This is a genomic window from Pseudomonas sp. A214 (assembly GCF_900156295.1).
GTDB lineage: Bacteria > Pseudomonadota > Gammaproteobacteria > Pseudomonadales > Pseudomonadaceae > Aquipseudomonas > Aquipseudomonas rhizophila.
Window position 1 is genome coordinate 1090286 of record NZ_LT707062.1, and the last position, 112491, is coordinate 1202776.

Sequence of the window (112491 nt, forward strand, 5' to 3'; positions counted from 1 at the left end):
AGGAATAAAAAACGCCCAGATAGGGCGTTATTGAGTTTGCTCAGCGATCCAGGGCGGTGCAATCGGCCGGAATTCCATGTCAGGAAACTCGTCCGACTGGGGCCAGTCGCGAAGAGCCTGCATGTACACCAGCAGCTCGCCGAACTGCTCGGCTGTGATGGCCGTTTCTCCACCGATTTCTTGTTGGTCACGGTGCCGCTCTCGCAGCCATTTGATCTGCTCGATTTCGCGATCCCGCCAGAGACGCTCGGCGACTGCAAGCTCCATCGGGGTTAGCGGCGACGGATCAACCCATGCGGGTAGTCCGTTCGCCGCGCCAAGCTGCTTACCCGTCGGGGGCTCCCGCTTCCAAAACTGGTCCTCCTGCTCGCCGTCCAACAGCACGGCATTTTCTGGCCATGTTTCTTCTGTATAGGTGCCGTCAGTTCGCCACGCTTCAGGGATAAAGCCGAGTGACACGGGATCGAAATAAACGCCCATTTTGTTACCTCAATTGCCGATCGCGACGCCAATGAATGAATTGTTTACAAAAGCACCTCCAGCGCTAGTTGCCACTGGAACCGTACTTTTGGTGACCTGGGAAAAGTTGAACAAAGGCACCACAGTTGTTGCGCCTGTGCCGGATTGCCCTGTAACTATCGCCAGGCAACCTGAAGGAAATTCCGTTGGAAACGTGGCGTTAACGTACCCTGCAGAACTTGTGGCTCGCTGGAACCATTGAATCAATAGCCCTCCAGGCTTGTCAGGAATTCGGACAAAATCGTTCGTACTGAAAGACCTCTTAGGAAACATGGCAGTCAGTAAAGCCATTACACCAGCAGGGTTGGCCATCACGGTTTCAAGAAGGCCAGCTACTTGCTCGGAGGCCGTACCAAATCGCGCAGTTCCTTGATTGATTTCGGTTGCTTGACCAGCTAATACAGCCAGCGCCGCGATATCAATGTTTCCCTGATTAATCGGTGCGTTCCAGGCCTTGATGCACCACATAACCGCCAAGTTGCGTGGGCGGGTTTCGGTGCCGCCGGACAGTTCGACTGCATCGGTCATGTAAGCATGATCAGTTGGGGTAATACTGTTTCTACCGAGATACCCACTAGAGGCAGTAATAGCGCCAGACCCGGTTGCAGGGGTAATGGATGCACTACCTGTAGTGGTTTTGTATCTCAGCTCGTGTCTGTGGCTCTCAAAGGCATCATCCTGATAGCTGCCGAGCAGACGGCCGGCGTCGATCCCGCGCCCATGGTCCCAGCCACGCAGGAACTCGCCGCGCGATTCCGGCAATCGGAAGTTACCGTCGCCCTCGTCGCCCTTGTTAAAGGCTGTACCGAGAAAAGCCGCCAAATCGGGATAGGCCGCAATGCTTTTAACGCTACCATCGACCTCCAGAAAACCGGGCGGAGTTTTGTTTACCGGGAAGCCCACCATCGTGCCAACCGGCAGGGCCGAAGCCTCAGCAATCATCGCCTCAACTTGCACCTTGGTGTAAGTATCCGTAATCCCCATCTTTGCCAGTGTGTCCGGGTTATCACCCGACACCACCACGCCGCGATTATTGACCTTGACGCGAGTGAATTCGCCGGCTGTTTTGTTCGCCGGCAGCACTTCCAGAATGGCCGCGTCGACGTAGGCCCGTGAGGCCAGGACAATCGCCGGGTCAATCTTGAGCTGAATGTTGCCGGTACTGGTGACGATGAAATTCATGCGCACGATTTGCGTGCGGCCCGAGCCTTGCGACAGTAGTGGCTTGAAGCTCGGCGCGCAGTTGGCCACCGCCACCAGATCGCCGTCCGCGTCGTAAAGGCCGATTTCGCGGATCCACTTACCGCCCTCGTCGGCCGGGATGATTTGCTCGGCAATGATCACCGCCGGATTGACCGGGTCGATTTTCAGTTGATTGAGCGGCTTGCGGCGCCACTCATTGAGCAGCTTGGTTTGACTGGCTGACGGGACCGGATTGGGCGGATCGGCCAGCCCGTTCGGGTTGGCATCACCCACGCCCATTTGTGTGATCAGCCAGGGAATGCCGAGCGCGTCGGCGTTCGCCTGCTTGGCCATCCCCACATTTGTAAGGATCGCGAAAAACTGCGAATTCGCATCAATCATAATAAACGTCCAGGGTGTCTATGGTGTGTTCACGGCCGACCACGCCAAAACTGCCAGTGATCTCAATGTCACGCATGACGGGCGGGTAAACGTCGATTTCGTCGCCTTCGTAGAGGGACGCGGCGATATTCAGATCGCCTTGGGCTTCCAGGCTGATCGCCAGCCCGGTCAGGTGCCGGGTAACAGGCTTGGCGTCGTCAATCAGGCGCTCAAGCTCCTGATACATTTCTTCGGTGATACCTGTATCGAGCACCCCAACCTTCAGCGCGAAGGTGCCCGGCACGCCCTCGGGTACGGTCTTGAACCACTCGATAATCTCGATTAGATAACCCAACGGCTCGACTACGCGCCTGAGTGCTCCGATCGTTCCTTTACGAGAGTGGAGGAAGTAAGAGCCTTTGATGACCTGGCGCTTGGTGGCCTCCGACCAGGTGCTATCCCAGCGGTCGACGGAGAATGCCCAGGCGAGGTAGGGCAGCAACTGCACCGGGCATCGATCGGGGTTCAGCAGATCCCTGATCGGGACCGGCACGCGCTCCAGCTGGGCGAGCGCATCGGCCGCCAGTCGCTCAAGCTGTTTGGCGTTTGGTGGCAGCAGGCTCGTCATGTCAGTGCACCAACGGTAACGCTATACCCAGTGCAAAAGGCGGCCTCGGCTTCATTCGGGGTGATATCCACCCAGTTGTGCAAGTCCACCTTGCGCACGCCCTCGACGTGCAGTGCAGCGTGAATGGCTGACTCGGAAATCTCCACGCCAAGGCGCCGGCGTTGGCTGATGAATGAAACCAGCCGGGCTTGCGCCGCTTCGCGTATGGGCTCCGCTTCTGGCCCCGTTGTCGCGAGATAAAGAACCGCGTCGACCTGGTATGGCAGAACAGTTGCCGATTGCACTGTCAGGCGATCGGCAACCGGGCGGCGATCATCGTCGCTGAGGTATCGACTGACGACGTCCAGCAGTTCCTGGTCGACGCTGCCATCTCCTACCAAACCTTGAACGGTGACGACGACAACCGCTGGCGACGGGCTCTCAGCCGTCGCATCGGCGATGCGGCCGTCTGCGCTGCGCGCGTGGAGGATGTAACTGTTACGGGGCCCCGCTGTGGAAAGACCCTCCCACGCCATCTGTGCCCGTTCGCGTAGCGAGTCGTCCGATTCCATCACCGCGATGATCGGCGGGATGGCTGAGCTGTTACCCGGCGTCACGACCAAGCGTTGGACGTTGACGTTGCCGGCGAGCTGCTCCAGGTCTTTGCCCTTGGCTTTCGCCAGCATATTGGCCAGGGATGCTTCGTTCACGCGTTGGCGCAGCAGCATTTCGCGGTACGCGTTCTCCTGCAGGAGCTTGGTCAGGGGCTCCGACTCCACGGCCAATGTCGCGGCGACTTCGGCCTGCTGCTCGGCTGGCCAGAGACTGATGGCGTAGGCCTTGCGATCGGCGAGGATCTGCTCGTAGTCGATCTGCTCGACGACATCGGGATCCGGCAACTGAGCCAGATCGATGGGAGTGAACGTTTTCATGCTGTTGCTCCCAAACTCAGAGGAACACGCAGGCTCAACGGCTCGTTGGTGTCCACCAGGCTGCCTTCAATGTCGAGAACTGCCTGGCCAGCTACGTCGCCCAGCGTGAGCTGCACGCGGCTCAGACGAATCCGCGGTTCCCAGCGCATCAGGGCAATGGCGGTGGCCGCATAAGCCTGCAGGCGGGTTGCGTTGTTGAGCGGCCAATCGATCAGGTCTGCAAGCTGACTGCCGTATTCGCGCCGCATAACGCGGGTTCCAATGGGGGTAGTCAGGATGTCGGCGATCGATTGCACCAGGTGATCGTTCCCGATGATGTTGCGGCCGGAATTGCTGTTCATGCCGATCATGGGATCGGTCCCTGTGAGGTGCCGTTACCTGCCTGAACACCAGAAGTCCGGTGATTGACCAGGCTGATCTTCTGGGCGCCGGCGACGACGTCCTGGGTGACGGTCACCAGGCCATCAATCACGACATCACCGGTGACATGTACGCCACCAGGTGCGATGAGATTGGCTTTGCCGCCCCCGGGCAGCGTGGCGGTCAGCGTGTGGCTCGCGGTGTCATAGTCGACAATCGCCCCGTCGCGGTACTTGCGCCGGCGTCGAGTTGGCGCGTTGTCCGGAGCCGGGAAGCGATCGCTGTACACACCAAAGATGACGAAACCATGAGCCGGATTGCCGGAAGGCGAGAGCACCAGGCACTGCTCGTCGACGCTTGGCGGATCCCATTCGCTGTCCTCGCCGGCCCGCAGGGCGAAGAACGGCAGCCAGCCAGTCAGCAGCCCACCGGTTTTTACTCGGCAACGTGGTTTCACCGGATCGAGCTCGGCGATGGTGCCGGCTCGAATCAGGTTTTCAAGGCGTCGGGTCAGTTCAGTAAGAGAGTCCATGCCGCCGATGTTGCAGGTCGCGCGTGCGAGCTGCATCGGCGGCGGGCTGTAGCGTGGCTGTCTACAGGGGAAGGTCAGGCGGTGAGGTGGTCGATCAACATATTTCGGATGTTATCCAGCTCGTCGCCGCTAAAGCCCAGCAGCTGGCGTGCTTCGTATTGCACATCCGCTTGACCGCGCTCCGGCCGATCCTTCAGGCCGTATTGGTGAACCCGTGCAATGCGGCTCACACGCCCAACAAACCCGACCGACAGGCCGCTCGCTGTGCTTTGGGTACGCATGTAACGGGCCGATTTCAGCTTCGTGAACATCTTGCTTTTGATCCGGCCCTGTTTCCCGCGCAGATCCTTTGGCTTGCGTGGTGCGAATGCCGAGCCGTCTGGATTGCGCTGGGTCGTGATGCGCTTGGACTGGCTACGGCGCAGATCTCGTGCCACGGCGCCCAGGAGCTTGCGGCGCTCGCCCTCGTCCAGCTTGGCCAGCAATGTGGCCGCCCATGTCTCCAGAACTTGCAGATCGTTGCTCATGGCGCCTCCCAGCGCGCAATAAGCTCGCCACCAGCAGTCCGCAGTTCAAGTTCGGGTATGGCGAATGGATTGTCGTCGACCAGCGGCTCAGGTGGATGAGTGACGGTCAGATTGCCGTCGTCCTGGCGCTTGACGATCACACGCTCAGTGAGCGGCAGCTTTATAGAAAGATCGACCTTGCTGTTGTCCAGGACATCGGCTTCGAACGCAACGGCCGTTTTACTTCGTTCGACGTTTTCCATCAATTCACGTTGGTTTACCAGGATCCAGGCGAACAGCGGAATGGCGATCGCGTCGGGGTGGCCAGCGTAATCCGTAAAAATCAGGTTCAGTGTGTAGCTGTATTCGAAGGACAACCCAAAGGCAGCAGTGCTGCGCATCGTGCCGTTGTCGATGAATACCATCAGGCGGTCGGGGTTCTTCTTTAACTCTGGTACCGAAGCGAGAAGGTGGGCACGTAGTGATTCTGGTTTGTTCACTGTTTGCCCGCCTTCGCCTGCTGATGCTGGTAGACCATATCCACCTGCGCAGCGCATTGAGCCCAATCGCTCTCGGTGGCCTCCTGGTCGTCTAGCAGGGCGCCGTTCTTGTCCGGGTTAGTCGCCGATAGGGTGCAGGGCACCACGGCCGGACAACCAGTCGCGATAAGCAGCGGCTCCGGTGATGGCGGGGCGCTCGCGCATCCGGCGAGCAGCGTCAGGCAAAGGCTGGTCAGCCCATAGGCGAAGTTCGGCATTTTCACGTTTCAAGTCCTCGATCATTCGTTGACGGGCGGCAAGCCCCTGGCGCAGTTGGTCCTGCACGCTGCGCAACTTGGCCTGAGCGGCACGTTCTTCCTGCAGGGACGCCTGGAGCTGAGCGGCCGTCTCCTCGCTGCGCGTCGCTCGAGCGCGGGCGGTTGAGGCCGCTTGACCGGCCAGATCGGCCTTTACATCGGCGACCTCGATCCGCTGAGACTGGCCCCAGATCAGAAGCGCGATCGAGGCGAGCAAGGCGAACCCGTAGAGCGCCTGGCGCAACGTGCTCATGCGCGGTACCAGCCTGCCGCGTTCATCTCCTCCAGGGGGAGCCTGCGTAAATCACCCCGGAACACCACGGCCTTGACGCCTGGGCTCGCGACAGCGATTGCCTCGGCCAGCGCCTTAGCCAAGTCGCACGGAGTGTCCTCTGGCACCACGAAAACATCGCCATCGGCGGGGCTGAGCTTGCGGATCTGTTCGTAGTCAATCATGCGGCCTCCGGGATAGGGCAGCCCGCAGCGTGACGCTGATAGGCGCGCTCCAGCTTGGTGTCGTACAGGTTGCGGGCATAGTTGGGGCCGTTGTAGGCCTTGGCGAATGCCGCCCATTTCTTGCCTTTCAGCGCTTTGAGCAGCGTCGGGTCAGCTTCGATGAACCGCACGAACGCTTCGAACTGCTCGTTCTCGTCCCGCGCCATCCGATCGGCGAAATCCGTCACGCTTTCGTATCCGAGGCGAACGGCGTGATAACCCATCACCTGGAAGGCGCCCCAGCTGGCCGACTCCAACGCGCAGAGGTCGTCGATCAGGCGAGCATTCGCCAAGCGCTGGTGCTCTGCTGTTCCGCCGGCGTAACCACCTGGTTTTGGATTGACCAGGTTGGGCTGGACCAAAGCCAATTGGTCGGTGTGGGCCTTCAGATCCGCGGCATCATCACCAGGTGCGCGCGGCGTGCTGAGCAGCCGATACATGATGTGCCGCTCGAACAGAATCTTTGGCTTGTCGTTGTCCAGGAAGCCGCTGCCTAGGCTTTCGACTTCGTTGACAGCCATGATTGCGGCGAGCTCAACGCCCAGGCGTGCGGCAGCGTTCACCAACAGGGCGTGCTGCAGCAGGTTCGCACAGTCAGCCCCGGCCAGTGCCAGAGCGGTTTTCCTGCCCGCAATACCGTCAATTACCAACCCAACCTGACGCTGGTAATTTCGGACCGCAGCCTCGGTGGCGTCGCCGTAGTCGCCGTCCGTGTCCAGGCCGGCGCCGTGCTTGTTCAGGCGCTGCTGCAGGTTGCGGACCTCTTGCCCGCGATCGCCGTGGCGCAAAACACTCATAGCTGATCCACCTTGCGGTTGAAGAATTGCTTGGCCAAAGCGCGGGTTCCCTCAACGCCCAGCAGCCCGATCACGCCACCGAAGAACGGACCTGTGGTCGCGGGAATGCCTACCAGGAAGAGCCCATGGCTTGCCGAAAGCGCGAGGGCGCCGCACAGGGGGGCTTCAAGTAAAACCCGGCGCCAGGTGCCGCCGCCGTAGATGATTCGCAGAGCCGCGATCACACAGGCAAGCCCGCCGGCGTAGAAGGCAGGCCAGTTCAGTTCGAGCCAGGCAGCTAACCAGGCCCATGTATCCGGTTTGTCAGGCATGCGCGTGATTCCGCTGTCCAAGGTTGAAGGTGATGAAAAATCCGCTTGTTTGGTTCGGTGACTCAATCCCATAGGTTCACCATTTGCAGTTCCGGGGCTTGAGGCGCGATATCCGGCAGCGCCACCAGGGTGCCGTGCGGAATGATCGTGCCGAAATCCGACAGTCCTGGGTTTGCCTCGAGCACCGCCTCTGTGATGCCGGCGGTGCGGCCGTATACACGCCAGCAAATGGCGTCGACGGTGTCGCCCTGGGCGGCATACACAGAGGTCGTCATCAGATGAGCTCCACGGTGGAATGACCTACGCCCAATAGATCGCGGATGGCGAACCGGGCATCGCGGCGGTATTCATCGACTGAGGGCGTCAGCTCGTCGGCGTTCTTGTTGCCTTCGACACTGGTGTCGTAGCTGCGATAACGCTCAGCGAGCTCAGCGCCGACGCTGCAGTAGATCGAACGGCGGTACAGGTGGATGAAGTTGCTTTCGCCCTTGATTTTCGGTGCAGGCACAGCCGCGAGGGTGCTGTACCCGTCGGCTACATGTTCCAACTTCACGCTGGCCAGCTCGCCGTTCACCTGGATCAGCGCGTTGACGGTCACAACTTCAATGCGTGCGTCTGTGATGCTGCCGTCCAAGCGAATGGATTCGCGCAGGTGGACGACATCGATGTCAGGCCAGAAACCGTCGTTGGTGATCACGAAGGGTTCGTTGGTGCTGCCGGTGGCAATAAATCCGCTCATGGTTCAGCCCTTAGTCGGCGGTGGCCGGGGCGTCACAGCAAGGAAAGGAGAGAACCTGCTGTTCAGCCCCGGGCCGCCGGGGTTGCGGGGTACGCTCTGTCAGCTCCCTGGCGGGGGAGCAATTTTTTTCAGGAGACGCTCAGCGCCTTCCAGATCCTTTTTGCCGCCGCAGCTGCCGTTGAGCTCGATGGCGCGTTTGAGCAGTTCGATACCGGCCATTACCTGACCGGGTTGGCCAGGGTTATCGACCGTCAACCCCGCCACGGTGGCGCGTCCGGTGGCCAGGTACAGCTTGGCCCTGACTTCGTCCGGCATGTCCTGTTCAGCGGTCAGCTCCATGGTCCGGTGCAAAATGGCCAAGTCGAACCCGCCGCTGGCTTTCTGGGAGATCAGAGCGCCTTCGGCAATTTCCTCGGCCACCAGGCAGCCGGTGGTGCGTTCGAAGCGATCGGGCATCAGCAGGTTGTGCTGCAACACATACGCTGCGATATCGAGCGCGCCGGTGTAATCGCCGGCGTCGACGCGCCAGATCATGATGGTGGTGAGTACTTCATCCTGGGCGCCGTTGCCCGCAGCCAGGACCCCATCGATGTAAGGCACGTAGGCCGGCAGAAGCTGCAACTTCAGCGCGGCTTTGCCTTCGTTCGACTGGATCTGTTTCAGGCGCAGGCGATCCTGGAGCAGTTGGGCCAGCTGCATTTCGTAGGCCGTCCCGCCCGCCATGGATACGGCGGGCGAAGCAGCGGCGGCCTCCTGCGAGGCAAGCGCTTGCAGCCGGTGACGTTGGGCGAGCGAGAGGGCCATGGTTACGCGGCCTCTTCGATGTTTTCGACCAGGGCGCCGAGACCGAAGTCCTCGATCACGTAATCCTCGTTCGACGACTGATAGTCGGCGATGCGATCGCGCTCCGGCTCGTCCTTGGTCATGCGGCGACGGCTGCTGATCTGGAAGTAGATCGACAGGTTTTTCAGCGTGGTGATCATGATGCCGCCGTCGATGAAGAACGGCGCGTCCTCGATCGGCAAGCCGCCCAGGGTGCCGTTGGCGATGATTCGCGCGGCTGCCAGCTCGTTCTCGTTGTCGGCCGCTCCTTCGATGTTGGCGAGGAACTTCGCGTGCAGCAGGTTGCGATCGACCAGGACGACCAGATCGGGCCGCTTGCGATGCCATGGGTCCAGTAGCTGGATAGCGTCGTACACCAGACCGTCCAGGGTCTTGTAGTCGCCGGTCGGTCCGATGGTGACCTTGCCAGCGACCTTGCCGCTGCTCAGCACTCGCTCAGGAGCTTTGGTGCGGTATTTCTCCAACCAGCCCACGTTCACATCTTGCAGCAGCTGATTGGTTGCCCGATCGGTCGTCGGCGCAGCGCTGGTGCCGTTGAAACCGATCATGATGCGGTCAAGCGCCTGGCGCTCGACGATCGCACCGGACAGCCGAGCCTGGAAATCTGGGAATTTTGCCCAGGCATCCAGCAGCGCATAAGGAATGGCTGTGTCAAAGTCGGTTTTTTTACAGCTGTAAGTGTCGTTCTTCAGCGAGCTGACGCCGCGAGGGTTGCGTGCGGCCTGGCTGGTGTCAGTCCGGCCTGCGATGGTCGAGCCAACGCCCAGAACAACGGCTTCGCCGTCTTTCTCGTCGACGCCCAGCACATTGATCTTTTTCAGAAAGGCGCTGGATTCCTGGATCGCAGTTTCCAGCTTCTGCTGAACAGAAGGGGTGACGGTGAATTTCTCCGCCACCGACGGAACGGCGTTGATCGCTGCAACCTGTTTGGTGAAGCCGTTGAAGGCAATCCGTGTTTCGTTACGCATGGTGTTCTCCTGTGGAGCTTGTAGGGGCCGACTGAATCAGTAGGCGGTCAGGACGGCGCCTTCGCCGCCAGTCGCCGGCGGGCGTTTGGTTTGGCTGTGGTCCTGGGTCTCGCCCAGTCGCGTGATCAGTTCGTTGAAGTCATTACTGAGCTTGTCCACGCTGGTTTTCAGGTCTGCGGAGAATTTTTTCTCCGCCGCCAACTGGTCGGGCAGATCCTTGACGTGCTCGGCGACAGCTTCGACGGCCTGGCTGATATGGGCGAACTCGCCGTCATCCTTAGCCTGCTTGCCGGAGAGCAGCGCTTGAACCTTGCTGAAGAGCTGGGCGCCGAGACCGGGCTTGTCTTCGATTTCTTCGAAGGTGAGCTCGGTTTCCACTGCCTCGGTAAACATTGAGGTCGCGGAGTAGTGGCGGTCTTTGAACGGGCTGGATTCGGGTTTTTGAGCTGAGAACGCGAGTACGTCGGTACCGAGACTCGCCGGGGAGTCGGTGACAGCGAGACCGACGATGTAGGCTTCGCCGGTGTCGGAAAAGCTGTCGTCGATTTCGATGGATGTGTAAATCTTCTGCTTCGCCTTGTTCAGGGCGATGAGATCGGCGGTCGGCTCGATCTGAGCAAAGAGCGCCAGCTTGGTCTGGCCGTTGATCTCCACTTCCTCGGCCTTGACTGCCGTCACGTCGCCGTAGGCCTTGAATGGGCCATCAGGCAGCAGGCTGCGGAAATGCTCCAGCCAGATCCGAGCGCCGTAGGTGGTCGGATTGAAGTTTTTGGCAGCCTGTTCCAGCCAGCTGCGTTTGATGGTGCGCTTGTCCGAGGTAGCGCCCTCAACGGCGACACGGAACCAGTTACTGCGAAATTTCTTCATGTCGGGAATCCCTCAAAGCTGTGCTGCTGGGTGCAGTTACGTTGAGGTACATCCTCGGCAGTCGCGTGATTCCGGGCAATCAGCGGCAGTTGTAAGCCCTTGAACTACATGGCACATCGCTACGCCTTCACGCGCGCGAGGCGTCAGCATCGCCGCCATGACTACAACCGAAGCCACTCCCATCCGCGATAACCGCCGCCAGGCCAAGTTCCTTTACTGGACCGGCCTGCGGATCTGCGCGATTGCAGAAATGCTGGGTGAAAAGGAGAAGACCGTTCATGCGTGGAAAACGCGGGATGAATGGGACCGGGCCGACAACGTCGAGCGAATCGGTGGTGCGCTGGAAGCGCGCCTGGTGCAGCTGATCCTGAAGGAAGGCAAGACCGGCGGTGATTTCAAGGAAATCGACCTATTGCACCGCCAGCTGGAACGGCAAGCCCGGATCGAGCGATACAAGGCCGGCGGTACCGACACTGATCTGAACCCCAATCTGGCGAAACGCAACGAGGGGCCCAAGAAGAAAGCGGCCCGCAACGAATTCAGCGAAGAGCAGATCGAGCAGCTGACCGAGGCGTTCAAAGACGGATGCTTCGGCTATCAGTTGGATTGGTACCGGGCGAGCAATCAGCGCACCAGGGCAATCCTGAAAAGCCGGCAAATCGGTGCCACTTACTACTTTGCCCGCGAGGCATTCATTGACGCCCTGGTCACCGGGCGCAATCAGATTTTTCTGTCAGCGTCGAAAAACCAGGCGCACATCTTCAAGGCATATATCCAGGGGTTCGCCCGCGAGGTTTGCGGCGTTGAGCTCACCGGTGACCCAATCATTCTGGCGAACGGCGCCGAGCTGCATTTCCTCGGTACCAACGCCCGAACCGCTCAGGGTTACCACGGTAATTTCTACTTCGACGAATTCTTCTGGACGTTCAAGTTCAACGAGCTGAACAAGGTCGCCAGCGGCATGGCGATGCAGAAGCAATACCGTCGCACCTATTTCTCGACGCCGTCGAGCATGGCGCATGAGGCTTACACGTTCTGGACCGGCGAGCGCTTCAACAAGGGCAAACCGGTGGCCCAGCGCCTGAAGCTGGACGTCTCGCACGATGCGCTGCAGCAGGGCAGGTTGTGCGAGGACCGGATCTGGCGGCAGATCGTCACCATTCTGGATGCCGAGCAGCGCGGGTGCGATCTATTCGACCTGGAAGAGCTCCGCCTCGAGTACAACGCGGAGGCCTTCGCGAACCTGTTGATGTGCCAGTTCGTCGACGACGGGGCGAGCATCTTCCCGCTCAACGTCCTGCAACCCTGCATGGTCGACAGCTGGGTCGAGTGGTCAGAGGACTACAAACCCTTCGCCGCACGGCCGTTTGCCGATCGGCAGGTGTGGATTGGCTACGACCCAGCGGAAACCGGCGACAGCTCCGGTCTGGTGGTCGTGGCCCCGCCAGCTGTTCCAGGTGGCAAATTTCGTGTGCTCGAACGTCATCAGTTTCGCGGTATGGACTTCGCCGCCCAGGCCGAGGCGATCCGCCAGGTCACGATGCGCTACTGGGTGACGTACATCGGTATCGACATCACTGGGATGGGCTCTGGCGTGGCCCAGCTGGTGCGCCAGTTCTTCCCCAACGTGACGACCTTCAGCTATTCCCCGGAGGTCAAGACGCGCCTGGTGCTCAAGGCCTACGACGTGATTCACAAAGGGCGTCTGGAATTCGACGCTGGCTGGATCGACATGGCCCAGTCGCTCATGGCGATTCGCAAAACCATCACGGCCAGCGGCCGGCAGTTCACTTACACGGCAGGCCGAACCGACGAGACCGGACACGCGGATCTCGCCTGGGCGCTGTTCCACGCATTACAGAACGAACCGCTTGAGGGCCAAACCTCAACGAATACCGGCTTCATGGAGATTTATTGATGAGCAAACGCCGCAGCAGTACCCAGCAGTTGGCTACGTCGACCCAGCCCGCGATCGAGGGAGAGTTGCTGTCGGCAACCGGCGGCAAGATGGAGGCCTTCACCTTCGGAGACCCCACGCCGGTGCTCGACGAGCGGGGGATTCTCGATTACCTGGAGTGCTGGCTGAACGGCCGTTGGTATGAACCGCCGATGTCGCTTGACGGGCTGGCCAAGTCCTCCCGGGCCAGTGTGTTCCTGCAATCGGGTTTAAATTTCAAGCGCAACATGCTGGCCCGCACCTTTATCCCTCACAAGTTGCTGTCACGGCAGACCTTTGAGCAATTCGCATTGGATTTCCTCTGGTGCGGCAACGGCTATCTGGAAAAGCGCGAGAACATGCTACGCGGCACGCTCGGGCTGCAGCCTGCCCTGGGCAAATACATGCGGCGCGGCGCGGATCTCGAAACCTATTACCAGGTGCGCGGCTGGCGGGACGAGCACGAATTTAAGCGTGGGACGGTTTACCACCAGCGCGAGGCTGACATTAACCAGGAGATTTACGGCCTCCCTGAGTGGCTGCCAGCGCTGCAAAGCGCGTTGCTCAACGAATCCGCCACCTTGTTCCGGCGCAAGTACTACAACAACGGCAGTCACGCCGGTTTCATCATGTACATGACCGATACCGCGCAGAACGAGACGGACGTCGCCGCGTTGCGCAGCGCGCTGAAGTCCGCGAAAGGGCCTGGAAACTTCCGAAATCTGTTCATGTACGCCCCGGGCGGCAAGAAGGACGGCATTCAGCTGATCCCAGTCAGCGAGGTCGCGGCGAAGGATGAATTCGGCTCGATTAAGAACATCAGCCGCGATGACATGCTCGCAGCGCTGCGTATTCCTCCCCAACTGATGGGCATCGTTCCGCAGAACGCCGGCGGATTCGGTTCGATCAAAGAGGCCGCGCAGATTTGGGCGATGAATGAGCTCGAACCGATACAGGCACGCCTTCAGCAACTAAATGAATGGCTGGGTGATGAGGTCGTGCGCTTCAACCCAATGGAACCGGTATCCATAAGTTAATTGCTCAGCGGCAGATTACTGCCGCTTTGCATTACTTAGTTTTTTATGTTCTGAAGGTAGTCAACTAGTTCGTGCACATTAGTCAATGGGTCAATGATGCCGCTTGTCTTCGATGAGCTTAATATCTGTCCGGCCCAAATTTTTGCCCGAGACAGTTCGTTAATGCGGGTCTTGAAACAGTTCGACGCGTTTTTTTTGTACTCTGGCCAGTAGTTGGATCTGAGATGGTCCTCCAGCTGTTCCGCAGCGCTTTTCTTTTGCGTCGCTCTGAAGGGCTGTTGTGTATAGAGAAAATGAAGTAAGAACCAGTACTCAAAACAAGGCGTCGAGGTTATTGCGTTAAAAGTTCCCTTTGGATTTTGACCGTTCACCAAGTCAACCGCTTGGTCAAATGTACTGTGTGTGTCTCTGTCGAATACGCAGAACACTTTATCATATGCATCCTTGCGGGCTCTGAGTTCGTTTTTGTACAACTCTATGGCATGTCTTACCACGTTAATCGGCGCTGAGCCGCATTCGGTATTAATCTCAATATTGGTTGAGCTTAATTCATAGTGATTCTTTATTTCTTCAAAATAGTTTTTTTCCGTTTTTTTTCCTTCGCACACTATTAGCACTTTGGAATAGGGGGCGCGAACAGCTTTCGCTCGCTTGATAACTTGAGCGCTGGCTTTTTTTCTATGAAACAGGTTTTCTTTATCTCTACCCATGATCAGCCTGCAAAACTCTTTATAAAAGGCAATGCACCGTAGCGCCCAGTAAGGTAGCCCTCCTCAAGATTTTCCCGACCTTTACGAGGACTGAAATCAGTCAAAGGGTATAGGTGGGTGGCTTGTTCTCGGTCCTTTTCACAGAACCAGATTTGATCTCTACGGAAAAATTCTTGATCCAGAATTGAGGTTTCGTGAGTAGTGAAAACTAGTTGTGCATTATTAGGGTTCAGCGTGCTGTCGTGAAAGAATCGAACCAGAAATTTAACGATTGTCGGGTGCAAACTGTCATTCAATTCGTCAATGAATAGGACCTTCCCCGTCCTTAAAACGTCCAGCCACGGACCGGAGAAAGAGAATAGTTTTTGAGTTCCATTTGATTCATCAAAAAAATCAAACTCTACCGGGGTTCCACTTGCAGATTTGTGCACAGTCTTGATTTTGAAAATTTCTCGATCTTTTACTGATGCTAAAATCTGGTTCTTTACTTCCGTGGGCATCTCATCAGGCAGATGTTCAGCGGAAAATTTTTCTGTCTCCACAGTGATGTCGTCAATGTCCAAATCTGCGGATTTCAGAAAGCGAAGTACTTCATCTTTGGTTTGCTCTTCTGTGCAGAGTTTTGCGGAATAATTTTCCGTAAAACCATTGATAGAGGCAATTTTCAAAGTGTTTTTGAACCAGTTATGAATAGGTTTTAATTGCTTGCTGTTGAGTTTTACGGCTGTGGAAAGAAATAGCGAGTCGTCCCTCGTCGCGTCCTGCCACATCTTTTTGTGTCCGGTCAAAGCCGGGCCAAAATCCCAATTATAAGTATTGGATGATTCCTGCCACTCGCGGAAAAACCACTTTTGGGCGCGTCCACTTGGGTATGCAATCAACCATTCGTCATGAAATCTGACCGAGTCGGAGGTGAATCCGTACACATATTTGACACCCGCGATGACGAAGATCACTTCAAATTCAGACGGGGTTTCACCTGTATACCCATCCAACATGAATGGATCCGACAGGACGCCGTCAGTACTGTCGCCCGATCCAAGGATGAGGTCCCTCATGGCGTCGATGCTGCGAATGACATTCGTCTTTCCGGCGGCATTGGCCCCATAGATGACTGCTGATCGGAGCAAATTCATGTTGCTCGGAGCACCCGTTGTAAAGGTGTTTGTGTCGGTCAGTTCGTCCCCCTTGGCCTGCACCATGATCAAGCTCTGCTCGTCACGGATGGAACGCCAGTTCCTGACTTTGAATTGAACCAACATGGTACTACCCCATCCTGAGTCGCGTTTTTTGACAAAAAACGTCGAAATATTGATTGAGATGACTGTAGCACGGTTTTTTAGTGATACGCCTACTTTCTATAACGCCCGTTTGGGTGAGCTGATCGCGCCACATTAAACGATAGGAGATTCTTTTCACTCTTCAGTTGGAGTTATGAGATTTGACCCCTGATTTCGGACGTTCCCCACGGCTTTGCTCACCGTATACCAAGTGAAATCTGCGGTAGGCCGACAGCCCTCCACAGCAATTTTTACAGCGCGGTCGGTTGAAGTTTCAGGATCGATCCATTCCCGCGCGAGCTCCGGCGTCAGTACAAGCGGTCGGCGATCATGGATGTCGACCATGCCGGCATCACTGGCCGCAGTGATAATCACAAACCCGTCGCTGTCGATCGGCTCGAGCCCGCGGTGGACCTCCCCCAGCGCGGCGAAGAACATTGGCCGCTGGTCTTTCAGCGTTATGAAATAAGGCTGCTTTTTCTTCGGATCGGTTGCGTCCTTCACCCATTCGAACCAGCCATTAGCCGGCGCCAGGGCACGGCCGTTTGGCCACAGCTGCTTGAAAAACTTACCTGTCATCACCGTCTCAACCCTGGCGTTAATCGGGTCGGGACGCTTCCCTTTTGCCCAGAAGGGTGACCATCCCCATCGCACTTTGTCGACGCTCAGTTCGTTGCCCACCTGCTGGATGATCTCAACCCGGGTTGTCGGAGCGACGTTGTACCGTTCGATCGGCCAGAGGTCATAACCGTTGATCACCAGCTGCTGGGGAGCAAGCTCCTTCAGGTAGTGATCCATTGGTTCATAAATTGAGTACCGTCCGCACATGCTGTCACCCGTCGAATGTTCTGCCTTTGAGATTGACCACGATCGGACTTGATCGTTTACTGTATGCACGTACAGTAATATCGTAGGGTCTTGCATCATGAGTTTTACAATCGTTGGCCCATTGTCGGCAGGTGTTGAAAGGCTTCCGCTCTGTTCTTTTCAAGTGCCGGCGGGGTTTCCGTCCCCGGCGGCGGATCACATCGAACAACACATTTCGCTGGATGAGCTCTTTGACATCCGTGCGCCTCATGTCTACCTGGTAAAGATAGAGGGCGACAGCATGCGTGGAGCGGGAATTTTCTGGGGCGACCTGGTGATTGTTGATCGGAGCCTTGAGGCAAAGCATGGCGACGTTGTGATAGCGACGATCAACGCCGAACCCGTTTGCAAACGGCTGCACCTGCGAGAAAGCACGATCATTCTGATGTCTGAAAACAGTAAGTTTCCCCCTCGCCATGTAATGGAGGGCGATGAGTTGCTTATCTGGGGCGTAGTGAAATACAGCGTGCGCAACCATGAAAAAACCTGAGCCTGTTTTTGGTTTGATCGACTGCAATAGCTTCTATGCGAGCTGTGAGCGCGCGTTTCGCCCGGATTTAGCTAAGACTCCGATCGTGGTGCTGTCGAACAATGACGGTTGCGTCATTGCACGGAGCTATGACGCTAAGCCGTTCGTGAAGATGGGTGCACCGTATTTTCAAATTAAAGACGATCTTCGCCGCCATGGCGTGGTGGCGTTCAGCAGCAATTATGCTTTGTACGGCGATATGAGCCAGCGAGTGATGTCCATCATCGAATCCATGGTGCCAGCCCTGGAGGTTTACAGCATCGACGAGGCGTTCGCCGACCTGACCGGTATTCCCGGGGAGCTGACGCGGTTTGGCCGTAACGTCCGCGCGACTATTTACAAACGCACGGGCATTCCGGTCGGCGTCGGCATTGCACGGACAAAAACACTCGCAAAACTGGCGAATCACACCGCAAAGCGGTTGCTCGACGTCACGGGTGGGGTGGTCGACTTGTGCGATCCGTTCAAGCGTGACTGGACGTTGCGTAACACCGACGTCGGCGAAGTCTGGGGCGTAGGCAGGCGTATGAAGGCACATCTGGAGACCATGGGAATCAAGACAGCTATGGACTTAGCCCAGTGCGATCCCTGGACACTTCGAAAGAAATTCAGCGTGGTGATTGAGAAAACGGCCCGGGAACTGGCTGGCACACCTTGCCTGGAGTTGGATGAGGTCGAGCCGCCAAAGCAGGAAATTTGCTGCAGCCGGATGTTCGGCAAACGTCTGACCGAGATCGAGCCGATCAAAGAGGCGGTGGCCAGCTACATGCACCGCGCTTCGGAAAAGCTTCGAGCGCAAAACTCCCTCTGCAAGAAAGTCCGCGTGAGCATCCGCACGGGTATGTTTAACCCGGAGGAAGCGAAGTACGCCAACGGGGCAATGGTAGAGCTACCGTACCCAACTAATGATGTGCGTCTGTTGACCAAAGCGGCGACCGAGGCAGTCCACCGGCTGTTCCGATCGGGTTTCAAATACAGTAAAGCTGAGGTGCTATTGATGGACCTCCGACAACCAGGTGAGTTTACGGACGATTTGTTCGCCCAGTCGCAACCTGTCGCCGCCGAGAAGGTTATGGCTGTCTTGGATCAGATCAACGGACGGTGGGGAAGGGGAACGCTCCGTGCTGCAAGTGTGCCTGGTGATCCGCAATGGGCGATGCGACGCGATCTGATGAGCCGCAGTTTCACGACGAAGATCGACCAGCTCTGGACGGTCAGCGCCAAGTAAACGGTTCGTGCGGATTTACCGGCTTCCATGACCGCGCAAAAGCCCGATCGCGCTGCTGATGCCTTGAGCGTTTGTATCCAGGGTGGTCAGCGCGCATTTGATGTTTGCGTGTAGCTCGGTCGCACCAGTTTTCATTAAATGGAGGGCAAGCTCATCGATGCATGCACTCAAAGCTTCCTGGTTCAACGTGAGCAGCTCTAACACATCAGCGACAGTTTCCGCGTCCTGTTCTCGCATTGCCAATCTCCTTGTCAGCTGTTGGAGGGGGGGCCGTTAGTGTAGGTGATGGAAGCCCTTACCGTTCGCTTACCTGGACGGTAAGGGCGCCATGTCACTGAGCTTGGATTTGGGCCGGCTTCTTGAACACCCAGCACTTGGTCGTGGTTTTGCGAATGATGCTGTCCACCGCCTTCAACCCCAAAAACTGCGGGTCGGTGCAGCGCTTCAGGGCATTCGTGACATCGGTGCTGATGACTGTCTGGATACCATTCGCCGCAAACAGTTCGACCAGGTGCGGCATGTTCAGGCCGATCAGCTGCGGATCCTTGGAGTGGTTATAGGCAATTCCCTTGGAATCCAGCTGCAGCAGCGCGGCCCAGAAGTCGGCGACAAGGTCGGCCTGGGGAGGCTCGACGGTGCCGAGGCCATCCAGATCCGGTACCGGCAATCCCATGGATCCTGACAAACGCGTGATCTCCGCTCCTAGCGCTTCCCGCATGACTTTGTTGCGGCTGCGCATCAGCTCCTTCATCAGTCCCAGGCGGTGCTTCGACATGCTGATCTGTTGGCTAACGGTGAGCTTTTCACCGAGGGAGTAGCTGCCAGTCTTTCGCAACGACGGCAGGACGTCGTGGGTGACCCACCGCTTGAAGCGTTTCGCTTGGGGCTTTCGACTGCTGAATAGCAAGCTGTAAAGGCCCGCCTCGTTGACGATCATCATTTCCTGCTGTCCGCCAAGGGTGTCCATAGTACGGACCCCCTTTTCATCATCTTCCAAGCGGCCATATGCGTTGCGCGGATTGGCGATCTCCAAAACCCTGCATACATCTGCGGCAACAAACCACGTCTCTCCATCTTGCTCATCAAGGATCCGGACTGGCTGCGTTTCGAATTCAAAAAGCGACGGCGTCTTCATTGTCTTTGGCTCTGTTCAATAGTTTTAGAAGGGAGCGAAAAGGGGGGGCGTACTGCCCCCCCCTTTCGAGATCAGTTCGAACGTTGCTGGACGGTCGCCGAGCGGATGATCGCGCTGAGATCGTCACAGATCCGGTCCAGGAAACCCGCCAACATCTGAGGGGTGTACAAGCCAGGATGGTCGGCCTGCTGGGCGAGCGCGTGCACCAGGGCAAGCGAATCCCGCACCCGTTCCAAATCAAACAGATCAGTATCGGTAAGACCGTAGGGCCTTCTCATTGGGCACCGCCGTGCGTTTCCAGAACGCGCACCTGGTGCATGTGATGGTTGTAGCGCTTGAGGCGAGTGGCGAGGGAGGAGTTGGCATGCAACGCGGCGAGGGCCATGCGGCGGTGGGCGAGTGCCCGGATTCTGGACGGAATGAGAGCGGTCATATGGAGCTCCTAACGTTATCTGGAGCTGCCACGTTCGTTACCAAGCGAATGGGTGGCAGCTGTACGCAGGTTGGTAAACCGGGACGTTAGGAACCCGGCAGACCCGAAGGTCTCCCACGCACAGCCGCCATAACACGAAGCTGCGGGCACAAAAAAAGCGCCTGCTTTCGGATGGGGGCGCTGTTGCGCCTAACGTATACGGGTTACCAAGCCCGGTCGCTGAATTGGCAGCGACAACCAAAGCCTACTGAGGAAGGTAAAACCGGTCAAGGATTCCTTTACTTGTTTTACAGGATTCATGTCGGCACGACGATGATGCACCGGGCCAGCGGTGACGTCACGCGGACGCCGGAGACGAACAGGCTGGCGCGCACCGTGTTGGGGCAAGACCGGTCGGGCGGGGTGGGGCTTCACCTGGCGCGCGCCGTCGTCCCCCCGCCACGCCTGCGGGCTAAATCGGTCTTAATTTCTGCACTCCTGCACCCACTCTCAGACAGCGCCCGCTGGGCCTCTCCTGGCCGAACAGGCGCCGAGAAGACCCTACAGAACCCTGCGCCTATCCCCTGTTTTATGAGCGGCTAGGAGCGATGCATGAAGGCTCCGTTTTTAGGTGACCCACGGGAAACAAGTAATTTAGGTATGGAGGGGTAAGGAACCAGCTGGAGCCCGCGTGCGATGCGGTTTTGAGCACTTACTTTGCACTAGCTTTTTGGAGTAAGGAGGCGAGTAATTTTTCTGTAACAGTCTGATTTATATAGATATTTTATTTCCGATTTCTGACCTAGGTAAAAGGTAATGTTATTACTAGATATTACTTAAAACTTACCTAATCAAATCCTCTACAACCTTGTATTTCCTAGCTTTCAGAGGGGGGAGTAAAAAACTTACCAAAAATACCAGTTTCCCGTGGGTCAACCTAAAACGGGCATGGCTATAGCGGGAGGGCGGCGGCAGGTTCTCGCTCCCGTAGCTGCTCGCTTAAACGCAAATTGTCACCGGACTGTCAGCAACCACGCTAAGGCTCAAACCGACACGTCTGGAGCCCTTGAAAACAGTGGAGCGGGTGAAGGGAATCGAACCCCCGTTATTAGCTTGGGATATTCAGGGGCTAATTTTTAAGCTCGGGAAAATAATTCCGTCGCAACATTGTGGCCCCGTAGCCGGAAAGCGTAATAGAACTTAATAGGATCGTTAAGCCGAGCCACTTATTTAAATCAAGAATCTCGACGAAATAACTTATGCACAAGGTATAAGCGCCTATGGATAAAGCGTAGATTACTGTCGTGAAACAAGATAGCGTTATTTTGGCGATTTTGGAGGGCTGTAGAATGACGAACCAAAGATTTAGAAGTGTTCCGATTAATAAAATGTTAGCTAATGCGAACACAATCCAAAATGGAATGTTGTTGAAAGGGAGGTTCGAAGAGTTCTGTGTAAAAGCTAGCGAGGAAAGTCCAACGTAAAAACCAGTGCGAGGTTCTGGAACCGTCTGGCTAAGGTTTGGAATCCCCACGATGCGGCTCGTGACGTCGACAATCTCCAAAGGAGCTTTAGAGAATATTTCGACGACAAACCGGTCTCCTGGATTCAGAAGCATTGGCGCAATTGAGATTCCTTCCTTAACCTTCGATAAGGCAATATCCAGATTGGCTGGATTGGAATAAGTAATTTTGTAAGATAACACCGGTACTGAATCAACTACACGAGCGATGATCGGACTATCGAAGTCTTCTCTTTTAATCGGGACCTTCCCCGTGTTGGTTATTGCAAGAGTTAGAAAAGATCCGGTACTTACGTCTTGATCCTCATACAAAATCTTAATCCCGGGCCAAGCACTTTCTATTGAGCCCAGGTTTGTTAGTCCCCGTTTACCTAGCAGTTCATAGCTCAGTTGTTTTTTATCAGAGAAATATGCGCCCCAGTAGGGGCTGAAGATGAACAACGCTATTGGCAGTATGAAGGTAGCCAGAATGCTGAAAATTTTATTTTTCATTTGTCGCTCCCTGCATGATGGCACCCTGACGAAGCTAGGTCGTCTCGTCCGACTGTCAGCCCATCGCCGGAGTCGCAGGGGTATACCCACACGCAGCCCGCCGCGATGATCCTTATTACGCCTGTTGTTACGTTTTGCGCATAAACAAAAGGCTTGCATCGCTGCAAGCCTTTGTTTTGTATGGTGCCGGCACCAGGAGTCGAACCCGGGACCTACTGATTACAAGTCAGTTGCTCTACCAACTGAGCTATACCGGCGTGTGGGCGACGATTATAGCGATTGGGTGCGTTCTGTAAACCCCTGAATTCTGACTATTTTTGCAGGGCCTCGGCTCAGGCGCGGCGCACGAGGTTGCGCACTTTCTGCAAGGTTCGCCAGGTACGGCTGTTTTGCAGGGCATGGAGTTGGGCTTCGGCCCGTTCGGCGCGTTGCAGGGCGGCGGTGAGTTGCTGGTCTGGTTCGCTCAGGGGGTGGCTGAATTTGTGGCCTTTGCAGAATTGGAACCCGTCGAGGTTGCACGGGGGGATGTCGAAAGCGGGTTTGAGCGCCAGGTGTTCTTCGGCGAGGTAAAAGGTGTTGAGGCCGTCGAACAGGATGGAGTGATAGCCGGCTTCGGTGACGAGGGTTTCCCAGGTCTGGTCGCGGGCCCATGGGGTTTCGATGAGGATGATCCAGGGGCGCCAGCGGCTGAAGTCCATGCCGCGCAGCACGGTTTCTTCGTGGCCTTCGACGTCGATTTTCAGAAAGTGGATGGGGCGGTCCTGGGCGTATTGCTCGCAGATCGAAGTCAGGGTGCGGGACTGGACGGTCTGCTTGCTTACCTTCATGCCCGCGTCGCGGTGCTGTTGGGCGACGCTGGCTTCGACGGTGGACAGGCCCGTGTCGGCGATGGTGTAGAAGGTCAGGCTGGCGGCGTTTTCGCCGGCTACGCATTGCAGGTTGATGTCGTTTGGCCGTTCTTGGCAGAGAGCGTCGTAGTAGGCCTGCACCGGTTCGATGTTGATCCCGTGCCAGCCGTGATCGTAGAACGCCCGGGTCACGGAATCATCTGTTGGATGATTGGCGCCTACGTCCAGATAAAAGCCGTTTTCCACCGATTGAAGGGCGCGCCACAGGCGTATGTCTTCGAAGTTCTGTGCGTAGGAAATGAACGTCACGGCCAGTCCTTGTGTGTGTCGGCATTGTGTCAATCACGATACGAAAGGCTGTTGTACTGCACAGGCGCGATGGGCGCAATTGCTGGCGTGTGGGAGCACTGAGTTCGGCGGTTATGTCGTTTTGCTTGAACGCTTATGCACAACGGGCGGGGTGGGGCGACTGCCATCTTGCGATTTTGTGACAGCTTTCTCGTTTGCTCGCAAATGCCTGTTTTAATGGTTTTTTATCCATATGAACAAAAAATGACCAGCCTCGCTTCCAGCAGAAAATCGCGGATTAATTGGATCCAAGACAATTTCATCAACAGAGTTATCCACAGGCTGTTTCATGTCAGCGACGTTCGGCCAGCAGCATCAGATTTCGCGGCGTGAGGGGCGTTTCGCAGAAGGTGCCGAGGCGGACGTGGTAGTTTTTCTGGCTGAGGAAAAGCGCCCGATCCAGCACCAGCCACAGCTCAAGAGGCCGCCGGAAAAGGCCTCGGACCAATTCCAGGTTGCGCACTTGGGCCAGACGTTGATGGCCGGCCGCTTCCAGTGCCGACCAGTCAGGCGAGCCGACTGTGGATAAGTCTTTCAGGGCTGCCAGATCGGTGCAGTACTCGATGAAGGATTTTTCCAGCCAGGCGCTGGGGAGCGAGGGGGTGGGCAGATAGTCGTCGCGGCCCCGGATCTGTCGTTGCAGCAGGTCAAAACTCAGGCGCCGAGCCATGGACTGGTCCCGTTGCCGCCGGATGCGGGCGCCGGCGGTGACGGTTTCGGTCAGTGGCAGGCTGAGATCATCGAGCGTTAGCTGTAGGACCGAACCCTTGGCGACGTCGGACAGCGGTTGATAACGTTCAGCACTGATGCGGTTGTAGCAGCACGGGGCGATTGCCAGTTGAGTGCAGCCAGCGGCGCTCGCCAACTGCATCAGGCGCACATGCAGGTCGCCGCAGGCGTGCAGGGCTACCGGCGTGTGTTCAGGGCGGATCGCCAGGCCTGCCTCTGCCGCCAGCACGTCTTGCTGCAAGTGCGTGGCGGGCAGACGGTGGCGTTGGCTTAGTTGCTGGCCGCTGGCGACCAGGGCTGGGTCGTATTCCAGGCAAGTCAGTTGTTGTTCAGCCTGCAGCAAGCGTCGGCCAAGATGACCTTTGCCGGCGCACCAATCGAGCCAGTGGGTCGGTTTGGTAGCGAAGTGCAGGCGGCTGGCGAAGGCTTCGATTTGCTGCCATTTGCGCCCTGGCACGTCGACGCTGAGGCGATGGGCGGTGGTTTCGAGCTCTTTGCCCGGCAGTTCTGCGACGACGCTCAACGCATGGGAAATGCCCGCCAGTTCTGGGAATGGCGCGGGTGCATGTTGAATCAGCCAGGGTTGGTGATGGTCGTTTTCCGCGTCTTCCAGCGAACGCTGGCGTAGCCATTGGGCCAGCTCAGGGTAGGACCGTTCCCATGGCAGCTGCAGATGGGTGAACGGACGCGGTTTCCACAATGCCTGGTGCGTTGTGAGAAAAGCATCCAGCGCGGTGAAACGGGCGAGTAACGCCTCGCCCGTCAACACGCCGCTGTCAGCGTCCTTGGCAGGCATCGACGCGCAACCAGCGCTCCAGCTGCTTGAAGCCCTGCACCAGCATGAACGCCATCAGCAGGTAGAACATGCCGGCCGCGAAGAAGATTTCCACCGGCAGGTAGGTCCGGGCAATGATGGTCCGGGCCATACCGGTCAGCTCCAGCAGGGTCACGGTGCTCGCCAGTGCGCTGGCCTTGAGCATCAGGATCACTTCGTTGCTGTAGGCCGGCAGGCCGATGCGCGCGGCGCGAGGCAGGATGATGTAGAACAACGCCTTGGGTCGGGACATGCCCAGGGCTCGCGCGGCTTCGATTTCACCACGAGGGATGGCCTGGATCGCGCCGCGCAGGATCTCGGCGATGTAGGCGGCGGTGTGCAGGGTCATGGTGGCCGTGGCGCACCAAAACGGATCCCGCAGATAGGGCCACAGCGAACTGCTGCGCACGGCGTCGAACTGCGCCAGACCGTAGTAGACCAGGAACAGCTGAACCAATAACGGCGTGCCACGGAAAAAGAAAATGTAGGCGTAGGGTAACGCCCGCACGTACCACAGGCGTGAGGAGCGGGCGATGCCCAGCGGAATCGCCAGCAGCAGACCGGCGATCACGGCGATGGCGACCAGCTCCAGGGTCAGTGTCGCGCCTTGGGCCAGTTTCGGCAGCCACTTGATGATGACTTCCCAGTTCATTGGGTGCTCCTGGCAAAGCCGCGAGCGGCACGTCGTTCCAGAAAATGCATGCCGATCATGGCGAGCACGGTAAGGCCCAGGTACATGAACGCGGCCACCATATAGAAGGTGAACGGTTGCTTGGACACGGTCACGCCGATTTGCGCGTGCCGCATGATTTCTTCCAGGCCGATCACCGACACCAGTGCGGTGTCTTTCATCAGGATCATGAACAGGTTGCCCAGCCCGGGCAGGGCGATGCGCCACATCTGCGGCATGATCAGTCGAGTGAAGATCCGCCACTTGGACAACCCCAGCGCCACGCCAGCTTCGCGATGGCCCTTGGGAATGGCCAGGATCGCGCCGCGAAATACTTCCGTGGCGTAGGCGCCAAAGCACAGGCCCAGGGCGATGACGCCAGCGGCGAAGGCGTTGAGGGAAAGGTCCGGGTTACCGAAGTATTCGCCCAGGGCACGCATGAGATTGACGGTGCCGAAGTAGATCAGCAGCACCCAGAGCAATTCGGGGATGCCGCGAACCAGTGTCGAATAAGTGCCGCCCAGCCATTGCAGCGGCTTGTACGGGGAAGTCTTGGCCAAGGCGCCGAGCAAGCCGAGCACCAGCCCCAGGCAGAGGGCCGAGAGCGCCAGTTTGACGGTCATCAGCGCGCCAGCGGCGAGCGCCGGGCCGAATCCGTAGAGATCGATCATCATGGGTGTGTGTTCATATCGCGGCAGGCTTTGCTAAGGGCCGGCGTCGCAATGAAGCGGCGCCGGCCAGGCACGTCAGTATCAATAGATGCTGAACGGGAAGTACTTGTCGTTGATCTTTTTATAGGTGCCGTCGGCAACGATTTCCTTGAGCGCGGCGTTCAGCTTGTTGCGCAGTTCGTCGTCACCCTTGCGCACCGCGATACCGATCTTGTCGCTTTCCACCACCGGGTCGCCTTTGAATTCGAAGGCGGCGCCGTCTTTGCTCTTGAGCCATTCGTATTGCACGTATTTGTCCGCCAGGATGGCGTCAACGCGGCCCGAGAGCAGGTCCAGGTAAGCGTTTTCCTGGGTATCGTAGAGCGTGACCTTTACGTTGTAGTCATCTTCCATGTTGCGGTCTTCCAGCCAGGTGCCGGCCAGCGTGGCGCGTTGTGCGCCAATGGTCTTGCCGCTCAGGTAGGCCTTGTCGGTCTTGAAGTCTTCGGTGGCCTTCGGTGCGATGAATTGCAGCTTGTTGGAGTAGTACGGTTCGGTGAAGTCCACGGCCTGCTTGCGTTCCTCGGTAATCGACAGCGAGGAGATCAGGAAGTCGAACTTCTTGGCGTTCAGGGCCGGAATGATGCCGTCCCAGTCGGAGGTCACCACGCTGCATTCGACTTTCATCTTGGCGCACAGGGCGTCGCCAATGTCCTTGTCGAAGCCGACCACGTTGCCACTGGCATCTTTGTTATTGAACGGCGGGTAGGCCGCTTCGATGCCCATCTTCAGTGTTTCCGCGGCCATGGCGCTGGCCGAGAAGACCAGACTGGCGGCAGCGGCCAGGAGAAATTTCTTGTAGGTCTGCATATGTACTGCTCCGTTAGCGGTTGCTGGACATGAATTGTTTGCAGCGCGCCGAAAGCGGGTTTTCGAAGACCTGCTGTGGCGATCCTTGCTCCTCGACCAAGCCTTGATGAAGGAACACCACTTCGCTGGAAACCTGACGGGCGAAGCCCATTTCGTGAGTCACCAGCAGCATGGTGCGGCCTTCTTCGGCCAGGGCGCGGATCACACTAAGTACTTCCTGGACCATTTCCGGGTCAAGGGCAGAGGTGGGTTCGTCGAACAGAATCACTTTAGGCTGCATCGCCAGCGTGCGGGCGATGGCGGCGCGCTGCTGCTGACCACCGGAAAGCTCGGCAGGGTAGGCATGACGCTTGTCGGCGATGCCGACCTTGGCCAGCAGGGCTTCAGCCACTTCCACGGCCTCGGCCTTGCTCTGGCCGAGCACCCGGCGCGGGGCTTCGATGATGTTGTCGAGCACGCTCATGTGCGGCCAGAGGTTAAAGTTTTGAAACACAAAACCGATTTCGCTGCGCATGCGGTTGATCTGTTTGCCATCGGCGGCCACCAGTTCACCGTTTTTCGCGGCCTTGAGCTTGAGTTCTTCGCCGGCCACCAGGATCTGGCCCTGGTTGGGATTTTCCAGCAGGTTGATGCAGCGCAGGAATGTGGACTTGCCGGAACCGGAGGAACCCAGGATCGAGATCACATCGCCGTCGCGGGCGGTCAGCGAGACGCCTTTGAGCACCTCCAGCTTTCCGTAGCGTTTGTGCAGGTTGCGGATTTCAAGCGCGGGCGTGGCCTGGGCCATGTGCGGTCCTCATGGTGTGTGCTCCCTTGCTGTTGGCGGCCTTCCTGGCGAGGCGGCCAAGCTAGCATAGCGTCCGAATGGCAGCCAACAGCGCTACGGGTGGTAAACCGCGAATGTGCGGCAGGTTGTCGCATCGGCGCAGCAGACTGTCGCGCCATCAACAACCGAACGGCCGTTCGAACTCTGTTTACCGGTAAAAATCCCGGGGAGTCGCGTAAAAAAAGGCGCGATGGTGCCAGCTTTGGCTGGGGGTTGGAAGGGTTAATCGGATGAGTGTTGCCGTTGTGCGTTTTTATCGTCCATAGGAAGTTTTAGCTGGCTGTCCTCTTCTCCGTGAGGCTGATCGCGTTCTATTCGCCGGCGGGCTCTTCCATCAACTGACGATAACGATCCAGCGCCTCGCTGAAGTCCTTGATGAACTCCGGGGTGCTGAGCCAGCGCTGGGCCGTCTCGCGGTCCATGTCGTCAGCCCACATGCGGTAGTCGACCAGCATGTCCGCAGCCAGGTTGGTGGCGGCCATGCTTTCGTTCTCGGCGTTTTTCAGGTCCAGCAGGCCGGGGCGTTCGCTGATCATCACGCTCAGGGACGCGAGCAGCGTGTCGAGCATTTCGCTACGGCTGATGGCCTCGGCTTCGCGTAGCTTGGCGAACAGCTCGAGCACGTAGACCGGTGGCTGGGCGGTGGCGTGGGCCGGGTCGCCATACATGGGGATGGATTTACGTCCGCTCATGCGGATTTGCTTGGCTTTGTCTTTGGCACGCTTGGCGCGTTTTTGCTGTTTGTTCAGTGAGGCCATTGGGCTTCGGTTTCCAGTTTGTTAGGGGGCGATGCCCGGCTCAGTTGATTTTCGGCACGGTAAAGCTGAATTCGCTGCCCTTGCCTGGCTGGCTTTCGGCGTGCAGTTTACCGCCATGGGCCTGGACAATCCCCTTGGAAATATACAAACCCAGTCCGGTGCCGTTCGGGTTGCCTTCCTTGACTGTCCAGTAGCGGTCAAACACGTGAGGCAACTGCTCCGGTTTGATTCCTTCGCCGGTATCACGAACGCTGAACACGATCTCGTCACCCACCGACATCGCGCTGATGCCCACGCTGCCTTGCTGGGGGGTGAACTTGATGGCGTTTCCGATCAGGTTCGACAGCACCTGGAACAACCGCTCGGGGTCGGCATTGATCTTGAGATTGGGTTCGGCGTGGAACGAAATATCGATGGCCTTGGCGGTTGCCAGCGGCGTCAGCAGCGAGCAGGCGTCTTCGAATATCTGGCTGACGTCCAGCGGCTGGGGATGGATGGTGTAGCGCCCGGCGTCGATGCGCGAAGTGTCCAGCAGGTCTTCGAGCAGAACGTTCATGCGGCTGGCGGCCTGTTGCATGGTGTCGATGGCTGAAGCAATTCGCTTGGAGCTATGGGAGCCGTCGGAGCTGAAGGACTTTTGCATCATGCCGCAGAGCATGGATATGACCGTCATCGGGTTGCGCAGGTCATGGGACACCACCGCCACCAGCTCATCACGCGCCTGCACCGCCTGACGCTCCTTGTGGACTTGCCGGGCCAGATCGTTTTCCAGCGCTGAGCGGCGCAGGTCGTTGGCGGCAAACAGATCGCCGTGGGTCCATTTGGTACTGATGCCGGCCATTTCGACTTTCCAGATTTCGAAAGACGTTCGCGGTCGCAGGCGCAAACCTGTCTCGCTGCTTTCCAGGTCCAGGGGTTTTTGCGGGTCGCCGCTCCACTGGATGGTTTGCTTCACCTCGGGGCGGAACCACAGCACGCCATTTTCCACAGGCTTGGGCAGGTGGATCGCCAGCACACCGCTCGCCACGTCCTGATAGGCCTGGGCTGGAGCGAAAACGCTGCTCAGGTTGTGGTGGGAGAAAACGGGCTGGTCGGTCTCCAGCATCCATTTATGCAGCTCGCGGATCTGCTCCGCTTCCGGGCACTGGCCATGGCGGTGCAGCTTGTTGTCCTCGAGGATCGCGACGCCGGTGGCGCCGGTCAGGTCCATCAGCCTTTGGGGTTCGCGGGACAAGCCGTCAAAGACATTGTCGCTGGACTCGGCCATGGCCGTGGCGAGAACCTTGAGGTCCTCAAGCTTGGCATCCCGTTGACGGGTCAGATCCAGTGCTTCCATGGCGCTGATCTGCAGCGACAGCACTTGGCCGATGGTCTGGCAGGCCATGCGCATTTCATGGGGCACGAGCAGGGGTTGACGGTTGCCGCAACTGATCAGGCCCCACAGTCGGTCGCCTTCCATCAGGGAAATGCTCATGGACGACAGCACACCCATGTTTTTCATGTATTGGCGGTGGATCGGCGAGACGCTACGCAGGGTGGAAAAGCTCAGGTCCAGGGGTGTCTGAGTGTCGGGACGCAACTGCGGGACCAGCGGTACCGGCGTGTAGTCAGCGTTGGGGATGATCCGCAGCCAGTTGGTGCGATACAGCTCCCGGGCCTGTTCAGGGATATCCGATGCCGGAAAAAACAGGCCTTTGTAGAGCTCCATCGACGGCGCGCTGGCCTCGGCGATCACCTGGCCATGGCCTTCTTCTTCGAAGCGATAGATCAGCACCCGGTCGTAACCGGTCATGGCCTGAATTTCCCGAACGCTGATTTCGTACAGAGCCTGGAGGCTTTTCGCGCTTTGCAGGCGTTGCAGCATGCGCCCCAGGTTGGCTTCGCCGCTGACACCTTCGGGACGGTAGTCGCTCAGGTGCTGTTCCAGTTCGACGATCAGGGCGCCTTGATGGCGGTGGACCAGGGCGTCAAAACGCAACTGGTTCACGACAATCTCCACGGGCGCGTTGTCCCCGTCCGCATCGGCGCGACAGGCCTTGAGGACGGCTTGGGCCTGCTGCTGCCCGAACAGTGCGTCCAGCGTCTGGCCGGGGAGACCGTGAGGATCGTGCCCCATCAATTGCAATACGTTGGCGCTGACCTGTCGGATGACGAAGTCGGGTTCGGACAGCATCAGTAGCACGCCATGAGGCTGGATGGCCCCGGGGAAGCGAATCGGTTCGTCTGCACAATTGGCCAGCAGTTCTTCGAAGGCTTCCTGGTTTTCCGGGGTCATAACAATACCTTTTGGCTGTCCAGCCAGTGTTCAAAATGAGTAAACGTCGCTTTGGCGGCACGTGTGACTTCGAGCGTTTGGGCGTCGCCAAGGTTCCTGTCGCCCAGATACTGAAGGAAGTCCTTCCAACGCCGACCGGTGAGTTCGCCATACACATTGAGAAACGCCGCGCCGCTGGAGGCATCAAGGCCGAGCTGTTCGGCGACTCTGCGCCGCAGGATCTGACCCCCGAGGGTTGCACCTTCCAGCACATAGGAAACCCCCAGGGCGGCGGCACGGGAATCGATCTGCGGCAGGTCCCGGCAGGTGGGCAGTGCCTCGATAGCGTGGTCATCCAGGCCCAGTGCCGTGAGATCCGCCTGCAGTACGGGAAGCTTGATCCGCAGGGATTGGTCCAACCCCGTCGGTGTCAGCGTCAGGACATGAAGTCGCTGTTCCAGCGGTTTATAAAAACCGTAGTAGGCGGCCATCAGGCGCCGGTACAGGTCGAGGTCCAACTGTTCGGAGAAAAACGGCAAGCGTTTTTCCAGGGCGACGTGCAGCTCAGCGGTTTCGGTCCGCAATGCCTGAATCAGAGAAGGGGGAGGCGCGGCCGGTGACATGCGGGATAGAGCTCGTTGACTGGAGCGTTGCTGGAAAAAAAGCGCATCAATCTTACACAGATTTTTTACCTTCGAGCGGTCATCAGCTGTCGGCTTTCAATTTGCCCGTCGTCAGGTACCAATGACGGGCGTTTGGGTCTTCTACCCGCAGAAGTGTGCGGTAATGGGGCCAGCTCAATTCGGAACGCACTGCGTTCCAAATGCTCCTCCCTGTTCGAATTCGATGATGTGCCGCCCGATCTGCCAGCAGGTCTGAACCTGAAGTGTATCGACGGCACGCAGCACCTTCTGGCGAGCCTGGCAGATCAGTTCACCTAGCTCATTAATCAGAGGAGCAAGCTTTGGGTCGTCTAGGGGGAGAAGTGAGGTCATCGAAATGTCAGCCGTGAGAATGGGAGGACCAAAAGGATGCTCTGGACGACGTTTCGATGATGCAGGGCGAGTCTGATTAGGTGGGAGGAAAGCCGTCCGATTCTTGCAGGACGGGTTTGACGCCGCCTGATCTTGGCTGACCCTGGCTTGTAGGAGCTATCCCGGGATGGCGTCATCCACTGCCGACGTCCTCATAGTGAGGACGATCATCAGATCGGATCTTGGGCTAGCGCCTTGGACGCGGCGACATAATCGGCCTGGAACTGCTCACTCTCCACCCAATCCAGTGCGGTCTGCTCATCGACGCCTTTGGTCAGGCGACGGTATTCGATCAATGCAGTAATGATGAAGTCGGTCGCTTCGTCCTCACCTTCCTGTTCCAGCACCAGCGTCAACAGTGGATAGGCCAGGAACGCTTCGCACATCGCCTTCTGGCTGACCTTTTCAGCTGAGCTCATGATTTGGAACAGCTCCGTCAGGTCCACGGATTCCAGATCGATGCGCTCATCGTTCGGGTCCAGGAAATCGTTCGGCGCAGCAGCACGCTGAATGCGGTTCTTCTTGGCTTTCGCCTTGGCGCGCTGGTTTCGTTTCTGCTGTTTGTTTGCCGATGACATGGGGGGGCAGACTCCTGGCATGAAAATAAGGCGATCTATCCTACAGCTTCAGGGCAACCACTTCGAATCTCAATCCACCACAAACAATGTGGCACCCAATGAGGTTGAAGAGCTCGACGCGCCGTCACAGCTCCCGTAAATCCCAGGCAATAAAAAACCCCGATCAATTTCTTGATCGGGGTTTTCGGTATTTGGTGCCCAGAGACGGAATCGAACCGCCGACACGGGGATTTTCAATCCCCTGCTCTACCGACTGAGCTATCTGGGCAACGGGGCGCATTAAACGGGTTTTTCAGGGGGGCGTCAAGCACGTTATCAAAAAATATTTAATTATTACCGTCGCTTACGATCCGCCCCGGTTCTGGGTGGCCTATTCGGACGGCGGCACGTAGCCTTCGGCCTTGGCGTATTCTTCGCCGGAAAAGAACTTTTCCATTTCGCCTTGAAGGTATTTGCGGTCTTCGGCGTTCATCATGTTCAGGCGTTTTTCGTTGATCAGCAGGGTCTGGTGTTTTTGCCAGTCCGCCCAGGCCTTGGCCGAGACATTGTCGTAGATGTCCTGGCCTTTGACGCCCGGGAACGGCGCGCGCTCCAGGCCTTCCAGTTGTTCTTTGTACTTGCGGCACATCACGGTGCGGATCATTGCAACTCTCCTGCGTTCAATACGGCGGCCGCGCGTTCGAGCAAGGTCTTGACCGGGGCGGCGAGGCCCAGGCGCGGCGGGGTGGCGAGGTTATACCAGAGCCAGTCGGCCTCGGCCACGTGATGGCCGGTTTCCCGGACCCGGACCAGCCAGGGTTCGATCGCCAACTGGAAGTGGCTGAAAGTGTGCACCAGGCTTGGCATCTGCTGATGATTGCCCAGCTCCAGCGAGTGTTGCAGGGCCAGGTGTTGCAGGTCGTCGAGGTCGTCGAGTTCCGGCAGGCTCCATAAACCGCCCCACAGGCCCGTGGAGGGGCGACGATAAAGCAGAATCGCGCCTTCGCGGTTGGCCAGCATCGGCATCAAGGTGCGTTTTTTGGGCACGTCCTTGCGTGGCTTGGGGATCGGGTAGCGGGTCTCCAGGCCAAGCATGTGGGCTTGGCAGCCTTTTTTAAGCGGGCAAAGCAGGCAGCTGGGTTTGCTGCGGGTACAGAGCGTGGCGCCCAGGTCCATCATCGCCTGGGTGTAGGCGTTGACCCGGTCTTGAGGCGTGAAGCGCTCGGCAGTCGCCCACAGTTGCTTCGCGACCTTCGGTTCGCCCGGGTAACCTTCCTGGGCGGTGAAGCGCGCCAGCACCCGCTTGACGTTGCCATCGAGGATCGGTGCCCGCAGGCCCATGCTGATGCTGGCGATGGCGCCGGCTGTGGACAGGCCGATCCCCGGTAATTCGGTGAGTTTTTCCACGTCGCGGGGGAATTCACCGCCATATTGGTCGACTACGATCTTCGCGGTTTTCTGCAGATTACGGGCGCGGGTGTAGTAGCCCAGGCCGGTCCACAGGTGCAGCACTTCGTCTTCCGGCGCGGCGGCCAGGGCTTGCACGGTGGGCAGCGAGGCCATGAACCGGTCGAAATAGTTGAGCACGGTGCTGACCTGGGTCTGTTGCAGCATGATTTCCGAGACCCACACCCGATACGCCGTGATGTCCTGCTGCCAAGGCAGGTCGTGGCGCCCGTGGCGGTCGAACCAGTCCAGTACGGCGCTGGAAAACTGCTCGGCTGTCATCGCTTGAACAACCCCTTGAGCGCGTCCTTCAGCTCGGGGCTGACCTTGTCGCCGAGCTTCTCGTCGATCTTCTCATTGAGCTTGTCACCGAGGCGGTCGCCGGCCAGTTTCGCGGCAACTTTGCCCAGCCCCTCGTTGTCCAGCCGGCATGCCTTCGCGCCCAGCTCCAGCGGACCGCGGCAGCGTAACGGCCATTCGACATCGACGTAACGTTCGTTGACCTGGCAAGCCGGGTCGGGCATGTCGCTCTTGTCGCCTTCGATGATGATGCCGACGCGGTAGTCCATGCCCAGCACACGCAGGTCGATATCGCCGTTGCCGTTGACGGTCATGCCAGGGATACGGACTTTCAGGTCCGGGTTGCTGGCCACGCCGCTGCGGAAGGTGAGATTGCCGTTGAGTTGCTCGAACGGGGTGTCCTTGCCCCGGGGCTCGCCACTGAGGGTTTTACGATTGAGGGTGGCGATGCCTCGGCACAACTGCTGCTCGAGGTTGGCATTGAGCAGGACGCCGTCGTTGATGACGAACCCGGCAGTACCGTTGAGGCTGTCGATCAGGGCCTTTTGGCTGTTGCCACTGGCGGTCACGGCGCTGTTGAGTGTCACCAGGCCTTTGACGGGCGGATTCTTGCCCTGGCTTTCGATGATTTTCTCGGCCGGTACCCGGTTGATGCGGGTTTGCAGGCTCAACTGCGGCGTGGGCTGGCGCACGTCCAGCGTGCCTTTGACTTCGAAGTTGCCGTTGTACAAATCGCCCCGCAGGTTTTCCAGGGTCAGCAGGCCGCCCTGGCCGGTGGCCTTGAGCGCGGCATTCTGGATCGGCAGTTTATCGAGGGTCAGTTGGCCGAAGGTCAGGTCGGCATCCAGGTCCAGTTTGCCCAGGCGTTCGACCGGAAACAGCCGGTCGTTGCTCCAGGCGCCCTGGGTGGGCGCGCTCGGCAACGGTGTGCTGCCGGCGCCCGCCATGGCACTGGCTTCGGTGTTGCTGACCTCCGCCTCTCGGGCCGCCTTGGAACTGTCGGCCTCGGCGGATTTTGGCGGCAGGTAGCGGTCAACGTTGAAGGTATCGGCCTTGAGCTGCGCACGCAGTGACTGTTTGGCAAAGTCTTCCACGGCGATACGACCGCTGAAGGTGCTGTCGTCGATTTTCAGATTGATGCTATTGAATTCGGCGCTGGTCGGCGTGGCCGCAATACGGGTGACCAGTTCGACTTTGCTCAAGCTGCCTTCGGCCATGGCCGGCAGTTTCTGACCGACGCCGTCGACGAATTTCGCCAGGTCGAATTGGGCGATCGACATGCCGCCGCTCAGTTGCGGGGTCTTGTCCAGATCATTGACCTTCAGTTCGCCCAACGCCCGCAGTTGATTGATGGAAAGCTTGATGCCGGTCCATTCGGCGACGTTCGCCGCTTTATCCAGGAGTAGCTGCCCGTGTGCCGCGAACGTCACGGTCTTGCCTTGCAAAGGGTCGCCCGTGGCTTCGCCGGACAGCTTCAGGTCTTCGAACTTGTAGCGCTGCAAGGCGCGCTCGAAGCGCAGCTCGCCCGTGACCTCGGTGCGCACCCGCACGGCTGGCTGGTTGCTGGCCAGGAATGCGGTGAGCGTGACCGGAATGTTGGTGGAATCATGGATCGGGCCAGTGCTCAGTTGGATGCTTTCGGCGGTGAACTGCCGGCCGGCCTGCTCGTCGGTGTATTCGACCCGGGCGTTGTTCACGGTCAGGCTGTCGATGTCCAGGCGGGTTGGCTGGGCCGGTTTCTGCGCCGGGGCGCTGTCCCCAGGGGCAGGCTGTTCGGCCGGTGCCGGGGCGTTTGCCGTGGTTTTAGAGGCGGCGGGAGCCTTGCCGATGTCTTCCCAATTGCCGTGGCCGTTCTTGTCACGGTTGAGTCGCAGGTTCAGGCCTTCGACCCGCACGTCGCTCATCTGCACTTCGCGGCGCAGCAGTGGAATCACGCGCACGGAAAGGCCGAGCATCTGCAGGTCGGCGAACGGTTGTGTCGGGTTTGCCAGGGTGGCGACACTGGCTTCGTGCAATTCCAGACCCAGCCACGGGAAAAGGCTCCAGCCGATGTCGCCATTGAGGGTCAGCTCAATGTGGGCCTTGTCGCGGGCTATCTGGCGGATCTCTTCTTTATAGTCGTTGGGATCGAAGAGGTGGGTCAGGGCAAAGCCCAAGGCCACAATGACCAGCAACAGCCCGAGAAGTACCAGACCCAGGATTTTGCCGAACGCTTTCATGGGCGAGTCCTTGTAGGTTGAGTTCAAAATTTAGCCTGGGAGTATAACGCCCTGACCTGATGGCGCGTTGGGTGATCGTTCTTTCTGACAGGCCTGTGGGCCATGGAACCGTGGCGAGGGTCGCGCTGAGCTCCCGGATCTAGGCCTGCTCCAGTGCCAGTTTCAATTTGGCCGCCAGCGCCTGGGCTTCCAGATGACCGGATGGGGCCAAGAGCTTCAGCTCAGCACCGTGTTGCGTAGCCATTTTCCGTGCTTCGCTGACCAATCGTTCCGCCACCCCACGACGACGGGTGACGTTTCGCACGCACATTTGGGACAAATGCCAGACGTCCTGGTGCCGTTGCAGCCGTGCGGCACCGAGCAACCGGTCATTGAAGCGGGCTGCGATCAACGCGCCGTCCTCCAGGCATTTGTGTATCAATTGTGTGCCGTCAGTGAACGGCTCGAACAGCCAGGCCGGGGCATCCTGGTAGATTTTGTGCAGGTCCTGCCGGTCCCGACAGGTGGCGTCATTCAACTGCTCGACAACGATGGGCATATAAATTCCTGAAAAATAAACGATTCACGCCCTACAGAAAACGTGCAATGGCGCGATAAGACAGAAGATGTAAAAAAGGTGATAGCACTTTGGCTTTTCTGTCATAAGCAAATGGTAACCTTTACCCGTTCGCCCGTCCTTCTGCGACTCAATGTCGCACCAAAATGAAGCTTCACCAGAAAATACAGTCGCGCTTTGCGTGCAATAAGGCTGAGGGTGATGCATGGCTGGCGAGCCATACCAATAACTGGGGGATACATAATGAGCACGAGCATCACGGCGGACGGCTTTGCCGCCCAGCCTGCGTTCCTCTCCAAGGAACGCATTATCGCCAAGCCCGGATTCAACCGGTGGCTGGTTCCACCGGCCGCACTGGCCATCCACCTTTGCATCGGCATGGCCTACGGCTTTTCGGTGTTCTGGTTGCCGTTGTCCAAGGCACTGGGCGTCACCAAGCCTGTAGCCTGTGCACCGGACATGAGCTTCATCGCACAAGTCTTTTCATCCCAATGTGACTGGCCGATCTCGATGCTCGGCTGGATCTACACCCTGTTCTTCATCTTCCTGGGTTGCTCGGCAGCCATCTGGGGCGGCTGGCTGGAACACGCCGGGCCGCGTAAGGCTGGCGTTGTATCGGCCTTGTGCTGGTGCGGCGGTCTGCTGATTTCCGCGCTGGGTATCTACACTCACCAGATATGGCTGATGTGGGTCGGCTCCGGGGTAATCGGTGGTATCGGCTTGGGGCTAGGCTACATCTCCCCGGTTTCGACGCTGATCAAGTGGTTCCCGGACAAGCGTGGCATGGCCACCGGCATGGCGATCATGGGCTTCGGCGGCGGCGCGATGGTAGGTGCACCGCTGGCTGCAGCGCTGATGAGCCATTTCTCTTCGCCGACTGAAGTGGGCGTATGGCAAAGCTTCCTGGTCATGGCCGCGATCTACTTCGTGTTCATGGTCGGTGGCGCCCTGTCGTACCGCGTCCCGCCGACCGGCTGGAAGCCTGAAGGCTGGACCCCGGCACCGAAGAAAGCTGCGAACGCGATGATCACCCATCGTCACGTTCACGTGAACGTGGCCTGGAAAACCCCGCAGTTCCGTCTGGTATGGCTGGTGCTGTGCCTGAACGTATCCGCCGGTATCGGCATCATCGGCATGGCATCGCCACTGTTGCAGGAAGTGTTCGGCGGCAAGTTGCTCGGCAATGACTTGCCTTTCGGTCAGTTGGATGCTGCGCAACTGGGTCAGATCGCGGCCATTGCGGCCGGTTTCACTGGTCTGCTGAGCCTGTTCAACATCGGTGGGCGGTTCTTCTGGGCATCCTGCTCGGATTACCTGGGTCGCAAGAACACCTACTTCGTGTTCTTCGCCCTGGGCTTTGCCCTGTACGCGCTGATCCCGAACCTGGGTCATCTGGGCAGCGTCGCGCTGTTCGTGGCGGCGTTCTGCATCATCCTGTCGATGTACGGCGGCGGTTTTGCCACCGTGCCGGCCTACCTGGCGGACCTGTTCGGTACGCAAATGGTCGGCGCGATCCACGGTCGGCTGCTGACCGCCTGGGCCGCGGCAGGCGTGCTGGGTCCGGTACTGGTGAACTACCTGCGTGAATATCAGTTGAGCATCGGCGTTGAACGCGCTGCGGCCTATGACATCACCTTGTACATCCTCGCCGGCCTGCTGGTGCTGGGCTTCCTGTGCAACCTGATGGTTCGTCCGGTCGCCGACAAGTACTTCATGACCGACGCCGAACTGGCCGCCGAACAGGCGCTGGGCCATGACAAGGGCGCTGACAGCACCACTTCGCTGGAGTGGAAAGCCGCGCCGGGCACCAAGCCTTTGGCGATCGCCGCCTGGTTGGTGGTGGGCATTCCGTTGGCGTGGGGTGTCTGGGTAACCCTGCAGAAGACGGCGGTGTTGTTCCAGTAATGCGCTAGCCCGAACCCGCTGGGGTGAGGGCGAATCTTGTGGGAGCGAGCCTGCTCGCGATGAGGGAGGGTCAGCCGGCATCATTGTCGGCTGATCCACCGCTATCGCGAGCAGGCTCGCTCCCACATTTGTTTTGGGTGATGGCCACAATTGCTTGTACGGACATGTCTATCGCCGACAACCCGTCAGGGATATCACCTCCCGTGTTTCTGTTTGCCGCTCGCGCCCCTATAATGGCTGCCTTTTTCGCCCAATGATTTTGCGGAGCTGGTGATGGCCGAACGTAAGGCGTCTGTCGAGCGCGACACTCTGGAAACCCAGATCAAAGCCTCGATCAACCTGGATGGCACCGGAAAGGCCCGGTTTGATATCGGCGTGCCTTTTCTTGAGCACATGCTGGACCAGATCGCCCGTCATGGGCTGATCGACCTGGATATCGTCAGCAAGGGCGACCTGCACATCGACGACCACCACACGGTGGAAGACGTCGGTATCACCCTGGGGCAGGCCTTCACCAAAGCCATCGGCGACAAGAAAGGCATCCGTCGCTACGGCCACGCCTACGTGCCGCTCGATGAGGCACTGTCGCGTGTGGTCATCGACTTCTCCGGTCGTCCGGGCCTGCAAATGCATGTGCCGTACACCCGTGCCACCGTTGGCGGCTTCGACGTGGACCTGTTCCAGGAATTTTTCCAGGGCTTCGTCAACCACGCCAATGTGACCCTGCACATCGACAACCTGCGCGGGCACAACACCCACCACCAGATCGAAACCGTGTTCAAGGCTTTCGGCCGCGCGCTGCGCATGGCCGTGGAGCTCGATGACCGCATGGCCGGGCAAATGCCCTCCACCAAGGGCGTCCTGTAATGCAGACGGTCGCGGTTATCGATTACGGCATGGGCAACCTGCACTCGGTGGCCAAGGCCCTCGAGCACGTGGGCGCCGGCAAGGTACTGATCACCAGCGATGCCGACGTGATTCGCGAAGCCGACCGGGTGGTCTTTCCCGGTGTTGGTGCGATTCGTGACTGCATGGCCGAGATCCGTCGCCTGGGCTTCGATTCGCTTGTGCATGAAGTCAGTCAGGATCGTCCGTTCCTCGGCATTTGCGTGGGCATGCAGGCCTTGCTCGAGAGCAGCGAGGAGAACGACGGCGTCGATTGCATCGCGATGTTTCCAGGCCAGGTGAAGTTTTTCGGCAAGGATCTGCACGAAGACGGCGAGCACCTGAAAGTCCCGCACATGGGCTGGAACGAGGTGAAGCAGACGGTGGATCACCCGCTGTGGCACAACATTCCGGACCTGGCGCGCTTCTACTTCGTGCACAGCTACTACATCGCGGCCGGTAACGCCCGGCAGGTGGTGGGCGGCGGTCACTATGGCGTCGACTTCGCCGCGGCCCTGGCCGACGGTTCGCGCTTCGCCGTGCAGTTCCACCCGGAGAAGAGCCATACCCATGGCCTGCAGTTGCTGCAGAACTTCGCCGCGTGGGACGGGCGCTGGTAATGGCCCGCAAGAAACCGCCAATCCTCACCCTCACGCCCGAGCAGGAAAGTGAGGCGAACCTCAAGATCCAACGGTTCATGGAGGATCGTTTCGAACTGGACCTGGGTTCGTTCGAAGCGGCGGAAATTCTTGAGTTGTTTACCCGCGAAATTGCTCCGCACTATTACAACAGGGCGATTTTCGATGTGCAGGCGCACCTTAAAGAAAGGTTCGAAAGCATCGAAAGCGACTTGTGGGCGCTCGAGAAAAACTGATTTCCGAGTCAAGCTGAACATTCGAATTTGAAGGTTTGCCAGATGCTGATTATCCCCGCTATCGATCTCAAGGACGGCGCTTGCGTACGTCTGCGTCAGGGCCGGATGGAAGACTCCACGGTGTTCTCCGATGACCCGGTGAGCATGGCCGCCAAGTGGGTGGAGGGCGGCTGCCGTCGCCTGCATCTGGTTGACCTGAACGGTGCCTTCGAAGGGCAGCCGGTGAACGGCGAAGTGGTCACGGCCATTGCCAAGCGCTACCCGAACCTGCCGATCCAGATCGGCGGCGGTATCCGCTCGCTGGAAACCATCGAACACTACGTCAAGGCTGGCGTGAGCTATGTGATCATCGGCACCAAGGCGGTGAAAGACCCGGCGTTTGTCGCTGAGGCTTGCCGCGCCTTCCCAGGCAAGGTCATCGTTGGCCTCGATGCCAAGGACGGTTTCGTCGCCACTGACGGTTGGGCTGAAGTCAGCACCGTGCAGGTGATTGACCTGGCCAAGCGTTTCGAGGCCGACGGGGTGTCTGCCATCGTCTACACCGACATCGCCAAAGACGGCATGATGCAGGGCTGCAACGTTCCGTTCACCGCCGCCCTGGCCGCCGCTACGAAGATTCCGGTGATCGCCTCCGGCGGCATCCATAACCTGGGCGACATCAAGGCGCTGCTCGACGCCAAGGCGCCAAGCATCATCGGCGCGATCACCGGTCGCGCGATCTACGAAGGCACGCTGGATGTCGCTGAGGCCCAGGCCTTCTGCGATTCCTACAAAGGCTGAGGACTGACCATGGCGCTGGCCAAACGCATCATCCCTTGCCTGGACGTGGACAACGGCCGGGTGGTCAAGGGCGTCAAGTTCGAGAACATCCGCGACGCCGGCGACCCGGTGGAAATCGCCCGTCGCTATGACGAGCAGGGCGCGGACGAGATTACCTTTCTCGACATCACGGCCAGCGTCGACGGCCGCGATACCACGCTGCATACCGTCGAGCGCATGGCCAGCCAGGTGTTCATCCCGCTGACCGTGGGCGGTGGCGTGCGCACCGTGCAGGACATCCGCAACCTGCTCAACGCCGGTGCGGACAAGGTGTCGATCAACACCGCCGCGGTGTTCAACCCGGAATTCGTCGGCGAAGCGGCCCAGCGTTTTGGTTCGCAGTGCATTGTCGTGGCCATCGATGCCAAGAAAGTGTCCGGCCCGGGCGAAACCCCGCGCTGGGAGATCTTCACCCACGGTGGGCGCAAACCCACCGGCCTGGACGCCGTGGAATGGGCGAAGAAGATGGAAGGCCTGGGGGCCGGTGAGATCTTGCTGACCAGCATGGACCAGGACGGCATGAAAAACGGTTTCGACCTGGGCGTCACCCGCGCCATCAGCGATGCCTTGGGCATTCCGGTCATCGCCTCCGGCGGCGTCGGCAACCTGCAGCACCTGGCCGATGGCATCCTTGAAGGCCATGCCAGTGCGGTATTGGCGGCGAGCATTTTCCACTTCGGCGAATACACCGTGCCGGAAGCCAAGGCTTACATGGCGCAGCGCGGAATCGTCATTCGATAAGCGGGCACAACCGAGCCCCGATGCTCACCTCAGGGGGCGACGGGGGTTGCGTTTTGCGCCCCTGTCGCAGGGCTCAGTACGTCAATCCTCGGCTCGGATGCCTGGCCTGATTTGTCGTAGGCGATTGTGCAGAATTTCAGCGGCAGTTCTGCATCTGGAAACCAGAAATCCATATAGGTGTGGGTCAGATACTGCTCATCCCTTGAGCAATCTGTGGTGTCCAGCGGGCCAAATTTGACGGCGTAGGTCCGGTACTCGCTACCGCGTGCCAGCTCCACGCCGACTCCGCTGCTGATCGACAAATCGGGCTGCGCCGTTGGCGTGTCATCAAGGACTTCCACCACAAGGGACAGCCCATTTTTGATGAGTCCGATCTGCGCTCCTTGAGTCGCGGAATCAACGCCAAGAATGCAAAGGAAATAGAAACCGGGCTGGGCGCCGATCTCGCTGTTGATAAACGCGTCGTTAGAACTTATTGCGTCGCTGTAGTAATGGCCACTTTCGCAGTCCTTCGCAGTGCGCACGGTCTTGTGGCGATAAAAAGCGGTGCTGATGGAGAAATGGTAATCCCATGTCGGAATTTCCATCGTCCCGTCATCCCGTTTTTTGAGCCTCTTGTACCTTGCGGGCTCGTTGGCATCAGCACTCACGGTAAACGCTGGATAAAGCGGACAAGAGGAAGTTGCCTCATTGGCAATGTGGCCTTGTACAAAGCATCCGTTGAGAAAGATCGTCGGGTTCCCATAAACGTTTTTGGGAATGGCCTTATAGACATCCCCAACCCGCGTACAGGGTGCATGTTCGTCGCATGGAGCGAAACCGGCCGCCAGGTTACCGGTGCCTATTACGCCTATTATCTCGTTGGAGTGACGATCAAGAATCGGCCCCCCTGAACTGCCGCCGGCTATATCCTGACAGCGCGTCATCACGTTGTTTCGCCATACCCATGGGCCTTCCACTATTTCCCGAGCAGGCTGCAAAGTGCAGGCAGCCATGCGCAATGTGGCTTTGTCGAAACCCAGCGGGGCACTCACGATCAGCACATCGGTCCCGTCGGCAGGCTTTTGCCGGGCCAGTTCCAGGGGCTGTATACCTTCCTCAATGAGTTTCTGAAGGCTGACGTCCAATTCTATGATCGCCAGATCAACGCCTTGCATACTGCGCCATGCCACCTTTTTCAGCGCGTAGGTTTTGAATAATCCGGTGTCGGCGAAGTAATCGAACTGCATGACCCCGCTGACCGGTTTATCCGTCACGATGTTGCCGTTGCCTTTTTCGATACAGTGTCCTGAAGTGAGTACATAGGCGGGTGTTGGTTGGGGTACCGAGGCATCCTGAGTGTCGAGAAGCGTCGCGGTACAAGAGCCGTCGATAAACAGGCGTCCGACGCCCCGCCAGTGGTTGTGTGATCCATCCGCGTTTTCAAGAACCTTTGAGGCCGTAAAATTTTGCATGCCTTCGCCAAAGTCCTGGCTGTGGGCGATACCCTGCAAACTCAGCGAGCAGAGCAGGCCGGTCAGCAGAAAGGAGATCGATTTCATCGAGTAGTACCTTTGGTTAGTTGAATGAAAACCGGCAGTGGCCGGTGTTCTCCAATTAATCAGGTAGGGGCTGACGGTTGGCGGTAAATAGTTACCTCAACGGTGAGAGTGCTCTTTTATATTTTGAGTCGTTGAGCCGCCTGGGCAGCAAAGGGCTGTGGACATGCTCGCAGGCCCGAGGCACTCTTGGGCACGCCATGGATTCGGGTAGCAGACATGTTCAGACGCATTCTTTTGGTTATTGCCAGTGCCTCTTTGTTGTTCGTCAACGGGGCACAAGCTCAAGATCGCCGTGACGTCGGCCTGGTGTTGCTGACGGAAAACTTCCCGCCCTACAACATGGCCAAGAATGGCAAAAACTTCGCTCAGGACGAGAACATCAATGGCATCGCGGTGGATATTGTCCGCGAGATATTCAAACGTGCCGATATCAGCTACAGCCTGACACTGCGTTTCCCGTGGGAGCGAATTTATAAACTGGCCCTGGATAATCCCGGCTACGGCGTGTTTGTCACGGCGCGATTGCCCGAGCGTGAAAAACTCTTCAAATGGGTCGGCCCGATTGGCCCGGACGACTGGATCATGCTCGCCAAGGCCGACAGCAAGATTTCCCTGGACTCGTTGGAGCAGGCGCGTCAATACAGGATCGGGGCTTACAAGGGTGACGCGATTGCCGAGACCTTGGCCAAGCAAGGGCTGAACCCGATTGTCGTGTTGCGCGATCAGGACAACGCCAGGAAGCTGGTCAATGGTCAAATCGATCTGTGGGCCACCGGGGATCCGGCCGGGCGCTATCTGGCGCGTGAGGAAGGGGTGAGCGATCTCAAGACCGTGCTACGGTTCAACAGTGCCGAGTTGTACCTGGCGTTGAACAAAAACGTGCCCGACGACGTGGTCGCCCGCCTTCAAGCGGCCCTGGATGAACTGCGCAAGGAAGGTGCGGTGGACGCGATCATGGCGCGGTATCTCTGAAGACTGCGCCACCGCCATCGCGAGCAGGCTCGCTCCCACACTGGATCTGCGGTGGGCACATGACTTGCGAACAACCCGAGACCCTGTGGGAGCGAGCCTGCTCGCGATAGCGGCGGCGCGGTTTAACCGCTACCGATAAACCCCATCTTTGCCATGCCCAGCCATCGCCCGATTGCTGCGCAAGCTGATCATCGACTTGATGTCGATCCATTCGATGCCCTGGGCCTTGAGCCTGGGCAGTTCGCGTTCGAGCACGGCCAGGGTCTGCGGATAGGGATGGCCGATCATCACCGCAGAGCCCTGCTGGCGAGCCAGCTCTATGGCGACCTGAAGCTGATGGGCGATGGCCGCTTCGGTGCGCTCATCGTCCAGGAACACATCACGTGACACGCTGGCGAGGCCGATTTTTTGCGCCTCGGCGGCGGCGACTGTCTGGGCGCTGGTGCGGCTGTCGACAAAGAACTTGTGTCGCTGCTGCAAGTTCGCCATCAACCACGCCATGGCCCGCGGCTGGGAAGTCATGCGGCTACCCATGTGGTTATTGATCCCGCTGGTGAAGGGCACGGCGGCGAATGCGGCGTCGAGGCGTTTTCCCAACTCTTCAAGGGGCAGTTCCGGATGCCAGGCGAACGGCCCGGTGGCCGGGTCCATGGGCATGTGCAGCATGACGACCTTGCCGGCGCGATGGGCTTCGCGGGCGAGTTCGGCAGCGTGTGGCGTATCGGGCATGATCGCCGCAGTGACCGGGCCGGGCAGGGCCAGCACGCGGCGATCCCGAGGCAGGTTCTGCCCCAGGTCATCGATGATCAGGCTCAGGTAGGCCTTGTGCGGTGCCGGTGCCGGTGTGGCGGGCGCGGCAAAGGCCGCGCCAGCCAGGCAGCACACCAGGCCCAGGATGAAGCGCAGGCCCATCTCAGCGGCCGGAGGTGATGTTCAGTCCTTTGAGCAGGCTCAGGGCCTGAGCCAACTGATAGTCATCATCCTGCGGCATGGGCTTGGCCTTGGCGCCGGAACCGGTCGGTTTGTCGGCGCCGCCGTTGCCATTGCCCAAGTGACCCTGCAAGTCAGCTTCCTTGAAGTACTCGCTGTCCTGCTCGCTGGTGATCTTGGCCTTGCGCACCTCGATGTCCGGGACGATGCCCTGGGCCTGGATGGATCGGCCGTTAGGGGTGTAGTACAGCGCAGTAGTGATCTTCAGGGCGCGGTCATTGTTGAGCGGCAAGACGGTCTGCACCGAGCCTTTGCCAAAACTGGTGGTGCCCATGACGACACCGCGTTTCTGGTCCTGCAGGGCGCCGGCGACGATTTCCGATGCCGAAGCGCTGCCACCGTTGATCAGTACCACCAGCGGCACGGCTTCGCTCAGGTCGTTGCCGGTGGCCGAAAAGCGCAGCTCGGAATTGGCGATGCGGCCCTTGGTGTAGACGATCAGGCCCTTGGTGATGAAATGGTCCACCACCTCCACGGCCGATTGCAGCACGCCGCCGGGGTTGTTACGCAGGTCCAGGACCATGCCGTTGAGCTTCTTGCCGTTGTCCTTGCGCAGCTTGGCCAGGGCCTTGGCGACTTCTTCGCCGGTCTTGACCTGGAACTGGGTGATGCGGATGTAGCCGTAGCCCGACTCCAGCAACTGGCTCTTCACGCTTTTGACCTGGATGATCGCGCGGGTCAGGGTCACGTCGAACGGCGTGCCGCCATCGCGCACCAGGGTCAGGGTAATCTTCTGGCCGATCTTGCCGCGCATCTTGTCCACGGCTTCGGTCATGCTCTGGCCGCGAGTCGGCTGGCCGTTGATCTTGACGATGAAGTCACCGGCCTGGATGCCGGCCTTGGAAGCAGGCGTGTCGTCGATGGGCGAAACCACTTTGACGAAGCCGTCTTCGCTGCCGACCTCGATGCCCAGGCCGCCGAACTCGCCGCTGGTGCTTTCCTGCAGCTCGGCGAAATCTTCCGGCCCCAGGTAGGCCGAGTGGGGGTCAAGGTTGCTGAGCATGCCCTTGATGGCGTTCTCCAGCAGCAGCTTGTCGTCCACCGGTTCCACGTAGGCGGCCTTGATCCGGTCCATGACTTCGGCAAAGGTGCGCAGTTCGTCCAGCGGCAGCGGGGCCTTGGTGGTCGCGGCCGTAGCGGCGGTCGACGAGGGGGCCGGTTCAGCGGCGAACGCCAGGGGCGCACCGATCACCAGGGCGATCGTCAGGGCCAGCGAGGTGAGGCGGGACAAATGCAGCATGTCGAACGAACTCCTGAGTTGGATGGGCGCGCTTATCCTTGCGCACGACACCATTGGGTCGGGTCACTGGGGCGACCCTGCTGACGAATAGCGAAATACAGCGCTGGCGTATCCTGCCCGCCACTGTTACCAACCGTAGAGATGGACTCGCCGGCCTTGACTACATCGCCGGCCGCCTTGAGCAGCGTCTGGTTATGGCCGTACAGGCTCAAATAGCCGTTACCATGATCCAGGATCACCAGCAGGCCGGCGCCGCGAAGCCAGTCGGCGAACACCACACGACCGCCATGCACGGCATGCACCTGGCTGCCGGCAGTGGCGCTGATCATCACGCCGTCCCATTTGGTGCGGGTATCATCGCCGCGGGTTTGGCCGAAGCGTGCAAGCAATCGACCATTGACCGGCCATGGAAGTTTGCCCCGTGCCGAAGCAAAGGCGCCGCCGAAGGTTTCACCCCCTGCCGAAACCAGGGGGCCAGGGCTTGATCGGGCAGGTTTGCGCGGTGCATCGCTGGCGTCGGCCTGGGCCTCACGCAAGCGCTTTTTTTCGGCTTCCTGCTGGGCGATCAGCGCCTTCTGGCGCGCTTCTTCCGCCTCTCGAGCCTGGCGTGCCAGGGTTTCTTCGATGGTCTTCAAGACTTTTGCCAGTTGAGCCTGGTCCTGCTCGCGAGCCTTGAGCTTGCTGTCGCGGGCCTTCACGTCCTCATTGAGCTTGGCCAGGGCGACCTGACGCTCCTTGCGAACCTTCTCGAGTTCTTCGCGCTGGGTGTCGAGGCTGCTTTTCTGCACCAGCAACTGGGCCTGCTGCAATTCAATCTCTTTTTCGACATTGGCCAGCTGGCGCAGGGTTTCGTTAAAGCTCTTGAGTTGCTCCAGGCGTGCCTGGCTCAGGTAATCGTAGTACGTGAGTGTGCGAGCGAATTTCTCGGGGTTCTGCTGGTTGAGCAACAGCTTGAGGTACTCCTGACGGCCGTTCTGGTAGGCCGCGCGGGCCTGGATGGCGATCAGCTTTTGCTGTTCAGTGCGCGCGCTCTGGAGTTTTTTTTTCTCCGTATCGAGTCGCTGCAACTCGGATTCACTTTTCTTCAGCTCTTGTTGCAGGGCGTCGACCTGCTTTTCCAGCTTGCCCATCTCGGTCTCGGTACCGCGCAGATCTTTCTGCACGCCGGACTTCTCTTCCTGCAACTTGCCCAGCAGCTTTTTCAGCTCGGCAATGTCCTGACGCGTGGCGTCCAACTGCTGTTGGGTTTGTGCGCGCTCGTCAGCGAAGGCCGGTTGGAGCAGGCAGGTCAGAGCGAGGGCTATCAGAACGCGAAGCATAGAGGCGGGCGACACCAGGGAAAGGGACGGCCTAGTATGCCCGCCCCACGCTGCAAAAAAAACGCCCATTTGGGGCTGTGTGATAACTGGCCCAAAAAACACCTTGACCCTGTGGGAGCGAGCCTGCTCGCGATGAGGCCATAACATCCAACATAGATGTTGACTGTAATACCGCTATCGCGAGCAGGCTCGCTCCCACATTGGTAAGTGTTGGGTCAGACCAGGATCGACGTCCCGGTCATCTCCGCCGGCTTCTCCATCCCCAGCAACATCAGCATCGTCGGCGCCACGTCAGCCAGTACGCCGCCATCGCGGACCTTGAAGTCACGCTTGCCGACATAGATGAATGGCACCGGCTCGGTGGTGTGGGCGGTGTGGGCCTGGCCGGTGGACTCGTCGGACATCTGCTCGACATTCCCATGGTCGGCGGTGATCAGCGCTTCACCGCCGACTTTTTCCAGCGCCTCGACGATGCGCCCGACGCAGGTGTCCAGGCATTCCACCGCTTTGACCGCGGCGTCGAACACCCCGCTGTGGCCGACCATGTCGCCGTTGGCGTAGTTGACCACGATCACGTCGTAGCGCTGGTGCTCGATGGCATCGACGATGCGGTCGGTGACCTCCGGTGCGCTCATCTCCGGTTGCAGGTCATAGGTGGCGACTTTCGGCGACGGGATCAGGATGCGTTCTTCGCCGGGGAAGGGCTCTTCACGGCCACCGGAGAAGAAGAACGTCACGTGGGCATACTTCTCGGTTTCAGCGATGCGCAGTTGGGTCTTGCCGTTCTTCGCCAGGTAGTCGCCCAGCACGTTTTCCAGGCTGCCGGCGGCGAAGGCCGACGGCGCGGGGATGCTGGCGGCGTATTGGGTCAGCATCACGAAGCCGGCCAGTTTCGGCTGGCGGGCGCGTTCGAACTCCTTGAAATCGTCTTCGACAAACACGCGGGTCAGCTCGCGGGCACGGTCGGCGCGGAAGTTCATGAACACCACGGCATCGCCGTCCTCGACTTTGACCGGTTCACCGATGGTGGTGGCCTTGACGAATTCGTCGCTTTCACCCCGCTCGTAGGCGGCTTGCAGGCCTTCCTGGGCCGTGGCGGCGTTGAACTCGGCGTTGCCGTCGACGATGAGGTTGTAGGCCTGGGACACCCGGTCCCAGCGGTTATCGCGGTCCATGGCGTAGTAACGGCCGACGATGCTGGCGATACGGCCCTTGCCGAGAGCCTGGAAGGTGCTGTCGAGCAGTTCGATCGACGAAGTGGCGCTTTTTGGTGGAGTGTCGCGGCCATCGAGGAACGCGTGCAGGTAGATTTTTTCGGCACCGCGCTTGAAGGCCAGTTCGGCCATGGCGATCAGGTGGTCCTGATGGCTGTGCACGCCGCCATCGGACAGCAGACCCATGAAGTGCACGGCTTTGCCAGCAGCTACGGCTTTATCCACAGCAGCGCAGATGGTCGGGTTTTCAAAGAATTCGCCGTCGCGGATCGCTTTGGTCACGCGGGTGAAGTCCTGATACACCACGCGGCCCGCGCCGAGGTTCATGTGGCCGACTTCGGAGTTGCCCATCTGTCCGTCGGGCAGGCCGACGTCCATGCCGCTGCCGGAGATCAGGCCGTTCGGCACGGTGGCCCACAGACGGTCCAGCACAGGCTTGCGGGCCGCGTACACGGCATTGGATTCGTGGCTGTCACTGTGACCGAAGCCGTCGAGAATCATCAGGACCAAAGGTTTAGGCGTGGTAGTCATGGAATCCACTCGTGGCTGATTAAAAGAAGGCGATGGAAAAGGGACGGGCAGTTTAAAGGTAAGTTCCGGTGCCGTCACCGCCGGGCGGGGTTTGGCCGGCCTTGTGTGCTGTGTATACTGGCCGACATTTTAACGCCCTGGAACCTCCTTCGATGGTTGCTCACCTGATTGAATTTGCCACTAACCACTACCTTCTCGTCGGTATCTTCGTCGTACTGCTGGCGTTGCTGGTTGCCCATACGATGCAGGGCGGCGGTCGCAGCCTCAGTACTGGCGAGCTGACGGCACTGGTCAACAAGGACACCGGCGTGGTGGTAGACATCCGCCCGAGCAAGGATTTCGCCGCTGGTCACATTGTCGGCGCGGTGAACATTCCCCAGGACAAACTGATCGCTCGTATCGGTGAACTGGAAAAACACAAGGCCAAGACGCTGATCCTGGTGGATGCTCAGGGCCAGCACGCAGGTACTCATGCCCGCGAGCTGATGAAGTCCGGCTTTACCGCCGCCAAACTGTCCGGTGGCGTTGCAAGCTGGAAAGCCGACAATCTGCCCCTGGTGAAGTGATATGACCCACGTTGTTGTCTATTCCAGCGATTACTGCCCCTATTGCTCCCGAGCCAAGTTCCTGCTCAAGAACAAAGGTGTGGCTTTCGAAGAGATCAAGGTCGACGGCAAGCCGCAACTGCGCGCCGAAATGACTCAAAAGGCCGGACGTACCTCCGTGCCGCAGATCTGGATCGGCAGCACCCACGTGGGCGGTTGCGATGATCTGTTTGCCCTGGATCGCGCCGGCAAGCTCGATGCGATGCTCAAGGCCTGAATTCCCCACTAAGAACCTGAAAGTAAGAAGGATCTGCGATGACTGACCAACAGAACACAGCTGCCAGCGAAGAAGAAACCGCACCGCAATTCTCCTTGCAGCGTATTTATGTGCGTGACCTGTCCTTCGAAGCCCCGAAAAGCCCGGCGATCTTTCGCCAGCAGTGGGAGCCGAGCGTAGGCCTGGACCTGAACACTCGCCAGAAAGCCCTGGAAGATGATTTCCACGAAGTGGTGCTGACCCTGTCGGTGACCGTGAAGAACGGTGACGAAGTGGCGTTCATTGCCGAAGTGCAGCAAGCCGGGATCTTCCTGATCAAGAACCTGGATGCCGCTTCGATGAGCCACACCCTGGGTGCCTTCTGCCCCAACATCCTGTTCCCGTACGCCCGCGAAACCCTGGACAGCCTGGTGACCCGCGGTTCGTTCCCGGCCCTGATGCTGGCCCCGGTGAACTTCGATGCCCTGTACGCGCAAGAACTGCAGCGCATGCAGCAAGAAGGCGCCGCGACCGTTCAGTAAGCGGTATCGCGGCTGTAGCACAAGGTATAAACCTGTGGGAGCGAGCCTGCTCGCGATAGCGTCATGTCAGTCAGTATTAAGTTGACTGGTACAGCGCTATCGCGAGCAGGCTCGCTCCCACAGAAGTTTCTGGCCAGGGTTACCGGAAACCGTTCTGCCGCCAGGCCTCGTAAACGGCCACTGCCACGGTGTTGGACAGGTTCAGGCTGCGACAGCCTTCGCGCATCGGCAGGCGCAGACGCTGGTCGGCGGGCAGGGCGTCCAGTACCTCGGCCGGCAGGCCACGGCTTTCCGGGCCGAACAGGAACGCATCGCCCGCGACGAAGCTGGCATCATGGAATGGCCTCGACCCCTTGGTGGTGAAGGCAAACAAGCGCGGATGCCCCAGGCTCTCCAGACAGCTGGCGAGATCGGCATGGCGTTGCAGGGTGGCATACTCGTGGTAGTCGAGACCGGCACGGCGCAGGCGCTTGTCGTCCATCTCGAAGCCCAGTGGTTCGATCAGATGCAGGTGGCAGCCGCTGTTGGCGCACAGCCTGATGACGTTGCCGGTGTTCGGCGGAATTTCCGGTTGAAAAAGGATGACGTGAAACATGCACGGCTCCGCAGATAAAGATGAGCGGCATTCTACGCCGCAAACCGATCAGCGTTCGAAGCTATTACCTCGAGTGATGGGGTCTTTGGCGATCTTCGGTCTGATGGTCGGCCTGATGATCGGTCGCCTGACCACGCCCGAGCCGAGCGTGCTGCAACAGGTCGAAGTGATCGACGGGACGCTGGTGGCCTGGTTCAACAACGAGCCCAAGCTGCACGGGGAAATCATCGACGGCTCAGTGGCGCTGTTGCTCCAGGCAGAGGGCCGTCCGCAGAAGGGCCAGCTCAAACTCAATGGCAAGGACGTGAACTGGCGGGTGCGTTTGAGTGACAAAGGGTTGTTGCTGACGCTGGTGGCGGCGCGTCCATTGCGGGGGGAGTGGGCCGGTAGCGAGGTCGATGACCGCTGGCGGCTGGAGATCCGTCTCCAAGAGCAATAAAAGAGGGAATCCCCGGCCTGCCTGTACCAAGGTCCCCAAACGGGAGGGGCTTGCGTTAAACGCGCAGCCCCGGGTGTAAAGAAGGGAAACCTTGACCTGCCTGTATCAAGGCCCCCAAAACAGTGGGCTCGATGAGCCCGATGTAAAATGGGGAATCCCCGGCCTGCCTGTACCAAGGTCCCCGAAACTGGGTAGTGATTGAGTTATTGCAGGGGGCGTGCCAGTTTTAAATGGCTTGTCACAAAAAATCTGCTGATGATGCGCAAAGCCCCGTATTTCGGGGCTTTTGCTTTTGTTTGTGCGGTTTCTTCGAGTTGGGCTGATTGGTTTTGACGGGTGGGCGCATGTGCCATTGCGGTTCTCAGTGCATCGATGCGGTGCATCAAGCCTTCAAAAGCATCGCGAGCAGGCTCGCTCCCACAAGATAGTCGCGACACCGCAACCTTTGTGGGAGCGAGCCTGCTCGCGATTGGCCTTCAAGATCAGTGAAGGGCTAAAGGCTGCTCAGCCCTCATCCCCCTCATCATCATCCCCGCCATCAACCTTCATCCCCAATTCCTTGATCTTGCGGGTCAAGGTATTGCGGCCCCAGCCCAGCAGCACCGCGGCGTCGCGACGGCGGCCGGCGGTGTGCTTGAGGGCGGTCTCGATCATGATGCGTTCGAAACTCGGTACGGCGCTGTCCAGCAGGTTCGATTGGCCGCGGGCCAGGGCCTGGTCGGCCCACTGGCGCAGGGCCTGTTCCCAGTTGGTCACCGGGGCCGAGTCCTGCGGCAGGCTGAGCAGCTCCGGTGGAAGATCGCTGATGTGCACTTCGCGACCGGACGCCATCACCGTGATCCAGCGGCAGGTGTTCTCCAGCTGGCGCACGTTGCCGGGCCACGGCAGGTTCTTGAGGTATTCCTCGGTTTCGCTCTTGAGCAGTTTGGGCTCTACCGCCAGCTCCTGGGCCGCGCGGCTGAGGAAGTGCCGGGCCAGGGTCGGGATGTCTTCGCGACGGTCCGCCAGGCGCGGGATATGAATGCGGATCACATTCAGGCGATGGAACAAGTCTTCACGGAATTTTCCAGCGTGGACCAGGGTTTCCAGGTTCTGGTGGGTCGCGGCGATGATGCGTACATCGACCTTGACCGGTGTATGGCCGCCCACCCGATAGAACTCGCCGTCCGCCAGCACGCGCAACAGCCGGGTCTGGGTGTCAGCCGGCATGTCGCCGATTTCGTCGAGGAACAAGGTGCCGCCGTCGGCTTGTTCGAAGCGCCCGCGCCGCAGGTTGGCGGCGCCGGTGAACGCGCCTTTCTCGTGACCGAACAGCTCGGACTCCATCAGGTCCTTGGGGATCGCCGCCATGTTCAGCGCAATGAACGGTGAGGCCGCCCGTGGACTGTGGCGGTGCAGGGCATGGGCGACCAGTTCTTTACCGGTGCCCGATTCGCCGTTGATCAACACGGTGATGTTGGAGTGGCTCAAACGCCCAATGGCGCGAAACACTTCCTGCATTGCCGGCGCTTCACCGATGATTTCCGGGGTGCGCGCCAGCGCAGGCACCTCTTCCATGCCCTGTTGCTCCTGGGCGTGCTGGTTGGCGCGCTTGACCAGTGACACGGCCTCATCGACGTCGAAGGGCTTGGGCAGGTATTCGAAGGCGCCGCCCTGGTAGGACGCCACAGCGCTGTCCAGGTCCGAATGGGCGGTCATGATGATCACCGGCAGCCGTGGGTGCTGCTCGCGAATCCGCGCCAGCAGGTCCAGACCGCTAGCGCCGGGCATGCGGATGTCGGAGATGATGACGTCCGGTTGCTGACGGGCCAGGCGGCTCATCACTCCGTCGGCGCTGTCGAAGCTCTGGGTGGTCATGCCTTCCTGTTGCAAGGCTTTTTCCAGGACCCAACGGATAGAACGGTCGTCATCGACGATCCACACGGTTTCACTACGGCTCATGTCGATGTGGCTCCTTGTTCCAGTGGCAGGAAGATCGAAAAGGTGGTGTGGCCGGGATGGCTCTCACATTCGATCAAGCCCTGATGCTGACTGATGATGTTTTGGGTAATGGACAGGCCCAGCCCGGTACCGTCAGGGCGGCCGCTGACCATGGGAAAGAAGATGGTTTCCTGCAACTCCGCGGGAATGCCCGGGCCGTTGTCGATGATTTCGATCTTGGTCACCAGGCGATGACGCACATGGCCGATGGTGAACTGGCGCATGGCGCGGGTGCGCAGGCTGATGCGGCCCAGGCGCAGCTCGTTCTGGCTGCTGATGGCCTGCATGGCGTTGCGCACGATGTTCAGCACCGCCTGGATCATCTGCTCGCGATCGATCAAAACATCGGGAATGCTCGGGTCGTAGTCGCGCACCAAGGTGATGCACCCCTGGCTCTCGGCTTCCACCAGGCTGCTGACGCGCTCCAGCACTTCGTGAACGTTGCACATCGCCAGGGACGGCAACTTGTTGGAGCCGAGCATGCGATCCACAAGATTGCGCAAGCGGTCGGCTTCTTCAATGATGACGTTGGTGTAGTCCTTGAGACTTTCTTCGGGCAGCTCCCGGGCCAACAGTTGCGCCGCGCCGCGAATCCCGCCGAGGGGGTTCTTGATCTCATGGGCCAGGCCGCGCACCAGCATCTTGCTGGTTTCCTGCTTGGACAACTGAGCCTCTTCCTTGGTGATGCGCAGCAGGCGATCACGGGGATGCACCTCCAGCAGCAACAGCGTGGCACCGTTGTTCAGGATCGGTGTTACCGCGTAATCCACGGTCAGTGTCTGGCCGGTCAGGGCGGTGAGCATCGCTTCGCGCTTGGTGAACGGGTGCGCCTGTTCCACTGCCTGGCGCAAGGAGTTGAGCGCCTCGGCCGATTCGGTGAACAGCTCGCTGATGAACTGCCCGTGGCTGCGCTGGCCGCTGACGGCCAGCAGCATCTCTGCCGCCGGGTTCATGTACTCGAGCCGCAGTTCGGCATCGAGCAGGATGGTTGCGGTGGTGAGGTTATCGAGTAGCAAGCGGTGTAGTGCGTCGCTAATGGTCATCAGGACCTCTTTTGGAGCGTAAGCAAGCACGCGTATGACGCGCCGATACAAGGAAAATGCAAAAACCAAACCAAGGCTCCGAAAAGAAGCGTTTAGAGCCTCAAACGAACCTTTTTCGCCCGATTGCGTGGCGTTCTGCCAGCTTTTTCGGGTACTTTCGAACCAAAATGGGCTGGAATTTGAGTAGGGTGCAGACACTTGCACCAATATAGTGCGCCATCCAGGCGGGCGTTAGAAGAACGGCAGGATGCTGCTTTGCTCTTCTGCGGGCTTGTCGGTGAGGGGGCATTCGGGACGCTGGCCGTAGTCGGCGGTGGCGCAGGGTTTGATGCGGCGTTTCTGCGCCAGGGAAATGCGCTGCATGTGGAAGGGCTGGTTGGCGGTACGTTCGACGATGCGGCCCTGCTCATCGAGAATCTCTACCGCCAGATGATGGCTGCCCCGATCAATGTTGCTCAGCGCGAACACTGGGCTGGGTCCCGGTTCGCCTGTGGGGTTGCCATCCAGTAGCAGGCGGTAGCGGTGGCCTTTTTGCAAACCGGGTTCGCTGGTGACCGTGACGATCAGTTCCCCCGCTGTGCTGCGTATCGTGGCATCCGGTTCAGGGATCAACAGTCGCAGCATTTCGTAACGGAACATGGGATCGGGCTTTTTTTCAGGCGCCGACGCCGAGGCTGCGCCGGAGGGCGGTGTCGCCATCCGGTTGGCGGGCGGCAGTTGGACTTTCTGGGCGTTGCCGGGACGCGGTTGATCGGTGAAGACGCGATTGCCCTGGGCATCGATGTAGGTATAGACCTGCGCTGCCCCCAGCCCCGGCAGCACGGCCAGGCACAGCACGAGCAGCCAGCGGATCATGGGCGGTGCACCCGTTGCACGGTGAAGATGACGGTTTCGCTCTGTTGCACAAGATGTTCGCCGTCGATGACCTGTACCGCCAGGCTGTGCTCGCCCCGGTCGATATTCACCAATTGCAGGCGCGGCACGTTGCTCGGCTGGCCATAGGGCTGGCCGTCCAGCAACAACCTGAACAGATGGGGGCTTTGCAGACGCGGCCGAGCCAGGACGCCAACGGTGAAGGTGCCGTTGTTGGCGCGCAGGGCCTCTTCGCTGGGGATGTCTGTCAGCTCCAGAGTTTCGTAGGCGTTGCCTGGCTCGTCCCGGTTCGCGGCGGGCGCAGCAGCGTTCGGGTTGGTCGGGGGCTGGGGTTCGACACTGTTGAGTGGCGGCAGCTCCACTGCCTGGGCCGGTATGCCATCGGGCGGCTGGTTGCTATAGGCGGTGTTACCGTCGGCGTCGGTGTATTTGTAGATCTGTGCGGCGGCTGGCAGCGCCAACAGCAACAACAGCATTCCTGGAAAGCCACGACCCATAAAATCAACCGAAAACCGAAAGTGTTGGATTGCAGCATAGGTCAGGGGAGGCGGTTGGCCCAAGTTGTTGCACGCCATCCCTTGTGGGAGCGGTGTTCACAGCCTCCAGGTTCGACACTGGACCCCTGTGGGAGCGAGCCGGCTCGCGATGACGGAGTGTCAGTCACACAAGTGGTAGATGGGCTGGCCTCATCGCGAGCAGGCTCGCTCCCACAGGGGAAAGATGTGTGGGCTCAGGATTTTGTGAGGACGCATAGCTCTGCGGTCGCCCGAACCAGCGCCATTTGCCGCAACGGGTCGTTACTGACGGTATGGGTGGCCTGGGCCAGCCATTGCGGGCATTGCGGGTCGGTGCGGTAGGGGCTGAAGTCGGCCAGTTGTTGCAGCAGGCGTTTTTGCAGTTGATCCAGTTGCGGGCGGATCTGCCCAACCAGGTCCGGGCGCGGTGCGTCCGGGGCTTTGCCTTGCAGTTGCCAGTCGGACAGATGCGCGTATTGCACCAGTTTGTTGGCTTCTATTTGTGCGGCGAAAAACGCCTCTACCGCTTCACTGCTCAGTTTGTAAGCTGGTGCCTGGGCGACGGCAGCGGCGATCACCTCGCGTTCGCGCTGGCGATCTTCCACCGGTTTGCGGCTGTCCCACTTGCTCAGAGCGACCTGATCGGCAATGGCCAGGCGCTCGCCTATGGTGCCGAGCAGTGGGGCGAGGGTGGTGGGTGCGGTGGCGGCCTGGGCGGCGGTGCCCAACAACGCGGCAGACAGAGCAAGGCAGAATGAAACGCGCGAAGTCATGGGTGATCTCGTCTTCGAATAGTGGAGGGCGCAGACAATCATGCACGTAACCTGCGCCCATAAAAAAGGCCTCCCGAAGGAGGCCTCTTTTTATTCACGCCCCGTGGGGCGACGCTACCGGATCAGCAGCTGTAGTACAGCTCATATTCCAGTGGGTGTACGAAGGTGCGAACCTTGATTTCTTCTTCGCTTTTCAGTGCGATGTAAGCGTCGATGAAGTCATCGCTGAATACGCCGCCCTTGGTCAGGAACGCACGGCCCTTGTCCAGCTCTTCCAGGGCTTCTTTCAGGCTGCCACAAACCTGTGGGATTTCCTTGGCCTCTTCAGGCGGCAGGTCATACAGGTTTTTGTCGGCGGCATCGCCAGGGTGGATCTTGTTCTGGATACCGTCCAGACCGGCCATCATCAGTGCAGCGAAGGCCAGGTACGGGTTGGCAGCCGGATCCGGGAAGCGAGCTTCGATACGGCGAGCCTTAGGGCTGTTGACGTAAGGAATACGGATCGAGGCGGAACGGTTACGAGCCGAGTAGGCCAGCATGACCGGTGCTTCGAAGCCTGGTACCAGACGCTTGTAGGAGTTGGTCGACGGGTTGGTGAAGCCGTTCAGGGCCTTACCGTGCTTGATGATACCGCCGATGAAGTACAGAGCGGTGTCCGACAGGCCGGCATAACCTTCGCCAGCGAAGGTGTTCTTGCCGTCTTTGGAGATCGACATGTGCACGTGCATGCCCGAACCGTTGTCGCCGTACAGAGGCTTCGGCATGAAGGTCGCGGTGCGGCCGTATGCATCAGCAACGTTGTGTACGCAGTACTTCAGGGTCTGGACTTCGTCAGCTTTCTTGACCAGCGTGTTGAATTTCACGCCGATTTCGTTCTGGCCGGCAGTCGCCACTTCGTGGTGGTGAACTTCGACGGTCTGGCCCATCTCTTCCAGTGCGTTGCACATGGAGGTACGGATCTCGTGGTCGAAGTCGAACGGTGGAACCGGGAAGTAGCCGCCCTTGATACCAGGACGGTGGCCTTTGTTACCGCCTTCCACGTCCTGATCGGACATCCACGAACCTTGTTCGGAGAAGATCTTGAACATGGAGCCGGAGATGTCGGACTTGAACTTGACCGAGTCGAAGATGAAGAACTCAGGCTCAGGGCCGAAGAAAGCGGTGTCGCCGATACCGGTGGACTTCAGGTATTCCTCGGCACGGTGGGCGATGGCGCGTGGGTCGCGGTCATAGCCTTGCATGGTCGAAGGTTCGATGATGTCGCAGACCAGGATCAGGGTCGGCTCTTCGGTGAACGGGTCCAGGACGGCAGTTTCGTCGTCCGGCATCAGGATCATGTCGGAGGCTTCGATGCCTTTCCAGCCAGAGATGGAGGAACCGTCGAACATCTTTCCGATTTCAAAGAATTCGTCGTCCAGCGCATCACGGGCCGGCATGGTCACGTGATGTTGAGTGCCTTTGGTGTCAGTGAAGCGCAGATCAATCCACTTGACGTCATGATCTTTGATGAGTTGAACCGACTTCGACATATGTCCTCCGGGTGGCTTCGGGCGGGTAATGGTGTGCCCTTAGATATGGGTGATGCCGGCGCGAATACTCTGCCAAGGCAACCTGCCTCACAAGGGAGCAATTTGCATGCCAGTGCCCCAGCATGGGTTTTTTGCACCAAATCCACGCTTTTATAGCCTGTATTCGCGGATTGTCGAACAATTGCGCACTGCAATGTGGCGTAACTTGCGAGAGATGACCTGTTTTGGTGCGTTGAAAACCGAGTGCACATTAACTGGTTAAACCTTGAGCAATTTCCGCTATAATCCGCGCCCCCCTTTTTCGGCTGGCCGTTCGCGCGCTGTTTTCATGAAACTAATCGTAAAAGTCTTCCCCGAGATCACCATCAAGAGCCGCCCGGTACGGATGCGTTTCATCCGCCAGTTGGCCAAGAACATCCGTGCCGTGCTCCGCGATCTGGACCCGGCTGTGGTGGTGAACGGCGTGTGGGACAACCTCGAACTGGAAACCCGCGTCAGCGAACCCAAGATTCTCAAGGAAATGACCGAGCGCCTGAGCTGCATGCCGGGCATCGCGCATTTCCTGCAGGTCGACGAATACCCGCTGGGGGATTTCGACGACATCCTCGCCAAGTGCAAGCTGCATTATGGTGATGCCCTGGCCGGCAAGATTTTCTCGGTGCGCTGCAAGCGCGCCGGCAAACACCCGTTCAGCTCGATGGACGTGGAGAGATACGTCGGCAGCCAGTTGCGCAAGCAGTGTGGCGCCGCCGGAATTTCATTGAAAGACCCGCAAATTGAAGTGCGCATCGAAATTCGCGACCAGCGGTTGTTCGTGATCCACAGTCAGCACGACAGCATTGGCGGGTATCCGCTGGGTTCGCTGGAACAGACCCTGGTGCTGATGTCCGGCGGTTTCGATTCCACGGTCGCGGCCTACCAGATCATGCGTCGCGGGCTGATGAGCCATTTCTGCTTCTTCAATCTTGGCGGGCGCGCCCATGAACTGGGCGTGATGGAAGTGGCGCACTTCATCTGGAAGAAGTATGGCAGCTCCCAACGCGTGTTATTTGTGAGCGTACCGTTCGAGGAAGTCCTGGGCGAGATTCTCGGCAAAGTCGATAACAGTCATATGGGCGTCATTTTGAAGCGTATGATGTTGCGTGCCGCGTCGAGCATCGCCGATCGGCTGCACATCGATGCGCTGGTCACCGGCGAGGCGATCTCCCAGGTGTCGAGCCAGACGCTGCCGAACCTGTCAGTGATCGACTGCGTCACCGAAAAGCTGGTGCTGCGCCCGCTGATCGCCAGCCACAAGCAGGACATCATCGACACGGCCAACGAGATCGGCACCGCCGATTTTGCCCGGCACATGCCGGAATACTGCGGGGTCATCTCGGTCAATCCGAAGACTGCGGCCAAGCGCGGGCGTGTGGAGCATGAAGAGAAAGAATTCGACATGGCGGTGCTCGAGCGTGCGCTCGAAAACGCCAGGCTGGTGCCAATCGATCGGGTGATCGATGAATTGGGCCAGGACATACAGATTGAAGAAGTCGGCGAAGCGCTGGCCGGTCAGATCATCATCGACATCCGTCACCCGGACGACGCTGAAGACGACCCGCTGAGTATCGCCGGTATCGAGGTACAAACGATGCCGTTCTATGCAGTGAACGCGCGTTTCAAGGAACTGGACCCTACTCGCCAGTACCTGTTGTATTGCGACAAAGGCGTGATGAGTCGCCTGCATGCCCACCATTTGCTCAGTGAGGGGCATGCCAATGTGCGCGTTTATCGACCGAGCTAAGTGCCCGGGGCTGTTTGCCTGTGGCCTGCGTCACCGGCCCCCCGACGCCGCCGACAGGCTGTAACGGCTTTGTCGGACTCAACGTAAATCGCTGCCACGACCTGTCAGCACACCGAATCCTCTGATCGAGATACACAAGTGATCGAAAATCTACGCAACATCGCCATCATTGCTCACGTTGACCATGGTAAGACCACCCTGGTAGACAAACTCTTGCGTCAATCCGGCACTCTGGAGCGCAACGAGCTCAACGACGAGCGCGTGATGGACTCCAACGACCAGGAAAAAGAGCGCGGTATTACCATCCTGGCGAAAAACACCGCCATCAACTGGAATGGCTACCACATCAACATCGTGGACACCCCGGGCCACGCCGACTTCGGTGGTGAAGTAGAGCGCGTAATGTCGATGGTCGACTCCGTGCTGCTGCTGGTCGATGCCCAGGACGGCCCTATGCCGCAAACCCGTTTCGTGACCAAGAAGGCTTTCGAAGCCGGCCTGCGTCCGATCGTGGTCATCAACAAGGTTGACCGTCCAGGCGCGCGTCCGGACTGGGTTCTGGACCAGATTTTCGACCTGTTCGACAACCTGGGCGCCACCGAAGAACAGCTGGACTTCAAAGTCGTCTACGCCTCGGCCCTGAACGGTATTGCCGGTCTGGACCACACCAACATGGCCGAAGATATGACCCCGCTGTACCAGTCGATCGTCGACGACGTACCTGCGCCGAAAGTCGACCGTGACGGTCCGTTCCAGATGCAAATCTCGGCCCTGGACTACAACAGCTTCCTGGGTGTGATCGGTGTTGGCCGTATCGCCCGTGGTCGCATCAAGCCGAACACGCCGGTCGTGGCTATCGACGCCGACGGCAAGAAGCGCAACGGTCGTATCCTCAAGCTGATGGGTCACCACGGCCTGCACCGTATCGACGTTGAAGAAGCAGCTGCCGGCGACATCGTCTGCATCAGCGGCTTCGAGCAACTGTTCATCTCCGACACTCTGTGCGACCCACTGAACGTCGAAGCGATGAAGCCGTTGACCGTCGATGAGCCAACCGTTTCCATGACCTTCCAGGTCAACGACTCGCCATTCTGCGGTAAAGAAGGCAAGTTCGTGACCAGCCGTAACATCAAGGAGCGTCTGGACAAGGAGCTGCTCTACAACGTGGCACTGCGCGTTGAAGAAGGTGACTCGGCCGACAAGTTCAAGGTTTCCGGCCGTGGTGAGCTGCACCTCTCGGTTCTGATCGAAACCATGCGTCGCGAAGGCTTCGAAATGGGCGTAGGTCGTCCTGAAGTGATCATCCGTATGGTTGATGGCGTCAAGCACGAACCGTACGAAAACGTGACCATCGACCTGCCGGAAGAATCCCAGGGCGCGATCATGGAACAAATGGGCCTGCGCAAAGGCGACCTGACCAACATGGTTCCGGATGGCAAGGGCCGTGTGCGCCTTGAGTACAACATCCCGGCCCGTGGCCTGATCGGTTTCCGTAACGAGTTCCTGACCCTGACCTCCGGTGGCGGCATCCTGACTTCGATCTTCGATCGTTACGACGTGATGAAGTCCGGCGACATGTCCGGCCGTCAGAACGGTGTTCTGGTATCGGTTGCGACCGGCAAGGCACTGACCTACTCGCTGGAAACCCTGCAAGCGCGCGGCAAGCTGTTCGTCGAGCACGGCCAGGACATCTACGAAGGTCAAATCGTCGGCCTCAACAGCCGTGACAACGACCTGGGCGTGAACCCGACCAAAGGCAAGAAGCTCGACAACATGCGTGCTTCGGGCAAAGACGAAACCATCGCATTGGTTCCGCCGGTCAAGTTCACCCTGGAGCAAGCGCTGGAGTTCGTGCAGGAAGACGAACTGTGCGAAGTGACGCCTAAGTCGATTCGCCTGCGTAAGAAGATCCTTGGCGAAAGCGAGCGTACCCGCGCTGCCAAGAAAAGCGGTAACTGAGTTTCGACTTAGTTAATGGCTGAAAAAAACGCCCCTGATTGTGAGATCAGGGGCGTTTTTTTATGCCTGGAGTTTGTGCGTCGCTTCTTAGGGCTCTATCGCGAGCAGGCTCGCTCCCACAGTGGATTTTCAGCGGATACAGATGTTGTGTCCGGCATCAATCCAGTGTGGGAGCGAGCCTGCTCGCGATGACAATGGTTCAGGCCCCGCTGAACCATCTGTAGATCAGAATTTGTCCAACGTCCGCGGATTACGCTCGCGCTCCACTTCCTTGGGCTTGTAGGCGCAATACCCCGGGCGCGGCCCGACCCGCGGATGGTTGCGGCAGGTATCCGGGCGCTTCTCATAAATGGTGCACAACCGGCTCTTGCGATCCAGATAAAGGCAATCGTTGTTGCTCATGCGCTGGAGCGTGAAGATTTCGGATTTCTGGTTATAGCGCTCGACGATCCCTTCCTTTTGCAGGCGCTTGGCGATGTTTTTCGGCGGGTCGCCCAGTTCGAATTCATCGACGATACCGATTCGGATCAGGTCCTTGATCTTGACCTCCACCGGCAGTGTGCAGCAGCTCGACACGCAGGAACCGCACATTGGCGCGGAGTACTTGGCCCAGGTATCGATTCGGTCGATCTCCGCGGCGGCGATCAGGTTGGGCTTCATCATCAAGGTTTACCAGCATGCATCAGGGCGCGCGATCATACCGGGACTGGTGAAATTTTGAACGACCATCTGCCGGTTTTTTTTCGAGCCCGGTAAAACTCTCCCAGGACCGGCACGGCCCCTGCATTCATTCGCCCATACGGCAATTCCCTGGCGGCGATTCTCCGTCGCCATGGAAAAACCAACGAACCTGCGCCTGTAGTGCCTGTCAGACCGTCTAGGCTCAGACAATTTCATGCTCGTTCGAGGTCTCATCAATGACTCAAGAACCACTTGTTCGCGAAGCCGAAGTGGCTGCATTTCGCGATGCCGTGTTGACCAAACTCACTTACGCCGTCGGCAAGGACCCGGATCATGCGTTTGATCACGACTGGTTCGAAGCCATTGCCCTGGCCGCCCGCGACCATATGGTCGAGCACTGGATGGACCACACGCGGCAGATTTACCGCAAGGGCCAGAAGCGCGTTTATTACCTCTCCCTGGAATTTCTCATCGGCCGCTTGCTCTATGACAGCCTGAGCAACCTCGGCCTGCTGGACACTGCGCGCGAAGCCTTGACCGAACTGGGTGTGGATCTGGAGCGCATTCGCCTGCTCGAACCCGATGCGGCGTTGGGCAACGGCGGCCTCGGCCGGTTGGCGGCATGTTTCATGGAAAGCATGTCCACCTTGGGCATTGCCGGCCATGGCTACGGCATTCGTTACGAGCACGGCCTGTTTCGCCAGGCCATCGTTGATGGCTGGCAGCAGGAGCAAACCGAACACTGGCTGGATTTCGGCAACCCCTGGGAGTTCGAGCGGCCGGAAGTGGTTTACCCGATCGGCTTCGGCGGCAGCGTCGAGACCGTGACCGACGCCTCCGGCAATACCAAGCAAGTCTGGTCTCCGGGTGAAACCGTGCGAGCCATCGCCTATGACACCCCCGTGGTGGGTTGGCGCGGTGCCAGCGTCAACACCCTGCGTCTGTGGCGCGCCCGCGCCATGGAAGAGCTGCACCTGGAACGCTTCAACGCCGGCGACCATTTGGGTGCCGTGGCGGAAGTGGCCCGGGCCGAAAGTATCTCCCGCGTGCTGTACCCGGCCGACAGTACCGAGGCGGGCCAGGAATTGCGCCTGCGCCAGGAGTATTTCTTCGTCGCCGCCTCGCTGCAGGATTTGTTGCGCCGTCATCGCAACATGCACACCTCGGTATTGACCTTGGGCGACCACGCGGCGATCCAGCTCAACGACACTCACCCGTCGATCGCCGTGGCCGAGTTGATGCGCCAATTGGTGGACGTCTACGACGTGGCCTGGGACGCCGCCTGGCAGATCACCCAGGACACGCTCTCCTACACCAACCACACGCTGCTACCCGAAGCCCTGGAAACCTGGCCAGTGGGGCTGATGGAGCGCATGTTGCCCCGACACATGCAGATCATTTACCTGATCAACGCCCAGCACATCGATGCTCTGCGGTCCAAGGGGGTGCACGATTTCGACGTGCTGCGCGCGGTGTCGCTGATCGAAGAAGACAATGGCCGCCGGGTGCGCATGGGCAACCTCGCCTTTCTCGGTTCCCACAGCGTCAACGGTGTGTCCGGGTTGCACACGCAACTGATGCGCAGCACGGTGTTCTCCGAGCTGCACAAGCTCTATCCCGAGCGGATCAACAACAAAACCAACGGCATCACGTTCCGCCGCTGGCTGTTTCAGGCCAACGCTGAACTGACCTCGATGATGGTCGATGCCCTGGGCCCGAGCGTGCTCGACAACCCCGAGGAACGCCTGATCGAGCTGGAGCCGTTCGCGGATCAACCGGCGTTCCGCAAACAGTTCGCCGAACAGCGCCTGCACAGCAAAAAGGCCTTGGCGCATCTGATTCACGAGCGTTTGGGGGTTGCCGTGAACCCGGCGGCGATGTTCGACGTGCAAGTCAAACGGATCCATGAATACAAGCGCCAGTTGCTCAACCTGATGCACACGGTGGCGCTGTACCAGGCGATCCGCGCCGAACCGGAAGTGGACTGGGTGCCACGGGTGAAAATCTTCGCTGGCAAGGCCGCCGCCAGTTATCACCAGGCCAAGCTGATCATCAAGTTGACCAACGATATCGCCCGTGTGGTGAACAACGACCCGACCGTGCGTGGCCTGCTCAAAGTGGTGTTCCTGCCCAACTACAACGTCAGCCTGGCCGAGAGCATCATCCCGGCGGCGGACCTTTCCGAGCAGATATCCACGGCCGGTTTTGAAGCGTCAGGCACCAGTAACATGAAGTTCGGTCTTAACGGTGCGCTGACTATCGGCACCATGGACGGCGCCAACGTGGAGATGCATGAGCGCGTGGGCGGTGAGCACATGTTCATTTTCGGCCTGACGGCCGAGCAGGTGGAGGCCCGCAAGCAGAACGGCGAGTTCAGTGCCGCGCCGGACATTGCCGCGTCCCATCGCCTCAACGATGTGTTGCAGGCTATTCGCGGCGGGGTGTTTTCGCCGGACGATCCGATGCGCTACACCGGGCTTGTCGATTCGCTGGTGGATTACGATCGCTTTCTGGTCTGCGCCGACTTCGACTCTTACTGGGATGCCCAGGCCAGGGTCGAAGAACGTTGGCACGACGCCCAGCACTGGTGGCGTTCGGCGGTGCTCAACACCGCGCGCATGGGCTGGTTTTCCTCCGACCGGACCATTCGGGAATACGCCACCGACATCTGGAAAGCCCTGGAGTAGCAGTTGCAGGAAATGTGAGCGAAGCCCAACGGTGGTTGGGCTTGGTCGATATACTAAGCGCCAGTTTCGCCGGGCTGTGTGGCCGGTTTAGTGCTTGAGGCGCCAGCAATCCATTGTGGGAGCGAGCCTGCTCGCGATAACGGTGTGTCAGCCAACCTGTTTGGTAACTGACGGACCGCTATCGCGAGCAGGCTCGCTCCCACAAGGTTTGTGTGGTTCCACTAGACTGAACCAGGCACCGCTTCACCCCGGTTACGCCCGCAAAGGGCCGCTTAGGGATATCGACCATGCAATGGATTTTGATGCTGTTGGGCCTGGCATTTGGCTGGGTGGTGGATGAGTCGTTCGCCGATGCGCTGATAGGCGCGTTGCTGGGCCTTGGCATCGCTCAGGGGATTGGTCTGCGTCGCCTCGGTGCCCACGCCGCCGAACAGCAGAACCAGTTGCAAACGGCCCAGCGCACCTTGAGCGCACTGGAGCAGCGGCTGATCGCGCTTGAGCGCAGCACGGTCGCAGCCTCCGAACCGCCGCCATCGCCCGAGATCGTCGTGGCCCAGGCACCGGAATCCGAAATTCCACCTGAACCGGAGCTGGTCTGGGAACTGCCGCCTGACCTTGAAGCCCTTCCGGCGATGACCACACAAGCCAGCCAGCCGTTGCCCGACGACGTATGGAAGTCTGCGCCGGCCGCCCCCAAACCGGTCCAGCCGGAACCGGCTGCCCCTCGTGGTCCGAATCTGTTCGAGCGTGCCGTCGCGGGGGCGCGTAACTGGCTGTTTGGCGGTAATACCGTATTGCGGGTCGGGGTGGTGCTGTTGTTCCTCGGCCTGGCGTTTCTGCTGCGCTATGCCACTGAAGGCATGGTCGTGCCCATCGAGTTGCGTTATGCCGGCGTCGCGGCCAGTGCGTTGGGCCTGTTAGGCCTGGGCTGGTGGCTGCGCCAGCGCAACAGCAACTACGCGCTGATGTTGCAGGGCACCGGGATCGCCGTGCTGTACCTGACCGTGTTCGCCGCCATGCGCCTGCATCCGCTGCTCGACTCGAAAGCGGCCTTGGGCTTGCTGGTGGCGGTCACGGTGTTCTCGGCGATTCTGGCGGTCACCCAAAATGCCCTCGGCCTGGCTGCGGTGGCAGCGTTGGGCGGGTTTGCCGCGCCGATCCTGACGTCCACCGGCAGCGGTAACCATGTCGCGCTGTTCAGCTACTTCATCCTGCTCAATGCCGGCATTCTGGCGATTGCCTGGTTCAAGGCCTGGCGCCTGCTCAACCTGATTGGTTTTGTCGGCACCTTCGGCATCGGTTTCGCCTGGGGCTTGCGCTCTTATGGGCCGGAACTGCTCTGGAGCACCGAGCCGTTCCTGATTGTTTTCTTCCTGATGTACCTGGCGATCGGCTTGTTGTTTACCCGACGCAAGCTGCTGGAAATGGGCGACGGGCCCGAGGACGAAGGCCGCGATGCGCTATTGCGCTGGTCGGCCCGCAAGGGCGACTACGTGGACGGCACCCTGTTGTTCGGCCCGCCCCTGGTGGGGTTCGGTCTGCAGTTCGCGCTGGTGCAGCATCTGGAGTTCGCTGCAGCGTTCAGCGCCCTGGCCCTGGGCATCATCTACATGGGACTGGCGCGGGTATTGATGGGGGGGCGCGCCGTCCTGTTGGCCGAAACCTGCCTGGCCTTGGGGGTGATTTTTGCCAGCCTGGCGATTCCCCTGGGCCTCGATGCTCGGTGGACCGCGGCGGCATGGGCCGTGGAAGGGGCGGGGATTTTCTGGCTGGGCCTGCGTCAGCAGCGGCCTTTGGCTCGGGCTTTTGCCTTGCTGCTGCAACTGGGCTCGGCGCTGGCTTTTGTCAGCGAGTTGCGTCAGGGCGACAGCAGCCTGATCGATGGCGCCCCGCTGGGGGCGTTGATGCTGGGTGGCGCCTTGCTGTTCAGTTTCTACCAGTTGCGCAAGACCGCGCCTGAGCACGCCACACGCTGGGAGCGCCAAGGCCTGCCGGTGCTGGCAGTGCTGGGCTTGAGTTTTCTCTATCTGCTGGCGCCGTTGTTCTTCTTCACTCACGGCACTGCCATCGCTTGGGCCTTGGCCGGTCTGGCGACGCTGTTCGCGGGCCTGCGCCTGCAATCGCGCAGCTTCCTGTTTACGGCGTTCGCAGTACAACTGCTGGGTGGCGCGTTGTTTCTGTTGCGTTTGCAGGGGGCCGAAGGGGATTCGACCGCCGTGTTCAGCGCTGGCTGGAGCGGTTTGCTCAGCGCCTCCCTGATCGGCCTGGCGCTGATTGGCGGCATGCTGTTGGCGGCACGCGATGACATGGTGCGCAACGATGTCCGATTGCTGCGCGGGCTGTCGGTGGTGCTGCTGGCTGGGTTGGTGCTGATCAACCTTGCCGTGCTCTTCGTCCTGCCCTGGCAAACGGCGAGCGGTGTATGGGCGGCCAGCGGCCTGCTGATCATCTGGCTGAGCCTGTACCTGAAGCAGCGCGTGAGTTTCGTGTTTGGCCTGTTGTTGCAGTTGATCGGCGGCGCGGCGTTCCTTGCCGCCGGATCGGCGCTGCTCGGGCCGCTGAGTGCCGAGGATCTGCGGCCCCTGGCCCACAGCGGGTTCTGGACGCCGCTGGTGCTGGGACTGGCGGCACTGGTGGGCGCATGGCGATTGCAGCGCGGCCATCCGTCGGCGGTGTTCCAGGCCTTGAGCTTGCAGCGGTTGTCCGAGTTGCTGCTGGTCTGGGGCGCAGGCTGGTGGGCACTGGCGTGGGGCAGCGAAGTGCTGCGCTTTGCACCGCAGCACCTGCAAGGTCATTTGATGCTGATCGTCGCGGCAATCAGTGTAGCGCTGTGGGCATTGCTGGCCCTGCGTTTGAAATGGCCGGCGATGGGGTTGCTATGCACCTTGCTGATACCTGTGGCCGGCTGTGTGCTGGTCGCGACCGGGCACAGCCGTTATCACCCGGCGGCGGATTTCGGCTGGCTGGCCTGGTTGGCCGTGTTCGCCGTGCATTTGCTTTCCCTGAAACGTCTGGCACCGCTGCTACCGACCCGGGCGCGCAGCACCGCCCATGTGCTCGGTTGCTGGCTGCTGATCGGTGTGCTGGCGCTGGAGGTGCGCTACGGCCTGCTGCTGTTGTCCGAGCAGTACAACGCCTGGCGCTGGCTGGGTTGGGCGATTCTGCCGAGCCTGTACCTGGTGCTGATGGCCGCGCCACGGGCCTGGCCGTGGCCGGTCTCGGCCCATTCGCGCGAATATCGTGTGTACGCGGCGGCACCCCTGGCCCTGTTGATGCTGGGCTGGTTCTGGCTGGCCAACACCTTCAGCGACGGCAGCGCCGAGCCGTTGCCCTATGTGCCGCTGCTCAACCCGTTGGAGCTGGGCTTGCTGTTCGCCTTGTTTGGCGTCTACGCGTGGGCCCGCAGCGCGGTGGCGCAACTGGCAATCCGGTGGGGTCATGCCGGACACGTCGCCCAGTTGATCGCCGGCGTGTCGCTGTTCGCGTTCTTCACCGCCGTGGTGATGCGCAGTGCCCACCATTGGATCGGCGTGCCGTTCGAGCTGGATGCGTTGCTCGAATCCATGTTTGTGCAGGCCGGGCTGTCCATCGTCTGGACCCTGATTGCCCTGGGCCTGATGATCGGCGGGCATCTGCGCCATCGTCGTGAGGTCTGGCTGATCGGTGCGGCGTTGATCGCCGTGGTGGTGGCCAAGCTGTTCTTTGTCGAATTGAGCAACCGTGGCGGTCTGGCGCGGATCGTGTCGTTTATCGGCGTGGGTGTATTGCTGTTGGTGGTGGGCTACTTCGCGCCGCTGCCGCCAAAACGCCCGGAAGGGGGCTCGCGGACCGAGTCGCCAATACCTGTCAGTGAGGGAGTGTCGTCTTGAGTCACAAGTTGAGTCGCATCGGGTTGGGCGTGGTGGGGTTGTGGGTGGCCTTGTCGGTGACGGCCCAGGAACAGCCGGCGGACTTTGCCCATCAGGTGCCATTGGCCTTGAGCGGCGAGGGACCTTGGTATCGCCTGGCGTTGCCCCTGGAGATTCAGTTGCAAGCGCGCCAGACCGATCTGAGCGACCTGCGGGTGTTCAACGCCGCCGGGCAGGCCCAGGCCTACGCATTGGTTCGCGAGACGGCCCGGAGCCGGGAAAACAGCACCACCGACGTGAAGTGGTTCCCGTTGTACAACGCCGCCGATGACAACGAGCGCGCGCCCAGCGTACGGGTGCAATCGAGCGCCAACGGCACGCTGGTGCAGGTGCAACCGTCCAGCCGGCTCGAGGCGGGGGAGGAGGAACTGCGCGGCTGGCTGCTGGATGCCAGTGCGATCAAGGCGCCCTTGCAGCAGCTGATCCTCGACTGGACCAGCGAGCGCGACGGCTTCCAGCGCTTCACCATCGAAGCCAGTGACGACCTGCAACACTGGCAGGCGTGGGGCGAAGGCCAGGTGGCGCGGCTGACCTTTGCTGATGAGCGGGTGGAGCAGCATGAGGTCAGCTTGCCAGGACAGCCGGCGCGTTATCTGCGGTTGTTGTGGGAATCGCCGTCATCGGCGCCGGTGTTGACCTCGGCCCAGTTGCAGAGCGGCAGTCGCGAAAGCCTGCCGTTGCCGTTGGTCTGGTCGCAGCCTTTGGCCGGTAGCACCACGAAGGCTGGGCAATACACTTGGCAGTTGCCCATGGGGTTGAATGTCGAACAGGTGCAGGTCGAACTGAGCCAGGCCAACAGCCTGGCACCGGTGACCCTGGCCGGACGGCGTGAAAGCAGCCAGCCGTGGCAATCGCTGGGCAGCGGCTTGCTGTATCGCCTGACCCAGAACGGCCAGGATGTGCTGCAAAACCAACTGCAGCTGTCGGGGCAGACCGTGCAGCAATTGAAGCTGACGGTGGACGAGCGAGGCGGCGGCCTCGGTGCCCAAGCGCCAGCCTTGCGTTTTGCCGTGCGCCCGACCCAGGTGGTGTTCCTGGCGCGGGGCGAGGGGCCCTACAGCCTGGCGCTGGGCAATGCGACGATGAAAGCGGCCAGCCTGCCACTGGCCACGCTGGTGCCCGATTACAAGCCGTCACGCCTGGCGACCCTGGGTACGGCGACGCTGAGCGGTGCGGCCACCTCGACACCGGTTACTGCCGCCACGCCTGCGACCGTCGAGACCAACTGGAAGAAAATCGGCTTGTGGGCGGTGTTGCTGATCAGCGTACTGGTCCTCGCGGCGATGGCATTGAGCTTGCTGCGTAAGCCGCCGGTCAAAAACTGAGGTGCTGCGCACCCATCGCGAGCAGGCTCGCTCCCACACTGGATTTATGTCGTATACAAAAACTGTGTCCGCAGAAGATCAAATGTGGGAGCGAGCCTGCTCGCGATAGCGTCCTCTCGACAACAGAAATACCCAAGCGAGGCGCGACCCCGTGAACTCAATCCTCCATTCCCCGTCTCATAGGAGGAATTAAGTCCCGACTCGCGCTAAACTGCGCAGGTTTTTCCGCCCCCTATTCTTCGGAGCCGTCCATGTCCCGCGTTACCTTGAGTCGCTATTTGATTGAGCAGACCCGCAGCAACAACACCCCTGCCGATCTGCGCTTTTTGATCGAAGTGGTGGCGCGTGCATGCAAGGAGATCAGCCACGCCGTATCCAAAGGCGCCCTGGGTGGTGTCCTGGGCAGCATGGGCACCGAAAACGTGCAGGGCGAAGTGCAGAAGAAGCTCGACGTGCTCTCTAACGAAATTCTGCTCGAAGCCAACGAATGGGGCGGCCACCTGGCCGGCATGGCGTCCGAGGAAATGGACAACGCCTACCAGATCCCAGGCAAATACCCCAAGGGTGCTTACCTGCTGGTGTTCGACCCACTGGACGGTTCGTCGAACATCGATATCAACGCGCCAGTGGGCACCATCTTCTCGGTATTGCGTTGCCCGAACGAATACCTGAGCCAGAATGAAGCCTTGAATGAAAAGGCGTTCCTGCAGCCAGGCACCGAACAGGTCGCCGCCGGTTATGCCATCTATGGCCCGCAGACCATGCTGGTGCTGACCCTGGGCGACGGCGTCAAAGGCTTCACGCTGGACCGTGAGATGGGCAGCTTCGTTCTGACCCACGAAGACATCACCATTCCTGAAACCACCCAGGAATTCGCCATCAACATGTCCAATCAGCGTCACTGGGAAGCCCCGGTACAACGCTACGTGGGCGAATTGCTGGCCGGTGAAGAAGGTCCGCTGAAAAAGAACTACAACATGCGCTGGGTCGCCGCGATGGTCGCGGACGTACACCGCATCCTGACCCGTGGCGGTCTGTTCATGTACCCGCGCGACAGCCGCGAGCCGTCCAAGCCGGGCAAACTGCGTCTGATGTACGAAGCCAACCCGATGTCGTTCCTGGTGGAACAGGCTGGCGGTGCGTCCACTGACGGTCACCAGCGTATTCTCGACATCCAGCCCGAAGGCCTGCACCAGCGTGTGGCGGTGTTCCTTGGCTCGAAGGAAGAAGTCGCCCGCGCCACGGCCTACCACAAGGAATAAATCATGGCCCAGCCCTGGCAGCCGTTGCTCGATTGGTGGTTTGGCTCAGCCAAATCGCCGGACGAAATAGCCGCTGACAAGGGCAAGCTGTGGTTCGGCAAACGGCATGATCGCCAAGCGCACGAGCGCTTCGGCGATCAGGTCGAGCAGGCACTGGCCGGCGGATTGACCGACTGGGCGCAACGCCCCGAAGGCTGGCTGGCTCTGGTGCTGCTGCTTGATCAGCTCCCGCGGATGATCTTTCGCGACTCTCCCAAGGCTTTTTCCGGTGACCTGCGTGCCCAAGCGCTGGTGGCCCAAGGCATGGCGGCGGGTTTCGACCGGCAACTCGAACCTATTCAGCGGGTGTTCATCTACCTGGTGCTCGAACATTGCGAAAACCTGGCAGTGCAGAATGAAGCGGTGTCCCGTTTCATCGAACTGACCCGCGAGCAGCCCGAGGCGGATCGGGCGGTGTTCGAAGACAACCTGGATTACGCCGAGCGGCATCAGAAGATCATTGCGCAGTTTGGACGTTTCCCCCATCGCAATGCGGTGTTGGGGCGTGAGTCCACGGCTGAGGAAGTCGAGTTTTTGAACAGGCCTGGGTCCAGGTTCTAGATTGCGTTGCGGCTACTATCGCCATCGCGAGCAGGCTCGCTCCCACAGTTGATCTTTGGTGATCGCGGATTTTGTGTCCGACAGAGATCGGTGTGGGAGCGAGCCTGCTCGCGATGGGGCCAGTCCAGGCACTAGATCCGGAAACTACCCACCAACTGCTTCAACCGCGCCGCTTGCTGTTCAAGGTCGGCACAGGCCCGCAATGTCGCTTGCAGGTTTTCCACGCCTTCCTGGTTCAGCGTGTTGATTTCGGTGATGTCGACGTTGATCGATTCCACCACGGCGGTCTGCTCTTCTGTGGCGGTGGCCACGGACTGGTTCATGCCGTCGATTTCACCGATGCGCTGGGTCACGCTGCCCAGGCGTTCGCCGGCCTGGTTGGCGATGCCGACGCTGCTTTCGCTCTGGCGCTGGCTGTCGGTCATGGTCAGGACCGCTTCCCGGGCGCCGACTTGCAGCTCCTCGATCATCTTCTGCACCTGCTGCGCCGAATCCTGGGTGCGATGAGCCAGGTTGCGCACTTCATCGGCCACCACCGCGAAGCCGCGACCGGCTTCACCGGCCCGGGCGGCTTCGATGGCGGCGTTCAGGGCGAGCAGGTTGGTCTGCTGGGAAATGCTGGTAATCACCTCAAGGATCTGGCCGATGTTCACCGTATTGTTGTTCAGGGTTTCGATGTTGCCGCACGAATCGCTGATCTTGGCGGACAACTGCTGCATGGCGGTGATGGTTTTATCCACCACGTGTTGACCGTCTTCGGCCAGGCTGCGGGCATCGCTGGAATGTTGCGAGGCGAGGGCGGCGTTCTGGGCGATTTCCTGGGCGGCGGCACCGAGCTGGTTGATCGCCGCGGCCACGCTGCTGGTGCGTGAAGCCTGCTGATCGGAATTGACCATCGACGAGTTGGACGCGCTGACCACACGCAGCGCGACTTCGTTGACCAGACCGGTGGCCGAGGCCACTTCGCGGATCGACGTGTGAATACGCTCCACGAAACGGTTGAACGACGTGCCCAGAGCGCCGAATTCGTCCTGGCCATGGATGGTCAGGCGGCGGGTCAGGTCGCCTTCGCCTTCGGCGATGTCATGCATGGCGCGGCCCATGGTCAGCAGCGGTTGCATCAGCACGCGGATCAGCATGCCCAGCAGGGCGATGATGAATACCACGGCAATCACCATGGCGATCAGCGCCGAGGTACGGAACTCGCTGAGCATCGCCAGGGCAGTGTTCTTGTCGAGCACCAGCGCCACGTACCAGTCGGCCCCCGGTACGCCATTGACCCGCGTGAAGGAGAGGTATTGAGTCTTGCCGTCGAGCTCGACTTCTTTCATGCCTGGGCTGACGTGCAGTGCACCGTCAGGGTAGGCCTCGGCCAGGGTCTTGAGTACGCGCTTGCTGTCGGGGTGGATGAGGATCTTGCCGTCGGCGCTGACGATGAACGCATGGCCGTGGCCGCCGAAATTCAGCGAGTTGATGATGGCGCTGACGCTGGACAGGTCGATGTCCGCACCGGCCACGCCGATCATCTGGTTCTGATGTTGTACCGGGGTGGCGACGGTTATTACCAGTTTGCCCGACGAGGCGGCGATGTAGGGTTCGGTGACGATGGTTTGTTGGGCGCTGTTGGCGGCCTTGTACCAGCCACGGGCGCGGGGATCGTAGTCGGCCGCACGATTGCCGGCCGGTACCGAGAACATCACGCCGTCGGTGCCACCGAAATAGCTGAGCTGGAAGTTGCCGGTGTAGGCCGGTAGGCCCACGGCGCGCTTGAGACTATCGGCACTGCTGCCGTCCACGGCAATCTGCTGGGCCAACGATTGCAGCAATTGGGTGCGGCCTTCGACCCAGGTTTGAATGTTGCGGCTGGTCAGGCTGCCGAGCTCCTGCATGGAGGTCTCGGTGCTGGCTTGCAAGCCCTGGCGCTGACGGTAGTCGTTGAACAGGATGAAGCAAGCGAATGCAACGGCTACCACGAGCGCAGCAGCCAGCAGGATTTTGTGGCTGAATTTCATGTTTCTGGTCATTAAGAACGCTACCGCAGAGGAGCTGGTCAGGAAGGGGCGTCAATTTGCCATAACACCTGGCATCGCGCTGCTCTTTTTATCGGCTCCACAGCGCTTTGAATCAGGTGCGCGCAGGCTAAACCCGACGAAATACACGACGGCGTCACAAACGGGTTGATTCATCCATGAAACACCTGCCCAAAGCCCAACAAATACTGGGTCTGTCGGGGAACCAGATAGGGGTTTTCTCTTCTAAGGTTCTGGTTGGCACCCTGCCACCCCCTTCCGTTCCAGGAGTTACACCATGTCGCTGCGATCTATCGCCCTGTTGTCCTTGTGCGTCTTGTTGACGGCATGCAGCAAGGTCAACCAGGAAAACTATTCGAAACTGTCTGCCGGCATGCCCAAGGCCGAAGTCGAAGCGTTGTTGGGGAAACCGACCGATTGTTCGGGCGCGCTCGGCATGTCCAGTTGCACCTGGGGCGACCAGAAGAGCTTTATCAGCGTGCAGTACGCCGGTGACAAAGTGTTGATGTTTTCCGGCCAAGGCCTGAAGTAAACCGGGGCCACCGGCCCGCGGGAGAAAAATAATGATGCGGTTATTGTTAGTGCTTTTTGCCGGCCTGGTATTGGCTGGCTGTGCCACTTCTGGCGAAGACCCGTTGGCGCCAAAGACTGTCAACAGCGTCGACCTCAAGCGTTACCAAGGGACCTGGTACGAGTTGGCCCGTCTACCGATGTACTTCCAGCGCAACTGCGCGCAATCGGAAGCCCACTACACCCTCAAGCCTGACGGCAATGTGGATGTGTTCAACCGCTGCCTGACCTCGGACTGGCAGTGGGAAGAAGCCAGGGGCACTGCAACGCCTCAAGTGCCGGGCAAGACCGACAAGCTCTGGGTCGAGTTTGATAACTGGTTTTCGCGGATCGTGCCGGGTGTGGCGAAGGGGCAATACTGGGTCCTGTATGTCAGCGATGATTACAAGACCGCCATCGTCGGTGACCCGAGTCGTCGCTACATGTGGTTGCTGTCCCGAACCCCGACGGTCAATGGCGTTGTGCGCGAAGAACTGCTGAGCAAGGCGCGCCAGCAGGGTTACGACACAACACGGTTGATCTGGCGTGCCTCGGATCGGCAGATGGCCAAGACTTCGGATTGATAGTCACCGATCAAATGTGGGAGCGAGCCTGCTCGCGATGAGGTCGTCACATTCAACACAGATGTTGACTGATAGACCGCCATCGCGAGCAGGCTCGCTCCCACAGTTTTGTGGTCAACCCAACAGTTCGCGCAAGACTTGAGTAAACGCCCGCGCACTGTCCTCCTCCCCGGCATGATGCCCGTCACGCACGACCCATTGCCCGCCAACCATCACATCCCGCACCTGACGATCTGCGCCGGCAAACAGCCAGCGATTGAGAATCCCATCGCCGTTGGCGGTGGCCAGGTATGGATCGTTGCCATCGAGCACCAGCCAGTCGGCGCGCTTGCCCACTTCGAGGGCGCCGACCGGTTGTCCCAACGCCTGGGCACCCCCTTGCAGCGCGGCATCGAACAAGGTGCGCCCGACCATCGGTTGATCGGCCCGATACAAGCGGTTGCGCCGTTGATCTCGCAGGCGCTGGCCGTATTCCAGCCAGCGCAGCTCTTCCACCACGCTCAACGACACATGGCTGTCGGAACCGATCCCAAGACGTCCGCCCTGGGCGAGGAAATCCACGGCCGGGAAAATCCCGTCACCCAGGTTGGCTTCGGTGGTCAGGCACAGGCCGGCAATCGCCTGGCTCCTGGCCATGAGGCTGACTTCGTGAGCATTGGCGTGGGTGGCGTGGACCAGGCACCAGCGCTGATCCACCTCGGTGTTTTCGTACAGCCATTGCAGCGGTCGGGCGCCACTCCAGCTCAGGCAGTCGTCGACTTCCTTTTGCTGCTCGGCAATGTGGATGTGCACCGGGCAATGGCGGTCGCTGGCGGCCAGCACTTCCTGGATTTGCCCGGGGGTCACGGCACGCAGCGAGTGGAAACACAAACCCAGCGCCTGGGCTGGTTGCCCGGCCAGGATCGGCTGCAAGCGTGACTGAAGCTTCAAGTAGTTTTCGGTGCTGTTGATGAATCGACGTTGCCCGTCATTGGGGGCCTGGCCACCGAAACCGGAATGGCTGTAGAGCACCGGCAGCAGGGTCAGGCCGATGCCGGCGGCGCTGGCGGCCTGGCTGATGCGCAGGGCCAGTTCCGCCGGGTCGGCGTAAGGCGTGCCGTCGGTGTCGTGGTGTACATAATGGAATTCGGCGACCGAGGTGTAACCGGCCTTGAGCATTTCAATGTACAGCTGTCGGGCGATGATGCCGAGCTGATCGGGGCTGATTTTTCCGACGAGGCGGTACATCAGGTCGCGCCAGGTCCAGAAACTGTCGTTGGGGTTGCCCGCCACTTCCGCCAGCCCGGCCATGGCTCGCTGGAAGGCGTGGGAGTGCAGGTTCGGCATGCCAGGCAACAGTGGCCCGCCCAGCCGTTCGGCGCCGTCTGCCTGGGAGTCGGCCTGGATATGAGTCAAGACGCCGCTGGCGTCGACTTCAAAACGTACATCATGGGCCCATCCACTAGGCAGCAGCGCGCGTTCGGCAAAGAAGGCGGACATGGTTCAACCTCATCGTGCGTAATTTGTATATACATATACAGACGTTTGCCTGCCCGGTAAACTCCGGCAAGCTAGCACCCTTCTTTTGCAGAACAAGGAACCGCCGTGCCGACTCCGCCTGCCAAACCGCCGCTGGCCGCAAACATGGGCGACAGTCCGGCGCCCTTGTACGCCCGCGTCAAACAGATGATCACCCAGCAGATCGACAGTGGAAACTGGCCGCCGCATTACCGCGTGCCGTCGGAAAGCGAACTGGTCAGCCAACTGGGTTTCAGCCGCATGACCATCAATCGTGCCCTGCGTGAGATGACCGCCGACGGCCTGTTGGTGCGCATGCAGGGCGTCGGCACCTTCGTGGCCGAGCCCAAGAGCCAGTCGGCGTTGTTCGAAGTGCATAACATTGCCGACGAGATCGCCTCCCGAGGCCACCGCCATACGTGCAAGGTCATCACGCTGGAGGAGGAGGCCGCCGGTTCCGAGCGCGCCCTGGCCCTGGACATGCGCGAAGGCCAGAAGGTATTCCATTCGCTGATCGTGCATTTCGAAAACGACATCCCCGTGCAAATCGAGGACCGTTTCGTCAATGCCCTGGTGGCCCCGGACTACCTCAAGCAGGATTTCACCCTGCAAACGCCCTACGCCTACCTCAACCAGGTTGCGCCGCTGACCGAAGGCGAGCACGTGGTTGAAGCGATTCTCGCTGAGGCGAGCGAGTGCAAGCTGCTGCAGATAGAACGGGGCGAGCCATGCCTGTTGATTCGCCGCCGCACCTGGTCGGGGCGTCAGCCGGTAACCGCCGCGCGCCTGATTCACCCCGGTTCCCGTCATCGTCTGGAAGGACGCTTTCATAAATGATCAAGCAGATGAAAGTTCTGCGCGCCGCCGATTATCCACGCATGCCATGGAAAAACGGCGGCGGCAGCACCGAAGAAATTACCCGTGATGCGGGTACCGGCCTGGACGGTTTCGGCTGGCGCCTGTCGATTGCCGATATTGCTGAGTCGGGTGGCTTTTCCAGCTTCGCCGGTTACGAGCGGGTCATCAGTGTCTTGCAGGGTGACGGCATGACGCTGAACGTCGATGGTCAGGTTACGCGGGCTTTGCATCCGCTGGACCCTTTTGCATTCAACGGCGAGAGCCATGTGCACTGTACGTTGCTGGGCGGGCCGATTCGTGATTTCAACCTGATATACGCGCCACTGCGTTACCGCGCGCGGTTGCAGTGGATGGGCGGCCAGCAGCGGTTTTTCAGTGAGGCGGGGACGGTGTTGGTGTTCAGTGCGGCTCCGACGCTGAGGGTCAAGATTGATACGGCTGTCGAGGCACTGGGGCTTTATGACTGCCTGCAACTGAGCGGTAACACCGGATTGCTGGAGATATCAACTGCTGGCCAGTGCTGTGTGATCGAGCTGACTGCTCACTGACCTCAGACGTGTAGGCCATTGTGGCGAGGGAGCTTGCTCCCGCTCGACTGCGCAGCAGTCGCAAAAAATATAGGGCCGCTTCGCACCCCAGCGGGAGCAAGCTCCCTCGCCACAAAAAGCCTGAACGTTGTTCTTTCTACTCGCACCAACTTGTTACCGAATGCCCCAGCGTGGCGCAACGCCACGCTTTATTGGCCCTTCCTTCCAGTACCAAAAATCCCCTTCAGAAATTTCATTTTCCGCTAGAGCCCTTTAATTACGGGACTCACAACCATGCTCGTCGTTTTCCTTGGGCGCGCATTCATCAAGTTGGCCGCCTGATTGCATATGCTTGTACATACAAGTAAAGACGTATGCGTATGAGTCGCCACTGCTCAACGTAACGTGCCTGGAAATCGCGCCCATTGCCTGGGCTGGTCTGGATTGATCGCTGAGGAGTTCTTGCTGTGACCGACGCTACCCGCAAACCCGAAAAATACCGTGACGTTGAAATCCGTGCCCCACGCGGTAACACCCTGACCGCCAAGAGCTGGCTGACCGAAGCGCCGCTGCGCATGTTGATGAACAACCTCGACCCGGAAGTGGCCGAGAACCCCAAGGAACTGGTGGTTTACGGTGGCATCGGCCGTGCGGCGCGTAACTGGGAGTGCTACGACAAGATCGTCGAAAGCCTGACCAACCTCAACGACGACGAAACCCTGCTGGTGCAATCCGGCAAGCCGGTGGGCGTGTTCAAAACCCACAGCAACGCTCCTCGCGTGTTGATCGCCAACTCCAACCTGGTGCCGCACTGGGCCAGTTGGGAACACTTCAACGAACTGGACGCCAAGGGCCTGGCCATGTACGGCCAGATGACCGCCGGCAGCTGGATCTACATCGGCAGCCAGGGCATTGTCCAAGGCACCTACGAGACCTTCGTCGAGGCCGGTCGCCAGCATTACGACGCCAACCTCAAGGGGCGCTGGGTCCTCACGGCCGGCCTGGGCGGCATGGGTGGTGCGCAGCCGTTGGCCGCGACCCTGGCCGGTGCTTGCTCGCTGAACATCGAATGCCAGCAGGTGAGCATCGATTTCCGCCTCAAGACTCGTTATGTCGACGAACAGGCCACTGATCTGGACGACGCCCTGGCCCGTATCGAGAAATACACCGCAGAAGGCAAGGCGATCTCCATCGCGCTCTGTGGCAACGCCGCCGAAATCCTGCCGGAAATGGTCCGTCGCGGTGTGCGCCCGGACATGGTCACCGACCAGACCAGCGCCCACGACCCGCTCAACGGTTACCTGCCGGCCGGCTGGACCTGGGACGAGTACCGCGCCCGCGCCAAGACTGAGCCTGCTGCCGTGGTCAAAGCGGCCAAGCAATCGATGGCCGTCCACGTCAAAGCCATGCTGGCCTTCCAGAAAATGGGCGTGCCGACCTTCGACTACGGCAACAACATCCGTCAGATGGCCCAGGAAGAGGGCGTCGAAAATGCCTTCGATTTCCCAGGGTTCGTGCCGGCGTATATCCGTCCGCTGTTCTGCCGTGGCATCGGTCCGTTCCGCTGGGCTGCGCTGTCGGGCGACCCGCAGGACATCTACAAGACCGACGCCAAGGTCAAGGAACTGATCCCCGACGACGCCCATCTGCACAACTGGCTGGACATGGCCCGCGAGCGCATCAGCTTCCAGGGTCTGCCGGCGCGTATCTGCTGGGTCGGCCTGGGCCAGCGTGCCAAGCTGGGCCTGGCGTTCAACGAAATGGTGCGCAGCGGCGAATTGTCGGCCCCTATCGTGATCGGCCGCGACCACCTGGACTCCGGTTCCGTGGCCAGCCCCAACCGCGAAACCGAAGCCATGCAGGACGGTTCCGATGCCGTGTCCGATTGGCCGTTGCTCAACGCCTTGCTCAACACCGCCAGCGGCGCGACTTGGGTGTCGCTGCACCATGGCGGCGGCGTCGGCATGGGCTTCTCCCAGCATTCGGGCATGGTCATTGTCTGCGACGGCACCGACGAAGCGGCCGAGCGGATTGCCCGCGTGCTGCACAACGATCCGGGTACTGGGGTGATGCGCCATGCTGATGCGGGTTACCAGATCGCCATTGATTGCGCGAAAGAGCAGGGGCTGAACCTGCCGATGATCACCGGCAAGTAACCCCGGAGCCCATGTGGGAGCGAGCTTGCTCGCGATGTGGCCGGCACATTCAACACTTGTGTTGGCTGATAGGCCGCCATCGCGAGCAGGCTCGCTCCCACAAAAAAGCAACGCTCGAACTAGGACAATCCACAGAGGTTGAACCATGGCCGTCACCCGCACACGCGCAAGCAGCAAGCCGTTGATCGAGAGGCGTTCGATCGACTACATACCGGAAGCGGAGAGACACGGCCGATTGTTGAGCCAGTTCACCCTCTGGATGGGTGCCAACCTGCAAATCACTGCCATTGTCACCGGCGCATTGGCGGTGGTGCTGGGTGGTGATGTGTTCTGGTCGTTGATCGGTTTGCTGATCGGCCAACTGCTCGGCGGTGGCGTCATGGCGTTGCATGCCGCGCAAGGGCCCAAGCTTGGCCTGCCGCAGATGATCTCCAGCCGGGTGCAGTTTGGTGTGTACGGCGCGGCTATCCCGATCGTGCTGGTGTGCCTGATGTACCTGGGTTTCACCGCAACCGGAACCGTGCTTTCCGGCCAGGCGCTGGGCCAGTTGTTTGGTGTCAGCGACAGTGTCGGCATCCTCATTTTCGCCAGTACCATCGTGCTGGTCACGGTGCTCGGTTATCGGGTGATTCACTTCATTGGCCGTGTCGCCAGCGTCATTGGTGTGATCGCCTTTGTTTACCTGTTCGCTCGCCTGATGAGCCAGACGGACGTTGGCGCACTCCTGCAAATCCGCCATTTCAGCTGGAGCAGTTTCCTGCTTGCGGTGTCGCTCGCGGCTTCCTGGCAGATCGCCTTCGGCCCCTACGTGGCGGACTATTCGCGTTACCTGCCGAGCAAGACTTCCTCGGTGAAAACCTTTTTTGCCGCAGGCGCAGGTTCAGTCATCGGCGCGCAGGTGGCGATGATCCTCGGCGTGTTTGCCGCCGCCTCGGCCAATGGGCAGTTCGCGGGTCACGAAGTGGCCTACATCGTTGGTCTGGGTGGTACCGGTGCCACCGCTGCGCTGCTGTACTTCAGCATCGCGTTCGGCAAGGTCACTATCTCCACGCTGAACTCCTACGGCAGCTTCATGTGCATTGCGACCATCATCAGTGGTTTTCGGGGTCACCTGAACGTCACGCGCTTGCAGCGTCTAGGCTTCGTGCTGGTCATCGTCGGCGCGGCGACCCTGATCGCGCTGCTCGGTCAGCACTCGTTCCTCGGTGCGTTCAAGTCTTTCATCCTGTTCTTGCTGGCGTTCTTTACGCCTTGGAGCGCGATCAATCTGGTGGACTACTACTGCATCACTCGCGAGCGCTATGACGTGCCGGCGCTGGCCGACCCGAACGGTCGCTACGGTCGTTGGAATGCCCTTGGTATCAGCGTCTATGTCTTCGGTGTACTGGTTCAACTGCCGTTCATCGCCACCAAGTTCTATACCGGTCCGCTGGTGGAAGCCATGGGTGGTGTGGATATTTCCTGGATCATCGGCCTGGTGGTTCCGGCGGTGCTGTATTACCTCGCCGCCAGGAAGTGGCACAGCGCTGTACCCGATCAATTGATCCTGCCGGTCGAGCAGGACGCGGTTGACGCACAACCGAGCAGGGCGGGTCGCATCCAAGCGGCCTGATGGGATGTTGACAGGGCTGGATGCCTCTTGACTGCCGTAAGCCAATTCACTGATTAGGAGCGTCACATAATGAAATCGAACAAGACCCTGCTGACCACATTGCTTTGCATGGGCCTGCTGGCCAGTGCCGGCGCCACGCAAGCGGCGGGTTGGTGCGAGTCGGGCAAGCCGGTGAAATTCGCCGGTCTGAACTGGGAAAGCGGCATGTTGCTGACCGACGTCATGCAAGTGGTGCTGGAAAAAGGCTACGGCTGCAAGACCGACAGTCTGCCAGGCAACTCCATCACCATGGAGAACGCCTTGAGCAGCAACGATATTCAGGTGTTCGCCGAAGAATGGGTCGGTCGCAGTGAAGTCTGGAACAAGGCCGAGAAGGCCGGCAAGGTCGTCGGTGTCGGCGCCCCGGTGGTGGGTGCCATCGAAGGCTGGTACGTGCCGCGCTATGTGATCGAGGGTGACGCCAAGCGTAAGCTTGAAGCCAAGGCGCCGGGCCTGAAGAACATCGCCGACCTGGGCCAGTACGCCGCTGTGTTCAAGGACCAGGAAGAGCCATCCAAGGGCCGCTTCTATAACTGCCCGGCCGGCTGGACCTGTGAGCTGGACAACAGCGAAATGCTGAAAAGCTATGGCCTGGAAAAAACCTACACCAACTTCCGCCCCGGCACCGGTCCGGCCCTGGATGCGGCGGTGCTGTCGAGCTACAAGCGCGGCGAGCCGATCCTGTTCTACTACTGGTCGCCAACCCCGCTCATGGGTCAGGTGGACCTGGTGAAACTGGAAGAAAAACCGGGCGTGGACAAAAGCGTGACCATCAAGGTCGGCCTGTCCAAGACCTTCCACGACGAAGCACCTGAACTGGTGGCGGTGCTGGAAAAGGTCAATCTGCCCATCGATATCCTGAACCAGAACCTCGGGCGCATGGCCAAGGAGCGGATCGAGTCGCCGAAACTGGCGAAGATCTTCCTGAAGGAACATCCTGAAGTCTGGCACGCCTGGGTCAGTGAAGACGCGGCCAAGAAAATCGACGCGGCTCTGTAGGTCGAATACACCCGGCCAACCCTAGGGCTGGCCGGGACGTTCACTGCATCCACTTGATCGAGAGTCTCTTATGTTTCCCGAAAGCTTTACCTTCTCCATCGCCGACTGGGTCAACAGTTGGGTCGACTCCCTGGTGACCAACTACGGCGATGTGTTCCGGCACATTTCCGACACCTTGCTGTGGGCCATCGTCAACCTCGAAGGCCTGCTGCGCATGGCACCCTGGTGGTTGATGCTGGCCATCGTCGGCGGCATTGCCTGGCACGCCACCCGCAAGGTCGCGACTACGGCGGTGATTGTCGGCCTGCTGTTCCTGGTGGGCGCGGTGGGCCTGTGGGACAAACTGATGCAGACCCTCGCCCTGATGCTGGTGGCGACATTTATTTCGGTGTTGATCGGCATTCCGCTGGGCATCCTCTCGGCCCGCAGCAATCGCCTGCGTTCGGTGTTGATGCCGTTGTTGGACATCATGCAAACCATGCCGAGCTTCGTGTACCTGATTCCGGTATTGATGCTGTTTGGCCTGGGCAAGGTCCCGGCGATTTTCGCCACGGTGATCTACGCCGCGCCGCCATTGATTCGTCTGACCGACCTGGGCATTCGCCAGGTGGACGGCGAAGTGATGGAAGCCATCAATGCCTTCGGCGCCAACCGTTGGCAACAGCTGTTCGGCGTGCAACTGCCCCTGGCCCTGCCAAGCATCATGGCCGGGATCAACCAGACCACCATGATGGCCCTGTCGATGGTCGTCATCGCTTCGATGATCGGCGCCCGTGGCCTGGGCGAAGATGTCCTGGTGGGCATCCAGACCCTCAACGTCGGACGCGGCCTGGAAGCCGGGCTGGCGATCGTGATTCTCGCCGTGGTCATCGACCGCATTACCCAGGCCTATGGTCGTCCTCGGCATGAGGTGAGCAAATGAACAACGCAGCCATCAGCAAGATCGAAGTCAAGAACGTCTTCAAGATTTTCGGCAATCGTTCCAAAGAGGCTTTGGAGCTGATCCGCCAGAACAAAACCAAGGACCAGGTGCTGGCCGAAACCGGTTGCGTGGTCGGTGTGAACGACTTGTCGTTGAGCATTGGCACCGGTGAGATCTTCGTGATCATGGGGCTTTCCGGCTCCGGCAAGTCCACTTTAGTGCGCCACTTCAACCGGCTGATCGATCCTACCAGCGGCGCGATCCTGGTGGACGGCGAAGACATTCTGCAACTGGACATGGAAGCCCTGCGCGAATTTCGCCGGCACAAGATCAGCATGGTGTTCCAGAGCTTCGGCCTGTTGCCCCACAAGAGCGTGCTGGACAACGTCGCCTATGGCTTGAAAGTGCGTGGCGAGAGCAAGCAGGTCTGCACTGAGCGGGCACTGCACTGGATCAACACCGTGGGCCTGAAGGGCTACGAGAACAAATACCCGCACCAGCTCTCCGGCGGCATGCGCCAGCGCGTGGGCCTGGCCCGTGCCTTGGCGGCGGATACCGACATCATCCTGATGGACGAAGCCTTCAGCGCCCTCGACCCGCTGATCCGCGCGGAAATGCAGGACCAGTTGCTGGAACTGCAAAAGACCCTGCACAAGACCATCGTGTTCATCACCCACGACCTCGACGAAGCCGTGCGCATCGGCAACCGCATCGCGATTCTCAAGGATGGCAAGCTGATCCAGGTCGGCACACCCCGAGAGATCCTGCACTCGCCGGCGGATGAGTATGTTGATCGGTTTGTGCAGCGCAGGGCTGCGGTGGTTTGAGGGATTTGTGGTGGCTGGGCTGCTCCCATCGCGAGCAGGCTCGCTCCCACAATGGGGTCTTTTTTGTTCACCCCATTTTGTGTCCAAAGCAAATCCCTGTGGGAGCGAGCCTGCTCGCGATGGCGCCGGTAAAGCTGCATCAATGTTCAGGTTATAGGCATGAGGTTGAAGATGTCCCAGGCTGAAAAAATCGTAATCGCCGACGCGCCGTTGCGTTGGCAGGATGTGGTCGCGGTCGCCCGCTTCGGTGCCGAGCTTGAGCTGTCGGCCCAGGCCTGGGCGCGGATCGACAATGCCCAGGCCATCGTCCAGCGCATCGTCGAAAGCGGCGAGCGCGCTTATGGCGTCAACACCGGCCTGGGTGCCCTGTGCAATGTCTCGCTCAAGGACGAACAGCTCAGCCAATTGTCGCGCAACACACTGCTCAGCCATGCCTGTGGCGTTGGCGCGCCGCTGGCCGATGAACAGACCCGGGCGATTGTCTGCGCGGCCATCCTCAACTACAGCCAGGGCAAGTCCGGCATTCATCGCCGGGTGGTCGAAGCCCTGCTGGCGCTGCTCAATCGCGGCATCACCCCGCAAGTGCCGTCCCAGGGTTCGGTGGGCTACCTGACCCACATGGCCCATATCAGCATCGCGTTGTTGGGCGTTGGCAATGTCAGCTATCGCGGGCAAATCGTCTCGGCGCAACAGGCTCTGGCCGCAGAGGGCTTGCAACCGGTGCAACTGGGGGCCAAGGACGGTTTGTGCCTGGTCAACGGCACGCCGTGCATGACCGGCCTCAGTTGCCTGGCCCTGGCCGATGCGACGCGGCTGCTGCAATGGGCCGACGTGATCGGCGCCATGAGCTTCGAGGCCCAGCGCGGGCAGATCGCGGCGTTCGATGCCCAGATCATCGCCCTCAAGCCGCACCCTGGCATGCAACAGGTCGGCGTCAACTTGCGGGCACTGCTGGACGGCAGCGAAGTCATCGCTTCGAGCCTGGGCATTCGCACCCAGGATGCGTTGAGCATCCGCTCGATTCCTCAGGTCCACGGTGCCGCTCGCGACCAACTGGCCCATGCCCGGCAACAGATCGAAACCGAACTCAACGCCAGCACCGATAACCCGCTGTTGTTGGGCACGCCCGAGAGCTTCCGGGTCATGTCCCAGGCCAACCCCCACGGTCAGTCGGTGGCTTTGGCGGCGGATCTGCTGGCGATTGCCATGGCCGAAATCGGCTCCATCGCCGAACGTCGTCTCGACCGTTTGATCAACCCCCACGTCAGCGGCCTGCCGGCCTTTCTGGTGGCCAACCCCGGGGTAAATTCGGGGATGATGATCGTGCAATACGTCGCCGCGTCGCTGTGTGCGGAAAATCGCCAGCTGGCCCAGCCGGCGGTGCTCGACAACTTTGTCACCTCGGGCTTGCAGGAAGATCACCTGAGCATGGGCACCAACGCCGCCCTGAAGCTGCACCGGGCGTTGGAAAACTGCACGCAGATCCTCGCCATCGAATACCTGCTGGCCGCCCAGGCTTTTGAGTTTCTCAAGACGCAACGCTTCGGTGCCGGCACTGACGTTGCCTGGAAACTGCTGCGTGAGCATGTGCCGGCCTACGACCAGGACCGCTGGCTGGCGCCGGACATCGCCAGCGCTGCCGCGCTGCTTAAAGATCCAGCCGTGTTGCACAACGCCTTACCGAATTTGAATTGATCAAAAAACCGCCAGCGTGCCAAGGCATCCACCGCCCAAAAGGCGAGGGTGACGGATAACGGAACATTCCGGAGCGACTGGCGGGTGAAAACAAAACTCTCAAAAGGAGCAATACATGACTGCCTTAAACCTGATTCCCGGCCAATTGAGCCTGGCTCAATTGCGTGACATTTATCAGCAACCCGTGACCCTGAGCCTCGACGCCAGCGCGTCGGCGCAGATCGAAGCCAGCGTCGCCTGCGTGGAGCAGATTCTCGCCGAGAATCGCACGGCCTACGGCATCAACACCGGTTTTGGTTTGCTGGCCTCGACCCGCATCGCCAGTGAAGACCTGGAAAACCTGCAACGCTCTCTGGTGCTGTCCCATGCCGCTGGCGTGGGCGAGCCGATCAGCGATGCGCTGGTGCGCTTGGTCATGGTGCTCAAGGTCAATAGTCTGAGCCGGGGTTTTTCCGGCATCCGTCGGCAGGTGATCGATGCGCTGATTGCGCTGATCAATGCCGAGGTCTATCCACACATTCCGTTGAAAGGCTCGGTCGGCGCTTCGGGTGATCTGGCGCCGCTGGCCCACATGTCCCTGGTGCTGTTGGGCGAAGGCAAGGCCCGTTACAAAGGTGAATGGTTGCCGGCTGTCGAAGCGCTGAAAGTGGCCGGCCTTGCGCCGCTGACCCTGGCTGCAAAAGAAGGACTGGCGCTGCTCAACGGCACCCAGGTGTCCACGGCGTTTGCCTTGCGTGGCCTGTTCGAAGGCGAAGACCTGTTCGCCGGCGCCCTGGCTCTGGGCAGCTTGACGGTAGAAGCGGTGCTCGGTTCGCGTTCGCCATTCGATGCGCGTATTCACGCCGCGCGCGGCCAGAAAGGCCAGATCGATGCCGCCGCTGCTTATCGCGATCTGCTGGGCGAGCGCAGCGAAGTCTCCGCTTCCCACCAGAATTGCGACAAGGTCCAGGACCCGTATTCCCTGCGCTGCCAGCCACAAGTGATGGGCGCCTGTCTGACCCAGTTCCGCCAGGCCGCCGAGGTGCTGGTGATCGAAGCCAACGCCGTGTCGGATAACCCGCTGGTGTTCGCCGCCGAGGGCGACGTGATTTCCGGTGGCAACTTCCACGCCGAGCCGGTGGCAATGGCCGCTGACAACATGGCCCTGGCAATCGCCGAAATCGGTTCGCTGAGTGAGCGGCGTATTTCGCTGATGATGGACAAGCACATGTCGCAACTACCGCCGTTTCTGGTGGCCAATGGCGGGGTGAACTCCGGCTTCATGATCGCCCAGGTCACCGCTGCTGCCCTGGCCAGTGAAAACAAGGCGCTGTCCCATCCCCATTCGGTGGACAGCCTGCCGACTTCGGCCAACCAGGAAGACCATGTGTCCATGGCCCCCGCCGCCGGTAAGCGGCTGTGGGAAATGGCCGAGAACACCCGGGGGATTCTGGCGGTGGAATGGCTGGCGGCGTGCCAGGGGCTGGATCTGCGCGGCGGTTTGAAGACCTCTGCCAAGCTGGAGCAGGCCCGCGCCCTCTTGCGCGCAGAAGTGCCGTTCTATGAGAAAGACCGGTTCTTCGCGCCGGACATCAATGCGGCGAGCGAGTTGTTGGCCAGTCGTTGCCTGAATGAACTGGTCACGGCGCAGTTGTTGCCGAGCCTGTAAGGACCTCATCGCGAGCAAGCTCGCTCCCACAGGGGGTGGTGTAGAGCCCCCGGTACACCAGAAGTCCTTGTGGGAGCGAGCCTGCTCGCGATTCGATCTTCAATAATTCGAGGAAACCGGGATGAAAACCCTCTGGCAAAACTGCCACGCCGCCACCATGGCCCAGGGCGTCTACTCGATCATCGAAGACGCCGCCATCGTCACCCACGGCGAGCTGATTCAATGGATCGGCCCGCGCGCCGAGCTGCCGGTCGGTGACTATCCGGCCGTCAACGACCTCAAGGGCGCCTGGGTCACTCCTGGGCTGATCGACTGTCACACCCACACGGTGTTCGGCGGCAACCGCAGCGGTGAATTCGAACAGCGCCTGCAGGGCGTCAGCTACGCCGAGATCGCAGCGGCCGGCGGGGGCATCGCCAGCACCGTGCGCGCTACCCGGGCCGCCAGCGAAGATGAACTGTTCAACAGCGCCGCCAAACGCCTGAAAAGCCTGATGCGCGATGGCGTGACCACGGTGGAAATCAAATCCGGCTACGGCCTGGACCTGGCCAGCGAACGCAAGATCCTGCGGGTCATCCGTCGCCTGGGTGAACAGCTGCCGGTCAGCGTGCGCAGCACGTGCCTGGCGGCCCACGCCTTGCCACCGGAATACGCTGATCGCGCCGATGACTACATCGAGCACATTTGCACCGAAATGCTCCCAGCCCTCGCCGCCGAAGGGTTGGTGGATGCGGTGGATGCATTTTGCGAGTACCTGGCGTTTTCCCCGGCGCAGGTCGAACGGGTGTTTATCACCGCCCAACAACTGGGCCTGCCGGTGAAGCTGCACGCTGAACAATTGTCGTCGCTGCACGGTTCAAGCCTGGCGGCCCGTTATCAGGCGCTGTCGGCCGATCATCTGGAATTCATGACCGAGGACGACGCCAGGGCCATGGCCGAATCCGGCACGGTGGCGGTGCTGCTGCCGGGGGCATTTTATTTCCTGCGCGAAACCCAGCTGCCGCCCATGGATGCCCTGCGCAAGCACGGGGTGAAGATCGCCGTGGCCAGCGACCTCAACCCCGGTACATCGCCGGCGCTGTCGTTGCGCTTGATGTTGAACATGGCCTGCACCTGCTTTCGCATGACCCCTGAGGAGGCCCTGGCGGGGGCGACGATTCATGCGGCCCAGGCCTTGGGCATGGCTGCCACTCACGGTTCGCTGGAAGTCGGCAAAGTCGCGGACTTTGTCGCCTGGCACATCGACCGCCCGGCCGACCTGTCGTACTGGCTGGGTGGCGATCTGGAAAAACGCGTCGTGCGTCACGGCGTGGAAATCGATTAAGGAGAACGGTTGTGGAGAAGGTCCTGAATTTCAAGCAAGGGCGCGTGCCGCTGTTGATCAGCATGCCCCACGCCGGCCTGCGCCTGACCCCGGCGGTGAAGGCTGGTTTGATCCCTGAGGCCCAGAGCTTGCCGGACACCGACTGGCATATTCCCAAGCTTTACGAGTTCGCCGCCGAACTGGGCGCCAGCACCCTGGCCGCTGAATATTCACGGTTCGTGATCGATCTGAACCGCCCCGACGATGACAAACCGATGTACGTCGGTGCCACCACCGGTTTGTATCCTTCGATCCTGTTCGATGGCGTACCATTGTTTCGCCAGGGGCTGGAGCCGTCCGCCGCGGAGCGGGCGAGTTATCTGCAACAGATCTGGGTGCCTTACCACCAGACCCTGCGGCAGGAACTGGCGCGGCTCAAGGCCGAATTCGGCTATGCCTTGCTGTTCGACGCCCACTCGATCCGTTCGGTGATCCCACACCTGTTCGACGGCAAGTTGCCGGACTTCAACCTTGGCACCTTCAACGGCGCCAGTTGCGACCCGACCCTGGCCAGCCAGCTCGAAGCCATCTGCGCCCGCCACGGCGAATTTACCCACGTGCTCAACGGACGTTTCAAGGGCGGACATATCACCCGGCACTACGGCAACCCGGCTGAGGACATCCACGCGGTGCAACTGGAACTGTGCCAGAGCACCTACATGGAAGAGTTCGAGCCGTTCAACTACCGTGCGGATCTGGCGGAACCGACCCAGGTGGTGCTCAGGGAATTGCTGGAAGGCTTGCTGGCGTGGGGGCAGCAGGCCTACAAGAAATAATGCCTGTTTCCTGGGGCTAGGGGGGGGTGGGAGCAAGCCTTGCTCCCTCAGATAGATGTGGCCTTGAGCCTCGCAGGGGAACGGTCGCCACCGTGCAAAACCGGGTCGCCACAGTTCATCTTCAGCCCCTCGACGCTGCGTAATGTTCCGGTCACGGTGCACCAAGACACCGACCTACAATAATCGCTGCCGCACGAGACCTTCCCGATGAAAAGACTGTTCAAACGCTGTCTGTCGATCCTCTGCGGTACCGCCATCCTGAGCAGCGGGGCAATGGCCGCCGAGCCGGCGTCCTGCCAGACGGTGCGCATGGGCGTGGTCAACTGGACCGACGTGATCGCCACCAGTGGCATGGCCGATGTGTTGCTCACCGGTCTGGGTTATGAAAGCAAACAGACCAGCGCCGTGCAGCAGATCATCTTCGCTGGCATTCGTGACAAGCGCCTCGATATCTTCCTGGGCTACTGGAAACCGGCGATGGACAACAACATCGCTCCGTTCCTGGCGGCCAACCAGGTGAGAGTCCTGGACCAGCCAAGCCTTGCCGATGCCCAAGCCACGCTGGCGGTGCCGGACTACGTGGCCGCAGCGGGCCTCAAGACTTTCGCCGACATCGCCCGGTTCAAGGAGCAGCTCGGCGGAAAAATCTACGGCATCGAGCCGGGCAGCGGCGCCAACACCACCATCAAGACCATGATTGAAACCAATCACTTTGGCCTCAAGGACTTCAAGCTGATCGAGTCCGGTGAGGCCGGGATGCTGGCGGCGGTGCAGCGGGCGGTGAATCGCAAGGAGTTCGTGGTGTTCGTCGGCTGGACCCCGCACCCGATGAACATCAATATGAACATCACCTACCTGACGGGCAGCGAAGACGTCTACGGCCCGAACGAAGGCGCCGCGACGGTCTCCACCGTCACCGCGCCGGACTACGCCCAGCGTTGTCCGAACGTGAACCGCTTGCTGGAAAACCTCACTTTCACCGCCGCCCAGGAAAGTCAGTTGATGGTGCCGATCATGGCGCGCAAGACACCCCAGGACGTCGCCCGGCAATGGCTGCGTGAGCACCCCGAGGATCTTCAGCGCTGGCTCACCGGGGTGACCAGTTTTGACGGCAAGGATGGCGTGGCGGCGGTGCAGGCCAGTCTCAAGAATTGACGATTAGATGATCGTGGCGAGGGGATTTATCTGTAGGAGCAAGGCTTGCCCGCGACGGCGATATGTCAGTCGACACTGATGTTGAATGTACCGCCGTCATCGCGGGCAAGCCTTGCTCTCACTTAGATCCCCTCGTCTCATAATCAGCGCCCATCCCGATCCTCTATGTTGGCGTCGTTCCATGGCTACTTATCCACTCTCCCAGGCAATGTCCGCCTTCATCGACCAAACCCTGAGCTTCAACGCCCCGGACAACAGCCTCCCTGGTCTGCGCCAGGCCTACAGCCAGATGTGCCGGGCCTTCACCCCGCCATGCCCGCAAGCGCTGGCAGTCGAGGATCTCGAGCTGGCCGGGGTAGCCGTGCGGGCTTACTGTCCTCGAAGCGCGCCGCCGTCCGAAGGCTGGCCATGCATCCTTTATCTGCACGGTGGCGGCTGGGTGGTGGGTGATCTGGACTCCCACGACTTCATCTGCATGGAACTGGCCGCGACCCTCGGCGTGCTGGTGCTGGCGGTAGATTATCGACTGGCGCCGGAGCATCCGTTCCCCGCCGGCTTTGAAGACTGCCTCGCCGTGTGGCATCACCTGGCGGCCACCCCCTTTGCCATCGACCCTCGCCGTCGGCTGGTGGCCGGTGACAGCGCCGGAGGCAATCTCGCCGCCGCGTTATGCCTGGCCTTGCGCGATGCCGGGCAAGCGCTGCCACGGGGTCAGGTGCTGATTTATCCCGCCCTCGGTGGCCCGGCCCATCTGCCCTCGCGGCGCGAATGTGCCGATGCGCCACTGTTGAGCAGCAGCGATCTGGACAGTTATCACGCCCTCTATCTGAGCGACGCTCAACCGTCTTCCCTCGCCATGCCGTTGCTCGCCGATGACCTGAGCGGCCTGCCGCCAGCGCTGGTCGTCGTGGCGCAATGGGACCCGTTGCGCGACGACGGCGTCCTTTATAGCGAGCGGCTGAACAGCGCAGGTGTGGATGCTGTGCTGTATGTCGGGGGAGGATTGGTTCACGGCTGTTTACGTGGCCGGGGCCAAGTGCCGGAGGTCGATCAGATGTATCGCACACTGCTGGCGTATCTGGCTGACACGCTTTGACTGCGCAGGGGACATGCTCATTCGGGTAATTCGGGTTTATGATGCCGGACGGCAGATTAAATAGAAGTCCCCCCAGGGATGACTCGACCCCTTACGGAGCGCGCAATGCAGACTTTGTACCCGCAGATCAAACCTCATGCCCGGCACGATCTGGCTGTCGATGACACCCACACGCTCTATGTCGATGAAAGCGGTTCCCCGGAAGGCCTGCCTGTGGTGTTCATTCACGGTGGCCCGGGTGCCGGTTGCGATGCCCAGAGCCGTCGCTACTTCGATCCGAACCTGTACCGCATCGTTACCTTCGACCAGCGCGGCTGTGGCCGCTCCACCCCTCATGCCAGCCTTGAAAACAACACCACTTGGGATCTGGTCGAAGATCTGGAGCGCATCCGCAAACATTTGGGCATCGAAAAATGGGTGCTGTTTGGCGGCTCCTGGGGCTCGACCCTGGCCTTGGCTTACGCCCAGACCCATCCCGAGCGGGTACACGGCCTGATTCTGCGTGGGATCTTTCTCTGCCGTCCGCAGGAAATCGAGTGGTTCTACCAGGCCGGCGCCAGTCGCCTGTTCCCCGATTACTGGCAGGATTACATCGCACCGATCCCCCTGGACGAGCGCGACGACCTGCTCGCTGCTTTCCACAAACGCCTGACAGGCAATGACCAGATCGCCCAGATGCACGCGGCCAAGGCCTGGTCGACCTGGGAAGGCCGTACGGCGACCCTGCGCCCGAACCCGCTGGTGGTCGATCGCTTCTCCGAGCCGCAGCGCGCGCTGTCGATTGCCCGGATCGAGTGCCACTACTTCACCAATAACGCATTCCTTGAACCCAACCAGTTGATCCGAGACATGGGCAAGATCGCCCATCTACCGGGCGTCATCGTGCACGGGCGCTACGATGTGATCTGCCCGCTGGACAATGCCTGGGAACTGCATCAGAACTGGCCCAACAGCGAACTGCAGGTGATCCGCGACGCCGGTCACGCCGCTTCGGAGCCGGGTATTACCGATGCGTTGGTGCGCGCCGCCGCCCAAATGGCCCGGCGCCTGCTCGACCTGCCGCCCGAAGAAGCATGAAGGGGCTGTTGCAACGGGTCCGCGGCGCCCGGGTCGAGGTCGCAGGGGAAGTCGTTGGCGCGGTGGACCAAGGCCTGCTGGTCCTGGTAGCGGTCGAGCCCGAGGACACCCGGGCCAGCGCCGACAAGCTGCTGCACAAGCTGCTGAACTACAGGGTGTTCAGCGACGCTGATGGCAAGATGAACCTGTCCCTGGCAGATGTCGGCGGTGGCTTGCTGTTGGTGTCGCAGTTCACCCTGGCGGCGGACACCAAAAGCGGATTACGCCCGAGCTTTTCGACGGCCGCACCTCCGGCCTTGGGCGAGGAACTCTTTGACTACCTGCTCACCCACGCGAAACAGGTGCATGGCACTGTGGCATCAGGTAGATTCGGCGCCGACATGCAGGTGCATCTGGTTAACGACGGCCCGGTAACCTTCCTGTTACAGGTCTGAAAGTGTTTGAAACATCTTTTCGGTCCTGTTTCGAGGCAAAACAGGGAGTTTTCTCGATAAATACTTTGTTACCCCTGATGCGTTGTCACGCGGGCTACTAGATAATCGCGCGCTACGGGGGACCAGCGTTCGCTGGTCCATTTGACTTAGGTAGAGACTTGTCCTGGGCCGTTTGGGGAATCATTTTGTCCCATCGGAGTCGGAACAATGCTCGCCAACTTGGCAAGAGTGGCCTGCAGGTGCGGATTTCAATGCCGATACCTTGCAGATACTTTATCTGGCCGTTGGTTTTTTGATCTGTTTTCGGCGAGGGTTGCTCGTGATTGTTAGTCCCTGTAATGCACCAAAAATGACTGCCAAACGGTTTAGAAACGCTCTGGTAGCGGGCTCGGCCCTGCTGTGCCTGTTTGGCGCGGGCCAACTGTGGGCATTCAGCCTGGATGATGTATCGGCGAAGGCTCAAGAACTGGCCGGGCAAAAATTCGAAGCCCCGCGCAGCAATCTGCCGAACGAATTCCGCGAAATGAAATTCGCTGACTATCAAAAAATCCGTTTCCGCACCGAAAAAGCCGAGTGGGCCGATCAGAAGACGCCGTTCAGGCTGTCCTTCTATCACCAAGGCATGCATTTCGACACGCCGGTGAAGATCAACGAGATCACCGCGACCACCGTCGATGAAATCAAGTATGACCCGACGCGCTTCGATTTCGGTGACGTCAAGTTCGATCCCAAGTCCACGGAGAAACTGGGCTACGCGGGTTTTCGCGTGCTGTACCCGATCAACAAGGCTGACAAGCAAGACGAAATCATGACCATGCTGGGCGCGAGCTACTTCCGCGTCATCGGCAAGGGCCAGGTTTATGGTTTGTCCGCCCGTGGCCTGGCCATCGATACCGCCCTGCCATCGGGTGAAGAATTCCCGCGCTTTCGCGAGTTCTGGATCCAGCGTCCGAAGCCGACCGATAAGCACCTGGTGATCTTCGCCCTGCTGGATTCGCCACGGGCTACCGGTGCCTATCGCATGATCCTGCGTCCGGGCACCGACACCGTCGTCGACGTGAAGTCGCGCGTGTTCCTGCGAGATCGCGTCACCAAGCTGGGCATTGCTCCGTTGACCAGCATGTTCCTGTTCGGCGCCAACCAGCCGTCCAAGATCCTGAACTACCGTCGAGAGCTGCACGACTCCAGCGGCTTGTCGATCCATGCCGGCAACGGCGAGTGGATCTGGCGCCCGTTGAACAACCCGAAACACCTGGCCGTGAGCAATTTCTCGGTAGAAAACCCGCGTGGTTTCGGCCTGCTGCAACGCGGTCGTGACTTCAGCCACTACGAAGACCTCGATGACCGCTACGACAAGCGTCCAAGTGCCTGGATCGAACCGAAAGGCGATTGGGGCAAGGGCTCCGTCGATCTGGTTGAAATTCCGACCGCTGACGAAACCAACGACAACATCGTGGCGTTCTGGAGCCCGGAAAAGCTGCCTGAGCCAGGTCAGCCGCTGGACTTCGCCTACCGCCTGCACTGGACCCTCGACGAAGCCAACCTGCATTCGCCGGACAGCGCCTGGGTCAAGCAGACCCTGCGTTCGACCGGTGACGTGAAGCAGTCCAACCTGATCCGTCAGCCGGACGGCAGCGTGGCTTATCTGGTGGACTTCGAAGGTCCTTCTCTGCAAGCCCTGCCGGAAGACGCCGAAGTGCGTAGTCAGGTGAGCGTCGGCGAAAACGGCGAGATCGTCGAGAATAATGTGCGTTACAACCCTGAAACCAAGGGCTGGCGCCTGACCCTGCGACTGAAGATCAAAGACCCGAAACAGTCCACTGAATTGCGCGCCGCGCTGGTCCGTCCGTTGGTTCCGGTTGAAGCGCCGGCCGCGTCCCATGCGGTGACCACGACCCTTGCCAAGGCTGACAAGGTCGCCAGGCAGCAGAGCGATAAGGAAACCGCGCAAGAGAAAGAGCAGGAAAAAGAAGCCAAGGCCGACAACGCGTCCACTGCCGCTGAGTCGACCCCAACCCCGCAGGAACCGGAACCGACTGAACAAGTCCTGACCGAGACCTGGAGCTATCAGTTGCCAGCCGATGAGTAATACTCCAGTACAGCCAGAGACGCTCAGCGAGTATCTGGCCCATTTGCCCATGACCGATGCGCAGCGTGCCGAGCTGGCGGGCTGCAAGTCTTTCAGCGAGTTGCACGAGCGCCTTTCGTCGTCGACTTTCGATGCACCTACCGAAGCGGCGCAAGCCTCGGTGGGCCGTCGGCTGACCCTGAGCACCGCCGAAGAACTCGAAGACGCCGAAATGCTGGCGCTCGACGCCAGCGGGCGTGTCTGTCTCAAAGCCACGCCGCCGATTCGTCGGACCAAGGTGGTACCGGAGCCGTGGCGCACCAATATCCTGGTGCGCGCCTGGCGTCGCCTGACAGGTCGCACCAACCCGCCGAAGCCACCCAAGGACGAGCGCGTGCTGCCGCACGCACGCTGGCGCACCGTGGGTTCGATCCGTCGCTATATCCTGCTGATCCTGATGCTCGGCCAGACCATCGTCGCCGGCTGGTACATGAAGGGCATCATGCCGTACCAGGGCTGGTCGTTGGTGGACTTGGACGAAGTCCTGCACCAGCCGCTGTTGCAGACCGCTACCCAGGTGCTGCCCTATGCATTGCAGACCAGCATCCTGATTCTGTTCGGGATCCTGTTCTGCTGGGTATCGGCCGGTTTCTGGACGGCGCTGATGGGTTTTCTCGAGTTGCTGACCGGTCACGACAAGTACCGCATCTCCGGTGCCAGTGCCGGCAACGAGCCAATTCCCAAGGACGCCCGCACCGCGCTGGTGATGCCGATCTGCAACGAGGACGTGCCGCGAGTGTTCGCCGGTTTGCGCGCCACGTTCGAGTCGGTTGCGGCCACCGGGGACCTGGATCGTTTCGACTTCTTCGTACTCAGCGACAGTAACGAAACCGATATCTGTGTCGCCGAGCAGCAAGCCTGGCTGGACGTCTGCCGTGAAGCCGGGGGCTTTGGCAAGATTTTCTATCGCCGCCGTCGTCGTCGCGTCAAGCGCAAGAGCGGTAACCTCGACGACTTCTGCCGTCGCTGGGGCAGTGACTACAAGTACATGGTCGTGCTCGACGCCGACAGCGTGATGAGCGGCGAGTGCCTGACCAGCCTGGTGCGCCTGATGGAAGCCACGCCGGATGCTGGCATCATCCAGACCGCGCCACGCGCCTCGGGCATGGACACGCTGTATGCGCGCATGCAGCAATTCGCCACTCGGGTGTACGGTCCGTTGTTCACCGCCGGCCTGCACTTCTGGCAGTTGGGGGAATCCCACTACTGGGGTCACAACGCGATCATCCGCATGAAGCCGTTCATCGAGCACTGCGCCCTGGCGCCGTTGCCTGGTAAAGGGGCGTTCGCCGGGGCCATCCTGTCCCACGACTTCGTTGAAGCAGCGCTGATGCGCCGTGCCGGCTGGGGCGTCTGGATTGCCTATGACTTGCCGGGCAGCTATGAAGAGTTGCCGCCGAACCTGCTGGACGAACTCAAGCGTGACCGTCGCTGGTGCCACGGTAACCTGATGAACTTCCGGCTGTTCCTGGTCAAGGGCATGCACCCGGTGCATCGCGCGGTATTCCTGACCGGCGTGATGTCCTATCTGTCGGCACCGCTGTGGTTCTTCTTCCTGGTGCTATCCACCGCGCTGCTGGCGGTGAACACGCTGATGGAACCGCAATACTTCCTCGAGCCACGCCAGTTGTACCCGTTGTGGCCGCAGTGGCATCCGGAAAAAGCCATCGCGCTGTTCTCCACCACCATCGTGTTGCTGTTCCTGCCCAAGCTGCTGAGCATCATCCTGATCTGGGCCAAGGGCGCGAAAGAGTTTGGTGGCAAGTTCAAGGTAACGATGTCGATGCTGCTGGAGATGTTGTTCTCCATGCTGCTGGCGCCGGTGCGGATGATTTTCCACACCCGCTTCGTGCTCGCCGCCTTCCTGGGTTGGGCCGCTACCTGGAATTCACCCAAGCGTGACGACGACTCCACGCCCTGGAGCGAAGCCGTCAAGCGCCACGGCCCGCAAACCCTGCTGGGCTTCTTCTGGGCCTTGCTGGTGATCTGGCTGAACCCGAGCTTTTTGTGGTGGTTGGTGCCGATCGTCGGTTCGCTGATGCTGTCGATTCCGGTGTCGGTGATCTCCAGCCGAGTGGGCCTTGGCTTGAAGTCCCGTGATGAAAGCCTGTTCCTGATCCCCGAGGAATACGCACCGCCACAGGAACTGCTGTCGACTGACCAGTACACTCATGAAAACCGTTGGCACGCGCTGAACGACGGTTTCATCCGCGCAGTGGTCGATCCGCAACAGAACGCCCTGGCCTTTGCGCTGGCCACCTCGCGTCACGGCCAGGCCGAGCCGATCGAATGGCTGCGGATCGAACGGGTTCGTCATGCCCTCAAGGTTGGCCCGGCGGGCCTGAACAACAGCGAGCGACTGGCGCTGCTGAGCGACCCGGTGGCCCTGTCCCGCCTGCATGAGCAGGTCTGGAGCGAGGGGCATACCGAATGGCTGTCGGCGTGGCGTGCATCGGTCAAGGCCGATCCCCACGCTCCGTTACTGCCGCTTCAGCCCATGAGCGCACAGCCTCAACTGGCCTGATACGCAAAAAGCCCCGCTTCTGAAAGGAAGCGGGGCTTTTTGTTGGGGGCTGTTTGAGTATGTGAATACCGCCCGAATGGACCCTATGCGCAGACCATTACCCTAACCGTAATAGTTCGCCACTTAGCTTGATTGATGCCCGCGCCACAACACTCCTAATGTGACCCCCACGACAGCGAACCCGTGGAGTGGTCATGACAACAACAATATCCCCCGACTCGCGCTGGACGCGGCGGCGTTGCGAAAAGCAGCGGCGTCTCGAGCTGGTGAAGGGGCTTGCCGACGGTGTGGTGTTGCCCACCGACAAGATCGTCGCGGCGCTGGAGGCGTTGATCCTTCCGGGCGATCGCGTGGTGCTGGAAGGCAATAACCAGAAGCAGGCGGATTTCCTGTCACGCTCTCTGGCCAAAGTCGACCCGGCGAAGCTGCACGACCTGCACATGATCATGCCCAGCGTCGGTCGCTCCGAACACCTGGACCTGTTCGAACGCGGCATTGCCCGCAAGCTGGATTTTTCCTTCGCCGGCACCCAGAGCCTGCGCATCAGCCAGTTGCTCGAAGACGGTCTGCTGGAAGTCGGCGCGATCCACACCTACATCGAGCTCTATGCCCGGTTGGTGGTGGACCTGATTCCCAACGTGGTGCTCTCGGCCGGGTTCATGGCCGACCGTGCCGGCAATATCTACACCGGCCCCAGCACCGAAGATACCCCCGCGCTGATCGAGCCGGCGGCCTTCAGCGATGGCATCGTCATCGTCCAGGTCAACCAATTGGTGGACGATGTCAGCGACCTGCCACGGGTTGATATCCCGGCGTCCTGGGTCGATTTCGTGGTGGTGGCCGACAAGCCGTTCTACATCGAACCGTTGTTCACTCGCGACCCGCGCCATATCAAGCCGGTGCATGTGTTGATGGCGATGATGGCCATCCGTGGGATCTACGAAAAACACAACGTCCAGTCCCTCAATCACGGCATCGGGTTCAACACCGCCGCCATCGAGCTGATCCTGCCGACCTACGGCGAGTCCCTCGGCCTGAAGGGCAAGATCTGCCGTAACTGGACCCTCAATCCTCATCCAACCCTGATTCCGGCCATCGAAAGCGGCTGGGTCGAAAGCGTGCATTGCTTTGGCACCGAACTGGGCATGGAAAACTACATCGCCGCGCGGCCGGACGTGTTCTTCACCGGTCATGACGGCTCGCTGCGCTCCAACCGCATGGTCTGCCAACTGGCCGGGCAATACGCGGTGGACCTGTTCATCGGCGCCACTTTGCAGGTGGACGGTGACGGACATTCTTCGACGGTGACCCGTGGCCGACTGGCCGGTTTCGGCGGTGCGCCGAACATGGGCCACGACCCGCGGGGGCGCCGTCACGGCACGCCGGCCTGGCTCGACATGCGCCACGGCGATGGTGAGGCGCCGCTGCTTGAGCGCGGCAAGAAACTGGTGGTGCAGATGGTCGAGACCTTCCAGGAGGGCGGCAAACCCACCTTCGTCGAAACCCTCGACGCGGTGGAGGTGGCGAAAAAAGCCGGCATGCCCCTGGCACCGATCATGATCTACGGCGACGACGTCACCCATTTGCTCACCGAAGAAGGCATCGCCTACCTGTACAAGGCCCGCTCGCTGGAAGAGCGTCAGGCAATGATCGCGGCCGTGGCCGGGGTCACTGCCATCGGTTTGCGCCATAACCCGAAAGACACTGCCCGTATGCGCCGCGAAGGCTTGATTGCCCTGCCTGAAGACCTCGGCATTCGTCGCACCGATGCCACCCGCGAGTTGCTCGCCGCCAAGAGCGTGGCCGATCTGGTGGAGTGGTCCGGTGGTCTCTACAACCCGCCCGCCAAGTTCAGGAGTTGGTAAATGCACGCCTTCAACCTGCAACCGAAAAAATTGTCCTTGGCCGAGCGCTTGGCGGATATGGCCGTGGACGCGCTGATCGACGAAGCCGACCTGTCACCCAAACCGGCCCTGGTGGATCGGCGCGGCAATGGCGCCCACACTGATCTGCACTTGGGGCTGATGCACGCTTCGGCGCTGTCGCTGTGGCCGGCATTCAAGGAAATGGCCGACGCCGCCCTTGAATGCGGCGAGATCGGCCTGCCGTTGCGCGAAGCCCTTGGGCGGATCGGCCGTGAGGGGGAAGCGGCGATGCTCGCTACCACCGATGGTGTGAACACCCACCGCGGCGCGATCTGGGCGTTGGGGTTGTTGGTAGCTGCGGCCGCGCTGGAACCTGAATCCAGCGTCGCCAGCGCCGTCACTTTACGTGCCGCCCGCCTGGCCTTGCTTAACGATCGCTACGCCCCCAAACCTTTCAGCCATGGCGCTCAAGTGGCCCAACGCTACGGCGTGCGCGGTGCCCGGGAAGAAGCGCAACTGGCGTTCCCGGCCGTCACCGGCCTGGGCCTGCCACAACTCAAGCGCAGTCGCGCGGCGGGGGCGGGAGAACAGAACGCCCGGCTCGATGCCTTGTTGGCGATCATGACGACGTTGGCCGACACCTGCGTGCTCTACCGCGCCGGTGAGCCGGGTTTGCAGGCCATGCAGCACGGTGCCAGAGCGGTGCTCGACGCCGGTGGCAGTGCCAGCCTGGGCGGTCGTCGCCAGTTGCATGCGCTGGACCAACAACTGATTGCCATGAACGCCTCGCCCGGCGGCGCTGCTGACTTGCTCGCCGCCTGCCTGTTCCTCGACCGTATCGAGCGCGGCGATGGCCTCTTCCCAGGAGTGTGCTGATGCAAACCTTATCCTTTGAATTTCCCGCCGGGCAGCCGCCACGGGGCCGGGCGCTGGTGGGCTGTGTCGGCTCGGGCGACCTGGAAGTGCTGATCGAGCCGGGCCTGGCGGGCAAGTTGACCATTCAGGTGCAGACCTCGGTCAACGGCAGTGAACAACGCTGGCAACACCTGTTCGCCCGCATGTTCGACGGCCAGATGCCGCCGGCCCTGGCGATCGACATCCACGATTTCGGCGCCACCCCCGGGGTGGTGCGTTTGCGCCTGGAACAGGGCTTCGAGGAGATCGGCCATGACTGACAGCGCCGCGTTGCTCAATAAACACAGCTTCGTCGAGCTGGGTGCCCGGCAACGGGCCAAGGCCTTGCTGGATAACGGTTCGTTCCGTGAACTGCTCGACCCCTTCCAGCGAGTCATGTCGCCGTGGCTGCTGCGCCAGGGCGTGGTGCCGCAAAGCGACGACGGTGTGGTGATCGCCAAGGGTTTGCTGGATGGCCTGCCGGTGGTGATCGCGGCCATCGAAGGCGCGTTCCAGGGCGGCAGCCTTGGCGAAGTCGGCGGGGCGAAGATCGCCGGCGCGCTGGAGCTGGCCGCTGAAGACAACCGCAAGGGCATCCCGACCCGCGCCGTGTTGCTGCTGGAAACCGGCGGCGTGCGTCTGCAAGAGGCCAATCTGGGGCTGGCGGCGATTGCCGAGATTCATTCGGCGATTGTCGACTTGCGCCAGTACCAGCCCGTTATCGGTGTGGTGGCCGGCAGCGTCGGTTGTTTTGGCGGCATGTCCATCGCCGCCGGGCTGTGCAGCTATCTGCTGGTGACCCAGGAAGCGCGACTGGGCCTGAACGGTCCGCAAGTGATCGAGCAGGAAGCCGGGATCGACGAGTACGACTCGCGTGATCGGCCGTTCATCTGGAGCCTGACCGGCGGTGAGCAACGCTTCGCCACCGGGTTGGTGGACCGCTATGTGGCTGATGACGTGGCGCAGATCCGCGAGCAAGTCAGCCAGTTGTTGCAGTTGGGTGTACCCGCCGAGCACCGCAGCGGTCAGGCCGAAGTGTTCCTGCAACGTTTGGCCCGACTGGACACTGAAGTGCAAATCGAACCGGCCGCGGTTCGCCAGCTGTATCAGGGAGAACGCCCATGAATTCGTATTCGTTGAGAGGCTTGCGCTGGTTCGAGGCTCTGAGCGACGGCGCCACGCCGTTGGCAGGATTGCCCGCTTCTCTGAAAGTGGCCGACGTCACGCTGGGCGAGCAGAACGTGCGGCTGTTGGCCGTCGTGGCCGATCCCGATAGCCGTTTCCCTCGTGCCCGCAACGGCGAAGTCGGTTTGCTGGAAGGCTGGGGCTTGGCCAAGGCCGTGGATGAGGCTATTGACGCCGACCGTGATGCGTCCAGCAAGCGCGCGCTGATTGCCATCGTCGATGTGCCGAGCCAGGCCTATGGTCGTCGCGAAGAAGCCCTCGGCATTCATCAGGCCCTGGCCGGTGCCGCAGACAGTTATGCCCGAGCGCGGCTGGCCGGGCATCCGGTGATTGGTTTGCTGGTGGGCAAGGCGATGTCCGGGGCGTTCCTGGCCCACGGTTATCAGGCCAACCGGCTGATCGCCTTGCGTGATCCGGGCGTGATGGTCCACGCCATGGGCAAGGCCTCGGCGGCGCGGGTAACCCTGCGCAGCGTCGAAGAGCTTGAAGCCCTGGCCGCCAGCGTGCCGCCGATGGCCTACGACATCGACAGTTTCTCCAGCCTCGGTTTGCTCTGGGAAACCCTGTCGGTGGAGCAGATCGAACAGCCAAACGCGGCGGATCTGGCACGGGTCAGGGATTGTCTGCAACAGGCGATCAACGAAGTGGCAGGTGCGCCTCGGGACCTGAGCAGCCGTCTCGGGGCGACGCATCGTGCGGCTTCCAGCACCGTTCGCCAATTGTTGAGAGCGCAGTGGTGAGCACCTTCCTGGCCCACGACCTGCTATGGGGAATGACTCCACAGGCGTTGCCTGCGGATGCGCCGGCGTGGGTCATTGAGTCCTTGAGCCTTGAGCAGCCGGTGGTGGTGCGGCGAGCGATCACCGCGCCGGGACAAATTGCCGTGGGCGTGCGAGGCGTCTCGCGGGAACAGCGTTACGCCACGTCGATGCCGGTGGCGGCGATCCAGCGCCGGGTGCGCCCGGAGGACCTTTGCCATGTCGCATTGCGCCGTGAATTGCCGGCGTTGCAGGCGCTCGCTCAAGTGCGGCCGATGCTGGATGCCAGCGGCTGGATCTGGGGCGTCAGCGGCAGCGCCGGATTTGAACTGGCCAGTGGCATCCAGGCGCTGCATGCACGCAGCGATCTGGACTTGATCCTGCGCACACCGGATCCGCTGGATCGTATCCAGGCCAGGGATTTGTTGGCACAACTGGACGGTTCGACGTGCGCCGTGGACATGCAACTGCAAACCCCCTTCGGCGCCGTCGCCCTGCGCGAGTGGGCCGGCTCGGCGCGGCGGGTATTGCTCAAGGATAATCTTCAGGCGCGTCTGGTGACCGATCCATGGCAACCGGCGCTGGAGCAAGTGGCGTGAGCAGCCTTTTGGTATTCCCCGGCCAGGGTGCGCAGCGAGCGGGCATGCTCCAGGGCGTGTCGCCGCAACTGCTGGAACTGGCCTGTGAAGTGCTGGGCGAAAACGTACGACAGCTGGACAGCACCGAGGCGTTGCAATCGACCCGAGCCGTACAACTGTGTCTGTTGATCGCCGGTGTCGCGGCGGCCCGGCAATTGTTGGAACAGGCACCTGTGCCGGATTACGTCGCGGGCCTGTCCATCGGCGCGTACCCGGCGGCGGTGGTGGCTGGTGCGCTGGGGTTCGATGATGCATTGCGCCTGGTCAGCCTGCGTGGCGAACTGATGCAGCAGGCGTATCCGCGAGGCTACGGCATGACGGCGATCATCGGCCTTGATCTGGCGACAGTGGAGGCGTTGCTCGCGCAGGTACACAGCGCCATGACGCCGGTTTACCTGGCCAACATCAATGCCGATAACCAGGTGGTCATCGCTGGCAGTGACGAGGCCATGGCCAGCGTTGCCGAGAGAGCACGCCGCCAGGGCGCCGCGAAAGCGTGTCGGCTGGCGGTGAGCGTACCGTCCCACTGCCCGTTGCTGGAGGTCCCGGCCCGGGCGTTGGCCCAGGTGTTTGCCGACGTGTCGTTGAAAGCGCCCGCTTTGGGTTATCTGAGCGGCAGTCGTGCCCGGCCCGTGGTGAACACCGACGCCTTGCGTGAGGACCTGGCCTTCAACATGTGCCGCGTGGTGGATTGGCGCGGCACCGTGCAAAGCGCCTACGAGCGAGGCGTGCGGTTACAGATCGAACTGCCACCCGGTGCGGTTTTGACGGGACTGGCGCGTCGGGTGTTCGAGCAGGGCACCGTCATTGCCTTCGACGGTGCGCGCCTGGACACCTTGCAGACGCTGCTCAGAGAGGAGGGACGCCGCCGACCCTAAACCACCGACTCAAGCTGGCGAAGCACAAAAACAACAACTTCGACGATGCACTTTGAGGACTACAACAATGATTATTTACGGTGTGGCGTTTTTGGCCTTTTGTACCCTGGCGGGTATTTTCATCGGTGAGCTGCTGGGCAAACTGATCGGCGTGCCGGCCAACGTCGGCGGTGTCGGCATTGCGATGCTGCTGTTGATCGGCCTGGGCAGTTACCTGAGCAAACGCGGCCTGTTCAAGGGCAAATCCGAAGCCGGCGTGGAATTCTGGAGTGCGATCTACATTCCTATCGTGGTCGCGATGGCGGCCCAGCAAAACGTCTATGGCGCGCTCAAGGGCGGGCCAATGGCGATTCTGGCTGGGACCCTGGCGGTGGTGATTGCCTTTGCGATGGTGCCGGTGCTGGTGCGCATCGGCAACAAAGGGCCTGAAACCGATGTTTCCGCCAAGACAGTCGGGTGATTGCCATGTACGAATCAATGATGAAAGTGATCACCGGCTACGGTCTGCTCAGTGGCTTTGCGATTGTCGGCATCACCATGTGGGTGTCGTACTGGATCAGCGACACGTTCACCAAGGGCCGCCTGCACGGTTCGGCCATCGCGATTCTCCTGGGGTTGGTGCTGTCGTACATCGGCGGTGCGATGACCGGCGGGCAGAAGGGTGTAGTAGACATTCCGCTGCTCTCGGGCATCGGCCTGCTGGGCGGCGCCATGCTGCGTGACTTCGCCATTGTCGCCACGGCGTTTGGGGTGAGTGTCGAGGAGCTCAAGCGCGCTGGTTTCGTCGGGGTGCTGGCGTTGTTCGTCGGGGTGGCCACCTCGTTCATCGCCGGTGTCGGAGTGGCGATGGCCTTCGGTTACACCGACGCGGTGAGCCTGACCACCATCGGCGCCGGAGCGGTGACCTACATCGTCGGGCCGGTCACTGGCGCGGCGATCGGTGCCAGTTCCGAGGTGATGGCGCTGTCCATCGCCGCCGGTTTGATCAAGGCGATCCTGGTGATGGTGGCGACGCCGTTCGTGGCACCCTTTATTGGCCTTAACAATCCGCGCAGTGCGGTGATCTTTGGCGGGTTGATGGGCACTTCCAGCGGCGTGGCCGGCGGCCTGGCGGCCACCGATCCGAAACTGGTGCCGTATGGTTGCCTGACGGCGGCGTTCTACACGGCGCTCGGGTGCTTGCTCGGGCCTTCGCTGTTGTATCTGATCATGCGGGGGTTGTTGGGCTAAGGCTTTGAATTTTCGCTGAGCGGGCTGTCCTCATCGCGAGCAGGCTCGCTCCCACATTGGATCGGTGTTCACCATCCTGTGTGGGAGCGAGGCTGCTCGCGATGAAGGTGACTGGGTCTCAAGTCTGGCGATTGGCATACATCCGGCACTCCGCCAGCAACGCCAGCAAATTCGGATCGCGCTCCTTGGCCTTCAGGAATACCACGCCGATGTGCTGCTGCAGCCGATACTTTTCCTGCAACGGGATCAGTTTCACCCGGTTTTCATACACCGCCGCAATCCGTCCCGGCAGCAAGGCATAACCGACCCCGGAGCTGACCATGCTCAGCAGGGTGAAGATGTCGTTGACCTGCATCGCCACCTTCGGCTCGAACCCCGCCTGCTTGAACACTCGATTACCATCCTGATGGGTGGCGAAGCCCTGGGTGAGGGTGATGAAGGTCTCGTTGCACACTTCGGCCAGGTCCACTTCACTGCGTTGGGCGAAGGCGGAATCGGCTGGCGTGGCGAGAAAAATGTCGTCTGAAAACAGCTCGATATGCTCGCAGTCAGGGTCGTTCACGCTGTCGTCCAGGGAGATCAGGATGGCGTCCACCTCCATGTTCTTGAGCTTGTACAGCAGGTCGATGTTCGAGCCCAGGATCAGGTCGATGTTCAGTTCGCTGCGGCGGATCTTCAGGCCCATGATCAACTGCGGCACGGTCTTGACCGTCAGTGAATACAGCGAGCCGAGCTTGAACCGCTCCGCGGAAAACCCGGCGGCTTCACGGGTCAGGCGCACGCTTTCGATCACGTCCTGAATCAGCTTCTGTGTGCGTTCTTCCAGCACGTAAGCGCTTTCCAGGGGGGTGAGGTTGCGGCCCTCGTGCTTGAACAACGGGCAACGCAAGGCGCTTTCCAACGAGTGAATGGCCCGGTGTACGCTGACGTTGCTGGTCTGCAACTCGGCCGCCGCCCGCGCAAGATTGCCGGTGCGCATGAACGCCAGGAACACCTCGAGTTTTTTCAGGGTCAATTCTTCGTCGATCAGCATGGGGTGGACTCTTATTCGTATCGCCCGATTGTGCCCCAATCGGTAGGAGGATGTTGATCTGTGGGAGCAAAGCTTGCTCGCGATGCAGGCGACTAGGCTCCTGAGGCACCGCGTTATCTTCATCGCGGGCAAGCCTTGCTCCCACAGAGAGCTAAACATTGCACTTTGTAGCGCCAAGCCTGAGCCTTGGCGTCTGTTTTGGAATGTGAGGTGGGACTGGATGTATCACGGAGAGCGACTCAACGCCTGGACCCACCTGGTCGGGGCGGTGGCGGCTTTTATCGGGGCGGTGTGGTTGCTGGTAATTGCCGGGATGACGGGCGATGCGTGGAAAATCGTCAGCGTGGCGATCTACGGTTTCACCTTGCTGGTGCTGTACAGCGCTTCGACGGTTTACCACAGTGTGCGCGGGCGCAAGAAAGCAATCATGCAGAAGGTCGATCACTTTTCGATCTATCTGCTGATCGCCGGCAGCTATACGCCGTTCTGCCTGGTCACCCTGCGCGGGCCGTGGGGCTGGACCTTGTTCGGGATTGTCTGGGGGCTGGCGCTGATCGGGATCTTGCAGGAGATCAAGCCGCGCTCTGAAGCACGAATCCTGTCGATCGTGATCTACGCGGTGATGGGCTGGATCGTGCTGGTGGCGGTCAAACCGTTATTGGCCGCCTTGGGCAGCGCCGGCTTTGCCTGGCTGGCTTCGGGTGGTGTGTTGTACACCGTCGGCATTGTCTTTTTCGCGCTGGACCATCGGTTGCGGCACGCCCATGGCATCTGGCATCTGTTCGTGATCGCCGGCAGTTTGCTGCATTTTGTGGCGATCTTGTTCTATGTGCTCTAGCTCATAACCACCGCTGGTCCTGTGGGAGGGAGCAGGCTCGCTCCCACACGGCTTCTTCATTCGACTTTAGAAATCCCCCCACAGCTGCTGTGCCACGGCCAGTGCCACCACCGGTGCGGTTTCAGTGCGCAGCACGCGCGGGCCGAGGCGGGCGGCGTGGTAGCCGGCGGTCTTGGCCTGTTCAACTTCGGCATCCGACAAACCGCCCTCGGGGCCGATCAGGAAGGCCAGGCTCGACGGTCTGGCATGGCTGACCAGCGGCTCGGCCACCGGGTGCAGCACCAGTTTCAGTTCGGCGTCGGTTTGCTTCAGCCAGTCGGCCAGTAGCAGCGGCGGGTGGATCACCGGCACGGTGGAGCGCCCGCACTGCTCGCAAGCGCTGATCGCCACCTGGCGCCAGTGCAGCAGGCGTTTGTCGGCGCGTTCGTCCTTGAGGCGCACTTCGCAGCGCTCGCTGAAAATCGGCGTGATCTCGTTGACGCCCAGTTCGGTAGCTTTCTGGATCGCCCAGTCCATGCGCTCGCCCCGGGACAGGCCCTGACCGAGGTGGATGCGCAAGGGCGATTCAACCTGCCCGGCGAATTGTTCGTTCAACTGCACAAGCACGCGTTTTTTGCCGACTTCGGCCAGGGTGCCGCGAAACTCCTGGCCAGAGCCGTCGAACACCTGCACCGCATCGCCCTCGGCCATGCGCAGCACCCGACCGATGTAGTGGGCCTGGGCTTCGGGCAGTTCGTGAGCGCCGAGGCTGAGGGGGGCGTCGATGAAGAAGCGGGACAGTCTCATTTCGAATCTCTGAAAAAGTTAAACCTGTGGCGAGGGGATTTAGCGAAACGTCGCACCGCCCCGCTGGGCTGCGAAGCAACCCCAAATGCTTACAACGCGATTTGCCTGAAGTATCGGAGTGTCCGGTTTTAGGGCTGCTGCGCAGCCCAGCGGGGATAAATCCCCTCGCCACAACAGTATTCCAACAAGAACACCGGGGTTTAACCCGGATCACGGAAACCGGGATGAAAATCCTTCGGCACCGCCACGCTGACCTTGTCCCGGGTGGCGATGTCGATGCCCTCGCTGGCCACTTCAGCCAGGAAGTCGATTTGCTCGGGGGTGATGACATACGGCGGCAGGAAATACACCACGCTGCCCAGCGGCCGCAGCAATGCGCCGCGCTCCAGAGCATGCTGGAACACCGTCAGACCGCGACGTTCCTGCCATGGGTAAGCGGTCTTGCTCGCCTTGTCCTTGACCATCTCGATGGCCAGGACCATGCCGGTCTGGCGCACTTCGGCCACGTTCGGGTGATCGGCCAGGTGCGCGGTGGCGCTTGCCATGCGTTGGGCGAGGGCCTTGTTGTTTTCGATGACGTTGTCTTCTTCGAAGATATCCAGCGTCGCCAGGGCCGCTGCGCAGGCCAACGGGTTGCCCGTGTAGCTGTGGGAATGCAGGAAGGCGCGCAGGGTCGGGTAGTCGTCGTAGAACGCGCTGTAGACCTCATCGGTCGTCACGCACGCCGCCAGCGGCAGGTAGCCGCCGGTCAGGGCCTTGGACAAACAAAGGAAGTCCGGGGTGATACCGGCCTGTTCACAGGCGAACATCGTGCCGGTGCGGCCGAAGCCGACGGCGATTTCGTCGTGGATCAGGTGCACGCCATAGCGGTCGCAAGCCTCGCGCAGCAGTTTCAGGTACACCGGGTGATACATGCGCATGCCACCGGCGCCCTGGATCAGCGGCTCGACGATTACGGCGGCCACGGTGTCGTGGTGTTCGGCCAAGGTCTGTTCCATGGCCGCGAACAGATTGCGCGAATGCTCTTCCCAGCTCATGCCTTCGGGGCGGAGGTAGCAATCGGGGCTCGGCACTTTGATCGTGTCCAGCAGCAACGCCTTGTAGGTTTCGGTGAACAGCGGCACGTCGCCCACCGACATCGCGGCGATGGTTTCGCCGTGGTAGCTGTTGCTCAGGGTGACGAAGCGCTTCTTGGCCGGCTGGCCACGATTGATCCAGTAGTGAAAGCTCATCTTCATCGCCACTTCGATGCAGGACGAGCCGTTATCGGCGTAGAAACACCGGGTCAGGCCTTCAGGCGTCATCTTCACCAGGCGCTCGGACAGTTCGATCACCGGCTGGTGACTGAAGCCGGCGAGGATCACATGCTCCAGTTGATCGACCTGGTCCTTGATGCGCTGGTTGATCCGCGGGTTGGCATGGCCGAACACGTTGACCCACCAGGAACTGACGGCATCGAGGTAGCGCTTGCCTTCGAAGTCTTCCAGCCACACGCCTTCACCGCGCTTGATCGGGATCAGCGGCAGCTTTTCGTGGTCTTTCATCTGGGTGCAGGGATGCCATAGCACCGCGAGATCGCGTTGCATCCACTGGTTATTCAGGCCCATATACAGTCTCCTCGAGGCGGCTCGCGGCGGGCGCGGGCAAAACAATCGGGCAAGCCTATGCAATGGCAGCCCCGGGGACAACCCATTGTGTCATTCCTGCTACCTTGAGTAAGGCGATAGACGCCGCTGGCGGCGCTGGGGTGGCTGACGTATTCTTCGCCGTTCTCTGAGCCGTCTGGCTCGAAAAACTGATCGTTCCTGCGTTTTATTCCGGAGTTCGCTGAATGTCTGCTGGTTGGCTGCGCGCCTGTGCGCTGGTGGTGATAGGGCTGTTCAGCGTGTGTGCGCTGGCCAAGGACAAGCAACCGACGGTGATCGTCATCGGCGGCGGCCTGGCGGGGCTCACGGCGGCCTACGAGCTGCAGAACAAAGGCTGGCAGGTAACCCTGCTGGAAGCCAAGCCAAGCCTGGGCGGTCGTTCGGGCATGGCCACCAGTGAATGGATCGGCAACGAAAAAACTCAGCCGGTACTGAACAAGTACATCTCGACCTTCAAGTTGAGCACCACACCGGCCCCGGAGTTCGTGCGCACCCCCAGCTATTTGATCGACGGCACCTACCTCACCGCCGCTGACCTGGCGACCAAGCAACCGGCCACGGCTGAGGCCCTCAAACGTTACGAAACCACCCTGGACGACCTGGCCCGTTCCATTGAAGACCCACAGAACCCGTCGGCCAACAACACGTTGCACGCACTGGACCAGATCAGTGTCTCCAACTGGCTCGACCGTCTGCAATTGCCGACCACCGCGCGGCAGTTGGTGAACCAGCAGATCCGCACCCGCTATGACGAGCCGTCGCGACTGTCGTTGCTGTATTTTGCCCAGCAAACCCGGGTCTACCGTGGTGTGTCCGACCGTGACCTGCGCGCCGCGCGCCTGCTGGGTGGCAGCCCTGTGTTGGCCCAGGCTTTCGTCAAGCAACTGAAAACCATCAAGACCAGCTCGCCCGTCTCGGCCATCTCCCAGGACAAGGACGGCGTTACCGTCAAGGTTGGCAGCGTCGGCTATCAAGCTGACTACGTAGTGCTGGCGGTGCCGTTGCGAGCCCTGAACAAAATCCAGCTGACCCCGGCCCTGGACGCCCGGCATCAGG

111 protein-coding genes, 2 tRNA genes and 1 pseudogene (1 of these 114 running past the window's edge) are annotated in these 112491 nt (G+C 60.3%); 52 read left to right on the forward strand and 62 right to left on the reverse strand.

Translation table 11 applies throughout. The annotated features are described in order from the left end of the window. Positions 1 to 27: 27 nt before the first annotated feature. The 18 genes from BW979_RS27755 to BW979_RS04950 form a co-directional block, all read right to left on the reverse strand. Positions 28 to 480 carry a phage tail assembly chaperone gene (locus tag BW979_RS27755; RefSeq protein ID WP_083714363.1) on the reverse strand — a complete coding sequence of 151 codons (453 nt, stop codon included), beginning with the start codon at positions 478 to 480 and terminating at the stop codon, positions 28 to 30. A gap of 9 nt (positions 481 to 489) precedes the next feature. Continuing rightward, positions 490 to 2103, reverse strand: coding sequence for a phage tail protein (locus tag BW979_RS27260; RefSeq protein WP_231990606.1), 1614 nt, complete (start codon positions 2101 to 2103; stop codon positions 490 to 492). Then, entirely contained in the window at positions 2096 to 2710 is a 615-nt protein-coding gene (locus BW979_RS04880; RefSeq protein WP_076383314.1) for a phage tail protein I, read from the reverse strand. The genes BW979_RS27260 and BW979_RS04880 overlap by 8 nt, the downstream gene beginning before the upstream one ends. Further along, positions 2707 to 3621 (reverse strand): baseplate J/gp47 family protein, encoded by a 915-nt coding sequence (locus tag BW979_RS04885; protein WP_076383315.1) that lies wholly within the window; start codon positions 3619 to 3621, stop codon positions 2707 to 2709. Before BW979_RS04885 ends, BW979_RS04880 begins: the two co-directional genes overlap by 4 nt. Beyond that, complete coding sequence (locus BW979_RS04890; protein WP_076383316.1) at positions 3618 to 3971, reverse strand: GPW/gp25 family protein; 354 nt, start codon at positions 3969 to 3971, stop codon at positions 3618 to 3620. The genes BW979_RS04885 and BW979_RS04890 overlap by 4 nt, the downstream gene beginning before the upstream one ends. Next, positions 3968 to 4513, reverse strand: a complete 546-nt coding sequence (locus BW979_RS04895) for a phage baseplate assembly protein V (RefSeq protein ID WP_076386531.1) — start codon at positions 4511 to 4513, stop codon at positions 3968 to 3970. Before BW979_RS04895 ends, BW979_RS04890 begins: the two co-directional genes overlap by 4 nt. Before the next feature lie 74 nt (positions 4514 to 4587). Next, the gene (locus tag BW979_RS04900) at positions 4588 to 5040 is read right to left on the reverse strand and encodes a phage virion morphogenesis protein (protein WP_076383317.1); all 453 of its coding nucleotides are present in this window, start codon (positions 5038 to 5040) and stop codon (positions 4588 to 4590) included. Further along, positions 5037 to 5519, reverse strand: a complete 483-nt coding sequence (locus BW979_RS04905; RefSeq protein WP_076383318.1) for a phage tail protein — start codon at positions 5517 to 5519, stop codon at positions 5037 to 5039. Before BW979_RS04905 ends, BW979_RS04900 begins: the two co-directional genes overlap by 4 nt. Next, positions 5516 to 5740 carry an Rz1-like lysis system protein LysC gene (gene lysC, locus BW979_RS27760; protein WP_231990617.1) on the reverse strand — a complete coding sequence of 75 codons (225 nt, stop codon included), beginning with the start codon at positions 5738 to 5740 and terminating at the stop codon, positions 5516 to 5518. Before lysC ends, BW979_RS04905 begins: the two co-directional genes overlap by 4 nt. After that, on the reverse strand, positions 5637 to 6068 hold the full coding sequence (gene lysB / locus BW979_RS04910) for an Rz-like lysis system protein LysB (RefSeq protein WP_076383319.1): 432 nt from the start codon (positions 6066 to 6068) through the stop codon (positions 5637 to 5639). Before lysB ends, lysC begins: the two co-directional genes overlap by 104 nt. After that, a complete protein-coding gene (locus tag BW979_RS04915) occupies positions 6065 to 6271 on the reverse strand; it encodes a hypothetical protein (RefSeq protein WP_076383320.1) in 207 nt (68 codons plus the stop codon). Before BW979_RS04915 ends, lysB begins: the two co-directional genes overlap by 4 nt. Further along, positions 6268 to 7107, reverse strand: a complete 840-nt coding sequence (locus tag BW979_RS04920; protein ID WP_076383321.1) for an N-acetylmuramidase domain-containing protein — start codon at positions 7105 to 7107, stop codon at positions 6268 to 6270. Before BW979_RS04920 ends, BW979_RS04915 begins: the two co-directional genes overlap by 4 nt. After that, positions 7104 to 7418: a phage holin, lambda family gene (locus BW979_RS04925; protein ID WP_076383322.1), complete on the reverse strand. Its 315-nt coding sequence runs from the start codon at positions 7416 to 7418 to the stop codon at positions 7104 to 7106. The genes BW979_RS04920 and BW979_RS04925 overlap by 4 nt, the downstream gene beginning before the upstream one ends. Positions 7419 to 7480: 62 nt before the next feature. Continuing rightward, on the reverse strand, positions 7481 to 7693 hold the full coding sequence (locus tag BW979_RS04930) for a tail protein X (protein WP_076383323.1): 213 nt from the start codon (positions 7691 to 7693) through the stop codon (positions 7481 to 7483). After that, positions 7693 to 8157 (reverse strand): head completion/stabilization protein, encoded by a 465-nt coding sequence (locus tag BW979_RS04935; protein ID WP_076383324.1) that lies wholly within the window; start codon positions 8155 to 8157, stop codon positions 7693 to 7695. The genes BW979_RS04930 and BW979_RS04935 overlap by 1 nt, the downstream gene beginning before the upstream one ends. 99 nt (positions 8158 to 8256) lie before the next feature. Beyond that, the gene (locus tag BW979_RS04940; protein ID WP_076383325.1) at positions 8257 to 8961 is read right to left on the reverse strand and encodes a phage terminase small subunit; all 705 of its coding nucleotides are present in this window, start codon (positions 8959 to 8961) and stop codon (positions 8257 to 8259) included. Between the two features lie 2 nt (positions 8962 to 8963). Continuing rightward, positions 8964 to 9968, reverse strand: a complete 1005-nt coding sequence (locus BW979_RS04945; protein ID WP_076383326.1) for a phage major capsid protein, P2 family — start codon at positions 9966 to 9968, stop codon at positions 8964 to 8966. A gap of 36 nt (positions 9969 to 10004) precedes the next feature. Continuing rightward, entirely contained in the window at positions 10005 to 10835 is an 831-nt protein-coding gene (locus tag BW979_RS04950) for a GPO family capsid scaffolding protein (protein WP_076383327.1), read from the reverse strand. 157 nt (positions 10836 to 10992) lie between these two features. Between BW979_RS04950 and BW979_RS04955 the strand changes: the two genes are divergently transcribed. Together BW979_RS04955 and BW979_RS04960 are read left to right on the forward strand one after the other, a co-directional pair. Beyond that, complete coding sequence (locus tag BW979_RS04955; RefSeq protein ID WP_076383328.1) at positions 10993 to 12753, forward strand: terminase ATPase subunit family protein; 1761 nt, start codon at positions 10993 to 10995, stop codon at positions 12751 to 12753. Beyond that, positions 12753 to 13808 carry a phage portal protein gene (locus BW979_RS04960; protein ID WP_076383329.1) on the forward strand — a complete coding sequence of 352 codons (1056 nt, stop codon included), beginning with the start codon at positions 12753 to 12755 and terminating at the stop codon, positions 13806 to 13808. The genes BW979_RS04955 and BW979_RS04960 overlap by 1 nt, the downstream gene beginning before the upstream one ends. 35 nt (positions 13809 to 13843) lie before the next feature. Here BW979_RS04960 and BW979_RS04965 read toward each other — a convergent pair whose 3' ends face one another. The 3 genes from BW979_RS04965 to BW979_RS04975 form a co-directional block, all read right to left on the reverse strand. After that, positions 13844 to 14518 carry an RloB family protein gene (locus BW979_RS04965; protein ID WP_076383330.1) on the reverse strand — a complete coding sequence of 225 codons (675 nt, stop codon included), beginning with the start codon at positions 14516 to 14518 and terminating at the stop codon, positions 13844 to 13846. Between the two features lie 2 nt (positions 14519 to 14520). Further along, on the reverse strand, positions 14521 to 15780 hold the full coding sequence (locus BW979_RS04970) for an AAA family ATPase (protein ID WP_076383331.1): 1260 nt from the start codon (positions 15778 to 15780) through the stop codon (positions 14521 to 14523). Between the two features lie 153 nt (positions 15781 to 15933). Next, positions 15934 to 16626 (reverse strand): SOS response-associated peptidase family protein, encoded by a 693-nt coding sequence (locus BW979_RS04975; RefSeq protein ID WP_076386533.1) that lies wholly within the window; start codon positions 16624 to 16626, stop codon positions 15934 to 15936. 97 nt (positions 16627 to 16723) lie between these two features. On the opposite strand from BW979_RS04975, the gene BW979_RS04980 reads away from it, so the two are divergent. Both BW979_RS04980 and BW979_RS04985 read left to right on the forward strand, forming a co-directional pair. After that, positions 16724 to 17155: a LexA family protein gene (locus BW979_RS04980; protein WP_076383332.1), complete on the forward strand. Its 432-nt coding sequence runs from the start codon at positions 16724 to 16726 to the stop codon at positions 17153 to 17155. Further along, complete coding sequence (locus tag BW979_RS04985) at positions 17142 to 18422, forward strand: Y-family DNA polymerase (RefSeq protein WP_076383333.1); 1281 nt, start codon at positions 17142 to 17144, stop codon at positions 18420 to 18422. Before BW979_RS04980 ends, BW979_RS04985 begins: the two co-directional genes overlap by 14 nt. 15 nt (positions 18423 to 18437) lie before the next feature. Here BW979_RS04985 and BW979_RS04990 read toward each other — a convergent pair whose 3' ends face one another. The 22 genes and pseudogenes from BW979_RS04990 to panM all read right to left on the reverse strand — a co-directional run bounded on the left by BW979_RS04990 (position 18438) and on the right by panM (position 36844). Continuing rightward, entirely contained in the window at positions 18438 to 18659 is a 222-nt protein-coding gene (locus BW979_RS04990) for a hypothetical protein (RefSeq protein WP_076383334.1), read from the reverse strand. Between the two features lie 94 nt (positions 18660 to 18753). Beyond that, positions 18754 to 19557 carry a BRO-N domain-containing protein gene (locus BW979_RS27685; RefSeq protein WP_076383335.1) on the reverse strand — a complete coding sequence of 268 codons (804 nt, stop codon included), beginning with the start codon at positions 19555 to 19557 and terminating at the stop codon, positions 18754 to 18756. A gap of 71 nt (positions 19558 to 19628) precedes the next feature. Then, complete coding sequence (locus BW979_RS05000; protein ID WP_076383336.1) at positions 19629 to 19835, reverse strand: hypothetical protein; 207 nt, start codon at positions 19833 to 19835, stop codon at positions 19629 to 19631. Then, complete coding sequence (locus BW979_RS27575; RefSeq protein WP_172833784.1) at positions 19832 to 19990, reverse strand: hypothetical protein; 159 nt, start codon at positions 19988 to 19990, stop codon at positions 19832 to 19834. The genes BW979_RS05000 and BW979_RS27575 overlap by 4 nt, the downstream gene beginning before the upstream one ends. A 1108-nt stretch (positions 19991 to 21098) precedes the next feature. Further along, positions 21099 to 21983: a hypothetical protein gene (locus tag BW979_RS05010; protein ID WP_076383338.1), complete on the reverse strand. Its 885-nt coding sequence runs from the start codon at positions 21981 to 21983 to the stop codon at positions 21099 to 21101. A gap of 181 nt (positions 21984 to 22164) precedes the next feature. Next, positions 22165 to 22240, reverse strand: a tRNA-Thr gene (locus BW979_RS05015). A 75-nt stretch (positions 22241 to 22315) separates the two neighbouring features. After that, complete coding sequence (locus BW979_RS05020) at positions 22316 to 23140, reverse strand: FkbM family methyltransferase (RefSeq protein WP_076383339.1); 825 nt, start codon at positions 23138 to 23140, stop codon at positions 22316 to 22318. Between the two features lie 331 nt (positions 23141 to 23471). After that, positions 23472 to 24704: a methyltransferase gene (locus tag BW979_RS05025; RefSeq protein ID WP_076383340.1), complete on the reverse strand. Its 1233-nt coding sequence runs from the start codon at positions 24702 to 24704 to the stop codon at positions 23472 to 23474. Next, positions 24685 to 25374, reverse strand: coding sequence for an ABC transporter permease (locus BW979_RS05030; RefSeq protein WP_076383341.1), 690 nt, complete (start codon positions 25372 to 25374; stop codon positions 24685 to 24687). The genes BW979_RS05025 and BW979_RS05030 overlap by 20 nt, the downstream gene beginning before the upstream one ends. After that, on the reverse strand, positions 25371 to 26066 hold the full coding sequence (locus BW979_RS05035; RefSeq protein WP_076383342.1) for an ABC transporter permease: 696 nt from the start codon (positions 26064 to 26066) through the stop codon (positions 25371 to 25373). The genes BW979_RS05030 and BW979_RS05035 overlap by 4 nt, the downstream gene beginning before the upstream one ends. A 78-nt stretch (positions 26067 to 26144) precedes the next feature. Then, positions 26145 to 26912 carry an ABC transporter substrate-binding protein gene (locus BW979_RS05040; RefSeq protein ID WP_047226887.1) on the reverse strand — a complete coding sequence of 256 codons (768 nt, stop codon included), beginning with the start codon at positions 26910 to 26912 and terminating at the stop codon, positions 26145 to 26147. A gap of 13 nt (positions 26913 to 26925) precedes the next feature. Further along, positions 26926 to 27699 (reverse strand): ABC transporter ATP-binding protein, encoded by a 774-nt coding sequence (locus BW979_RS05045; protein WP_047226888.1) that lies wholly within the window; start codon positions 27697 to 27699, stop codon positions 26926 to 26928. 350 nt (positions 27700 to 28049) lie between these two features. Continuing rightward, positions 28050 to 28496 (reverse strand): hypothetical protein, encoded by a 447-nt coding sequence (locus BW979_RS05050; RefSeq protein WP_076383343.1) that lies wholly within the window; start codon positions 28494 to 28496, stop codon positions 28050 to 28052. Positions 28497 to 28536: 40 nt separating this feature from the next. Beyond that, a complete protein-coding gene (locus BW979_RS05055; protein WP_076383344.1) occupies positions 28537 to 30771 on the reverse strand; it encodes an ATP-binding protein in 2235 nt (744 codons plus the stop codon). Then, complete coding sequence (locus tag BW979_RS05060) at positions 30768 to 31373, reverse strand: biliverdin-producing heme oxygenase (RefSeq protein ID WP_076383345.1); 606 nt, start codon at positions 31371 to 31373, stop codon at positions 30768 to 30770. The genes BW979_RS05055 and BW979_RS05060 overlap by 4 nt, the downstream gene beginning before the upstream one ends. A gap of 112 nt (positions 31374 to 31485) precedes the next feature. Then, positions 31486 to 31745: pseudogene (locus BW979_RS27275) on the reverse strand (PDDEXK nuclease domain-containing protein); the annotation flags it as partial. Between the two features lie 209 nt (positions 31746 to 31954). Next, complete coding sequence (locus BW979_RS05065; RefSeq protein WP_047226892.1) at positions 31955 to 32362, reverse strand: hypothetical protein; 408 nt, start codon at positions 32360 to 32362, stop codon at positions 31955 to 31957. 192 nt (positions 32363 to 32554) lie between these two features. Next, positions 32555 to 32630 (reverse strand) — tRNA-Phe (locus tag BW979_RS05070). A 102-nt stretch (positions 32631 to 32732) separates the two neighbouring features. Continuing rightward, on the reverse strand, positions 32733 to 33005 hold the full coding sequence (locus tag BW979_RS05075; protein ID WP_047226893.1) for an oxidative damage protection protein: 273 nt from the start codon (positions 33003 to 33005) through the stop codon (positions 32733 to 32735). Then, positions 33002 to 34069 carry an A/G-specific adenine glycosylase gene (gene mutY, locus BW979_RS05080; protein ID WP_047226894.1) on the reverse strand — a complete coding sequence of 356 codons (1068 nt, stop codon included), beginning with the start codon at positions 34067 to 34069 and terminating at the stop codon, positions 33002 to 33004. Before mutY ends, BW979_RS05075 begins: the two co-directional genes overlap by 4 nt. Next, entirely contained in the window at positions 34066 to 36306 is a 2241-nt protein-coding gene (locus BW979_RS05085) for an AsmA family protein (protein WP_076383346.1), read from the reverse strand. The genes mutY and BW979_RS05085 overlap by 4 nt, the downstream gene beginning before the upstream one ends. 139 nt (positions 36307 to 36445) lie before the next feature. Next, positions 36446 to 36844, reverse strand: coding sequence for an aspartate 1-decarboxylase autocleavage activator PanM (gene panM, locus BW979_RS05090; protein ID WP_047226896.1), 399 nt, complete (start codon positions 36842 to 36844; stop codon positions 36446 to 36448). A gap of 261 nt (positions 36845 to 37105) precedes the next feature. Here panM and BW979_RS05095 point away from each other — a divergent pair, with 261 nt between their 5' ends. The 6 genes from BW979_RS05095 (at position 37106) to hisF (ending at position 42086) form a co-directional block, all read left to right on the forward strand. Beyond that, entirely contained in the window at positions 37106 to 38767 is a 1662-nt protein-coding gene (locus BW979_RS05095) for an OFA family MFS transporter (RefSeq protein WP_047226897.1), read from the forward strand. Between the two features lie 273 nt (positions 38768 to 39040). Further along, positions 39041 to 39634, forward strand: coding sequence for an imidazoleglycerol-phosphate dehydratase HisB (gene hisB / locus BW979_RS05100; protein WP_003186751.1), 594 nt, complete (start codon positions 39041 to 39043; stop codon positions 39632 to 39634). Further along, positions 39634 to 40272 carry an imidazole glycerol phosphate synthase subunit HisH gene (gene hisH / locus BW979_RS05105; RefSeq protein WP_047226898.1) on the forward strand — a complete coding sequence of 213 codons (639 nt, stop codon included), beginning with the start codon at positions 39634 to 39636 and terminating at the stop codon, positions 40270 to 40272. The genes hisB and hisH overlap by 1 nt, the downstream gene beginning before the upstream one ends. Beyond that, entirely contained in the window at positions 40272 to 40526 is a 255-nt protein-coding gene (locus BW979_RS05110; protein ID WP_076383347.1) for a DUF2164 domain-containing protein, read from the forward strand. Before hisH ends, BW979_RS05110 begins: the two co-directional genes overlap by 1 nt. A 42-nt stretch (positions 40527 to 40568) precedes the next feature. Continuing rightward, positions 40569 to 41306, forward strand: coding sequence for a 1-(5-phosphoribosyl)-5-[(5-phosphoribosylamino)methylideneamino]imidazole-4-carboxamide isomerase (hisA, locus tag BW979_RS05115; protein WP_076383348.1), 738 nt, complete (start codon positions 40569 to 40571; stop codon positions 41304 to 41306). 9 nt (positions 41307 to 41315) lie between these two features. Next, positions 41316 to 42086, forward strand: a complete 771-nt coding sequence (gene hisF / locus BW979_RS05120; protein WP_047226901.1) for an imidazole glycerol phosphate synthase subunit HisF — start codon at positions 41316 to 41318, stop codon at positions 42084 to 42086. Positions 42087 to 42115: 29 nt separating this feature from the next. Here the strand turns inward: hisF and BW979_RS05125 are convergent, their stop codons facing one another. Then, the gene (locus BW979_RS05125) at positions 42116 to 43627 is read right to left on the reverse strand and encodes a trypsin-like serine peptidase (protein ID WP_076383349.1); all 1512 of its coding nucleotides are present in this window, start codon (positions 43625 to 43627) and stop codon (positions 42116 to 42118) included. 216 nt (positions 43628 to 43843) lie between these two features. On the opposite strand from BW979_RS05125, the gene BW979_RS05130 reads away from it, so the two are divergent. Further along, the gene (locus tag BW979_RS05130) at positions 43844 to 44599 is read left to right on the forward strand and encodes a substrate-binding periplasmic protein (protein ID WP_076383350.1); all 756 of its coding nucleotides are present in this window, start codon (positions 43844 to 43846) and stop codon (positions 44597 to 44599) included. A 129-nt stretch (positions 44600 to 44728) separates the two neighbouring features. Here BW979_RS05130 and BW979_RS05135 read toward each other — a convergent pair whose 3' ends face one another. From BW979_RS05135 to gpmI, 4 genes are all read right to left on the reverse strand, one after another. Then, positions 44729 to 45511, reverse strand: coding sequence for a divergent polysaccharide deacetylase family protein (locus BW979_RS05135; protein ID WP_076383351.1), 783 nt, complete (start codon positions 45509 to 45511; stop codon positions 44729 to 44731). 1 nt (position 45512) lies between these two features. After that, the gene (locus BW979_RS05140) at positions 45513 to 46829 is read right to left on the reverse strand and encodes a S41 family peptidase (protein WP_047226905.1); all 1317 of its coding nucleotides are present in this window, start codon (positions 46827 to 46829) and stop codon (positions 45513 to 45515) included. 32 nt (positions 46830 to 46861) lie between these two features. After that, positions 46862 to 48148 (reverse strand): murein hydrolase activator EnvC family protein, encoded by a 1287-nt coding sequence (locus tag BW979_RS05145; protein WP_047226906.1) that lies wholly within the window; start codon positions 48146 to 48148, stop codon positions 46862 to 46864. A gap of 215 nt (positions 48149 to 48363) precedes the next feature. Then, the gene (gene gpmI, locus BW979_RS05150; protein ID WP_076383352.1) at positions 48364 to 49893 is read right to left on the reverse strand and encodes a 2,3-bisphosphoglycerate-independent phosphoglycerate mutase; all 1530 of its coding nucleotides are present in this window, start codon (positions 49891 to 49893) and stop codon (positions 48364 to 48366) included. A gap of 152 nt (positions 49894 to 50045) precedes the next feature. Here gpmI and BW979_RS05155 point away from each other — a divergent pair, with 152 nt between their 5' ends. From BW979_RS05155 to secB, 3 genes are read left to right on the forward strand one after another with little or no spacing between them, the layout of a single operon-like run. After that, complete coding sequence (locus BW979_RS05155; protein WP_047226908.1) at positions 50046 to 50459, forward strand: rhodanese-like domain-containing protein; 414 nt, start codon at positions 50046 to 50048, stop codon at positions 50457 to 50459. 1 nt (position 50460) lies between these two features. Then, positions 50461 to 50715 carry a glutaredoxin 3 gene (gene grxC / locus BW979_RS05160; protein WP_047226909.1) on the forward strand — a complete coding sequence of 85 codons (255 nt, stop codon included), beginning with the start codon at positions 50461 to 50463 and terminating at the stop codon, positions 50713 to 50715. Between the two features lie 38 nt (positions 50716 to 50753). Beyond that, entirely contained in the window at positions 50754 to 51236 is a 483-nt protein-coding gene (secB, locus tag BW979_RS05165) for a protein-export chaperone SecB (protein ID WP_047226910.1), read from the forward strand. 139 nt (positions 51237 to 51375) lie between these two features. Here the strand turns inward: secB and trmL are convergent, their stop codons facing one another. Next, entirely contained in the window at positions 51376 to 51831 is a 456-nt protein-coding gene (gene trmL, locus BW979_RS05170; protein WP_047226911.1) for a tRNA (uridine(34)/cytosine(34)/5-carboxymethylaminomethyluridine(34)-2'-O)-methyltransferase TrmL, read from the reverse strand. Between trmL and BW979_RS05175 the strand changes: the two genes are divergently transcribed. Further along, positions 51830 to 52270: a hypothetical protein gene (locus tag BW979_RS05175; protein WP_076383353.1), complete on the forward strand. Its 441-nt coding sequence runs from the start codon at positions 51830 to 51832 to the stop codon at positions 52268 to 52270. The two genes, trmL and BW979_RS05175, sit on opposite strands and share 2 nt — an antisense overlap. A gap of 203 nt (positions 52271 to 52473) precedes the next feature. Here the strand turns inward: BW979_RS05175 and BW979_RS27385 are convergent, their stop codons facing one another. The 7 genes from BW979_RS27385 to glnA form a co-directional block, all read right to left on the reverse strand. Continuing rightward, entirely contained in the window at positions 52474 to 52653 is a 180-nt protein-coding gene (locus BW979_RS27385) for a hypothetical protein (RefSeq protein ID WP_155417166.1), read from the reverse strand. Positions 52654 to 52774: 121 nt separating this feature from the next. Then, positions 52775 to 54211, reverse strand: coding sequence for a nitrogen regulation protein NR(I) (gene ntrC, locus BW979_RS05180; RefSeq protein ID WP_047226913.1), 1437 nt, complete (start codon positions 54209 to 54211; stop codon positions 52775 to 52777). Then, complete coding sequence (glnL, locus tag BW979_RS05185) at positions 54208 to 55293, reverse strand: nitrogen regulation protein NR(II) (RefSeq protein WP_047226914.1); 1086 nt, start codon at positions 55291 to 55293, stop codon at positions 54208 to 54210. The genes ntrC and glnL overlap by 4 nt, the downstream gene beginning before the upstream one ends. A 231-nt stretch (positions 55294 to 55524) precedes the next feature. Then, positions 55525 to 56148 (reverse strand): DUF4124 domain-containing protein, encoded by a 624-nt coding sequence (locus tag BW979_RS05190; protein WP_047226915.1) that lies wholly within the window; start codon positions 56146 to 56148, stop codon positions 55525 to 55527. Beyond that, positions 56145 to 56663 carry a DUF4124 domain-containing protein gene (locus BW979_RS05195; RefSeq protein WP_047226964.1) on the reverse strand — a complete coding sequence of 173 codons (519 nt, stop codon included), beginning with the start codon at positions 56661 to 56663 and terminating at the stop codon, positions 56145 to 56147. The genes BW979_RS05190 and BW979_RS05195 overlap by 4 nt, the downstream gene beginning before the upstream one ends. Positions 56664 to 56896: 233 nt before the next feature. Next, on the reverse strand, positions 56897 to 57454 hold the full coding sequence (locus BW979_RS05200) for a chorismate mutase (RefSeq protein ID WP_047226916.1): 558 nt from the start codon (positions 57452 to 57454) through the stop codon (positions 56897 to 56899). 122 nt (positions 57455 to 57576) lie between these two features. Next, a complete protein-coding gene (gene glnA, locus BW979_RS05205; RefSeq protein ID WP_014336114.1) occupies positions 57577 to 58983 on the reverse strand; it encodes a type I glutamate--ammonia ligase in 1407 nt (468 codons plus the stop codon). A gap of 328 nt (positions 58984 to 59311) precedes the next feature. On the opposite strand from glnA, the gene thiI reads away from it, so the two are divergent. Together thiI and typA are read left to right on the forward strand one after the other, a co-directional pair. Continuing rightward, entirely contained in the window at positions 59312 to 60766 is a 1455-nt protein-coding gene (gene thiI, locus BW979_RS05215; RefSeq protein ID WP_047226917.1) for a tRNA uracil 4-sulfurtransferase ThiI, read from the forward strand. Positions 60767 to 60904: 138 nt separating this feature from the next. After that, the gene (gene typA, locus BW979_RS05220) at positions 60905 to 62725 is read left to right on the forward strand and encodes a translational GTPase TypA (RefSeq protein ID WP_047226918.1); all 1821 of its coding nucleotides are present in this window, start codon (positions 60905 to 60907) and stop codon (positions 62723 to 62725) included. A gap of 225 nt (positions 62726 to 62950) precedes the next feature. Here the strand turns inward: typA and BW979_RS05225 are convergent, their stop codons facing one another. Then, entirely contained in the window at positions 62951 to 63388 is a 438-nt protein-coding gene (locus tag BW979_RS05225) for a YkgJ family cysteine cluster protein (RefSeq protein WP_047226919.1), read from the reverse strand. A gap of 254 nt (positions 63389 to 63642) precedes the next feature. On the opposite strand from BW979_RS05225, the gene BW979_RS05230 reads away from it, so the two are divergent. The 5 genes from BW979_RS05230 to BW979_RS05250 all read left to right on the forward strand — a co-directional run bounded on the left by BW979_RS05230 (position 63643) and on the right by BW979_RS05250 (position 73188). Beyond that, positions 63643 to 66093 carry a glycogen/starch/alpha-glucan phosphorylase gene (locus BW979_RS05230; RefSeq protein ID WP_076383354.1) on the forward strand — a complete coding sequence of 817 codons (2451 nt, stop codon included), beginning with the start codon at positions 63643 to 63645 and terminating at the stop codon, positions 66091 to 66093. Positions 66094 to 66380: 287 nt separating this feature from the next. Further along, positions 66381 to 69962 carry a DUF2339 domain-containing protein gene (locus BW979_RS05235; protein ID WP_076383355.1) on the forward strand — a complete coding sequence of 1194 codons (3582 nt, stop codon included), beginning with the start codon at positions 66381 to 66383 and terminating at the stop codon, positions 69960 to 69962. Next, a complete protein-coding gene (locus tag BW979_RS05240; RefSeq protein WP_076383356.1) occupies positions 69959 to 71326 on the forward strand; it encodes a DUF3999 domain-containing protein in 1368 nt (455 codons plus the stop codon). The genes BW979_RS05235 and BW979_RS05240 overlap by 4 nt, the downstream gene beginning before the upstream one ends. Before the next feature lie 251 nt (positions 71327 to 71577). Beyond that, the gene (locus BW979_RS05245; RefSeq protein ID WP_047226923.1) at positions 71578 to 72588 is read left to right on the forward strand and encodes a class 1 fructose-bisphosphatase; all 1011 of its coding nucleotides are present in this window, start codon (positions 71578 to 71580) and stop codon (positions 72586 to 72588) included. A 3-nt stretch (positions 72589 to 72591) separates the two neighbouring features. Then, positions 72592 to 73188, forward strand: coding sequence for a DUF924 family protein (locus BW979_RS05250; protein WP_076383357.1), 597 nt, complete (start codon positions 72592 to 72594; stop codon positions 73186 to 73188). Between the two features lie 131 nt (positions 73189 to 73319). Here the strand turns inward: BW979_RS05250 and BW979_RS05255 are convergent, their stop codons facing one another. After that, positions 73320 to 75212, reverse strand: a complete 1893-nt coding sequence (locus tag BW979_RS05255; protein WP_197685214.1) for a methyl-accepting chemotaxis protein — start codon at positions 75210 to 75212, stop codon at positions 73320 to 73322. 283 nt (positions 75213 to 75495) lie between these two features. Here BW979_RS05255 and BW979_RS05260 point away from each other — a divergent pair, with 283 nt between their 5' ends. Then, a complete protein-coding gene (locus BW979_RS05260; protein ID WP_047226926.1) occupies positions 75496 to 75750 on the forward strand; it encodes a lipoprotein in 255 nt (84 codons plus the stop codon). A gap of 31 nt (positions 75751 to 75781) precedes the next feature. Continuing rightward, positions 75782 to 76351, forward strand: a complete 570-nt coding sequence (locus tag BW979_RS05265; protein WP_047226927.1) for a lipocalin family protein — start codon at positions 75782 to 75784, stop codon at positions 76349 to 76351. A 114-nt stretch (positions 76352 to 76465) separates the two neighbouring features. Here BW979_RS05265 and BW979_RS05270 read toward each other — a convergent pair whose 3' ends face one another. Further along, complete coding sequence (locus BW979_RS05270; RefSeq protein WP_076383358.1) at positions 76466 to 77830, reverse strand: formimidoylglutamate deiminase; 1365 nt, start codon at positions 77828 to 77830, stop codon at positions 76466 to 76468. A 144-nt stretch (positions 77831 to 77974) separates the two neighbouring features. On the opposite strand from BW979_RS05270, the gene hutC reads away from it, so the two are divergent. The 26 genes from hutC to madM all read left to right on the forward strand — a co-directional run bounded on the left by hutC (position 77975) and on the right by madM (position 107132). After that, positions 77975 to 78685, forward strand: coding sequence for a histidine utilization repressor (gene hutC, locus BW979_RS05275; RefSeq protein WP_171061303.1), 711 nt, complete (start codon positions 77975 to 77977; stop codon positions 78683 to 78685). Further along, the gene (locus BW979_RS05280) at positions 78685 to 79254 is read left to right on the forward strand and encodes a HutD/Ves family protein (RefSeq protein ID WP_107323306.1); all 570 of its coding nucleotides are present in this window, start codon (positions 78685 to 78687) and stop codon (positions 79252 to 79254) included. Before hutC ends, BW979_RS05280 begins: the two co-directional genes overlap by 1 nt. Positions 79255 to 79700: 446 nt before the next feature. Then, positions 79701 to 81389 (forward strand): urocanate hydratase, encoded by a 1689-nt coding sequence (hutU, locus tag BW979_RS05290; protein WP_047226931.1) that lies wholly within the window; start codon positions 79701 to 79703, stop codon positions 81387 to 81389. A gap of 145 nt (positions 81390 to 81534) precedes the next feature. Next, a complete protein-coding gene (locus tag BW979_RS05295; protein ID WP_076383360.1) occupies positions 81535 to 83001 on the forward strand; it encodes a purine-cytosine permease family protein in 1467 nt (488 codons plus the stop codon). A 69-nt stretch (positions 83002 to 83070) separates the two neighbouring features. Beyond that, positions 83071 to 84039: an ABC transporter substrate-binding protein gene (locus BW979_RS05300; protein ID WP_047226933.1), complete on the forward strand. Its 969-nt coding sequence runs from the start codon at positions 83071 to 83073 to the stop codon at positions 84037 to 84039. 70 nt (positions 84040 to 84109) lie between these two features. Beyond that, positions 84110 to 84961: an ABC transporter permease gene (locus BW979_RS05305; RefSeq protein WP_047226934.1), complete on the forward strand. Its 852-nt coding sequence runs from the start codon at positions 84110 to 84112 to the stop codon at positions 84959 to 84961. After that, positions 84958 to 85788 carry a quaternary amine ABC transporter ATP-binding protein gene (locus tag BW979_RS05310; RefSeq protein ID WP_052915294.1) on the forward strand — a complete coding sequence of 277 codons (831 nt, stop codon included), beginning with the start codon at positions 84958 to 84960 and terminating at the stop codon, positions 85786 to 85788. Before BW979_RS05305 ends, BW979_RS05310 begins: the two co-directional genes overlap by 4 nt. Positions 85789 to 85959: 171 nt before the next feature. Further along, positions 85960 to 87483: a histidine ammonia-lyase gene (gene hutH, locus BW979_RS05315; protein WP_076383361.1), complete on the forward strand. Its 1524-nt coding sequence runs from the start codon at positions 85960 to 85962 to the stop codon at positions 87481 to 87483. A 115-nt stretch (positions 87484 to 87598) separates the two neighbouring features. Further along, a complete protein-coding gene (gene hutH, locus BW979_RS05320; protein WP_047226936.1) occupies positions 87599 to 89131 on the forward strand; it encodes a histidine ammonia-lyase in 1533 nt (510 codons plus the stop codon). Positions 89132 to 89252: 121 nt separating this feature from the next. Continuing rightward, the gene (hutI, locus tag BW979_RS05325) at positions 89253 to 90455 is read left to right on the forward strand and encodes an imidazolonepropionase (protein ID WP_047226937.1); all 1203 of its coding nucleotides are present in this window, start codon (positions 89253 to 89255) and stop codon (positions 90453 to 90455) included. 11 nt (positions 90456 to 90466) lie between these two features. Next, positions 90467 to 91270, forward strand: coding sequence for an N-formylglutamate deformylase (hutG, locus tag BW979_RS05330; RefSeq protein ID WP_076383362.1), 804 nt, complete (start codon positions 90467 to 90469; stop codon positions 91268 to 91270). A gap of 207 nt (positions 91271 to 91477) precedes the next feature. After that, complete coding sequence (locus tag BW979_RS05335) at positions 91478 to 92425, forward strand: choline ABC transporter substrate-binding protein (protein WP_047226939.1); 948 nt, start codon at positions 91478 to 91480, stop codon at positions 92423 to 92425. Positions 92426 to 92606: 181 nt separating this feature from the next. Further along, positions 92607 to 93521: an alpha/beta hydrolase gene (locus tag BW979_RS05340; protein WP_076383363.1), complete on the forward strand. Its 915-nt coding sequence runs from the start codon at positions 92607 to 92609 to the stop codon at positions 93519 to 93521. Between the two features lie 105 nt (positions 93522 to 93626). Then, on the forward strand, positions 93627 to 94598 hold the full coding sequence (gene pip, locus BW979_RS05345; RefSeq protein ID WP_047226941.1) for a prolyl aminopeptidase: 972 nt from the start codon (positions 93627 to 93629) through the stop codon (positions 94596 to 94598). Continuing rightward, complete coding sequence (dtd, locus tag BW979_RS05350; protein WP_076383364.1) at positions 94595 to 95032, forward strand: D-aminoacyl-tRNA deacylase; 438 nt, start codon at positions 94595 to 94597, stop codon at positions 95030 to 95032. The genes pip and dtd overlap by 4 nt, the downstream gene beginning before the upstream one ends. Positions 95033 to 95381: 349 nt before the next feature. After that, complete coding sequence (locus BW979_RS05355; RefSeq protein ID WP_218277732.1) at positions 95382 to 97121, forward strand: glucan biosynthesis protein G; 1740 nt, start codon at positions 95382 to 95384, stop codon at positions 97119 to 97121. Then, entirely contained in the window at positions 97114 to 99684 is a 2571-nt protein-coding gene (gene mdoH, locus BW979_RS05360; protein WP_047226943.1) for a glucans biosynthesis glucosyltransferase MdoH, read from the forward strand. Before BW979_RS05355 ends, mdoH begins: the two co-directional genes overlap by 8 nt. A gap of 194 nt (positions 99685 to 99878) precedes the next feature. Then, the gene (mdcA, locus tag BW979_RS05365) at positions 99879 to 101549 is read left to right on the forward strand and encodes a malonate decarboxylase subunit alpha (protein WP_047226944.1); all 1671 of its coding nucleotides are present in this window, start codon (positions 99879 to 99881) and stop codon (positions 101547 to 101549) included. Then, on the forward strand, positions 101550 to 102425 hold the full coding sequence (locus BW979_RS05370; protein WP_047226945.1) for a triphosphoribosyl-dephospho-CoA synthase: 876 nt from the start codon (positions 101550 to 101552) through the stop codon (positions 102423 to 102425). Next, a complete protein-coding gene (locus tag BW979_RS05375) occupies positions 102425 to 102724 on the forward strand; it encodes a malonate decarboxylase subunit delta (RefSeq protein ID WP_047226946.1) in 300 nt (99 codons plus the stop codon). The genes BW979_RS05370 and BW979_RS05375 overlap by 1 nt, the downstream gene beginning before the upstream one ends. Continuing rightward, on the forward strand, positions 102717 to 103568 hold the full coding sequence (locus BW979_RS05380; protein ID WP_047226947.1) for a biotin-independent malonate decarboxylase subunit beta: 852 nt from the start codon (positions 102717 to 102719) through the stop codon (positions 103566 to 103568). Before BW979_RS05375 ends, BW979_RS05380 begins: the two co-directional genes overlap by 8 nt. After that, positions 103565 to 104368, forward strand: coding sequence for a biotin-independent malonate decarboxylase subunit gamma (gene mdcE, locus BW979_RS05385; RefSeq protein ID WP_076383365.1), 804 nt, complete (start codon positions 103565 to 103567; stop codon positions 104366 to 104368). Before BW979_RS05380 ends, mdcE begins: the two co-directional genes overlap by 4 nt. Continuing rightward, positions 104362 to 104985, forward strand: a complete 624-nt coding sequence (locus tag BW979_RS05390) for a malonate decarboxylase holo-ACP synthase (protein ID WP_076383366.1) — start codon at positions 104362 to 104364, stop codon at positions 104983 to 104985. Before mdcE ends, BW979_RS05390 begins: the two co-directional genes overlap by 7 nt. Continuing rightward, on the forward strand, positions 104982 to 105902 hold the full coding sequence (gene mdcH / locus BW979_RS05395; RefSeq protein WP_076383367.1) for a malonate decarboxylase subunit epsilon: 921 nt from the start codon (positions 104982 to 104984) through the stop codon (positions 105900 to 105902). The genes BW979_RS05390 and mdcH overlap by 4 nt, the downstream gene beginning before the upstream one ends. Before the next feature lie 67 nt (positions 105903 to 105969). After that, positions 105970 to 106362: a malonate transporter subunit MadL gene (gene madL / locus BW979_RS05400; RefSeq protein ID WP_047226951.1), complete on the forward strand. Its 393-nt coding sequence runs from the start codon at positions 105970 to 105972 to the stop codon at positions 106360 to 106362. A gap of 5 nt (positions 106363 to 106367) precedes the next feature. Continuing rightward, on the forward strand, positions 106368 to 107132 hold the full coding sequence (gene madM, locus BW979_RS05405; protein WP_076386537.1) for a malonate transporter subunit MadM: 765 nt from the start codon (positions 106368 to 106370) through the stop codon (positions 107130 to 107132). Between the two features lie 118 nt (positions 107133 to 107250). On the opposite strand, the gene BW979_RS05410 is transcribed toward madM, so the two are convergent. Beyond that, complete coding sequence (locus BW979_RS05410; protein ID WP_076383368.1) at positions 107251 to 108165, reverse strand: LysR family transcriptional regulator; 915 nt, start codon at positions 108163 to 108165, stop codon at positions 107251 to 107253. Positions 108166 to 108385: 220 nt separating this feature from the next. Here BW979_RS05410 and trhA point away from each other — a divergent pair, with 220 nt between their 5' ends. Next, on the forward strand, positions 108386 to 109003 hold the full coding sequence (gene trhA, locus BW979_RS05415; RefSeq protein WP_047226953.1) for a PAQR family membrane homeostasis protein TrhA: 618 nt from the start codon (positions 108386 to 108388) through the stop codon (positions 109001 to 109003). 66 nt (positions 109004 to 109069) lie between these two features. Here trhA and BW979_RS05420 read toward each other — a convergent pair whose 3' ends face one another. Together BW979_RS05420 and BW979_RS05425 are read right to left on the reverse strand one after the other, a co-directional pair. Then, positions 109070 to 109789, reverse strand: a complete 720-nt coding sequence (locus tag BW979_RS05420; RefSeq protein WP_076383369.1) for a 16S rRNA (uracil(1498)-N(3))-methyltransferase — start codon at positions 109787 to 109789, stop codon at positions 109070 to 109072. Between the two features lie 200 nt (positions 109790 to 109989). Beyond that, positions 109990 to 111396, reverse strand: a complete 1407-nt coding sequence (locus BW979_RS05425) for an adenosylmethionine--8-amino-7-oxononanoate transaminase (RefSeq protein ID WP_076383370.1) — start codon at positions 111394 to 111396, stop codon at positions 109990 to 109992. A 224-nt stretch (positions 111397 to 111620) separates the two neighbouring features. Between BW979_RS05425 and BW979_RS05430 the strand changes: the two genes are divergently transcribed. Then, a protein-coding gene (locus BW979_RS05430; RefSeq protein WP_076383371.1) for a flavin monoamine oxidase family protein crosses the window boundary here: on the forward strand, positions 111621 to 112491 show its 5' end (the start). Its footprint extends 914 nt past the window's final position; 871 of the gene's 1785 nt are visible here — the first part of the coding sequence; it begins with the start codon at positions 111621 to 111623; the stop codon falls past the right edge of the window.

Excerpts from the sequence above, each read along its gene's own strand:
- BW979_RS27755 (WP_083714363.1), bottom strand. The coding sequence starts at position 480 with ATGGGCGTTTATTTCGATCCCGTGTCACTCGGCTTTATCCCTGAAGCG.
- BW979_RS27260 (WP_231990606.1), bottom strand. The coding sequence starts at position 2,103 with ATGATTGATGCGAATTCGCAGTTTTTCGCGATCCTTACAAATGTGGGG.
- BW979_RS04880 (WP_076383314.1), bottom strand. The coding sequence starts at position 2,710 with ATGACGAGCCTGCTGCCACCAAACGCCAAACAGCTTGAGCGACTGGCG.
- BW979_RS04885 (WP_076383315.1), bottom strand. The coding sequence starts at position 3,621 with ATGAAAACGTTCACTCCCATCGATCTGGCTCAGTTGCCGGATCCCGAT.
- BW979_RS04890 (WP_076383316.1), bottom strand. The coding sequence starts at position 3,971 with ATGATCGGCATGAACAGCAATTCCGGCCGCAACATCATCGGGAACGAT.
- BW979_RS04895 (WP_076386531.1), bottom strand. The coding sequence starts at position 4,513 with ATGGACTCTCTTACTGAACTGACCCGACGCCTTGAAAACCTGATTCGA.
- BW979_RS04900 (WP_076383317.1), bottom strand. The coding sequence starts at position 5,040 with ATGAGCAACGATCTGCAAGTTCTGGAGACATGGGCGGCCACATTGCTG.
- lysB (WP_076383319.1), bottom strand. The coding sequence starts at position 6,068 with ATGAGCACGTTGCGCCAGGCGCTCTACGGGTTCGCCTTGCTCGCCTCG.
- BW979_RS04915 (WP_076383320.1), bottom strand. The coding sequence starts at position 6,271 with ATGATTGACTACGAACAGATCCGCAAGCTCAGCCCCGCCGATGGCGAT.
- BW979_RS04920 (WP_076383321.1), bottom strand. The coding sequence starts at position 7,107 with ATGAGTGTTTTGCGCCACGGCGATCGCGGGCAAGAGGTCCGCAACCTG.
- BW979_RS04925 (WP_076383322.1), bottom strand. The coding sequence starts at position 7,418 with ATGCCTGACAAACCGGATACATGGGCCTGGTTAGCTGCCTGGCTCGAA.
- BW979_RS04930 (WP_076383323.1), bottom strand. The coding sequence starts at position 7,693 with ATGACGACCTCTGTGTATGCCGCCCAGGGCGACACCGTCGACGCCATT.
- BW979_RS04935 (WP_076383324.1), bottom strand. The coding sequence starts at position 8,157 with ATGAGCGGATTTATTGCCACCGGCAGCACCAACGAACCCTTCGTGATC.
- BW979_RS04940 (WP_076383325.1), bottom strand. The coding sequence starts at position 8,961 with ATGGCCCTCTCGCTCGCCCAACGTCACCGGCTGCAAGCGCTTGCCTCG.
- BW979_RS04945 (WP_076383326.1), bottom strand. The coding sequence starts at position 9,968 with ATGCGTAACGAAACACGGATTGCCTTCAACGGCTTCACCAAACAGGTT.
- BW979_RS04950 (WP_076383327.1), bottom strand. The coding sequence starts at position 10,835 with ATGAAGAAATTTCGCAGTAACTGGTTCCGTGTCGCCGTTGAGGGCGCT.
- BW979_RS04955 (WP_076383328.1), top strand. The coding sequence starts at position 10,993 with ATGACTACAACCGAAGCCACTCCCATCCGCGATAACCGCCGCCAGGCC.
- BW979_RS04960 (WP_076383329.1), top strand. The coding sequence starts at position 12,753 with ATGAGCAAACGCCGCAGCAGTACCCAGCAGTTGGCTACGTCGACCCAG.
- BW979_RS04965 (WP_076383330.1), bottom strand. The coding sequence starts at position 14,518 with ATGGGTAGAGATAAAGAAAACCTGTTTCATAGAAAAAAAGCCAGCGCT.
- BW979_RS04970 (WP_076383331.1), bottom strand. The coding sequence starts at position 15,780 with ATGTTGGTTCAATTCAAAGTCAGGAACTGGCGTTCCATCCGTGACGAG.
- BW979_RS04975 (WP_076386533.1), bottom strand. The coding sequence starts at position 16,626 with ATGTGCGGACGGTACTCAATTTATGAACCAATGGATCACTACCTGAAG.
- BW979_RS04980 (WP_076383332.1), top strand. The coding sequence starts at position 16,724 with ATGAGTTTTACAATCGTTGGCCCATTGTCGGCAGGTGTTGAAAGGCTT.
- BW979_RS04985 (WP_076383333.1), top strand. The coding sequence starts at position 17,142 with ATGAAAAAACCTGAGCCTGTTTTTGGTTTGATCGACTGCAATAGCTTC.
- BW979_RS04990 (WP_076383334.1), bottom strand. The coding sequence starts at position 18,659 with ATGCGAGAACAGGACGCGGAAACTGTCGCTGATGTGTTAGAGCTGCTC.
- BW979_RS27685 (WP_076383335.1), bottom strand. The coding sequence starts at position 19,557 with ATGAAGACGCCGTCGCTTTTTGAATTCGAAACGCAGCCAGTCCGGATC.
- BW979_RS05000 (WP_076383336.1), bottom strand. The coding sequence starts at position 19,835 with ATGAGAAGGCCCTACGGTCTTACCGATACTGATCTGTTTGATTTGGAA.
- BW979_RS27575 (WP_172833784.1), bottom strand. The coding sequence starts at position 19,990 with ATGACCGCTCTCATTCCGTCCAGAATCCGGGCACTCGCCCACCGCCGC.
- BW979_RS05010 (WP_076383338.1), bottom strand. The coding sequence starts at position 21,983 with ATGAAAAATAAAATTTTCAGCATTCTGGCTACCTTCATACTGCCAATA.
- BW979_RS05025 (WP_076383340.1), bottom strand. The coding sequence starts at position 24,704 with ATGCCTGCCAAGGACGCTGACAGCGGCGTGTTGACGGGCGAGGCGTTA.
- BW979_RS05030 (WP_076383341.1), bottom strand. The coding sequence starts at position 25,374 with ATGAACTGGGAAGTCATCATCAAGTGGCTGCCGAAACTGGCCCAAGGC.
- BW979_RS05035 (WP_076383342.1), bottom strand. The coding sequence starts at position 26,066 with ATGATGATCGATCTCTACGGATTCGGCCCGGCGCTCGCCGCTGGCGCG.
- BW979_RS05040 (WP_047226887.1), bottom strand. The coding sequence starts at position 26,912 with ATGCAGACCTACAAGAAATTTCTCCTGGCCGCTGCCGCCAGTCTGGTC.
- BW979_RS05045 (WP_047226888.1), bottom strand. The coding sequence starts at position 27,699 with ATGGCCCAGGCCACGCCCGCGCTTGAAATCCGCAACCTGCACAAACGC.
- BW979_RS05050 (WP_076383343.1), bottom strand. The coding sequence starts at position 28,496 with ATGGCCTCACTGAACAAACAGCAAAAACGCGCCAAGCGTGCCAAAGAC.
- BW979_RS05055 (WP_076383344.1), bottom strand. The coding sequence starts at position 30,771 with ATGACCCCGGAAAACCAGGAAGCCTTCGAAGAACTGCTGGCCAATTGT.
- BW979_RS05060 (WP_076383345.1), bottom strand. The coding sequence starts at position 31,373 with ATGTCACCGGCCGCGCCTCCCCCTTCTCTGATTCAGGCATTGCGGACC.
- BW979_RS05065 (WP_047226892.1), bottom strand. The coding sequence starts at position 32,362 with ATGTCATCGGCAAACAAACAGCAGAAACGAAACCAGCGCGCCAAGGCG.
- BW979_RS05075 (WP_047226893.1), bottom strand. The coding sequence starts at position 33,005 with ATGATCCGCACCGTGATGTGCCGCAAGTACAAAGAACAACTGGAAGGC.
- mutY (WP_047226894.1), bottom strand. The coding sequence starts at position 34,069 with ATGACAGCCGAGCAGTTTTCCAGCGCCGTACTGGACTGGTTCGACCGC.
- BW979_RS05085 (WP_076383346.1), bottom strand. The coding sequence starts at position 36,306 with ATGAAAGCGTTCGGCAAAATCCTGGGTCTGGTACTTCTCGGGCTGTTG.
- panM (WP_047226896.1), bottom strand. The coding sequence starts at position 36,844 with ATGCCCATCGTTGTCGAGCAGTTGAATGACGCCACCTGTCGGGACCGG.
- BW979_RS05095 (WP_047226897.1), top strand. The coding sequence starts at position 37,106 with ATGAGCACGAGCATCACGGCGGACGGCTTTGCCGCCCAGCCTGCGTTC.
- hisB (WP_003186751.1), top strand. The coding sequence starts at position 39,041 with ATGGCCGAACGTAAGGCGTCTGTCGAGCGCGACACTCTGGAAACCCAG.
- hisH (WP_047226898.1), top strand. The coding sequence starts at position 39,634 with ATGCAGACGGTCGCGGTTATCGATTACGGCATGGGCAACCTGCACTCG.
- BW979_RS05110 (WP_076383347.1), top strand. The coding sequence starts at position 40,272 with ATGGCCCGCAAGAAACCGCCAATCCTCACCCTCACGCCCGAGCAGGAA.
- hisA (WP_076383348.1), top strand. The coding sequence starts at position 40,569 with ATGCTGATTATCCCCGCTATCGATCTCAAGGACGGCGCTTGCGTACGT.
- hisF (WP_047226901.1), top strand. The coding sequence starts at position 41,316 with ATGGCGCTGGCCAAACGCATCATCCCTTGCCTGGACGTGGACAACGGC.
- BW979_RS05125 (WP_076383349.1), bottom strand. The coding sequence starts at position 43,627 with ATGAAATCGATCTCCTTTCTGCTGACCGGCCTGCTCTGCTCGCTGAGT.
- BW979_RS05130 (WP_076383350.1), top strand. The coding sequence starts at position 43,844 with ATGTTCAGACGCATTCTTTTGGTTATTGCCAGTGCCTCTTTGTTGTTC.
- BW979_RS05135 (WP_076383351.1), bottom strand. The coding sequence starts at position 45,511 with ATGGGCCTGCGCTTCATCCTGGGCCTGGTGTGCTGCCTGGCTGGCGCG.
- BW979_RS05140 (WP_047226905.1), bottom strand. The coding sequence starts at position 46,829 with ATGCTGCATTTGTCCCGCCTCACCTCGCTGGCCCTGACGATCGCCCTG.
- BW979_RS05145 (WP_047226906.1), bottom strand. The coding sequence starts at position 48,148 with ATGCTTCGCGTTCTGATAGCCCTCGCTCTGACCTGCCTGCTCCAACCG.
- gpmI (WP_076383352.1), bottom strand. The coding sequence starts at position 49,893 with ATGACTACCACGCCTAAACCTTTGGTCCTGATGATTCTCGACGGCTTC.
- BW979_RS05155 (WP_047226908.1), top strand. The coding sequence starts at position 50,046 with ATGGTTGCTCACCTGATTGAATTTGCCACTAACCACTACCTTCTCGTC.
- grxC (WP_047226909.1), top strand. The coding sequence starts at position 50,461 with ATGACCCACGTTGTTGTCTATTCCAGCGATTACTGCCCCTATTGCTCC.
- secB (WP_047226910.1), top strand. The coding sequence starts at position 50,754 with ATGACTGACCAACAGAACACAGCTGCCAGCGAAGAAGAAACCGCACCG.
- BW979_RS05175 (WP_076383353.1), top strand. The coding sequence starts at position 51,830 with ATGCACGGCTCCGCAGATAAAGATGAGCGGCATTCTACGCCGCAAACC.
- trmL (WP_047226911.1), bottom strand. The coding sequence starts at position 51,831 with ATGTTTCACGTCATCCTTTTTCAACCGGAAATTCCGCCGAACACCGGC.
- BW979_RS27385 (WP_155417166.1), bottom strand. The coding sequence starts at position 52,653 with ATGCACCGCATCGATGCACTGAGAACCGCAATGGCACATGCGCCCACC.
- ntrC (WP_047226913.1), bottom strand. The coding sequence starts at position 54,211 with ATGAGCCGTAGTGAAACCGTGTGGATCGTCGATGACGACCGTTCTATC.
- glnL (WP_047226914.1), bottom strand. The coding sequence starts at position 55,293 with ATGACCATTAGCGACGCACTACACCGCTTGCTACTCGATAACCTCACC.
- BW979_RS05190 (WP_047226915.1), bottom strand. The coding sequence starts at position 56,148 with ATGATCCGCTGGCTGCTCGTGCTGTGCCTGGCCGTGCTGCCGGGGCTG.
- BW979_RS05195 (WP_047226964.1), bottom strand. The coding sequence starts at position 56,663 with ATGGGTCGTGGCTTTCCAGGAATGCTGTTGTTGCTGTTGGCGCTGCCA.
- BW979_RS05200 (WP_047226916.1), bottom strand. The coding sequence starts at position 57,454 with ATGACTTCGCGCGTTTCATTCTGCCTTGCTCTGTCTGCCGCGTTGTTG.
- glnA (WP_014336114.1), bottom strand. The coding sequence starts at position 58,983 with ATGTCGAAGTCGGTTCAACTCATCAAAGATCATGACGTCAAGTGGATT.
- thiI (WP_047226917.1), top strand. The coding sequence starts at position 59,312 with ATGAAACTAATCGTAAAAGTCTTCCCCGAGATCACCATCAAGAGCCGC.
- BW979_RS05225 (WP_047226919.1), bottom strand. The coding sequence starts at position 63,388 with ATGATGAAGCCCAACCTGATCGCCGCCGCGGAGATCGACCGAATCGAT.
- BW979_RS05230 (WP_076383354.1), top strand. The coding sequence starts at position 63,643 with ATGACTCAAGAACCACTTGTTCGCGAAGCCGAAGTGGCTGCATTTCGC.
- BW979_RS05235 (WP_076383355.1), top strand. The coding sequence starts at position 66,381 with ATGCAATGGATTTTGATGCTGTTGGGCCTGGCATTTGGCTGGGTGGTG.
- BW979_RS05245 (WP_047226923.1), top strand. The coding sequence starts at position 71,578 with ATGTCCCGCGTTACCTTGAGTCGCTATTTGATTGAGCAGACCCGCAGC.
- BW979_RS05250 (WP_076383357.1), top strand. The coding sequence starts at position 72,592 with ATGGCCCAGCCCTGGCAGCCGTTGCTCGATTGGTGGTTTGGCTCAGCC.
- BW979_RS05255 (WP_197685214.1), bottom strand. The coding sequence starts at position 75,212 with ATGACCAGAAACATGAAATTCAGCCACAAAATCCTGCTGGCTGCTGCG.
- BW979_RS05260 (WP_047226926.1), top strand. The coding sequence starts at position 75,496 with ATGTCGCTGCGATCTATCGCCCTGTTGTCCTTGTGCGTCTTGTTGACG.
- BW979_RS05265 (WP_047226927.1), top strand. The coding sequence starts at position 75,782 with ATGATGCGGTTATTGTTAGTGCTTTTTGCCGGCCTGGTATTGGCTGGC.
- BW979_RS05270 (WP_076383358.1), bottom strand. The coding sequence starts at position 77,830 with ATGTCCGCCTTCTTTGCCGAACGCGCGCTGCTGCCTAGTGGATGGGCC.
- hutC (WP_171061303.1), top strand. The coding sequence starts at position 77,975 with ATGGGCGACAGTCCGGCGCCCTTGTACGCCCGCGTCAAACAGATGATC.
- BW979_RS05295 (WP_076383360.1), top strand. The coding sequence starts at position 81,535 with ATGGCCGTCACCCGCACACGCGCAAGCAGCAAGCCGTTGATCGAGAGG.
- BW979_RS05300 (WP_047226933.1), top strand. The coding sequence starts at position 83,071 with ATGAAATCGAACAAGACCCTGCTGACCACATTGCTTTGCATGGGCCTG.
- BW979_RS05305 (WP_047226934.1), top strand. The coding sequence starts at position 84,110 with ATGTTTCCCGAAAGCTTTACCTTCTCCATCGCCGACTGGGTCAACAGT.
- BW979_RS05310 (WP_052915294.1), top strand. The coding sequence starts at position 84,958 with ATGAACAACGCAGCCATCAGCAAGATCGAAGTCAAGAACGTCTTCAAG.
- hutH (WP_076383361.1), top strand. The coding sequence starts at position 85,960 with ATGTCCCAGGCTGAAAAAATCGTAATCGCCGACGCGCCGTTGCGTTGG.
- hutH (WP_047226936.1), top strand. The coding sequence starts at position 87,599 with ATGACTGCCTTAAACCTGATTCCCGGCCAATTGAGCCTGGCTCAATTG.
- hutI (WP_047226937.1), top strand. The coding sequence starts at position 89,253 with ATGAAAACCCTCTGGCAAAACTGCCACGCCGCCACCATGGCCCAGGGC.
- BW979_RS05335 (WP_047226939.1), top strand. The coding sequence starts at position 91,478 with ATGAAAAGACTGTTCAAACGCTGTCTGTCGATCCTCTGCGGTACCGCC.
- BW979_RS05340 (WP_076383363.1), top strand. The coding sequence starts at position 92,607 with ATGGCTACTTATCCACTCTCCCAGGCAATGTCCGCCTTCATCGACCAA.
- pip (WP_047226941.1), top strand. The coding sequence starts at position 93,627 with ATGCAGACTTTGTACCCGCAGATCAAACCTCATGCCCGGCACGATCTG.
- dtd (WP_076383364.1), top strand. The coding sequence starts at position 94,595 with ATGAAGGGGCTGTTGCAACGGGTCCGCGGCGCCCGGGTCGAGGTCGCA.
- BW979_RS05355 (WP_218277732.1), top strand. The coding sequence starts at position 95,382 with ATGACTGCCAAACGGTTTAGAAACGCTCTGGTAGCGGGCTCGGCCCTG.
- mdoH (WP_047226943.1), top strand. The coding sequence starts at position 97,114 with ATGAGTAATACTCCAGTACAGCCAGAGACGCTCAGCGAGTATCTGGCC.
- mdcA (WP_047226944.1), top strand. The coding sequence starts at position 99,879 with ATGACAACAACAATATCCCCCGACTCGCGCTGGACGCGGCGGCGTTGC.
- BW979_RS05370 (WP_047226945.1), top strand. The coding sequence starts at position 101,550 with ATGCACGCCTTCAACCTGCAACCGAAAAAATTGTCCTTGGCCGAGCGC.
- BW979_RS05375 (WP_047226946.1), top strand. The coding sequence starts at position 102,425 with ATGCAAACCTTATCCTTTGAATTTCCCGCCGGGCAGCCGCCACGGGGC.
- BW979_RS05380 (WP_047226947.1), top strand. The coding sequence starts at position 102,717 with ATGACTGACAGCGCCGCGTTGCTCAATAAACACAGCTTCGTCGAGCTG.
- mdcE (WP_076383365.1), top strand. The coding sequence starts at position 103,565 with ATGAATTCGTATTCGTTGAGAGGCTTGCGCTGGTTCGAGGCTCTGAGC.
- madL (WP_047226951.1), top strand. The coding sequence starts at position 105,970 with ATGATTATTTACGGTGTGGCGTTTTTGGCCTTTTGTACCCTGGCGGGT.
- madM (WP_076386537.1), top strand. The coding sequence starts at position 106,368 with ATGTACGAATCAATGATGAAAGTGATCACCGGCTACGGTCTGCTCAGT.
- BW979_RS05410 (WP_076383368.1), bottom strand. The coding sequence starts at position 108,165 with ATGCTGATCGACGAAGAATTGACCCTGAAAAAACTCGAGGTGTTCCTG.
- trhA (WP_047226953.1), top strand. The coding sequence starts at position 108,386 with ATGTATCACGGAGAGCGACTCAACGCCTGGACCCACCTGGTCGGGGCG.
- BW979_RS05420 (WP_076383369.1), bottom strand. The coding sequence starts at position 109,789 with ATGAGACTGTCCCGCTTCTTCATCGACGCCCCCCTCAGCCTCGGCGCT.
- BW979_RS05425 (WP_076383370.1), bottom strand. The coding sequence starts at position 111,396 with ATGGGCCTGAATAACCAGTGGATGCAACGCGATCTCGCGGTGCTATGG.